This is a genomic window from Pseudoxanthobacter soli DSM 19599 (genome assembly GCF_900148505.1).
Lineage (GTDB): Bacteria > Pseudomonadota > Alphaproteobacteria > Rhizobiales > Segnochrobactraceae > Pseudoxanthobacter > Pseudoxanthobacter soli.
Window position 1 is genome coordinate 57,284 of the sequence record NZ_FRXO01000009.1, and the last position, 89,040, is coordinate 146,323.

Annotated in this window: 71 protein-coding genes and 4 pseudogenes; 28 read left to right on the forward strand and 47 right to left on the reverse strand. The window is 66.5% G+C overall.

The window, feature by feature from the left end; translation table 11 throughout:
• Positions 1 to 642: 642 nt before the first annotated feature.
• Positions 643 to 1,098, reverse strand: a complete 456-nt coding sequence (locus BUF17_RS18050) for an META domain-containing protein (protein ID WP_073631306.1) — start codon at positions 1,096 to 1,098, stop codon at positions 643 to 645.
• 350 nt (positions 1,099 to 1,448) lie between these two features.
• Here BUF17_RS18050 and BUF17_RS18060 point away from each other — a divergent pair, with 350 nt between their 5' ends.
• Positions 1,449 to 2,519, forward strand: a complete 1,071-nt coding sequence (locus tag BUF17_RS18060; RefSeq protein ID WP_073631310.1) for a polysaccharide deacetylase family protein — start codon at positions 1,449 to 1,451, stop codon at positions 2,517 to 2,519.
• 81 nt (positions 2,520 to 2,600) lie between these two features.
• Here the strand turns inward: BUF17_RS18060 and BUF17_RS18065 are convergent, their stop codons facing one another.
• Positions 2,601 to 3,275, reverse strand: a complete 675-nt coding sequence (locus BUF17_RS18065) for an extensin-like domain-containing protein (RefSeq protein ID WP_073631313.1) — start codon at positions 3,273 to 3,275, stop codon at positions 2,601 to 2,603.
• Positions 3,276 to 3,933: 658 nt separating this feature from the next.
• Positions 3,934 to 4,254 carry a 2Fe-2S iron-sulfur cluster-binding protein gene (locus tag BUF17_RS18070; protein WP_073631315.1) on the reverse strand — a complete coding sequence of 107 codons (321 nt, stop codon included), beginning with the start codon at positions 4,252 to 4,254 and terminating at the stop codon, positions 3,934 to 3,936.
• 788 nt (positions 4,255 to 5,042) lie between these two features.
• Between BUF17_RS18070 and BUF17_RS18075 the strand changes: the two genes are divergently transcribed.
• Entirely contained in the window at positions 5,043 to 13,706 is an 8,664-nt protein-coding gene (locus BUF17_RS18075; protein WP_073631317.1) for an apolipoprotein A-IV repeat region-like domain-containing protein, read from the forward strand.
• A gap of 271 nt (positions 13,707 to 13,977) precedes the next feature.
• Here the strand turns inward: BUF17_RS18075 and BUF17_RS18080 are convergent, their stop codons facing one another.
• A complete protein-coding gene (locus tag BUF17_RS18080) occupies positions 13,978 to 14,880 on the reverse strand; it encodes a LysR family transcriptional regulator (protein ID WP_073631320.1) in 903 nt (300 codons plus the stop codon).
• A 139-nt stretch (positions 14,881 to 15,019) separates the two neighbouring features.
• Between BUF17_RS18080 and BUF17_RS18085 the strand changes: the two genes are divergently transcribed.
• Positions 15,020 to 15,994 (forward strand): MBL fold metallo-hydrolase, encoded by a 975-nt coding sequence (locus BUF17_RS18085; RefSeq protein ID WP_073631322.1) that lies wholly within the window; start codon positions 15,020 to 15,022, stop codon positions 15,992 to 15,994.
• A 59-nt stretch (positions 15,995 to 16,053) separates the two neighbouring features.
• Positions 16,054 to 16,743 carry a pyridoxamine 5'-phosphate oxidase family protein gene (locus BUF17_RS18090; protein WP_073631324.1) on the forward strand — a complete coding sequence of 230 codons (690 nt, stop codon included), beginning with the start codon at positions 16,054 to 16,056 and terminating at the stop codon, positions 16,741 to 16,743.
• A 10-nt stretch (positions 16,744 to 16,753) separates the two neighbouring features.
• Here BUF17_RS18090 and BUF17_RS18095 read toward each other — a convergent pair whose 3' ends face one another.
• The gene (locus BUF17_RS18095; protein WP_073631326.1) at positions 16,754 to 17,353 is read right to left on the reverse strand and encodes a TetR/AcrR family transcriptional regulator; all 600 of its coding nucleotides are present in this window, start codon (positions 17,351 to 17,353) and stop codon (positions 16,754 to 16,756) included.
• 325 nt (positions 17,354 to 17,678) lie between these two features.
• Here BUF17_RS18095 and BUF17_RS18100 point away from each other — a divergent pair, with 325 nt between their 5' ends.
• Positions 17,679 to 18,542 carry an MBL fold metallo-hydrolase gene (locus BUF17_RS18100; protein WP_073631328.1) on the forward strand — a complete coding sequence of 288 codons (864 nt, stop codon included), beginning with the start codon at positions 17,679 to 17,681 and terminating at the stop codon, positions 18,540 to 18,542.
• Positions 18,543 to 18,773: 231 nt separating this feature from the next.
• Here BUF17_RS18100 and BUF17_RS18105 read toward each other — a convergent pair whose 3' ends face one another.
• Together BUF17_RS18105 and BUF17_RS18110 are read right to left on the reverse strand one after the other, a co-directional pair.
• Positions 18,774 to 19,163, reverse strand: a complete 390-nt coding sequence (locus tag BUF17_RS18105) for an ester cyclase (RefSeq protein ID WP_073631330.1) — start codon at positions 19,161 to 19,163, stop codon at positions 18,774 to 18,776.
• Between the two features lie 311 nt (positions 19,164 to 19,474).
• Positions 19,475 to 20,401, reverse strand: a complete 927-nt coding sequence (locus tag BUF17_RS18110; protein WP_073631332.1) for a LysR substrate-binding domain-containing protein — start codon at positions 20,399 to 20,401, stop codon at positions 19,475 to 19,477.
• Positions 20,402 to 20,481: 80 nt separating this feature from the next.
• Between BUF17_RS18110 and BUF17_RS18115 the strand changes: the two genes are divergently transcribed.
• Both BUF17_RS18115 and BUF17_RS18120 read left to right on the forward strand, forming a co-directional pair.
• Positions 20,482 to 21,615, forward strand: a complete 1,134-nt coding sequence (locus BUF17_RS18115) for an epoxide hydrolase family protein (protein ID WP_073631334.1) — start codon at positions 20,482 to 20,484, stop codon at positions 21,613 to 21,615.
• Positions 21,616 to 22,083: 468 nt separating this feature from the next.
• Positions 22,084 to 22,539, forward strand: coding sequence for a carboxymuconolactone decarboxylase family protein (locus BUF17_RS18120; protein WP_073631336.1), 456 nt, complete (start codon positions 22,084 to 22,086; stop codon positions 22,537 to 22,539).
• A 51-nt stretch (positions 22,540 to 22,590) separates the two neighbouring features.
• On the opposite strand, the gene BUF17_RS18125 is transcribed toward BUF17_RS18120, so the two are convergent.
• The 11 genes from BUF17_RS18125 to BUF17_RS18175 form a co-directional block, all read right to left on the reverse strand.
• Entirely contained in the window at positions 22,591 to 24,087 is a 1,497-nt protein-coding gene (locus BUF17_RS18125) for an amidase (RefSeq protein WP_084564882.1), read from the reverse strand.
• A gap of 728 nt (positions 24,088 to 24,815) precedes the next feature.
• A complete protein-coding gene (locus BUF17_RS18130; protein ID WP_073631338.1) occupies positions 24,816 to 25,577 on the reverse strand; it encodes an SDR family NAD(P)-dependent oxidoreductase in 762 nt (253 codons plus the stop codon).
• Entirely contained in the window at positions 25,574 to 26,884 is a 1,311-nt protein-coding gene (gene hisD, locus BUF17_RS18135; RefSeq protein WP_073631339.1) for a histidinol dehydrogenase, read from the reverse strand. The genes BUF17_RS18130 and hisD overlap by 4 nt, the downstream gene beginning before the upstream one ends.
• A gap of 283 nt (positions 26,885 to 27,167) precedes the next feature.
• The gene (locus BUF17_RS18140) at positions 27,168 to 28,124 is read right to left on the reverse strand and encodes a 3-hydroxyacyl-CoA dehydrogenase (RefSeq protein WP_073631341.1); all 957 of its coding nucleotides are present in this window, start codon (positions 28,122 to 28,124) and stop codon (positions 27,168 to 27,170) included.
• Positions 28,121 to 29,011, reverse strand: a complete 891-nt coding sequence (locus BUF17_RS18145; RefSeq protein ID WP_073631343.1) for an N-acyl homoserine lactonase family protein — start codon at positions 29,009 to 29,011, stop codon at positions 28,121 to 28,123. The genes BUF17_RS18140 and BUF17_RS18145 overlap by 4 nt, the downstream gene beginning before the upstream one ends.
• 46 nt (positions 29,012 to 29,057) lie before the next feature.
• Positions 29,058 to 29,612, reverse strand: a complete 555-nt coding sequence (locus BUF17_RS18150) for a hypothetical protein (RefSeq protein ID WP_139282585.1) — start codon at positions 29,610 to 29,612, stop codon at positions 29,058 to 29,060.
• The gene (locus tag BUF17_RS18155; RefSeq protein ID WP_139282586.1) at positions 29,609 to 30,652 is read right to left on the reverse strand and encodes a LacI family DNA-binding transcriptional regulator; all 1,044 of its coding nucleotides are present in this window, start codon (positions 30,650 to 30,652) and stop codon (positions 29,609 to 29,611) included. The genes BUF17_RS18150 and BUF17_RS18155 overlap by 4 nt, the downstream gene beginning before the upstream one ends.
• 146 nt (positions 30,653 to 30,798) lie before the next feature.
• Positions 30,799 to 32,022, reverse strand: a complete 1,224-nt coding sequence (locus BUF17_RS18160; protein ID WP_073631349.1) for a sugar ABC transporter substrate-binding protein — start codon at positions 32,020 to 32,022, stop codon at positions 30,799 to 30,801.
• Between the two features lie 56 nt (positions 32,023 to 32,078).
• Entirely contained in the window at positions 32,079 to 33,095 is a 1,017-nt protein-coding gene (locus BUF17_RS18165; protein ID WP_175563741.1) for an ABC transporter permease, read from the reverse strand.
• A 5-nt stretch (positions 33,096 to 33,100) separates the two neighbouring features.
• Positions 33,101 to 34,117 (reverse strand): ABC transporter permease, encoded by a 1,017-nt coding sequence (locus tag BUF17_RS18170; protein ID WP_073631354.1) that lies wholly within the window; start codon positions 34,115 to 34,117, stop codon positions 33,101 to 33,103.
• The gene (locus BUF17_RS18175; RefSeq protein ID WP_073631356.1) at positions 34,114 to 35,667 is read right to left on the reverse strand and encodes a sugar ABC transporter ATP-binding protein; all 1,554 of its coding nucleotides are present in this window, start codon (positions 35,665 to 35,667) and stop codon (positions 34,114 to 34,116) included. Before BUF17_RS18175 ends, BUF17_RS18170 begins: the two co-directional genes overlap by 4 nt.
• On the opposite strand from BUF17_RS18175, the gene BUF17_RS23315 reads away from it, so the two are divergent.
• From BUF17_RS23315 to BUF17_RS18210, 8 genes are all read left to right on the forward strand, one after another.
• Positions 35,581 to 35,883: a hypothetical protein gene (locus BUF17_RS23315; protein WP_244530950.1), complete on the forward strand. Its 303-nt coding sequence runs from the start codon at positions 35,581 to 35,583 to the stop codon at positions 35,881 to 35,883. The genes BUF17_RS18175 and BUF17_RS23315 overlap by 87 nt on opposite strands.
• A 773-nt stretch (positions 35,884 to 36,656) precedes the next feature.
• On the forward strand, positions 36,657 to 37,487 hold the full coding sequence (locus BUF17_RS18180) for a MurR/RpiR family transcriptional regulator (protein WP_175563742.1): 831 nt from the start codon (positions 36,657 to 36,659) through the stop codon (positions 37,485 to 37,487).
• 165 nt (positions 37,488 to 37,652) lie between these two features.
• Positions 37,653 to 38,861, forward strand: coding sequence for an ABC transporter ATP-binding protein (locus BUF17_RS18185; protein WP_073631360.1), 1,209 nt, complete (start codon positions 37,653 to 37,655; stop codon positions 38,859 to 38,861).
• Positions 38,858 to 39,775: a carbohydrate ABC transporter permease gene (locus BUF17_RS18190; RefSeq protein WP_073631362.1), complete on the forward strand. Its 918-nt coding sequence runs from the start codon at positions 38,858 to 38,860 to the stop codon at positions 39,773 to 39,775. The genes BUF17_RS18185 and BUF17_RS18190 overlap by 4 nt, the downstream gene beginning before the upstream one ends.
• The gene (locus BUF17_RS18195) at positions 39,772 to 40,614 is read left to right on the forward strand and encodes a carbohydrate ABC transporter permease (protein WP_073631364.1); all 843 of its coding nucleotides are present in this window, start codon (positions 39,772 to 39,774) and stop codon (positions 40,612 to 40,614) included. The genes BUF17_RS18190 and BUF17_RS18195 overlap by 4 nt, the downstream gene beginning before the upstream one ends.
• Positions 40,615 to 40,815: 201 nt before the next feature.
• The gene (locus BUF17_RS18200; RefSeq protein WP_073631366.1) at positions 40,816 to 42,096 is read left to right on the forward strand and encodes an ABC transporter substrate-binding protein; all 1,281 of its coding nucleotides are present in this window, start codon (positions 40,816 to 40,818) and stop codon (positions 42,094 to 42,096) included.
• A gap of 200 nt (positions 42,097 to 42,296) precedes the next feature.
• Complete coding sequence (locus tag BUF17_RS18205; protein ID WP_073631368.1) at positions 42,297 to 43,136, forward strand: phosphodiesterase; 840 nt, start codon at positions 42,297 to 42,299, stop codon at positions 43,134 to 43,136.
• A gap of 15 nt (positions 43,137 to 43,151) precedes the next feature.
• A complete protein-coding gene (locus BUF17_RS18210) occupies positions 43,152 to 43,820 on the forward strand; it encodes an HAD family hydrolase (RefSeq protein ID WP_073631370.1) in 669 nt (222 codons plus the stop codon).
• A gap of 466 nt (positions 43,821 to 44,286) precedes the next feature.
• Here BUF17_RS18210 and BUF17_RS23320 read toward each other — a convergent pair.
• Positions 44,287 to 44,483, reverse strand: a pseudogene (locus BUF17_RS23320) (transposase); the annotation flags it as partial.
• A 128-nt stretch (positions 44,484 to 44,611) separates the two neighbouring features.
• Between BUF17_RS23320 and BUF17_RS18215 the strand changes: the two are divergent.
• Entirely contained in the window at positions 44,612 to 45,478 is an 867-nt protein-coding gene (locus BUF17_RS18215) for a VOC family protein (protein WP_244530947.1), read from the forward strand.
• A gap of 309 nt (positions 45,479 to 45,787) precedes the next feature.
• On the opposite strand, the pseudogene BUF17_RS22700 reads toward BUF17_RS18215, so the two are convergent.
• A pseudogene (locus BUF17_RS22700) lies at positions 45,788 to 45,871 on the reverse strand (IS5/IS1182 family transposase); the annotation flags it as partial.
• A gap of 1,155 nt (positions 45,872 to 47,026) precedes the next feature.
• On the opposite strand from BUF17_RS22700, the gene BUF17_RS18220 reads away from it, so the two are divergent.
• Together BUF17_RS18220 and BUF17_RS18225 are read left to right on the forward strand one after the other, a co-directional pair.
• Positions 47,027 to 47,500 carry a hypothetical protein gene (locus BUF17_RS18220; RefSeq protein WP_073631373.1) on the forward strand — a complete coding sequence of 158 codons (474 nt, stop codon included), beginning with the start codon at positions 47,027 to 47,029 and terminating at the stop codon, positions 47,498 to 47,500.
• Positions 47,501 to 47,509: 9 nt separating this feature from the next.
• Positions 47,510 to 47,758 carry a hypothetical protein gene (locus tag BUF17_RS18225; RefSeq protein WP_073631375.1) on the forward strand — a complete coding sequence of 83 codons (249 nt, stop codon included), beginning with the start codon at positions 47,510 to 47,512 and terminating at the stop codon, positions 47,756 to 47,758.
• 33 nt (positions 47,759 to 47,791) lie between these two features.
• On the opposite strand, the gene BUF17_RS18230 is transcribed toward BUF17_RS18225, so the two are convergent.
• Both BUF17_RS18230 and BUF17_RS18235 read right to left on the reverse strand, forming a co-directional pair.
• A complete protein-coding gene (locus BUF17_RS18230; RefSeq protein ID WP_073631377.1) occupies positions 47,792 to 49,249 on the reverse strand; it encodes a VIT domain-containing protein in 1,458 nt (485 codons plus the stop codon).
• A 37-nt stretch (positions 49,250 to 49,286) separates the two neighbouring features.
• A complete protein-coding gene (locus tag BUF17_RS18235) occupies positions 49,287 to 49,667 on the reverse strand; it encodes a helix-turn-helix domain-containing protein (protein WP_073631379.1) in 381 nt (126 codons plus the stop codon).
• A 154-nt stretch (positions 49,668 to 49,821) separates the two neighbouring features.
• Here BUF17_RS18235 and BUF17_RS23020 point away from each other — a divergent pair, with 154 nt between their 5' ends.
• Both BUF17_RS23020 and BUF17_RS18240 read left to right on the forward strand, forming a co-directional pair.
• On the forward strand, positions 49,822 to 49,974 hold the full coding sequence (locus BUF17_RS23020; protein ID WP_175563743.1) for a hypothetical protein: 153 nt from the start codon (positions 49,822 to 49,824) through the stop codon (positions 49,972 to 49,974).
• Between the two features lie 66 nt (positions 49,975 to 50,040).
• Positions 50,041 to 51,111 (forward strand): hypothetical protein, encoded by a 1,071-nt coding sequence (locus BUF17_RS18240; RefSeq protein ID WP_139282587.1) that lies wholly within the window; start codon positions 50,041 to 50,043, stop codon positions 51,109 to 51,111.
• Positions 51,112 to 51,115: 4 nt separating this feature from the next.
• Here the strand turns inward: BUF17_RS18240 and BUF17_RS18245 are convergent, their stop codons facing one another.
• On the reverse strand, positions 51,116 to 51,586 hold the full coding sequence (locus tag BUF17_RS18245) for a hypothetical protein (RefSeq protein WP_073631382.1): 471 nt from the start codon (positions 51,584 to 51,586) through the stop codon (positions 51,116 to 51,118).
• 138 nt (positions 51,587 to 51,724) lie between these two features.
• Between BUF17_RS18245 and BUF17_RS18250 the strand changes: the two genes are divergently transcribed.
• On the forward strand, positions 51,725 to 52,087 hold the full coding sequence (locus BUF17_RS18250; RefSeq protein WP_073631384.1) for a hypothetical protein: 363 nt from the start codon (positions 51,725 to 51,727) through the stop codon (positions 52,085 to 52,087).
• Positions 52,088 to 52,390: 303 nt separating this feature from the next.
• Here the strand turns inward: BUF17_RS18250 and BUF17_RS18255 are convergent, their stop codons facing one another.
• From BUF17_RS18255 to BUF17_RS18280, 6 genes are all read right to left on the reverse strand, one after another.
• Positions 52,391 to 53,494, reverse strand: a complete 1,104-nt coding sequence (locus tag BUF17_RS18255) for a hypothetical protein (protein ID WP_073631386.1) — start codon at positions 53,492 to 53,494, stop codon at positions 52,391 to 52,393.
• 130 nt (positions 53,495 to 53,624) lie between these two features.
• Positions 53,625 to 54,188, reverse strand: coding sequence for a hypothetical protein (locus BUF17_RS18260; RefSeq protein ID WP_073631388.1), 564 nt, complete (start codon positions 54,186 to 54,188; stop codon positions 53,625 to 53,627).
• Between the two features lie 30 nt (positions 54,189 to 54,218).
• Positions 54,219 to 54,680 (reverse strand): hypothetical protein, encoded by a 462-nt coding sequence (locus tag BUF17_RS18265; RefSeq protein ID WP_073631390.1) that lies wholly within the window; start codon positions 54,678 to 54,680, stop codon positions 54,219 to 54,221.
• Between the two features lie 108 nt (positions 54,681 to 54,788).
• A complete protein-coding gene (locus BUF17_RS18270) occupies positions 54,789 to 57,032 on the reverse strand; it encodes a hypothetical protein (RefSeq protein WP_139282588.1) in 2,244 nt (747 codons plus the stop codon).
• Entirely contained in the window at positions 57,016 to 57,678 is a 663-nt protein-coding gene (locus BUF17_RS18275) for a hypothetical protein (protein ID WP_073631394.1), read from the reverse strand. Before BUF17_RS18275 ends, BUF17_RS18270 begins: the two co-directional genes overlap by 17 nt.
• A 30-nt stretch (positions 57,679 to 57,708) precedes the next feature.
• Positions 57,709 to 58,167, reverse strand: a complete 459-nt coding sequence (locus BUF17_RS18280; RefSeq protein ID WP_073631395.1) for a hypothetical protein — start codon at positions 58,165 to 58,167, stop codon at positions 57,709 to 57,711.
• 152 nt (positions 58,168 to 58,319) lie between these two features.
• Between BUF17_RS18280 and BUF17_RS18285 the strand changes: the two genes are divergently transcribed.
• Entirely contained in the window at positions 58,320 to 58,568 is a 249-nt protein-coding gene (locus tag BUF17_RS18285; RefSeq protein WP_139282589.1) for a hypothetical protein, read from the forward strand.
• 126 nt (positions 58,569 to 58,694) lie between these two features.
• Here the strand turns inward: BUF17_RS18285 and BUF17_RS18290 are convergent, their stop codons facing one another.
• From BUF17_RS18290 to BUF17_RS18315, 6 genes are all read right to left on the reverse strand, one after another.
• Positions 58,695 to 59,156 (reverse strand): M23 family metallopeptidase, encoded by a 462-nt coding sequence (locus BUF17_RS18290; protein WP_073631399.1) that lies wholly within the window; start codon positions 59,154 to 59,156, stop codon positions 58,695 to 58,697.
• Positions 59,153 to 59,599 carry a hypothetical protein gene (locus BUF17_RS18295; RefSeq protein WP_073631401.1) on the reverse strand — a complete coding sequence of 149 codons (447 nt, stop codon included), beginning with the start codon at positions 59,597 to 59,599 and terminating at the stop codon, positions 59,153 to 59,155. Before BUF17_RS18295 ends, BUF17_RS18290 begins: the two co-directional genes overlap by 4 nt.
• A 95-nt stretch (positions 59,600 to 59,694) precedes the next feature.
• Complete coding sequence (locus tag BUF17_RS18300) at positions 59,695 to 60,219, reverse strand: DUF4189 domain-containing protein (RefSeq protein ID WP_175563744.1); 525 nt, start codon at positions 60,217 to 60,219, stop codon at positions 59,695 to 59,697.
• 74 nt (positions 60,220 to 60,293) lie between these two features.
• The gene (locus BUF17_RS22705) at positions 60,294 to 60,650 is read right to left on the reverse strand and encodes a hypothetical protein (RefSeq protein ID WP_139282590.1); all 357 of its coding nucleotides are present in this window, start codon (positions 60,648 to 60,650) and stop codon (positions 60,294 to 60,296) included.
• Between the two features lie 107 nt (positions 60,651 to 60,757).
• The gene (locus tag BUF17_RS18310; protein ID WP_084564892.1) at positions 60,758 to 63,601 is read right to left on the reverse strand and encodes a caspase family protein; all 2,844 of its coding nucleotides are present in this window, start codon (positions 63,599 to 63,601) and stop codon (positions 60,758 to 60,760) included.
• A 13-nt stretch (positions 63,602 to 63,614) separates the two neighbouring features.
• Complete coding sequence (locus BUF17_RS18315; RefSeq protein WP_073631409.1) at positions 63,615 to 64,463, reverse strand: hypothetical protein; 849 nt, start codon at positions 64,461 to 64,463, stop codon at positions 63,615 to 63,617.
• 480 nt (positions 64,464 to 64,943) lie between these two features.
• Between BUF17_RS18315 and BUF17_RS22710 the strand changes: the two are divergent.
• A pseudogene (locus BUF17_RS22710) lies at positions 64,944 to 65,325 on the forward strand (IS110 family transposase); the annotation flags it as partial.
• Positions 65,326 to 65,389: 64 nt separating this feature from the next.
• Entirely contained in the window at positions 65,390 to 65,809 is a 420-nt protein-coding gene (locus BUF17_RS22715) for a hypothetical protein (protein ID WP_139282592.1), read from the forward strand.
• Here the strand turns inward: BUF17_RS22715 and BUF17_RS18320 are convergent.
• From BUF17_RS18320 to BUF17_RS18360, 9 genes are all read right to left on the reverse strand, one after another.
• Positions 65,766 to 66,836: a hypothetical protein gene (locus tag BUF17_RS18320; protein WP_073631412.1), complete on the reverse strand. Its 1,071-nt coding sequence runs from the start codon at positions 66,834 to 66,836 to the stop codon at positions 65,766 to 65,768. The two genes, BUF17_RS22715 and BUF17_RS18320, sit on opposite strands and share 44 nt — an antisense overlap.
• A gap of 17 nt (positions 66,837 to 66,853) precedes the next feature.
• Complete coding sequence (locus BUF17_RS18325; RefSeq protein WP_073631414.1) at positions 66,854 to 67,114, reverse strand: hypothetical protein; 261 nt, start codon at positions 67,112 to 67,114, stop codon at positions 66,854 to 66,856.
• A gap of 155 nt (positions 67,115 to 67,269) precedes the next feature.
• Positions 67,270 to 72,822 carry a DEAD/DEAH box helicase gene (locus BUF17_RS18330; protein ID WP_073631416.1) on the reverse strand — a complete coding sequence of 1,851 codons (5,553 nt, stop codon included), beginning with the start codon at positions 72,820 to 72,822 and terminating at the stop codon, positions 67,270 to 67,272.
• 16 nt (positions 72,823 to 72,838) lie between these two features.
• Positions 72,839 to 73,891 (reverse strand): hypothetical protein, encoded by a 1,053-nt coding sequence (locus BUF17_RS18335; protein WP_073631418.1) that lies wholly within the window; start codon positions 73,889 to 73,891, stop codon positions 72,839 to 72,841.
• Positions 73,888 to 76,686, reverse strand: coding sequence for a hypothetical protein (locus tag BUF17_RS18340; protein WP_073631420.1), 2,799 nt, complete (start codon positions 76,684 to 76,686; stop codon positions 73,888 to 73,890). Before BUF17_RS18340 ends, BUF17_RS18335 begins: the two co-directional genes overlap by 4 nt.
• 7 nt (positions 76,687 to 76,693) lie before the next feature.
• On the reverse strand, positions 76,694 to 77,902 hold the full coding sequence (locus BUF17_RS18345) for a Druantia anti-phage system protein DruA (RefSeq protein WP_073631422.1): 1,209 nt from the start codon (positions 77,900 to 77,902) through the stop codon (positions 76,694 to 76,696).
• 434 nt (positions 77,903 to 78,336) lie between these two features.
• On the reverse strand, positions 78,337 to 78,969 hold the full coding sequence (locus tag BUF17_RS18350) for a tyrosine-type recombinase/integrase (RefSeq protein ID WP_073631424.1): 633 nt from the start codon (positions 78,967 to 78,969) through the stop codon (positions 78,337 to 78,339).
• Between the two features lie 71 nt (positions 78,970 to 79,040).
• Positions 79,041 to 80,021: an ATP-binding protein gene (locus BUF17_RS18355; protein ID WP_244530948.1), complete on the reverse strand. Its 981-nt coding sequence runs from the start codon at positions 80,019 to 80,021 to the stop codon at positions 79,041 to 79,043.
• A gap of 106 nt (positions 80,022 to 80,127) precedes the next feature.
• A complete protein-coding gene (locus BUF17_RS18360) occupies positions 80,128 to 80,811 on the reverse strand; it encodes a response regulator (protein ID WP_073631428.1) in 684 nt (227 codons plus the stop codon).
• 153 nt (positions 80,812 to 80,964) lie between these two features.
• Between BUF17_RS18360 and BUF17_RS18365 the strand changes: the two genes are divergently transcribed.
• The 4 genes from BUF17_RS18365 to BUF17_RS22720 all read left to right on the forward strand — a co-directional run bounded on the left by BUF17_RS18365 (position 80,965) and on the right by BUF17_RS22720 (position 86,567).
• Complete coding sequence (locus BUF17_RS18365) at positions 80,965 to 82,158, forward strand: efflux RND transporter periplasmic adaptor subunit (protein ID WP_073631430.1); 1,194 nt, start codon at positions 80,965 to 80,967, stop codon at positions 82,156 to 82,158.
• Between the two features lie 12 nt (positions 82,159 to 82,170).
• Positions 82,171 to 85,293 carry a multidrug efflux RND transporter permease subunit gene (locus BUF17_RS18370; protein WP_073631432.1) on the forward strand — a complete coding sequence of 1,041 codons (3,123 nt, stop codon included), beginning with the start codon at positions 82,171 to 82,173 and terminating at the stop codon, positions 85,291 to 85,293.
• Between the two features lie 76 nt (positions 85,294 to 85,369).
• Positions 85,370 to 85,900, forward strand: a complete 531-nt coding sequence (locus tag BUF17_RS18375) for a GNAT family N-acetyltransferase (RefSeq protein ID WP_073631434.1) — start codon at positions 85,370 to 85,372, stop codon at positions 85,898 to 85,900.
• A gap of 364 nt (positions 85,901 to 86,264) precedes the next feature.
• Entirely contained in the window at positions 86,265 to 86,567 is a 303-nt protein-coding gene (locus tag BUF17_RS22720) for a hypothetical protein (RefSeq protein WP_139282593.1), read from the forward strand.
• 979 nt (positions 86,568 to 87,546) lie between these two features.
• Here the strand turns inward: BUF17_RS22720 and BUF17_RS22725 are convergent.
• From BUF17_RS22725 to BUF17_RS18380, 3 genes and pseudogenes are all read right to left on the reverse strand, one after another.
• Entirely contained in the window at positions 87,547 to 87,867 is a 321-nt protein-coding gene (locus tag BUF17_RS22725) for a hypothetical protein (RefSeq protein WP_139282594.1), read from the reverse strand.
• Positions 87,868 to 87,953: 86 nt separating this feature from the next.
• Positions 87,954 to 88,378, reverse strand: a pseudogene (locus BUF17_RS23330) (transposase); the annotation flags it as partial.
• A gap of 356 nt (positions 88,379 to 88,734) precedes the next feature.
• Positions 88,735 to 89,040 (reverse strand): autotransporter domain-containing protein (locus tag BUF17_RS18380; protein WP_139282595.1); only part of this gene is annotated, 306 nt, incomplete at its 5' end.

Here is an 89,040-nt window from a genome sequence, read left to right on the forward strand (position 1 = left end):
AAGGAACGGCCCGCCCGCGGGGAGCGGCCACGCGAGAGAACACCACCCGAGGCCGCCATCGGCCGGCCAACGGGACTCCTGCCCCGAATTCAACGATGCGAGCATAGTTCCGACATCGGCATCGTCTCGATCCGAAGGGAACATGCCCGGGCCATACCGCAGGAGCCCCTGCCGGCGGCGGCGCCCGTTCCGGCGCGTCTCATCCGTGACGCTGGAGCATGACGCGTTCAGATCGAACCGATCTGAACGACAAGGATATGCTCAAGCTTTTGAATCTGGAGCGATTTCTGGTCGATCTGATGTTGCCATCAGATCGGAAAGCGCTCCAGGTCACGACAGCAACGAACGGGGTCGGTGCACGGGAGAGGAACCGTGTGGCGGCCCGAGGCCCTCAATAGACCATCGACGGGCCGGTTTGAAGGGCCGGACGGGTTTGGCGCGCAGACGGGTTCGGCGCGCATCGGGGTTCCGCCGCGCGCCGGTTCGACCGCGTCGACGGTGGGGGATCGACCATCGAGGAAAGGCGCCGGCCCTTCAGGCAGCGGCGCCCGGCCGGGAAGACCCGAAAGCCGGCGTCCGACCGGCCCGGTTTCGGGCCGGATTGGCAGGGGGCGGATCGGGAGAGGCCGTCGAGCGGGCCCGTCAGTCGAAGACCTGCTCGATCCTGAGCGTGATCTTGCCGGTTTCGTTGGTGAACACCACCGAGCCGTCGTCGGCGCGGTTGATCTGGTGGGCGGTGCCGACATCGCGCAGGATCGCGGTTTCGAGGGCCATCACCGGTGCGGCGCACGCCTTGCGGGTGGTCCTCAGCGGCCCGACGGCGACGGTCTGCGCGCCGGTGCCGTGAAACATGTACGGCCCCTTGAAGGTGTTGCAGCCGGCGAAGCCGGAGATCGTCGCGTCCTTGAAGGTGATCTTGAGGCCGCTGTCCTTCGGAACGGGCTTGCCGTCCACGTCGACGATGCGCCAGTTGCCGTCGAGCCCGCCGCCGCCGGCCATCGCGCTTCCAGAGATCATGGCGCTTCCGCAGGCCGCGATGACAGCCACGGCGGCGACCGCGGCAAGGCGCGGGGAACGGCGAAGCAGTCGGTACGTCATCTTGAACCTTCCCGAGTGTGGTCGTCTAAGTGTGGTCTTGCGAATTGTGTCTTGCGAGCGCCGTCTTCGAAGGTGCGCGCGTTTCGTCACCGCTGTGCGACGGATCTTGTCCCGATCTCAGGCGTTTTCACGGCGCGCGAACGGACGGATGACGCCACGCCCGCGCCATGATCGCGTCGCTGAAATCCCGCGCGACCGCACGCGAGTCGAGCCGGCGGCGTGCCGGCACGGATCTTCCGCCACCGGTCTCAAGCCTGCGCTCTCCCGGCCGATCCGCCGCCCCCGATTCCTGCCGCCGCCCCGGATCGCCACCGTTCCGGTAGTCCGTCCTTCCGTCTTCGAGCCCGTCCATGCGCATCCGCCTTTTCGCCCGCCGCCGGCCGTCGTCCGCCCTGCCCCGCCCGCGCCGCGCTGTCCTCGCCGGGGCGCTCCTCGCGGCGTCGACCGCAGCCGTCACCGCGCTGCCGGCGGTAGCGGCGCCGCCGGCCCAGTGCTGGACGCCAGAGAGCTACGCGCTGCAACCCGGCGAACGGACGCCGCGCCGCGCGACGGCGGCCGATCGGGTGAGCCAGCCGCCGCCAGCGGTCGCAGGCCCGGCGGTCACGGGGCCGCTTTCCGGCGTGATCCGGCGGGTGGAGCTGCCGAAGGGCGTGAAGCTTGTGGCACTGACCTTCGACCTCTGCGAAACTGGCGGCCAGGTCGCCGGCTATGACGGGCCGATCTTCGACACGCTGCGCAAGGAGGGCGTGCCGGCGACGTTCTTCGCCGGCGGAAAGTGGCTGGAGACCCACCCGCAGCGGGCGCAGCAGATCGCGGCCGATCCGCTGTTCGAGATCGGCAACCATTCCTGGGACCACGCCAATCTGCACGCCGCCGACGACAGCCGCATGAGCCAGGAAATCCTGACGGCCCAGGCCGCCATCGGGGCGGCGAAGACGGCGAGCGTGGCCGCCTGCCCGGCCGCCGCGCCGGTGTCGAAGCTGTCGCTGTTCCGCTTCCCCTACGGCTCGTGCTCGGCCGCGTCGCTCGCCGCGGCGAATGCCAACGGCGAGGTCGTGATCCAGTGGGACGTGGTCTCCGGCGATCCGGCCGATATCGGCGCCAAGGCGATCGCCGACAACGTGATGCGGCAGGTGCGGCCCGGCTCGATCATCGTCATGCACGCCAACGGCAACGGCAAGCACACGCGCGAGGGCCTGCCGCTCGTGATCGCGCGCCTGCGGGCGGCGGGCTACGGCTTCGCCACGGTCAGCGACCTGATCGCGGCGGGAAAGCCCGTCGCGGCATCGAGCTGCTATATCGACCATCCCGGCGACACCGCCCGCTACGACAAGGCCGCCGACGCGAAGGCGGCGAAGGCCAAGGCCGCGGCGCCGGCCACCCACGCGAGCGCGGACGTGGCGGCTCCGGCGGCGCAGTAACGCCGCCCCTGGAGCGGGCCACGGCGGCCGGGATGCACGGCACTGGATTTGTTTCGGGGCTTTTGGTTTCGGGCTTGGGCCTCAGGAACAGACGTGGCGCCGGAAGGCGCGGTCCTGCCGCGCGAGGTCGAGATGCAGGTGGTCCTGATGGGCGCTGTCGCCGTCCGGACCGATGACGGTGCGGAAGATCAGGCAGGCCGAGCGCTGGGCGTAGCGCAGGAACTGCTGCTCGTCCGGACTGCCGCCGCGCCAGTCCTGCTTGACCTCGATGCGCCGGCCATCCGCGAACACGAAGCCGCCGACATCGACGGCATTGGCGAAGCCGTGTTCCGAAAGCGCGCCGCTGGTCGCGCCGTTGCGGCCCCGGCAATAGTAGCTGCCGTAAAGCTGCAACTGCACCAGCTCGGTGCCGAACAGCGAACGCGCGGCCGGCTGGAGATATTTCTGCACCCAGGTATCGATCGCCGGCACCATCATGCAGGTCAGCACCGCCTTCTGGCTGAAGCCCACCTGCCCGCCAAGCGCGGCGCTGACGCGATAGGGATATTCCGCGCCGCAGATGCCCGGCCCGCGGATCGGCGGCATCCGCTGCACATAGGCGCCCGGCCGGACGATTCCCGAGGCGACGCATTGCCGCTCGGCCGCCGTGCGCCAGGCGGCACGCTGGTTCGACCGGTAAAGACCGGTCGCGCATCCCGCCAGCAGAACGATGACCATCGTCGCGGCGATGAGGGGGACAGTCCTGCGCCAATGCATGACCGGAGTGTCCGGGACGGCGGCAAATGCGCGGTTAACGGATGCCGCGATCGGCGCTGACCGAGACCGCGAGGCCCCGCGCGACGGCTCGTCCGGCCCTCTTTGACGCCCGCCTGACCGCCCGTAGGATCGGTTTCCACGAGAAATATAGAGGTGCTATCGACTTTATCGCGCGGCTCGTGTCATAAAGCGCTTCGCGCAGCGGGCCATCCGCGTTAACATGGCTTTAATGAGAAGAAGAGGAGACGGCACGATGACAGTCGCCAAAAGCGTCAATGCCGTTCTCGTCACCGTGGCGTTCGCGTTCCTGGGAGCCATCGTCTTCGGCCTCGTTTGAAGAAGAGGCCGCGGGCGGGCATCGAGCCGGCGGGGCTGGCGTGGAACCGAGCGGTCGGGATGGACCGTCGTGCGATCGGGTATCGCACCGGCCGTTATCCGCCGCGAAGGACACGAGCCTTCTTCCGGTCCGCCGCCCCTTCCGGGATCGGTAGACGGAACACGACTTGAAGCGCGACACGACTTGAAGCGCTCAGGTTTCGACGGAAATACCAGAATGCCTGCCGGGCCGCGCTGTCGCGCCGCCCGGGTTTTGTCGTCAGGGACTTGCCGTCCGGTGAAGGCGCCGGTCAGGGAAAGCGCCGGTCAGGGAAAACGCCAGTCAGGCTTGCCGCTCCGGCGTGTGGACCACGAGGCCGTCGAGTTCCGGCGTGACCTTGATCTGGCAGGACAGCCGGGAGTTCGGCCGGACATCGTAGGCGAAGTCCAGCATGTCCTCTTCCATCGGCTCGGCGGACCCGACGGCTTCCATCCATTCCGGCTCCACATAGACGTGGCAGGTGGCGCATGCGCAGGCGCCGCCGCATTCCGCGTCGATGCCGGGAATGTCGTTGCGCACCGCGTTCTCCATCACGGTCGATCCGGGAGCGGCGTCCACCTCGTAGGTCGTTCCGTCGAAGGTAATGTATGTGATCCGGGCCATGACGCGACTTTCACTGCGGCGGGGCGTGCGCGGCCGAGCTCCGCGGACCGCCCGCCGGTAGACGGATGAAAGCGAGCCGGCTGCCGGTCCGGCCCGCGATGTCGATGGACGCGTGCGCCGTTCGGGGAACGGATGCCGCCAGGCGGGCGACCCGCCTTCGTCTCGCCGTCCATTTCCCATGTCCGGCCTTCGTCTGGGAATAACGCCTTCCGCCGCACCGTCAAGCGCATCGCGGCAGTTCCGCCGAGTCGCGGCGTTAACCGTGCGGCGCGGCAAATAAGCAAGACAGTTTCGCGACCCCTAACAATTCGTTAACATAAAGGTTGTGGAGAACGTCCGGCCGGCGTTCCCCGCACGGCTCGGACGACGACGGATCGCGGCTCTGCCGGTCGCGGGGGCGACGTTACGGATCGGGCTCCGGCGGTGAACCGGACGCAGGTTACCGGTCGTGTGCGGCCGGTCGTTTGCCGCCGGACGCCAGTCGCGCGGCATCCGGTTCTCGTCGCCGTAACCGACCGCGGCGGAGCGACCGCTCTTCCGCCCGGCGCCGGAGCCGGCCGTGACCGCCGGATGCGACCGCCGTTGGATAAAATTGCATCGATGCTTGGGAACCAAGTGTCAGGTTTTAGCCGCTAGGGTCACCCGGTCATGGTGCCGCCATCCGCGCGGCCGGAAGGGTCCGGCGCGGGGAAAACGGCAGGGCGGCGGGCCGTTTCGGCCGCAGGCCTCGACCCGGCACCGGACCGGACGGTTTGTTCAAGAGTACGGACGCGAGGCAGAGAAGACCCATGGCGACCCAGACCCCGTTGGCGACCCAGACCTCCGACGCCTCGTCCGCCCCGAAGCCGTCGGCCGGCGGGGCCGCCGTCGAAGGCAAGAACGCTGCCAAGGGTACCGCTGCGGGAGCCGACGCGCCGGCCGCCGACCTGACCGACGCCGCGCTTTCCGCGGTGGAGGAAGCGCTGGCCGCGGACTTTCTCGCCGAAGAGACCGGCAGCGACGGCACGCCCGCCAAACGGACGCCGGCAGCAGACGCGCAGGACAAGACGACTTCCGACATGACCCAGCCAGAGACCCGCTCGCAGGCAGCTGCGTCCCGTTCCGCCGCGACCCGCATCGAGGACGATATCGACCCGTTCGCGCCCGCCAAGCGCCCGCGCCGCGCGCGGCCGCGCCCGGCCGCCAACGACGACCGCCTCGGCATCGCCGGCAATCTCGTCCAGGGCGGCGCGAAGTCCTCCTCGCTCGGCTACGGCATCGCCCTGCTCGCTTCGGCCGCCTGGGCCGGCCTCACCTTCTATGTCGGCTCGCGCGCCGGCGTGTCGCCGTTCCAGCCGGGCGCGTTCGCGCGGCCGGAGACGCTGATGCTGATCGCCACCGCCGCCGTGCCTTCGGCGGCGTTCTTCGGCATCGCGGCCATGGTGGCGCGCGCCCGCGAACTGCGGCAGGCGGCGATGTCGATGGCGTTCGCCGCCGACCGCCTGACGCGGCCGGGCGACGCGATGACGGATTCCGTCGTCTCCGTCGGACAGACCATCCGCCGCGAGGTCGCGGCCATGGGCGACGGCGTGGAGCGCGCGCTCGCCCGGGCGAGCGAACTGGAGGTGATGATCCATTCGGAGGTGTCGTCGCTGGAGCGCGCCTTCAACGACAACGAGCTGAAGGTGCGCACCCTGCTGGCCGAACTCGCGGCCGAGCGGGAGGCGATCACCAACAATGCCGAGCGGCTGCGCGCCGCGATCTCGGGCGCCCATCGCGGCTTCTCCGAAGACCTGCGCACCACCTCCGGCAAGTTCGCCGGCGAGATCGAGACCGCCACGGGCCAGCTCACCGCCACCATCGGCGCGACCGCCGAGAATGCGGTGGAGCTGATCGCCGGACGCGGCGAGGCGCTGGTGGACCGGCTGAAGAACGAGAGCAGCGCCGTCACCGCCGCCATCGACGCCAGCAGCGAGCAGGTCGCCGCGACCCTCCTGCAGCGCGGCGTGGAGGTGACGGAGGCGCTGAAGACCGTTTCCGCCGACATGAACGGCGAGATCGAGGCGGTTTCCGCGCGCGTCAACACTACCATCGAGACCACCGGCCGGCGCGTGGTCGACACGCTCGTCGAGCGCAGCGCCGCCGTGAACGACCAGCTGACGGCCTCGGGCCAGGCGGTCGCCGAATCCGTCGACATCCGCATGCGCGAGATCGGCGACGTGCTGTCCGCCAAGACCGGCGACATGATGCGCGCGCTCGACGACCACGCCGAAGCGGTGTCGCTGTCGCTCTCCGGCCGCATCGACGACATGAGCCGCACCATCGAATCGGCAGGCGGGCGGGTCACCGCCTCGGTCGATGCGGCGGGCGAAGCCGTCGTCGGATCGTTGGAAGCGCGCATCACCTCGTTCGAGCGCAGCATCGCCGAGACCGGCGACACCGTCGCCTCGGCGCTCGAAGACCGCGTCACCGCGCTCGAAAGCGCCATCACGGCGACGAGCCTCGCCGTCACCGGCTCGATGGAAGAGCGCCTGCGCGATCTCGAAGGCTCCATCGCCGCATCCGGCACGTCGGTCACCGCGGCGCTGGAAGCGCGGGTGCGCGAGTTCGAAGCCGCCATCGAGCGCGTCGGCGGCAGCGCGTCCGACACCGCCAGGGTTCACGTCGACCAGCTTCGCGCCCGCATCGGCGAGCTGGAAGCCGCCATCACCCAGTCCGGCCAGTCCGTCGCCGAGATGCTAAAGGATCGCGTGCGCACGTTCGAGGCGGCCATCGAGCAGGCCAGCACCGGCGCTCTCGCCGAGGCGGGCAGCCAGGTCGAGCGCCTGCGCGGCGACATCGCGACCCTCGAAAGCGCGATCGCCGGCTCCGGGCTCGCCGTTACCGATGCGCTCAACGGGCGCGTTCAGGAGTTCCAGGCGGCCATCGAGCGGACCAGCACCGAGGCGACCGCCGCCGCCGGCAGCCATGTCGACCAGCTGCGCGCCAGCGTCGCGGCGCTCGAGGCCGCCATCGCCGCCGCGGGCGATGCCGCGACCTCCATGGTCGAGAACCGCACCGCGAGCGTGCGCGAGGCGTTCGACAGCGTGATCCGCACCTTCGAGGCGGCCGTCGGCGAGCAGACCGGCGCGGCGACCGCAGCACTCCAGGCCGAGGGCGCGGACATTGTCTCGGCGATCGGCACCCAGATCGACCGCATCGGCGACGTGCTGAAGGGCACCGGCGAATCGATCGCGGTGGACCTGCAGCTTCACGGCGAGACGCTGTCCGCCGGGCTCGACGAATCGATCGCCCGCCTCGACGCGGTGGTCAACGGCTCCGGCAACTCGGTCGCCGCACGGCTCGAAGACACCAGCCGCCGCATCGAGACCGCGATCACGGTGCAGGGCAACAGCCTGCAGAACGCCATCGACGAGCGCCACGCCGCGTTCGCGGAGATGCTCGCGAACCGCGCCGCGACCTTCCGCGCCACGCTCGACGACACCGCCCACGACATGGCGAAGGCCGTCACCACCAAGTCGGCCGAACTCGGCCAGTCGTTCGAGAGCTCGGGGGCCGAGGTCGTGCGCATGATCGGCGAGCGCACCGCGCACATCGCCGAGGACATCGCGGCCGCCGGCCACACCATCGCCGACCGGCTCGCCGCGCAGGCCGACGGGCTCCACGGCCAGATCGACGGCCGCCTCGCCAAGCTGGAGGCGCTGTTCGGCACCGAGATCGACGGCGCCATCGCCACCCTCGGCGACCGCACGGCGCGGCTCGAAACCCTGCTCTCCGACATGGTCGGCCGCCTCGACACCTCGCTTTCGGGCCGCACGGACGCGCTCAACGAGGCGTTCGAGTCCTACACCACCAGCCTGGTGCAGACCTTCGACGGCCAGACCGCCGCGTTCTCCTCGGTGTTCGATGCCCGCAGCGCGGCGCTCTCCGAGACCATCGCCGACCGCGCTGGCGCCTTCGCGGCGACCCTCGGCAATCAGGCCGAGATCCTGTCGTCGGCCATCGAGAACGGCAGCGCCAGCTTCGCCGAGACGGTGTCCGTCAACGCCGACGCGCTGGCCCAGCTCCTCGACACCAATACCAGCACGCTGGTCGCCGCGCTCGAAGGCCACACCGGCCTGCTGGAGGCGCGCGCCCGCGACCTGACCGAGACCATCGAGGCGAGCAGCCTGATGTTCTCCGACACGGTTTCCGCCCGCACCGGCGCGGTTTCCGAGACGCTTCGGGCCGAGGCGGAGGCGATCGCCGCGCGGATCGAAGGCACCACCGCCGCGCTCGCCGGCGCGATCACCACCGGCACCGACGGCCTGACCAGCGCCGTACGCCAGCAGTCGGAGGCCATCGCCGCCGAGATCGTTCGCCAGACCGCGACGCTCGAAGGCCGCACCGCCACATTTGTCTCCACCGTGTCCGCCAGCGCCGAGACGCTGGGTTCGCGCGCCGAGGCCCTCGCCGCGACCGTCGAAAGCGGCACCTCCGCCTTCGCCGCGACGGTCGAGACGCAGACGGTGTCGCTGACCGAGGCCGTGACCGCCAGCGCCGATGCGCTCGCCGCGGCGGTGGACAGCCGGACGGCCGAGCTTGCTGCCGCAGTCGACAGCCGGACGGCCGAGCTTGCCGCCGCGGTCGACAGCCGGACGGCCGAGCTTGCCGCCGCGGTCGACAGCCGGACGGCCGAGCTTGCCGCCGTGCTCGCGGCCAAGGCCGACAGCCTCGCCGAGACCGTCATCGCCCAGGCGACGGTGCTCGACACCCATGTCGCCGCCTTCGAAACCGCCGTCTCCGCCAAGGCCGACAGCCTCGCCGAGGCCGTCGCGGCGCAAAGCTCCGCGCTCGACACCCACGCCGCCGCCTATGTCGCCACGGTCGCCGCGAAGACGGACGCCTTCGGCGAGACCCTGACCGAGCGCGCCGACGCGCTGGCCGCCACCGTGGATGCCAAGGCCGACGCGCTGACGGAAGCCCTCGCCAGCCGGTCGGATGCGATCGTCGCCGCCGTGGAAAGCGGCACGGCCTCGTTCGCCGACATCGTCACCGCCCGCACCGCCGGCTTCACCGACGCGGTGCGCATCCAGGCGGAGGCGATCTCGCTGCACACGGCAAACCTCTCCGACACCCTCTCCAGCCGCGCCGACGAACTGGCCGCGGCCATCGCCGAGCGCACCGCGGCGTTCTCCGCCGCGACCGGAGCGAGCAGCGAGCAGATCGCAGACGCCATGCGTCTCCAGGCCGAGGCGCTCGGCGCCCGCGCCGACGAGCTGGCGGCCGCCATCGCCGAGCGCACCGTCGCGTTCTCCACCACCGCCGGGGCGAGCAGCGAGCAGATCGCGGAGGCCATGCGCCTCCAGGCCGAGGCGCTCGGCGCCCGCGCCGACCAGCTGGCGGCGGCCATAGCCGAGCGCACCGCCGCGTTCTCCGCCACCGCCGGGGCGAGCAGCGAGCAGATCGCGGAGGCCATGCGCCTCCAGGCCGAGGAACTCAGCGCCAAGGCCGGTGCACTCGCCGCTTCCATCGCCGAGCAGACGGCGGCGTTCTCTGCCACCGTCGGCAGCAGCACCGGGGGAATCGAGACCACGGTCCGCGCCCAGGCCGAAGCGCTTCTCTCCGCCGTCGACGGCCACGCCGCGGCGATCGCGGAGCGGACGAGCGCCTTCACGGAAGCCGTCGCCGCGCAGACCGCGAGCCTGTCGGACAGCTTCGACAACAACACCGCGATGCTGGCGCACGTCATCGGCACCCACGGCGCCGGCCTCGCCGAGGTGGTCGCCATCCAGGCGGACGGGCTCGCCCAGACCCTCGACGGCCATGGCGCCCGCCTCGCCGACACCCTCGCCGAAGGCACCGCGTCGCTCTCCGGCGCGCTCGATGCCCACACCGAAGTGCTGTCCCGCACGCTGGAAGGCCATCGCGACCGGCTTTCCTCGTCGGTGGAAGGGGTCGGCGGCGCGCTGTCGACCGTCGTCGCCGAGCAGACCGAGACGTTCACCCGCGCCATCGACGAGCGCTCGTCGTCGCTCATCGCCACGCTCGGGGCCACCGGCATCACGCTGGCTGCGACCGTCTCCGGCCATATCGCGACGCTGGTGCGCACGCTCGACGACAGCCGCGCCGCGCTGATCCAGGCGCTGGAGGCCAATGACGGCACCGTTTCGGAAGCCGTGAAGCGGCAGACCGAAGACCTCGTCGCCGCGTTCGACGAGCGTCGCACGGAGCTGGTGCGCCAGCTCGAAGCCTCGGTCGCTGCGATCGGGGATGCGGTGGCGGGCCAGACCGGCGTGCTCAACCGCACGCTCGACGAGCGCGCCCAGGCCTTCGCCGAAGCCCTGCAGGCCGGCAGCGCGTCGCTCGTCGACGCCGTTTCGGCGGAGGGCGAACGCCTGACCCGTGATGTGACCGAGCGGGCGTCGACCATCGCCACCTCGCTCGAAGGCAGCGCGATGCGCATCGAAGCGACGGTGAACGGCCACGGCCAGATTCTCGCCGACACCCTCGCCTCCCAGACCGAGGCGTTCGAGCGCACGGTGGCGGAGAAGGTCGAGGCTGCCTCGCAGCTCGTTACCGGCCACACCGAAACGCTGGCGAACGTGCTCGACGAACGCACCCGCCGCGTCGACGCGGTGCTGGAGCAGCGTGCCCGCGAGATGAGCGAGACGCTGATCGAGCGCACCCGCGCCTTCGTTCAGGCGGTTCTGGAGGAACGGCTCGAGGTGGTCGCCGGTCTCGACGAGGCGGGCAACGCGCTTGTCACGAAGGCCGAGGCCGCCAGCACGGCGCTCGCCGAGCGCACCGCGGCGCTGCAGTCCATCGTCGCCGACGGCCTCGGCGAGATCGGCCGCACGCTCGGCAGCGAGACCGATCGCGCCCGCCAGACCGTGCAGGCTTTGCTCGGCGAGCTGCTCGGCGCGGTTTCGAACGAGAGCGAGAAGGCCCGCGAGCACCTGACCGGGGCGGCGGCGGAGATCGCCGGCAGCCTCAGCGCCGAGACCGAGCAGGCGCGCACCGTGCTCGACGTCACGCTGCGCACCCTCAGCACGACGCTGTCCGACCGCACCGACGAGATCCGCCATGCGCTGGCGGCGACGGTCGGCCAGGCGATGCAGACCCTCACCGAGGAAGGCGCCCGCACCCGCGTCGCGGTGGCGACGGATGCCGCCGCGGCGGCGGACCTGATCGCGACCGAGAGCGAGCGCTCCCGCGCCAAGATCGTGGATGCCGCCAACGCGGTCGTCGCGGTCGTGGGCGAGGCGGTGGTTTCCGCGGTCGGCGAGGTCGAGCGCGCCGCCACCGATGCCTCCAGCCGCGTCGAGACCATCGCGCTGCAGGCGAGCGGCGGCGTGTCGCAGATCGCCGCCAATATCGAGCAGAGCTCGACGGCGGCGGCAGCGGCCATCGAACAGGTCGCGGCCGCGGCCGAGCAGGCCGCCAGCACGGCGGCCGGCTCGCTCACCCGCGCCTCGGGCGAGGTGGAAGCCAACCTGACGGCCACCGCGACCGAGATGGCCCGCCTGCTCGACGCCGATTCGAGCGCGCTGGTGCAGGCGATCCGCTCCGCGACCGGCACAATCTCCGGCACGCTTTCGACAAGCCGCGCCGGGCTGGAGCGGATGCTCTCCGAGCAGGGCATCAGCCTGGAGCAGATCCTGTCGGAGCACGGCCGCCAGATCCTCGCCGAGATCGAAGCCCAGACCGCCCGCGCCGCGGAGGTGCTGTCGGAGGAAGGCCGCAACGCGCTCGCCTCCACGGTCGCCGCCAGCGAGCGCATCCGCTCCGACGTCACCGGCACGCTGGCACGGCTGCAATCCGTCACAGCCGAGTTCGGCTCGACGGCCGATGCGGCGGGCAACGATCTCGGCCATCTCGGCGAGGCGATGCTGGCCCAGGCCGACAGCCTGCGCCAGGCGGTCAGCGAGGCGAGCGAGAGCACCGGCCGGTCTGCGAGCGAGATCGCCCGCCAGACTGAGCGCCTCGGCTCCACCTCGACGGCGGTTCTGGCCGAACTGAACGAACTGGCCGGGCGCATCGAGGAGCAGTCCCGCGCGCTGACCTTCGCCACCCAGCAGCTCGACCAGGCCAACCAGATCGCCGACGCCACGCTGTCGCAGCGCCGCGAGGCCATCGAGGCGCTGACCGGCGACCTCTCGGCCAAGACCGAGGCCATGGAAGCGATGATGCAGGCCCTGACCGCCCAGGCGGAACAGGCCATCGCCGCCGCCGAGGCGCGGGCGACCGCGATCAGCCAGCGCGTCGCGGCGCAGGCCGAGGACCTGACCACGACGCTCGGCGCCAGCGCGGAGAACGCCGCGAGCGTACTCTCGTCCGGCCTCGAGGAGATCAAGCTCACCGCCGACCGCGAAGGCGAGCGCTCCCGCGAGGTGCTGCGCCGCGTGCAGCACGCCGTGACCGAGGAGATGAACCGGGTTCTCGGCGAGACCACCGCGCGCTTCGGGCGGCTGTCCTCGGAGATGTCGCAGGCCGCGGCCGCGATGCGGCAGGAGCTGGAAGCCACCCGCGCCGAACTCCAGCGCGGCATCTTCGAGCTGCCGGAAGAAACCCAGCGCAGCACCAACGAGATGCGCCGGGCACTTTCTGGCCAGCTTCGGGCGCTCGACGAACTCGCCGCCATGGTCAGCCGGCAGTCCGCCGCCTTCGCCGTGGGCGCTCCGGCCCAGGGCGTTCCCGCTGCCGCGCAGCCGGCCCCGGTTCATGCGGCCGCTGCACACGCGGCGCCTGCACACGCGGCTGCGGCACAGTCCGCCACCGCGCGCCGGCCGGAGCCCGCAGCCGCCGCCGTCTCGGAGCCGTCCGTCCGCGTGGGCGAGCCGCAGGCCCGCGCGACGACGCGCCAGGCATCGCCCGCTCCCGCGGAGCCCTCGACGCTGCGCCGCACCCGGGGACCGGAGCAGCCCCCTGCCCCGCCCGCCGCCGAGCGTTCGTTCGGCGCCGCGCAGCCGCAGCCCCAGCCTGCGCCCGGCAAGGAGCGCGGCTGGCTGAGCGACCTGCTGCGCCGCGCCTCCGACGACGTCGCGGAACCGCAGCAGCCTGAGGACGAGCACGAGGACGGCCTCGACCTGCCGCCGCCGGCACCCCGCGCGCCGGACGAGACCCATGGCGTCATGAACCCGGCGATCGCCCACAGCGATGCGCTCGACTCGCTGGTGGGCGACATCGCCCATGCCATCGACAACGAGAGCTTCGCCACCCTATGGGCCCGCCGCCGCCTCGGCGAACGCAACGTGTTCACCCGCCGGCTCTACACCCTGAAGGGCCAGCAGACCTTCGACGACGTGCGCCGCCGCTACCACCGCGACCCGTCGTTCCGGGCGGCGGTCGACCACTATATCGACGCGTTCGAACAGCTGCTGTCGGACATCGAGCCTGACGACCGCGACGGTGCCCGGGGCCAGGCCTACCTGACCTCGGAGACCGGCAAGGTCTATACCGTGCTCGCCCACGCCGCGAACCGGCTGGGCTGATATCGCGGCGGACCGACATCGGCGACCGGAGGCAGGTCCGATCCCTGCCTCCGGATCGCTGCCTCCACATCGCTGCCCTGGATCGCTACCTCCGGATCCCCGCCACCCCGTGTCCCTGTCTCCACCATGCCTCCCGATCACGCCGCCAGGAGCGGGCACTGGGGTCGGGGAGGCATGAGATTGATCCCATCAATAGGTAGTTTCCGGCATGCGGGCCATCCGCACCGATGGCGTTCCCGCCTGCTCCCCGCCTTCGACGATCTGACCGGCGTCACGCGCTTTCGGCCATCGCGGCGCGCAGGCGCGGCACCGACCAGTCCATGAAGCAGCGGACCTTCGGCGGCAGCGGCTCCGACGGCGCGTAGATCAGGTTCACGGGGAGCGGTTCCGGCGCGAAGTCGGCGAGCAGTTCCCGCAAACGGCCCGTCCGCAACTCGTCCGCGACCTGATAGGACAACAGACGGATGATGCCGACATCCGCGAGGGCCGCCTGAACTGCCGCCCCTGTGGTGTTGACCGCGAGCTTCGGGCGCGGCTCGACCGCGAAGGCGACGCTGTCGCGGCGATAGCGCCACTCCGGCGCGACGGCGAAGCCCTGGAAACTGATGCCGTCGTGGCGGACGAGGTCCTCCGGCCGCTCGGGCACGCCGCGCCGGGCGAGATAGCCGGGGCTGGCGCAGATCACCCGGCGCACGGTGCCGACGCGCGTGGCGATCAGCGCGCTGTCCGCGAGGTGCCCGATGCGCAGCGCGACATCGACATGCTCGTCGGAGAGACTGACCTGCCGATCGGCCAGCGTCAGCCTGAGGTTGATCTCCGGCTGTTCCTCCAAAAAGCCCAGCACGACGGGAAGCAGATGGCGCTGCCCGAACTCCACCGGCGCGGTGACGTGAAAGCCGCCGCGCAGCGCGCCGAAATCGCCCGCGGCCTCGCGCTCCGCCGCCTCCAGATCCTCTAAAATCCGCCGGGATGCGGCAACGAACGCACGGCCCTCCTCCGTCAGAGCGAGGCCCCGGCTGGTACGCAGCAGCAGGCGGGCGCCGAGATGCCGTTCGAGTTCGCCGACCTTGCGGCTGATCGTGGCAAGCGGCGTACCCAGCCGCCGCGCCCCCGCCGAGAGGCTGCCGGCCTCGACGACCGCCACCAGCACCGTCATGGCATCGAACCGATCCATGTCGCCTTCCAGTAAATGAGAGGAGCATTCCCGAACATACAGGATACGCCAACAAACCGGGAAGCTCTAGCGTGAGCCACTGGCGGGTGGAAGCGGCTCTGGAGAGCGCCTCGCCGATCGATCACAGGAGGAGGACCCCATGCTCGACATGTCCCGCCGCGCGTTTGCCCGTGGCTTGCCTCTCGGCATCGCCGGGCTCGGCCTCATGCCCCTCCTCCGCCCGGTTCCGGCCTCGGCGGCGGCCGGCGAGGCCCCGGTCGCGACGGTGACGCCGCTCGCGCAGATCGGCATCGGCCGCTTCACCGTGACCGCGCTGACCGACGGCTATGCGGACATGCCCTACACCTTCTTTCCCGGGCGCACCGCCGCCGAGGTCGAACAGGCCGCAGTGGCACAGTTCACCGCCCGGCCGAGCGGCGTGCGCTTCCTGTTCAACCAGTACCTGATCGACGACGGCGAGCGGCGAATCCTGATCGACACCGGACCGGCGGGATCCATCGGGCAGACCGGGGCGCTGCCGCAGGCGCTTGCCGCGCTCGGCCTCAAGCGGGAAGAGATCGACGCGGTCATCGTCACGCACATGCACGAGGACCACATGGGCGGGCTGATCGCGGGCGGAAAGAACAATTATCCGAACGCCGAGCTCCACATCGACCGGCGCGATATCGTCCACTGGACCGACCCGGCGAAGCGCGCCGGCGCGCCCGACTACCTGCAGAACAGCTTCCGCATGGCGCCGGATGTGGTGCAGCTCTATCCCCGGCTGCAGGCGATCGACGGCGAGCGCGAAATCGTGCCCGGCGTCTCCATCGTCGACCTGACCGGCCACACGCCGGGCCACATCGGCGTGCGGGTGGAGGACGGCGGGAAGAGCCTCATCATGGTGTCCGACATGGTGTTTCCCGTCGTGCACCCCGGCGCGACCGACGTCGGCTTCCTGTTCGAGCAGGACCGTGCGGCGGCGCAGGCGATGCGCGACCGCTTCTTCCCGCAGGCCGCCGCGGAAGGCGCGCTGATCGCGGCGACGCATATGCCCTTCCCCGGCCTCGGCCGCATCGTCGCCGACCGCGGCCAGTTGCGCTGGCAGGTGTCGGACTGGGCCTTGCAGGGCTGACGGCCGGCGCGCCAGAGCGCATGCTATCGACAGCGAAACAGGGACAGCGAGGCAGTAATATGCGCAACGGCTATCTCGAGATCGCGTCGACGCCCTCGGTCGAGGCCGCGCAGGAGCATTATGGCAGTGCGGCCCGGTGGGCGCGGGCCGGCGATCGGGGCACGGCGGGAGGCGATTTCACGGACGAGGATGTCCGCAACCGCCGCCTCGGCCCGCCAGAGCGGGCGTTCATCGCCGAGCGCGACGGCTTCTATCTGGCGAGCGTGTCGGAGACAGGGTGGCCCTATGTGCAATATCGCGGCGGGCCGCCGGGCTTCCTGAGGGTCGTCGACGAGGCGACACTCGGTTTCGCGGATTTCCGCGGCAACCGGCAATACATCACCACCGGCAATGTGGAGGCGCACAACCGGGTGTCGCTGTTCCTGATGGACTACGCCCATCGCCAGCGCCTCAAGATCTTCGGCCGCATGCGCATCCTCGATGCGGCTGACGACCCTGCGCTGGCCGAACGGCTGATCGTGGCGGGCTATCCGGCGCGCGTCGAACGCCTCGTCACGATCGCGGTGGAGGCGTTCGACTGGAACTGCCCGCAGCACATCACGCCTCGCTTCACCGAGACGGAACTGGCGGCGGCGCTCGCCCCCGTGCGCGACGAACTCGCGACGCTTCGGCAGGAGAACGCCCGGCTGCGGCAGGAACTGCACGCGCGCCAGACCCGCGACGGCGACGCCACCGAGCGCCCCATCTGATCCCGCCGCCTCATCCGCGCGGAACCGGATGGGCGGGCCAGGCGAGCATTGCGAGCGCGATCATCCCGCGCACATCGTCGACGGTGGCGCCTGCCTGAGGCAGGTTCATCACGGCCTGCAGCACGCCAAGAAAGTGCCAGGCGAGGCGCTCGATATCCGCCGCCGGCGAGAGTTCCCCCGCCTCCACCGCTTCGCGGAAGAGGTCGCCGAGGATCGCGCGCTGCCTCGCAAGTCCTTCCAGTGCCACCGCCTTTCCGGCCGGCGGCAGATCGCCCATCTCGGCGCACGAGCGGACAAGCAGGCAGCCCGGCGGGCGGGTGCGGCGGCGCTCCTCCGTCGGCAGCAGCCCCATGAGCAGTGCCTGCAACCGCTCGCGGTGCGAGGCGCCCTGCGCAGCATTCATGCGGGCGACGACGCGACCGACATAGGCCGCCAGCACCTCGCGAAACAACCCCTCCTTGTCGCCGAACCGCTTGTAGAGGCTCGACCGCGACAACCCCATCGCTGCTGAGAGCTGATCGATGGAGGCCGCGGCATAGCCGTGCCGCCAGAAGATTTCCATTGCCGCGTCGATCACGGACGCCTCGTCGAACTGGGGTCTGCCGCTCATGAAAGCCCTGCTTGACATCTTGGACCGATCGTTCCATTAATTTTGGAACGATCGGTTCAGAATACCTGTACAGATGCCCATGTTCAAGTGCCGCGCCTGTTCAGGTGTCGCCCGGTCGCGCATCGCCGACGGCTCATTGAGTGGGCCGGAGACGCCGCCTCGACGCCGGCCGCGCACGATGTGTTGGCGCAGGCATCTGCGGCGCCGGCCATGCGAGGCGGGCTCGCGCCCACCGCGATTCATCTCCCCCGGAGCCGCCCCGATGCCATTCGGCATCGCAGACAGGGCGGCCGTGCCGGTGACGACCCCAAGAAAGGAAGCAGCGATGACCGACGAAACCGCCCCCGCCCCCCTCGGCTGGGACCTGTTCATCCGCAAGCGCGCCAGCGCGACCCAGGGCGTTCCGCCGGGCAAGGAAAGCCTGTGCTGGGTGGCGAACACCGTGACGCTGATCCGCGGCGCGCGCGAGGCCGTTCTGGTCGACACCTTCCTCAGCGACGTCCACACGGCCGAACTCGCGGACTGGATTGCGGCGCAGGGCCTGCCGCTGCGCACCATCTACCTGACCCACGCCCACCCCGACCACTTCTTCGGGCTGGCCCTGCTGCTCGCACGCTTCCCCGAAGCCCGGGCGGTGGCGATGCCGGAGGTGGTGGCGGCGATGCGCGTGCAGTCCTCTCCCGCGATGGTGGAAGACAACTGGCGCCGCCGCTTCCCCGGCCAGGTTCCGGACCGCCTGACGGTGGCGGAAGCGCTCGACGGCGACAGCTTCACGCTGGAAGGCCACACGCTGCGCACGATCCCGCTCGGCCACACCGACACCGACGCCACCACGGGGCTGCACATCCCCTCGCTCGGTCTCGTCGTCGCGGGAGACGCCGTCTATAACGAGACACACCCGTACCTGACGGAGACCGACCGCGCCGGCCGGAAATCCTGGCTCGTCGCGCTCGACCGCATCGAGGCGCTCGCCCCGACCGCCGTCGTCGTCGGCCATGGCCCGCTCGATCCGGACAACAGCCCGTTCCACATCGCCGCCACCCGCCGCTACATCCAGGACTTCGACCGCCTCGACCGCGAGACCACGACGGCCCGCGAACTCTACGACGCCATGCTCGCCCTCTACCCCGACCGCATCAACCCCGGCTCGCTCTGGGGCGCCGCCCATGCGGCGAAGGCGGAGATTTGAGGGGATGAAAGACAGGGCGACGCACGGTCCCCATGCGGCGGTTTCGCCGCATGGGGGAATGCCGCAAGCCGCTGAACCGCACCAGATTGGCCGAGCGGACTGGCGCGAGGACCGGACGTTCGACGCAGCGGCGCCGAATGGTCGGGTTGGAGCCAGAACAGGTGTGACCGGCTTTGCTCGCTACGCGAAGTCGCCGCGCAGGAGGAACTGATGTGATCGCGCTCGGGCGTGTCAGGCGAGTTGCGCTTCGATCGCAGCCTTGTCGACGACCGACCAGACGCGCGCGATCTTTGCACCGCGGAATTCGTAGAAGACGTTCTCCGTGAACGAGACACGGCGACCATAGACCGGAAGGCCGAGAAAGAGGCCGGTCGGCCGGCAATCGAAGGCGAGCCGCGCGCCGATGATCGGGGTGTCCTCGATCAGGAGATCAAGCCTGAAGGCGAGATCGGGTATCTGCCGGAAGTCCTCCTCCAGCATGGCCCGATAGCCGGCCAGTCCGAAGCTCCGGCCATTGTGTTCGACATCGGCCGTCACGAACCGGCTGAGGCTCAGCCAGTCCTGAGCATTCAAGCAGGCGATATAGCAACGATAGATATCGGCGATGGTGGCGGACACCAGGCAGCCTCCGATAGTGCAAAGGAACGACGGCTGGCGATCGTCGGCGCAATTCAGAAATGGGGGCTGGTCTGCGCGTTACCCAGGGCAACACGGCGCACGGAACCTTTGCACGGAGCGCACGGGTGGCCGTCACCGCGGCGCTGACGCCCGTCCTCGCGCCAAACCAAGCGGGGCAGGCGCCCTCCTGCGGCCCGTGGCTAGAGCATATCCCGTTCAGACCGGATCGATCCGAACGATAAGGATATGTTCTAGCTTTTGACTCTGAAGCGATTTCTTGTCGATCTGATGATTCCATCAGATCGGAAAGCGCTCTAGGGCCGAAGCGTCTCTGCCAGATAGTCCAAAAAGCATCGGACCCGGGCGGGAATATGCGAGCCGCCGACGAAAAGGGCGTGGACTTCCTCCGTATCGCCCGGATTGAACTCCTCCAACAGGGGCGTCAGCGCGCCCGACCGTATCTCTTCCTCGACGGTAATGGTCCCGACCCGCGTGATGCCAACGCCACCGATCGCGAGCTGTCTCAGCGTATCGCCGTTATCGGCCTCGACACTCCCCTTGATGGCGAGCGCATAAAGGCGCCCATCCCTCAGGAAGGGCCAGACCGGTGCGGTGCGTTTGAAATTGAAGCCGAGGCAGTCATGGGTGTGCAAGTCTTCGGGCATTTTGGGGTGCCCGCGGCGCGCCAGATAGTCCGGCGACGCGACGATCACCTTTCGGGTCTGGGCAAGCTTTCGGGCAACCAGCGGCGTGTCCGCCAGAGGACCCACCCGAATCGCCACATCAGCTTGACCGGCCGCGATGTCGACGACGGCGTCGGTCAAGCTGATGTCCAGCACTATGTCCGGATAACGCTGGATGAACCCGCCGAGCACGGGCAGCAGGAACATCCGCCCATACTCGATCGAAGCACTGACGCGCAGCCGCCCTCTCGGCGAACTCCGATGGGAGATCAGTTGCTCGGTTTCGCGGACGTCGGCCAGGATGCGGCGCGCGGCCGAGAGATAGCTGGCCCCTTCGGGGGTCAGCGTCAGCAGCCGCGTCGTTCGCAGCAGGAGCCGGACGCCGAGCCGTTCCTCCATGTGATCGATGACGCGCGAAACGGACGATGGAGCCATAGCGACTTTCCGCGCCGCCGCGGAGAAGCTCCCGTTCTCGGCGACCAGCGCGAACAGTTCCAGCTCCCTGCCCCAATCTGCCGAAGGAGCCCTACGATGCGCGGGATGCAAAGGACCTCTCATCGCCAGGAGCCTACACAGCCCGGATCATGACGTCCATTTCTGTGTCAGGTCACCCAAAGTCGACCAGCCAGGAGAACGCTATGGTTACTCCCTTTGTCATCGATATCCCCGAACGTCGCATTGCCGCTATTCGGAGCAAAATCGCGCAGTACGATTGGGATAGTCTCCCGGATGTGGGCGGCTGGTCGGCCGGCATTGGCAAAGATGACCTGCGGCGGATTGTTTCCTATTGGCAGGAGGCCTTCGACTGGCGTGCAGTCGAGCGCCGGCTGAACGAGCTGCCCAACTTCACGACCGAGATCGATCGCGAGCGCATTCATTTCCTGCACAAGCGCGGAAATGGCACGAGGCCGCCGCTGCTGTTGCTGCACGGATGGCCTGGCTCTTATCTTGAGTTCGATCGGTTGCTCGATCCGCTGGCATCGGCCGGACATGACGTCGTGGTGCCATCGCTTCCCGGGTTCGCGTTCTCGAGCCCGATCACGGGCATCATCGGACCGAGGCGAACCGCCGCGCTTATGCATGGCCTGATGCAGCGCTTGTTCGGGCAAACCCGCTACTTCGTTCAGGGCGGCGACTGGGGATCGGGTATCGCGAGCTGGATGGCCATGGATCAGCCGCAAGCGCTGCTCGGCTTTCATATGAACATGGTCAGCGTGTTCGCAGAAGACGCCGTTCCCGCTTCGCTTGAAGAGAAGGACTGGTTCACGCGTCGAGCAGCCATCCTCGATTGGGAGCAAGGATACAGCCACGAGCAGGGCACCCGGCCGCAGACATTGGGCGTGGCCATGGCTGATAGCCCCGTCGGGGCCGCCGCTTGGATAGTGGAGAAGTTCGGCGTCTGGGCGGATCTGCCGCGGCGCGCAGACGGCAGCCCCGATCTCTGGAGTCGCTTCTCGGAAGAGCAACTGCTCACGAACATCATGCTTTATGTCGCCCCGCCTGCGGTCGTGACGGCGAGCTGGATCTATCGCGGGCAGCGGCTGGAAGGAGCCGATCGCTTTCCGGCCGGCTCACGCGTCGAGACGCCGATGGGGTGCGCAGCTTTTCGAGACCCGGTTTTCCTGCCGCCGCCACGCTCGTTTGCCGCAAAGACTTACAACATCGCTCATTGGACCGATATGCCGCGCGGAGGCCACTTCGCCGCCATGGAAGAACCGCAGCTCTTGCTGGCTGACCTCCAGGCCTTTATCGCAACGGTGTCGCTGCCCTAAAACCTCCCTGACGCAGGCTTGCCTTCCAGGCAGCACCTCCTCGCGGCGCGTTGCCGCCGAAGTGTGTCGGTCCCCTCGACGTCCGCTTTCTCCAACGGCCGCCCGAGGCCCGCCGATCCGCCCCCCCCCCCAAAGGGACGCCTCTAGAGCGCTTTCCGATCTGATGGAATCATCAGATCGACAAGAAATCGCTCCAGATTCAAAACCCTGAGCATATCCTTTCCTTGTCGTTCAGATCGGTTCGATCTGAACGGGTTATGCTCTAAGGGCGGCCGAGTGGGCGCCGGCACCCTTGTGTCCGCCCTCGATGGACCCATCGAGCCTGCTCGCAACCGGATTCAGGAGCGCATGGCGGCCCTACGAGCCGCCTCCGAGTCGATGGGCGGCGCGGTCGTGTCACATTCGGGCCGCTTGCGTCGTCATCGCTTCGAACGTCGATCTCCGGCGTTCCGAGCACAGGCATGAGACATGAGCGAGAACACGCGACTGGTCTGGAACGAGGTGGCGCCGCAGGGCGCCAAGGCGCTCTACGGCATCCACCACTACATCACCACGGGCACCGCCCTGCCCCATGAACTCATCCACCTTGTCTTCCTGCGGGTCTCGCAGATCAACGGCTGCGCCCACTGCATCGACCTGCACACGCGCGACCTGCTCAAGACGATGCCGCTCGAAAAGGTCGTCCTCGTTCCGGTCTGGGCCGAGGTGCCGCATCTGTTCTCTGAACAGGACCGCGCCGCTCTCGCCTGGGCAGAGGAGGTCACGCTGGTCAGCGAGACCCACGCCTCAGACGAGGCCTACGCGGCGGCCAGCGCCGCCTTCACGCCGAAGGACCTGGTGGATCTCACGATCACCATTGCGGCGATGAACGCGTTCAATCGGCTTGGGGCGCCCTTTCGACTGCCTGTCCAGGCGAAGGCCTAGGACCGATCGGGCGGGAACCGTTTCCGTCGCGGCGATGTGCTCCACGTCATGTCAGGCGAAGGTCGGGAACCGCCCGTCGGTGAACAAGGCCGGCCGCAGGCGGGCCCAGTTCGATGCGAACTGGAAGGTATCAAGATCGGCGAAGGTCTGTCCGATGACCTGCATGCCCGAGGGCATTCCTTCGTCGACCAGGCCGAGCGGAACGTCCACGACCGGGTAGCGGTTGAGGAGGTTCCACGGCCACGTCAGCGCCGCGCCGAACCCTGTGCCCGTCCACAGGTCGACATTGTCGGCCTTGCTCTTGAACATGTCCGCACGGATGAGCGGCGTCGTCATGGTCGGCATGAGCAGGACGCGGTAACCCTTCCCGAAGACCCGCTGTTGAACTTGCCGGTGCAGAAGCTCGACCAGAGCCTCGGCTTCCTCCGCTTGCCGCGGTCCGACGGGTCCGACGACGTCGATCACCTCCGCCATGTAGGGGGAGAGACGATCCCGGTTCGCGTTCGCCGTATCGACCAGGGTGCCCAGCGACGTCGCCATCAGCCCGCGGATGAAGACGAGCTTCTGGTCCTTCGAGAAGCCGCAGTCGACCTCGTCCACGACGCAGCCGGCCTTGCGGAGGGCTTCCACGCCCTGCTGCATCGCCGCCTTCACCGGTGGAATGACCTCGGCGATGGCCGCGCCCCAATCAAGGGCGATCCGCCATCCAGACAGGTCGGGATATTGGGTGGGATAGTCGAGGCGAGGCCGGATGGCGGCCATGACCTTGTCGGAGGGGCCGACAATCGCGTTCTGGAGATGGATGAGATCGTCGCAGCGTCGCGCGAGCGGGCCAGAAGTCGAGAAGGGCACTTCCCCGCTCGCGACGCGCCCGAACGGCGGCCTGAAGCCGTAGAGACCGTTCTGCGAGGCAGGGAGGCGGATCGAGCCGCCCATGTCCGATCCCATCGCCAGCGTCGCGAAGCCCGCAGCCAGCGCCGCCCCCGATCCCGCCGACGACCCGCCCGGCGAGTATTCGAGGTTCCATGGATTGTGGGTCGTGCCCCAGGCGCGGGTCGAGGCGCCGATGAAGAGATAGAACTCCGGCACCGTCGTCTGGAACGGCATGACGGCGCCGGCTGCCTCGAGCGAGTCGATGACCGCGCTGTTTTCGGTCATCGGCGGCGCGTCTTTGTAAACGAGCGACCCCTGCGTCACCTGCCAGCCCGGCCGGCCGAACTCGTCCTTGATCGCGACCGTGATGCCCTCGAGAGGTCTCGCATCGCCACGTCGATAGCGGTCCTCAGAGTGTTGGGCCTCTTTCAGCGCCTGATCGAAATGTTCGTAGGTGATGCAGTTTATCTTCGAATTGAGCGCTTCGACGCGCTTGATCTGCGCCTTCAAGAGATCGACCGGGGAAGCCTTCCTGGCCCGGAACAGGGCGATCAGTTCGTCGACCGAGGCGTAGCTGAGCGGATCGTCCGTCTCGGCCTGGGCGGCCGAAGGACCAAGCCTGGACGCGACGAACGCCGTGCCGGCGGCCTTGATGAGTGTTCTGCGATCGATCATGTGCGTTACTTTCGCCGAAGGGACCAAACACGACGTATATTGTGGCGGTGGCCACGAAGACGGCGACCGCCAAATACCGACGCCGCATCTCCGGCAAAGAAACATTGCCACGCACGCACGGAAGTCATCGCGCTACACATGCGCGCGGCAGAGCGTCCATGACATTGACGCACGTCAACCCGCGGGTGACGCGCACATCGTCCGCCGGCCGGACGGCATCATGCAGGCGGCGGGTTCGGCGACATTGCGCGGAAGGTGACCGCGTGGGGCGCGGCGGCGCGCTCCATCTCTTGCCCTGGCTGTCCATGACGTCGGGAGAGTTGGGCGCTGCCAGCACTCCTCCAACCGCCCGCCGAGGGCGCCACACTGACATTGCCGATGTCAGCGCTCACCGTTGGAGGGGCGTCTTCGTCAAATGATCGGTCGCCACGGCTATCATTCAGCTTCACGCGACGGCAAAGCCGGGGCCGGGAGTGGAACGGCAGCTTCCGACATACAAATCGGCATAACCGACATGTCTGCGCACCAAACAAAGGCTGGGCTCAGGCCGCTCTCCCGGACCGCGCGCCGACATAGACGAAATGAGACCTGCGTCTTCGCCGCAGTGCTTTAGAATAGGCACGGCGGTACGCTTCGGCAGAGTCCCGCTGCACCGAAGCGTGACGTTCGATATCACGCGGTTTTGCCAGTCAGGCACCACGATCGGCGCTTGCAAAACGTCGCCACCCTCACAGGGCTGTCCAGCCCCCATCCAGCATCAGAGCGCTGCCAGTCATCAGTGATGCAGCATCCGATGCGAGGAACACCGCCGCCGCAGCCACTTCGTCAACGCGCCCAATGCGACCGAGCGGAATCTTCGACAGCACTTCCGTGCGGAAAGCCGCATCGCGGAAGTAGGGTTCAGTCATCGGCGTCTCGACAAAGGTCGGGCAGATGGTGTTGACGCGGATGCGATGCGGCGCCAGCTCCACCGCCAGCGCCTTGGTGAAGCCCTCCAGCCCCCATTTCGAGGCGCAGTAGAGCGTGCGGTTGGCGGCACCGACATGACCCATCTGCGACGACATGTTGATCACCGATCCGCCGCGCCCCTCCTCGATCATCCGGGCGGTGACGGCCTTGGCCGCGAAGACGGCGCTGCGCAGGTTGAGCCCCAGCACGGCGTCGTAATCCTCGACCGTCACCTGCGCGAGCGGCTTGGGTCGGTTCGTTCCGGCATTGTTGACGAACACGTCAAAGGCGGGGCGTGCCGCCATCAGCGCGGCGAACCCCTCCAAGTCGGTCACATCCGCCGGCAGCGCCTCAACCTTGAGGCCCTGGGCCCGCAAGTCCGCCGCCGCCTCACCGATCTCGCCCTCCGAACGGGCGCAAAGCGTGACCTCCGCACCCGAGGCGGCGCAGGCCTGGGCGATGGCGAGGCCGATGCCGCGCCCCGCGCCCGTCACCAGCACTCGTTTTCCGTCCAGCCGGAACGACGGCACGGCGGTGCTCATTCCGCCGCCTCGCCATAGGGCACGTTCTTGTGGCCATAGCGGCGCACGCGCACATTGCACTGCTCGGCATGACCGACGAAGCCTTCCAGCAGGCACAGCCGCGAACCATAGGCGCCGATCGTCGCCGCCGCCTCGTCGGTGGTGATCTTCTGATAGCTGTGGGTTTTCAGGAACTTGCCGACCCAGAGACCGCCGGTGTAGCGCCCGGCCTTGTGGGTCGGCAGCGTGTGGTTGGTGCCGATCACCTTGTCACCATTGGCGACATTGGTGCGCGGGCCAAGGAACAGCGCGCCGTAGGAATGCATGTTGGCGAGATACCAGTCGTCGCGGTCGGTCATGACCTGCACATGCTCGGAGGCGATGTCGTTGGCGACCTGCAGCATCTCCTCATGGGTGTCGCACAGGATCACCTCGCCATAATCGGCCCACGATCTGGTCGCGGTATCGGCGGTCGGCAGCAACGCCAGCAGGCGGTCGATCTCGGCGAGCGTATCCTCGGCAAGCCGACGGCTGTTGGTGATGAGAACGGCCGGCGAATTGTAGCCATGTTCTGCTTGCCCGAGCAGGTCGGTCGCGCAGATCTCGCCATCCACCGTATCGTCGGCGATCACCATGGTCTCGGTCGGACCGGCGAACAGGTCGATGCCGACGCGGCCGTAGAGCTGGCGTTTGGCCTCGGCGACGAAGGCGTTGCCGGGCCCGACCAGCATGTCGACGGGCGCGATGGTCTGCGTGCCGATCGCCAGCGCGCCGATCGCCTGGATGCCGCCCAGCACATAGATCTCGTGTGCGCCGCCCAGATGCATGGCGGCAATCACCGCCGGGTTCGGCTCGCCCTTGAAGGGTGGGGTCGCGGCGGCAATGCGCGGCACGCCGGCCACCGACGCGGTCAAAACCGACATGTGCGCCGAGGCGACCATCGGGAACTTGCCGCCCGGCACGTAGCAGCCGACCGACTGTACCGGAATGTTCCTGTGCCCGAGAATGACGCCGGGCAGAGTCTCGATCTCGATATCCGTCATCGAGTTGCGCTGCGCCTGCGCGAAATTGCGCACCTGCGTCTGCGCGAAGCGGATGTCTTCCATGTCCCGCGTCGAGACCCGCGACATCAGCGCCTCGATTTCGCTCAGGCTCAGCCGGAAGGCCGGCGGCGAATAGCGATCGAACTTCTCCGACAGCTCGCGCACCGCAACATCGCCGCGCGCCTCGATATCGGCGAGGATGGTCTCGACCGTCTCACGAACCCGGCGGTCGTCCTGCGAGCGCTCCTCGGAGGGCTTGCCGCGCTTCAAATAGGTTACGGCCATAGTGCTGGTCCTTACGTTTAGGTGTGTCTCGAAGGCGAGGAGAGAAGGCCGGGAGCTAGAGCGCTTTCCGATCTGATAGACTCATCAGATCGACAAGAAATCGCTCCAGATTCAAAAGTTTGAGCATATCCTTGTCGTTCAGATCGGTTCGATCTGAACGGGATATGCTCTAGAGCGCTTTCCGATCTGATGGAATCATCAGATCGACAAGAAATCGCTCCAGATTCAAAAGCTTGAGCATATCCTTGTCGTTCAGATCGGTTCGATCTGAACGGGATATGCTCTAGGGAGCGAGACCGCTGGCCTTTTTGAAGGCGGCGAGGCCGGTGAGAGCCTGGTCGCGCCAGGCGCGACGGGCGGCCAGTTCCGCTTCCGGAAGTGCCGCGCGGCGCTCCTCGCCAGCGCGACGGATGGTCTCTTCCGGCCAGGCGCGCGGCGTGCGGCTCTCCGCCATGGCGTGGTACATGCCCCCGAGCCGGGCGGCGTAGTCGACGATGCCGCCGGGCGCGTTCAGGTCGATGGTCTCGAACGGCCCCATGAAGGCCCAGCGCAGCCCGAGCCCGTGCGCGATGGTGGCGTCGATGTCGGCAAGGCCGGCATAGCCCTCGTCGTACAGCGCCCAGGCCTCGTTCAGCAGCGCGCCCTGCAGGCGGTTCAGGATGAAGCCGTCGATCTCGCGCGTGAGCATCACCGGCACCTGCCCGACCGCGTGCATCAGCGCGCGCGCGCCGGCCAGCGCCTCGGCATCGGTCCACGGAGCCGGCACCAGTTCGACCACGGGAGCCAGATGCGGCGGGTTGACCGGATGGGCGATCAGGAAACGCCCGCGATGGGCGCAGCCCTCGGTGAAACGCGAGGCGGGAATGCCGGAGGAGGAGGAGCCGACGATCGCATCCGGCGCCATGACGGCGTCGATGGCACGGCAGATCTCGCTCTTGACGTCCACACGCTCGAAGACCGACTCCTGCACATAGCTGGCGCCGTCCAGCGCCGCCTCCAGCGTGTCGACCACATGCAGCCGGTCGATGACCGCCTCGACATCCTCGATCAGGCCGACCTTGGCCAGTGCGGTCGCGCTCTCCCGCGCCCAGGGCAGGATGCGGGCGCGGACATCGGCGACCGGGTCGTAGACCTGCACCCGCAATCCGGCGCGGGCAAACACCAGAGCCCAGCCGGAGCCGACCAGGCCGGCGCCGACGATCGCGACGACATGGGCCGTGGCAGGCACCGCGCGCGTCATCCCGACACCTTCGAGGTTTCGCCGTCGGCAAGGCAGATCTCGGTGATCCGCAGGCCTTCGCGGGTGATGCGCGAGGGGAAGGTGTCGCGCAGGCGTTCCTCGTGCACCGGGATGACGCGGTGCGAGTCGTAGCCGACCTGCTTCATCATCGCCTCGGTGGCGAGCACCAGATTGGTCTGGCTGCCGACCGCGAGACCGACCGGCGTGTAGACCTCCTTTTCATCCACGGCCGCGCCGGGGCCGTGGATGTTGTCGAACACATAGACGAGGTCGCCAGCGAGCACCCAGGTGTCCTGCGACTGCGCCTGCCCGTCATTGCGCACCGTCACCCACATGGAGCCCCAGGTGTGGCTGTCATCGGCGGCGTGGAGATCGATGCCCGGCAGTACGTCGGCAAGCGCCCCGTTCACGGTGACGAGCCGCTTCTGGCGGGCGAGATCGGCGCCGCGCACGATGTCGCCAGGATCGACCGCCACCATCATCCAGCGCATGCGGTCAGGCAGCGACATCGCCCAGACCCATTTCGCGATCTCGCGCTCCTGGATGTAGAACTTGGCGTTCGGGAAGTCTTCGACATTGCCGAAATGGTCGAAATGGGCGTGGGTGATGAAGCAGGTATCCACGTCTTCCGGCTTCACGCCGATCTCGGCGAGAACCGTGGTGGGATTGCGCCAGTTCTCCACGCCGAAACGGTCACCCAGAACCTTGCCATAGTCCTTGTCGTTGTACCCGACATCGACCATGGCGACATGATCGCGCCCCTTGATGACGACATAGCAGTAGGGAAGCTTCACGAAGCCCTGGTTATGCGCGCCGTAGAGCACGCCACTCTTGTGATAGTTTTTCACGAAAGAGTATTCGCATACCCAGATCGAATAGTCGGACATGGCTCGTTTCCTTCCTTTTCGGCTTTTGTCTTTTTCGACCGGCGGTTCAGCGTCCGCAGGAGCAACAGGCATGGGAGAGGTCCACCATCGCGAACCCCGCCTTTTCGGCCGTGGCGGCGCTCAGATGCGCGTAGGCACGGCGCACATGGCGGGAGATGGTGTCGAAGGTCGCCTCGTTGTCGACGTGCGGACGGAGCTCGGAGAACGTTCCCAGCGCTAGGCCCGAAAAAGCGTGCGCAGCGACGATCTGCGCGCGGTGCGGCTGCAACGCGTCGGGGGCGGCCAGCGCCTTGATGCGACCCTCCGCCTCGCTCCAGCGGCGCCGGCAACTCGCCAGTTCGTCAAGGCTGGCCACCTCGGACGATGCCGTGAGCTGCGCCAGGATCATCAAGCCGGCCAGCTGGCCGACGACGCGGCGCAGATCCTCGAATACCGGTCGGCAATCCGCGGCGTAGCGGGCCGCCGCATCCGAGCCGAGCAGCGGTGCCAGATCGTCCGGCCCGGCAACCGGCACAGGCAACGGCCCTTCGGCGAAAAGCGCGCAATCCGGTCGGTGCACGGTCGCCAGGCGGTCGAAAAGAGCGTTTCGCTGCATAATCATGCGATCCCTCCATCGCGCCGCCGTGTGGTGTTTCGTTCGATCAGCCGTCCCGGCGGCAGCCGCAGGATGTGCGGGTCCTGCCTGCGGTCGACCGCCAGCTCGCGGGCGAGGCTGACGGTCGCCGCCATCATCCCGTCCAGCGGCTGCGCCACCGTTGTCAGCAGGTGGGTGGGCCAGCCGGCCATGGTGATGTCGTCGAAGCCGACCACCGAGATGTCGTCGGGCACACGAAACCGGCCGCTTTCCTGCACCCCGGCGATGAAGCCGATGGCGACGATGTCATTCGCGCAGAACACCCCGTCGAGCGGGCGTCCGGCGCTTGCCGCCTCGAGCCCGGCGGCATAGCCGGCCTCGTAGCTGAAGCGACCGGCCTCGATCACGGCCGGCGGCGCGAAACCGCGTTCCACCGCCTGGGTGCAGAAGCCCCTGTGCCGCTCCACATTGGTAGAGGCACCGGGAAAGGCGGAGACATAGGCGAGGTGCTTGTGGCCGTTGTCGATGAGATGATCTGCGGCCAGCCGGCCGCCCGCCTCGTTGTCGCAGGTCACGCCGAACCCGAGGCCATCGGCGGAGAGGCGGTTGAAGAAGATGCACGGCGCCCCTGCGCGCTCGCATTTCTCGCGGGCATGCGAGGCCATGTTCGCGGCAAGCACGATGACGAGGTCCGGCTGGTAGGTCAGCAGCAGGTCGACCGCATCGTCGATCTTCTCCGGCTGGTTGGCTGCGGCGAGCATGACGTTCATGCCCGCTTCCTGCAGCATCGCCGTCATCTCGGTCATGACTTCGGGGTAGAACGGGTTGGTCAGGTCGGCGACCACCATGCCGACGATCTGGGTCTTCTTGGTGATCAGGCTCTGGGCGAAGGGATTGGGGCGATAGCCGAGCGCGGCGGCACGCTCCAGCACCAGCCGGCGCGTCTCGGAGGCGACGACCGCGTCCGGATAGAAGGCTCGCGAAACTGTCGAGACCGACATACCGAGATCGCGTGCGAGGTCCTTCACGGTCACCCGGCGTCCCTTGTCTCGTTGTGCGTCGCTCAAAGCCTGTCTCCTGTCCCGCCACCGCCGGCGATCGACTCGCTGCGGCAGGAAAGCAGATTCGTGCGGTACCGTGATATTGCGGTATCCCGTTCGCGCATCTCAGGCCGCCCGGCGCCTGCAGGAGCCGGGCGGCAGTTCGTGCTGGTTCAGTTCACCGTCGGGGCGATCTTGGTGAGCTTGTACTGGTCCGGGGCCGCCTCGCAGTGCGAGCAGTTGATGCCCGGCTCGTTGGCGGCTTTCACGATCTCGGCCGGCAGCGGCTGGATGGTCGCGCCCTTCACCGGCGTGCCGTTCAGAGCCGAGTCGATGTTCAACTCGGGCAGCAGCACCGGATTCAGCACTTCGGTGACAAAGGAGGACGGCACGCGATCCTTCGGGAAGACGTTGCAGCCGTTCTCGAACTTGTCACCCGCGCACAGCTTGACCTTGTCGGCGGGAACCCAGGGCAGCGGGTATTCGATATTGGTGGGCTTGAGCTCGCGCTTGCCGGTGAGGATTTCCATCATCAGCTTGAAGGCATAGCCCGACTGCGCCGGCGGTGAGCCGGCCGAGACGCCGGTCAGCCCCTTGGCCTGCATGGCCGGATCGGCGAGGGCGAGGCGGAAGCCGTTGGAGTTTTCGCCGGTGACTGGCACGAGATTTCCACCCTTGTCGAGCAGCGCCTGGATGGCGCCGTACTCGCCCGCCTGGGCCCAGATGCCCTGGACGTCGGGGTGCGCGGCGAGTGCCTTGGCGGTCTCCTGCTGGGTCGTGCGGTCGTCCCAGTACGAGTAATACTCGGACACCACCTCGATGCCGGGATACTTGGCGAAGATGTGCTTGGCGCCGTCGGTGTGGCGCTGGTCGACCGAGTTGCCGGGCACGCCGCGCGACAGGAAGATCTTGCCCTTGCCGCCAAGCGAATTGACCAGCGCCTGCGCCGAGTTCTCGCCGAACCCGGAGGAGAGATAGCTGACATTGTAGGCGCAGCTTTCAGTGACGGTGGCGTCGTACATGAAGAACAGCACGCCCTGCTCGCAGCCGCGCTTGATGGTGCGATTGAGCGCGGTGGCGGAGATCGGGAAGCTGACAATGCCGTCGGCGCCAGCGTCGATCATGCTCTCATAGGCGGAAATCTGCGCCTGCGGGTCGGCACCGGAGATCACCTCCTTCAGCTCGACCATGTCGTTATAGGGCGGGGTGGCCGCCAGGGCCTTGACGATGTTGGCGGCCTCGGACTGCCAGGCATTGCCCGAGTAGCTGAGGCTCAGATAGATCTTGTACTTCTTTCCATCCTTTGGGCCTTCGGCCTGTGCAGGCTGGATGGCCCCCATGCAGGCAGCCCCAAGCAGCAGGGCGGCGGTCGCGGTCTTGAGCAGCGTCGATATCATCGTCGTTTCCTCCTGGTATTTTGCGTGTTCTTGTCGTTCGTCTCGCCCGCCTGGGATCAGCGCCACAGAGAGCCGAGTTTCTGGAAAAGCTCCTCGCGCAGGAGCAGCAGCGCCACCAGCACGATGGCGCCCTCAATGATGGTGCGCAGGCCGAATTCGAGGCCGATGGCGGAGATGATGGTCCCGAGCGTGGTCAGCAGGATCGCCCCGCCGACCGTCCCGAGAAACGTGCCGCGCCCGCCGAGGATCGAGGAGCCGCCGATCACCACGGCGGCAATGGAAGGCAGCAGATAACTGTCGCCCATGCGCAGCGTGGCGCCATTGGAGTAGCCGACCAGCATGATGCCGACGAAGCCGGCGCTGATCGCGCTGACGACATAGGGCAGGATCCGCATCGCCGTGACCGGAGCGCCGGCGATGCGTGCCGCCTCCACATTGGTGCCTATGGCATAGAGATAGCGCCCGAAGATGGAGCGGCTCTGGAACAGCCAGCCGAAAATCACGAAGGCGACCAGGAACAACACCGGCGTCGGCAGGCCGAAGAGATGGCCCTTCATCAGAGCAAGCGCGGCGTCCGGCGCGGACCCGCGCGGCGTGCCGTTGGTGTAGCCGAGCAGCACCGAGGCAACGATGATCGACATCGCCAGCGTCATGATGAAGGGCGGCACTCGCAGCCAGACGATCCCGGCGGCGGAGAGGAAGCCGACCGCCCCGCACACCAGCAACACGACCGGCAGCAGGTACCAGGCACCGGGATCGGTGGCACCGACCCAGTTGGTGGCGAGAATGCCGCCGAGAGTCACCACCGCCGGCATCGAGAGATCCAGCCCGCCGGAAAGAATGACGAGACCCTGGCCGAAGGACAGCACCACCAGAAAGGAGCCCAGCACGAGCACCGTCTCCACCTGCGACCACGAGCCGAGGGACGGGCTGATGAAGCGCGCGCCCAGTAGCAGCACGACGCACAGGATGGCCACGGTAATGGTGCTGATGGTCTCGGCGCCGATGCGGGCGCTCCTGCGCGTATCGGTGGCCTGGACGAAGCGGCTTTCGGAGATCGGATTTTCGTTCATGACCGTCATTTCCGTTCCCCGATCCGCGTCAGCAGTCCACTGAAGACCACCGCTACGATCAGCACGACGCCCTGGAACAGGCCGGTGTAGAAGGAGGACACGCCGCTGGAGAACAGCACTTTCTGCAGCAGGGTGAGCGTTGCGGCGCCCATGACGGAGGCGAAGAGACCGCCGCGTCCGCCGTTCAGCGACGTTCCCCCGAGCGACACCGCGGCGAAGGACAGCAGCAGCAGAGGCGTTCCGGAATTCGGATTGCCGGTTGCCGTCTGCGCGCTCAGCATCATTCCGGCGAGGCCGTAGAGCATGCCGGCGCCGACGAAGGTGATGAAACGGGTGCGCCGCACATTGACGCCGGAGAGCGCGGCGGCGGGCTCGTCCGCACCGATGGCATAAAGCGCGATCCCGTAATTCGTGCGCCGCATCAGCAGCCACAGCCCGACCACGGCTGCGACGACAACCCCAGAGACCGGGAGCACGCCCCACAGCCGCCCCGTCAGCTCGTCGGCGATCCAGTCCGAGACCGCCCCGCCCGGCGCATTAAGGATCACCAGCGCAATGCCCTGGCAGATGATCATCGTCGCCAGCGTGGCGGCGATGGACTGGAGCCGGAGATAGGCCACCAACCAGCCGTTCACCACTCCCACGACACCGCCGATGAAAAGGCAGAGCAGCATCGAGAGCAGCGCCCCGCCCGGCCCTTCCATGGGATAGACGGCCAGCACGACGTTGCTGAGCGAGATCACGCCTGCGATCGACAGGTCGAAGCCCCGGCTCAGCACCACCAGCGTCTGCCCGGCCGCCGCGAGCGCCAACGGCGCTGTGTTGTTCATCAGCGCGGCGATCGCGTAGGTGTCCAGAGCGCGCGGCTGCTGGTAGGCGTAAAGCGCATAGAGCAGCACATAGAGCCCGAAGATCAGGCCAGCACCATGGGTCAGCCGCCAGAGCCGGTGACGCGGGGCCGCGCCCGAGCGGACAGCGGAAGAGACGGACCCGGATGCGTCCGTACTTGCAGTAGCGCTCATCGGGCATTCTCCGCGGCGACCGGAATTGGGGTGGCGGAGGAAGCGGGCGCGCGACCGGCCGGCGGGCGCGGGCCATGACCGATCATCGCCGCCACCAGCTTCTGTTCGGCGATGTCGCCGCCTTCCAGCTCGCAGAAGACCTTGCCGCCATAGAGAACCAGGCAACGATCGGCGAGTTGGACGATCTCCGGCAGTTCCGAGGAATAGAACAGCACCGAACCGCCGCGCTCGGCGAAGGCGCGTATGGCGGCATAGATCGATTCCTTGGTGCCGACATCGACACCCCGCGTGGGATCGAACAGCAGCAACGTGCGCGCGCCGGTGGCCAGCGTGCGCGCCATCAGCGCCTTCTGCTGATTGCCGCCCGACAGGTCGCCGATGGAGAAGGCGAGATAGCGCGGGTTCAGCGCCACTTCCTGCGCCGCGGGCTGCGCGGCCTTCTCCTCATCGTGCCGGCCGACGAATCCCGCCCGACCCACGCGCGGCAGGAACGGCAGCACCACGTTGGTCGCGGCCGACAGACCCGCGAGGATACCCTCGGTCTTGCGCTCTTCCGGGAGGTAGCTGATCCCGGAGCCGCAGCGCAACGCCGCGCGCGGGCTGCGATAGGCCGCCGTCTTGCCGTCTATACGGATCGCACCGCCGGTGGGCGTCTCCAGTCCAGCCAGCAAGCGGAAGAGCCCGCGCTGCCCCTGTCCTTCCAACGCGGCGACGCCGAGAATCTCGCCTTCCCCGAGTTGCAGGCTCACTCCGCGCAGGCCGTGTCCGGTCAGATCCTCAGCGGCGAGACGCGCCGCGCTTTTCGAACCCGCAACCCGCGCAGGCCGACGCGCATGCTCCACCCGGTGGCCGACCATCATCTCGAAAATGTCGCCATCGCTGGAACTGCCCAGGCCGACCGTGGCAATGGACCGGCCATTGCGGAGCACGGTCGCCGACGTGCAGATTTCCCGCACCTCGGCGAGGCGATGCGAGATGTAGAGAATGGCAACGCCACGCGAACGTGCCTTGCCGATTTGCTCGAACAGCCAGTCGGTTTCGGCAAGCGAGGCGGTCGGCTCGTCGAGGATCAGCACGCGGCCGGCATTCTCGATGGCGCGGGCGATCTCGATGCGTTGGCGCTCGGCGAGCGGCAGGTCGCCGACGCGCGCGGCCGGATCGATCCGCACGAGCCCATGACGCGCGAGGATTTCCGCGCCACGGGCGATGACATGGCGGCGCGAGACCAGCAGCGAGCCATGGCCCGCGAGGGCCGGTAAAAGGAAATTCTGCGCCACACTCAAGTTTGGAACCAGGCTCAGTTCCTGAAAGGCCGTGGCGACCTCGCTCCTGCGCGCATCGAGGATGGAGCGCGGCGCGTAGGTCTCACCATGCAACTGCATCTCGCCGCGATCCGGAATCACCGCGCCGGTGAAGATGCGCACGAGCGTCGACTTGCCTGCGCCGTTTTCGCCGAGAAGCGCATGAACCTCGCCGGCCTTCAGAGCGATGTCGGCATGTTCGAGAGCGACGGTCGCGCCATAGGACTTGCTGACGCCGGAGGCGCGCATCTCGCGAGACAAGGGTGGCCGCTCCCCGGTGCCGGGGCGGCCTGTGGCATCCGCCATTCTCTTTCCTCCCAGTACTCCCGAGCCGCTCCACTAACGGGAACGTTCTCTGAGAACGTTCCCATTGATGACGGTCTTTCTGATTTCGGTCAAGCGCACTTGTTCGATTTTGTGGCTCAGATCAGCGAGAAGCGCCTTTCTTCGTCATCAAGTCATTGATAACGCTTCGAGAAACAGATGCATGACTCGTGGGAAACGCCTCTCGTCGCCGGTGACGCGCCACTCTCGCCTCGCCCCGCGCCTGAGAACGCGAAGGCGAGTCGCCCCCATCGGCCCCAGCCGCGGAAACACCGGGAATTCTCCAGTTGCTACGGAAGGATGCCCTGGATTGCGTCAGAATCTTCCATAATCGCTCATTCCGCATCGCGACACGGCGTGACTGCGGGTGGCTTAGACGGCAGATCGGATGAGCAGGCGCTAACGGCAGGGCGACTGCGACGACGAGTCCGCGCGCGGACGCTTCGAGACGATTCCGGCGAAGCGTCGGACATTCGGGACCTGGCCGATGCCATCAGCGCCTCGCCGTCGACCGTCCGCCGCGATCTCGAACATCCGGTGAAGCAGAGCGCGCCGGAACGCGCCGATGGCAACGCTCTGCTTCAGAGGACCGAGCGCGCCATCTCCGGCCGGACGTCGCTCTCGCCGCGCAACTGCTGCGCGACGAAAGGAACGCCATCGCGGCCGCCGTCGCCGACGGGCTGCCGCGCGGATAGAGCGTAGCGGTGTGCCGATGAGATGGTGGCGTGCGGTATCGCCGTTTGAGGTGCAGACATCCCACCGCTGACGCCCGTTGACGCATCGCGGAGCGGTTGGAGGGCGCGCGACGCCGCCCGGAAAATGGAGATGGCAGTCCGGGGGGCATGGCGTAAAACACCAGGATGCCCCGTGATGCTCCCTTCACGATGCCAAGCCACGCCATGCAAAGCCACGCCATGACGCATACCGGACGTCCCGGGCCTCTCGCCTATCTGGAGGCCAGCATACCGAGCCTGCCGAACGCGCTGGCGCGCACGGCGCTCTATATCGTCGAGAACCCCGAAAAGGTCGTGCGGTTTTCCCTGAAGGACCTGAGCCGGTTGTGCCGCGCTGGAGAGGCCAGCATCGTGCGGCTGTGCCAGATGTCCGGCTTCAACGGCTTTTCCGACTTCAAGCTGGCGCTGGCGGGCGAACTGGCCGTTCGCGACACCGCAGGAACGGAGGCCGCGCCGAAGGACGAGCATCAGCTCCTCACGCTCGCCGGCGAACTGGCCCGGTCCGTGACGCACACGGCGGAAGGCCTCGATCTCGCGCTCGCCCAGCGGGTCGCCGACCGGCTGCGCCCGATGAGACGCATCGACATCTACGGATCCGGCGTTTCCGGCATCATCGCCGAACTGTTCTCCTACCGGCTGCTGCGCTCCGGGCTCAACGCCTACGCCTTCCGCGATGCCGCCCTCGCCCACGAGGTGGCAAACGGTCTCGGCCCGCACTGCGCGGCGCTCGCGATTTCGGACTCCGGCGTCACGCTCAACACGGTCGATTTCCTGCGGACGGCCCGGGCGGCCGGCGCCTATTGCGTGGCCGTCACCTGCCATCCCCGCAGCGCGCTCGCACGCCACGCCGACGTCGTGCTGTCCATGGCGAAGCTGAACATCCCCGCCTATGGCGGCTACATCAATGCCGTGCCGCGGGCGGTCTACATCGCGGAGGCGATCGCCGCCCTCGCCGCCCCGGCGGCTTCGGCACCCCCGGCGGCAGCGACGGTCGCGGGGAGCGATGACTGATGGAGTTTTTCTCCATTGTTGGCGTCATAAAAATGAAGTAATACTCCACTAACGTCCCGCTCATGAGGGCGTCGGGCCGGATCCTGCGGGTGAATGGAGTTTTGCTCCATCGCGTCGCGGCGTCGGCCGCCATCGGCTTCATCCAGAGAGAGGGCGACCCGGCCAATGGGGACATCATCGCTCGGCCTGAAAATCAGGGGCCTCGGCAAGCATTTCGGCGAGACCGCCGTGCTGCGCGGGCTGGACCTCGACGTGGTTCCGGGCGAGTTTCTCTGCCTGCTCGGGCCGTCCGGCTGCGGAAAATCCACCTTGCTGCGGATTCTCGCCGGTTTCGAGGCGCCATCCGAAGGCACCGTCGAGACCGAGGACGGCGCCAGCCTTACCGGGCTCGCGCCGAGCCGCCGCGACATCGCGATGGTGTTCCAGAACTTCGCGCTCTACCCCCACATGACCGTCCACGACAACATCGCGGCGCCTCTCGTGATGCGGCGCTTGTCGTGGGCCCAGCGACAGCCGGCGCTCGGCGCCCTCCTGCCCGGCGGACGGGCGATCCGCGGCGAGATCTCCGCGGCCGTCGAGCGCGTCGCCACGCAACTGCGCATCTCCCATCTGCTCGGCCGCAAGCCGGGTCAGCTTTCCGGCGGGCAGAAGCAGCGCGTCGCCATCGGCCGGGCGCTGATCCGCGAACCCCGGTTGTTTCTCATGGACGAGCCGCTGTCGAGCCTCGATGCCGCGCTGCGGGCGGAGATGCGTGGCGAGATCGTCGAACTCCAGCGCCGGCTCGGGATCACCACCCTCTACGTCACGCACGACCAGACGGAGGCCATGACCATGGCCGACCGGATCGTTTTGATGATGGACGGCCGGGCGCTGCAGATCGGAACGCCGGCGGAAATCTTCCACGATCCGCGCCACGTTTCCGTCGCGACCTTTCTCGGCAGCCCTTCCATCAACATCGTTCCGGGCGCGATATCGGACGCTGGCATCGTGTGCCTCGGGCACACACTCCCGATCGCCACGATCCTGCCGGCGGGCCGGGCCGTGCAGATCGGCATCCGGCCGGAGGACGTGGACGTCGCCGCGGCCGACGGGGGATCCGCAGCCCGCCTGCCCTGGCTTGCCCGCATCGAGCGGCTGGAGCCGATCGGACACGAGACGCTGATCCACATGCGCCTAGATGCCGCCGCCCGGATCGTCGCCCGGCTTTCCGGCCCACGGCTGGCGGGCTTCGCCGTGCCGGCGGACGGCCGTGTGAGGGTCGGGTTCGAGGCGACGGCGATAAAGCTGTTCGACGAACAGGGCGCGCGGCTGCATCCGGCGGCGGCGGGCCTGGATGCGGCTCTCCCGCCGCGCCGTGCGGAGGCGGCCCGATGAGCCGCGCCCCTGCCCTCGCCCGTTCCGAGACGCCGCGCGCCGCCGGTCGCACTGCCGCGCATGGCCTTCTGCTGGCCAGTCCGGCGATCTTCTTTCTCTCGCTGCTGATGATCGCGCCGATCCTCGTGGTGTTCGGGCTGAGCTTCACGGACTACAGCCTCGGTGCCGTGCAGGTTTCCTTCATCGGCCTACGCAACTACCTGCAGATCGCGAGCGACGACCGCGCGCTCGCAGCGGTCGGGCACACGCTCGGCTATGTCGCGATCACCGTGCCGCTCGCGGTGCTGCTCGGCCTGTTCCTGGCGCTGACGATCCAGGGTCGCCGCCGGCTGCGGCATGGCTACGAGGTGCTGTTCTTCCTGCCGGCGACGAGCACCTTCGTCGCGATGGCCCTGGTCTGGCAGTTCCTGCTCCACGGCCGCATCGGCCCGATCAACGACTGGCTGGTGTGGATCGGTCTCGGCCGGATCGACTTTCTCACCGACCCCGCGACGGCCCTGCCGACGCTCGCCGTCATCGGAGCGTGGCAGATGGTCGGCCAGACCACGATCCTGTTCCTCGCCGGCCTGTCGTCCGTTCCGCCGGACATCTACGACGCGGCATCGCTCGACGGCATGGACGCCGGCTGGGACCGCTTCCTCCGCATCACCTTTCCGATGCTCGGGCCGACCACGCTGTTCGTCGTCGTCACCACCACGATCACCGCCTTCCAGGCCTTCGATGCGGTCGCGGCGCTTACACAAGGCGGCCCCGCGGGCTCGACGGAAACGCTGCTCTACAAGATCTATCTCGAGGCATACCAGTATACCGACATGGGATACGCGGCCTCGCTTTCCATTCTCTTCCTGGCTTTCATCGCAGCCCTGTCGCTGTTCCAGATCTTCATCGCCGAGAAGAAGGTGCACTACTCATGACGGCACCTTTCGCTTTGAGGAACGCCCTGCGCTCGGCCGGCGCCAACGCCGTGCTCATCGCCATGGCCGCGGTGATGCTGCTGCCGTTCGCCTGGATGCTGCTGATCGTGATGCGGTCGCCATCCGAGATCTTCAGCGATCCGTTCGGTCTTCCGGAGGGGTTCGGCATCGTCGCGGACAACTTCCGCAATGCCTTCGTCACGGTTCCGATGGCGCGGTTCCTCGTCAACGGCGCCGTCGTGGCCTCGGTGCTGCTGGCGCTTCAGCTCGCTGTGTCCGTGCCGGCCGCCTATGCGCTCGCCAAATTCGAGTTCTCGGGACGAAAGCTTCTGTTTGCGGCGGTGGTGGCGGCGCTGTGCGTGCCTATCCAGGTGCCGATGCTGCCGATCTACATCGCCCTCGCCTATGCCGGAGCGCTCGACAGCTACTTCGCGTTGATCTTTCCCTTTATCTTCTCGCCCTTCGCGATCTTCATGCTTCGGCAGCAATTCAAAGCGTTCCCTGACGAGATCATCCAGGCCGCGCGCCTCGACGGTTTCAGCGAGATCGAGATCCTGCTGAAGCTCATCGTGCCGAGCGCACGCCCCGTCATCGCCGCCTTCGCGGTGTTCTCGATAACGGCACACTGGAACGATCTCTATTGGCCGCTGATCGTCGTCTCGTCGCAGGACATGGCAACGCCGCCGCTCGGCATGCTGTACTTCCGCGATAGTGGCCTCGGCACCGACTACGGTGCCCTGATGGCGGGAGCGATCGTCACCGTGACCCCGGTGATGGTGATCTTTCTCGTCGCCCAGCGTCAGTTCATCAAGGGGCTGACCATGACGGGCCTCAAGTAATCTGGAGCGCCTCCTGATCTGACGGAAACATCAGATCGACGAGAAAGCGCCCCCGATTCAACGACTTGAGCATCGTTTTCGTTCGGATCGGTTCGATCTGAACGGGATGTGCTCCAGACATCCGCCTCAGACCGAGGCGGCTGCCGCGCCAGCCCTCTTCCCCGCGTTCCTCCTCATCTTCTGCTCAGGAGACGATGACCCATGTCCAAATGGATCCAGTTCCTCGCGGCCGGCTGCCTCGCCGCCGCGCTGACCGGCCCGGCCCTCGCCGAGCCGATCACACTCGATGTCCAGTACGCGTGGCCCTCGCACAAGCGGTTCCACGACCCGCTGGCGGAAGCCTTCATGAAGGCGCATCCGGACATCCGCATCCATTATCTGGCGCCGGCGGCGAGCTACACCGACGGCCAGCAGCGGGTGCTGCGCGGCGCGGTCACCGGCAACCTGCCGGATGTCTGGTATTCGGGCTACAGCTATCTCAACGAGCTCGTCCGCACGCTCGAGCCTAGGGGCGAGATCGTCCCCGTGTCCGATTTTCTCGCCAAGGAAAGCCCGGAATGGGTGAAGGAGAACTATTCCGGGCAGACGCTGCAGCTCGGACAGGTTCAGGGCAGGCAGTGGGCGCTTCCCTTCACCGCCTCGACCCCGATCGTCTACTACAACAAGGACCTGCTCGACTCCGTCGGCGCCTCGACGGACGCCCTGCGCTCCTGGGACGGCATCATCGCGACGGCGAAGAAGATCACCGACGGCGGCAAGGCGGACGGCATGTCCTATGCCGCGAACGAATGGGGCGACGACTGGCTCTGGCAGGCGCTGATCCTGAATGCCGGCGGCCGGATGATGAATGCCGACAACACCAAGGTGACGTTCGGCGACGATAGCGGGAAGACCGCGGTCACCCTGCTCCGCCGCTTCGTGAGCGAGACGGCCATGCCCTTCCTCGACGAGGATCAGGCCATCCAGCAATTCGCCTCCGGCAAGCTCGGGATCTTCATCGGGTCCACCGCCGAGGTCCGCGTCATGGGCCAGACCATCGGCGGCAAGTTCCACTTCGGAACCGCTCCCTATCCCCAGCCCGCCAACGCCGAAGGCGGACTGCCGACCGGCGGCAGCGCCGCCGTCATCCTCACCAAGGATGCCGCCAAGCGGCGCGCCGCATGGGAATTCCTGAAATTCGTCACAGGGCCCGAGGGCCAGAAGATCGTCGTGCTCGGCTCCGGCTACATGCCGACCAACTTGCGCACCGCGGAGCCCGACTATCTCGGCTCGTTCTACAAGGACAATCCCGACTGGACGACCAGCCTCAAGCAGTGGCCGATCGCCAAGCCCTGGTTCGGCTATCCCGGCGGCTCCGGCCCGCGCATCTGGGACGAGCAGAAGGTGGAACTGTCCAAGATCATGCGCGGTCAGGTCACGCCGGAGGCAGGTCTCGCCACGCTCGTCGACCTGACCAGCCGCCTGGCGCTTTCCGGGAACTGAGGCACGACCGCGAACGGGAGTATCCCCGTTCGGACCGACCACGATCTCAACGGCCTGGATCGTTTCAAGCCGATGAATCCAGAACGATCTCCCGCCGATCAGATGACTTCATCCGAGCGGCGGGGCGCCTCGAGGCGCGCGGGCCAGAAAGCTTGCGCGCCCGTTCACCAGCAGGAACTCGCCAGCAGGAACGCGCCATCATGGCCAAGATCATCCAGCTTTCGGATCTCCACCTCTGCCCCGAGGGCGAGCGTGTCGTCGGTTTCGATCCGGCGGCCCGGCTCGACACGGTGCTGGACGCCATCAGGCGCGAGCATGGGGATGCCGAGCTCTGTCTCATCAGCGGCGATCTCACCGACCGGGGCGACGAGGCCTCCTATCTCCGGCTGCGCGACCGACTGGCGGACTTTCCGGTTCCCGTCTGCCTGATGCTCGGCAATCACGATCGCCGCGATGCCTTCCGCCGTGTCTTTCCGGCGGCCCACGACGACGGCGGTGGTTTCGTGCAGGCGGCGGTCGATCTCGGCGGGCAGAGGGTGGTGTTCCTCGACACACTGGACGAGGTGTTTCCGAGCGCCGGCCGTCTATGCGCCGAGCGCCTCGCCTGGCTCGACACCACGCTTGCTGCGGCACCGGAGACCCCGACGCTCGTCGCCCTGCATCATCCCGCCTTCGATCTCGGCATGGAATATTTCCGCTTCATGCTCCTCGCCGACGGCGAAGCGCTGGAAGCGCTTCTCGACCGCCACCCCCAGGTCGTGCACCTCGCCTTCGGGCACGTCCACGTGCCGGTGTTCGGGCGGCGGCGCGGACGGTCGTTTTCCGCCGCGCGAGGCACCTGCCATCCGATGCTGCCGCCCTTCACCGGACTGGCGGCAGACTATGTCGACCGCCCGCCGTCCTACGAACTGATCCTGTTCGAGGGCGAGACCGTCATTCTCCACCACATCCAGATCAAGCCGGACGAAGAGCCGGTCGCCCGCGAAGTCGCCGACCTCGACGGCGGCCCCGGCACCCTCTCGATCTTCAGAAACGCGTAAGCGAAGAGCCCGTCGATGCCTTTCTCCCTTCTCATCTGCGATTGCGACGGCGTGCTCGTCGACAGCGAACTTCTGGCGTGCCGCGTCGATGCGGAGGAACTCGCCCGACGCGGGTTCCACGACTATCCGCTCGAAGCCATTCTCACGCGATTTGCCGGGGTCTCGCAGGCGGACTTCACGGCCACCGTCGAGCGGGAGACGGGCCGTGCGCTGGGAGACGATTTCGCCGACGCCGTCGCATTGCGCGTCACCGAGCTACTGCACCTGGAGTTGAAGCCCCTGCCGCACGCCGCCGACGTGCTGTCCTCGCTGGCGCTGGCAAAATGCGTCGCCTCCAGCAGCGCACCGGCGAAGCTCGACCTTGCCCTGACGGTGACGGGCCTGAAGCCCCTGTTCGTGCCCCACATCTTCAGCTCGGTTCTCGTCGAGCGCGGCAAGCCGGCCCCCGACCTCTTCCTGCACGCCGCCCGCGCATTCGACATTCCCGCGGACCGCTGCTGCGTCATCGAAGACAGCGTCGCCGGCGTGCACGCGGCCCGCTCGGCCGGAATGAAGGTGATCGGCTTCACGGGCGGCGCGCATTGCGGCCCGGACCACGCCGGACGGCTTCGCGAGCACGGGGCCAGCGCCACGGTCCACGACTGGTCGGAGGTGCCCGTCACGCTGGAGCGGCTGACCGGCTGACATCGCGCCCGGACGGTCCGGCTGTGCATCGCGCGATCGTGTGAAACGGGAGGGTCGACGGGACCTTCGGTGATGGCACCGTCGCGCCACTCCTGTGGGACCGTCGGAGGCGAAGGCCGGCGCCGAGCCCACGTTATGGAACTGTAGAGCGCTTTCCGATCTGACGGAATCATCAGATCGACAAGAAATCGCTCCAGCTTCAAAAGCTTGAGCATATCCTTTTCGTTCAGATCCTTCGATCTGAACGGGATATGCTCTAAGCGCTTTCCGATCTGATGGACTCATCAGATCGACAAGAAATCGCTCCAGCTTCAAAAGCTTGAGCATATCCTTATCGTTCAGATCGGTTCAATCTGAACGGGATATGCTTTAATGTTCTCTGATCGGCTTCCCGGAAACGGACGGCCTGGATGCGATCCACTCAAGCCCCAAGTGCAGTGACGGACACCCCACAGATCGCGTCCTCCATCCGCCACGGCAAGCCGCCACCGAGCAGGTGCAAGATCGTTTCGACGATGCGGCGAAAGGCCATTTCCGGGCCCCCCTGCAACGGGCGGCGGAGGGAGAAATGGCTTGAGCGCCGCCCCATTCCGCATCGGTCAAATCGCTTGGCAAGGCCTGGCCGGTTCGCGCATGTTGTGCGCGAGTGGTATGTGTCGACATCGTTGATTCAAGGGAATTTCTGGCGAAAACACCTGAATCAGCGGCCGGCAAAGCTGCCACGCTAACCAGCTGATATCACGCGCCTTGATTTCAGATGAGGCACGCAGAGAAGGACGGATTGCATGCGGATGGGATTACTCGCCGCCGGCCTCTTGGGACTGTGCTGGACAGCGCCCCTGGCCGCCGCGCAGACCGTGGCCGTCGGATCGCAATATGACACCACCCACATCTACGTGGCGCCCGGCGATCTCGACCGCTTCGTGGCAAGTTTCCTCGCGACGTTCGGTGGCAAATCAACGCCGCAGGCGATCGTGACCGTGACACCTACGCCGAGCGAGACCTTATCCCAGCTTCTGGTAACCCCCTATGGCCTCGCATCCGTCTTCGGCTACCGAACGCCGATCCCCTATCCCTTCGGAGCCGAGCGCACCGGCTATCTCGTGCGCGATATGGATGAGGCCGTGCAGGCGGCGCGCGCGGCGGGCGCGGAGGTCATCGTGGCGCCGTTCCGTGACCCGATCGGCCGGGACGCCATCATCGTCTGGCCGGGCGGCGTCACCATGCAGCTCTACTGGCATTTCAAGGCGCCGTCCTATCCGCCGCTGACAGAAGCGCCGGAAAACCGGATCTACCTGTCACCCGACGCCGCCGATGCCTTCACCCGCGACTTTCTGCGCTTCGCCGGCGGCCACGTGGTCTCGGACGAGCAGGCAGCGCCTGGCGCCGCCATCGGACGGCCTGACGCAACGTTCCGCCGCATCCGGCTTGCCACCGGCTTCGGGCCGCAGCTGCTGCTGGTGAGCGACGGCCACCTTCCCTATCCTTATGGGCGGGAGACCACCGGCTACGGTGTGCCCAATCTAGCCCAGACGCTCACCCGCGCCCAGGCGTCCGGGGCCACGGTCCTGGTTGCGCCGCATGATGTCGGCACAGGCCAATCCGCGATCATCGCCTTCCCAGGCGGCTATATCGCTGAAATCCACAGCGGGCCGTGACAGGTCATCCGGCGTAATCGGCGTCGCTCACCTTCTCAAGTCAGTGGACAACACGGCCATCCTCGGCCTGCGCGACGGTGAGATGCACGATCGCCGTGGCTGGCGAGGCGCCACGTCAATGCATCTCGCCCGGCGCGAAGAACACGATATCGCCGGGCCGGATCTCCTCGATCGGACCGCCGTCGCGCTGCGCGCAGCCGAGGCCTGAGAGCACGACCAGGGGCTGTCCGCGTGGACGCGTATGCCTGTGGCCGTCCGGGCACCCGGCTCCGATCGTCACGGTAACGCCGGAGAGGCCGACATCGCCCTTAGGATCCCGGCGAGGACAAGTTGCGCGCCGTCTCGATCCCGAATGTCGGCTGTATGGATCACGGCGTGAACCAGGTTGCCTTGACGTGGAAATCCTGCAGGAAACAACTCCCGGTAGCCAAACCTTTGTCGCCGTGACGAGCGGCTGGGCCCACCACCCTCACCGAAGGGAAATTCTTCGTGTGCGGCGCAACATACCCGCGCCCGGCATCTGGCCTCTGCTGCTGAACTATACGGGCCTCGCCCGCCGCGCCAGACGCGGCGCCAACCGGCACAGTCTGTGGAAATAACCCGGAAGTGGGAAGCACCGTTGGAGATCATCATTCCGACGACTGCTGATAGTGCGTAGCCGACCTCGGTCCCTTGTGCGTTTGCGATTTCTAGCGACCCACCTCAACCGGCCGGTCGGCTCACGACCCCATTGTCGCCGTTCGGAGCGCCGCGGTCGCCACCCGAAACCTGCCGTTCGTTCGGTTTCGCCCGAGGTCAAAGCCGGGGCCGGAAGCGGACTGGCCGGACTTGGCTGCCGCTGTGGGGATAGCCGCAATCTCCTGCCAATCCCCTAGATTCCATTCGATCGCGCAATGGACACTCGGGAGCGGACACATTCGATGCCACCAAAGTTGAGTGGTAGCGGAGACCTTTGACTGCGTCCCGTGGCCATAAGCGGCCCAGGGTGTTGCACGTGTGGCTCCCGCGTCCTCGTCGCGACCGTTACGCTGGCAGCAGACCCGCCTCGTGATCACTTCGATCAGTTCGTCTCGCATGGAATTGTCCGAAGGGCTGCGGGCCATGAGCTGGGCGTCGGCGACGGCCGCGAGTATGGCGCGGGCACGTCGCTCGCACACGGTTGCTTCACGGTCGCTCGCCGCCGACAGCACCTTTGCCATGCCACGTCGATCTTGGCGAAGTTTTATACCTCCTGCTTCACCGGATCCGGCAGGTCGCCTCATCGTATACAGGGGCGAGGTGAGCGCCCCCGCAACGCAGCAACGCGTGCGATCGCCCGCTAAGCGCCGTCGATCGCGGTTCCGGCGATCATCACGCCGCCACCGGGTGCTTCGTCGACGGGTGACGACGAGTACATGATGGAAGGGAATTGAGCGCCTTTGCCGCTTTCCCTCGGCATGACGGCCATATCGAGCCGACCTCTTCGTTCAGCGCGCACTCCCATTGCAACGGCGATTGCATTTGACAGAATACTTGTTAAAAGAGGTTAGCTGAACAACTGCTTTTGCCATGACCCTTCCATCCGAGAGCACCCGCCTGTGGTTTGTCCGCCTGCGCGAGAGCGGCGCGGCGATCGGGCTGTTCTGGGCGAGCTGGGGCGGGATCGGGCTGCTGCTGCCGCGCGAGATCGATCCGGGCGCCTGCGAGGCGGCGGAACTGGCAGTGATGGCAGGGGTCCTGTTTCCCGACACGCCGAAGCTACACGAGGCGGCGACGGCCGGCTGGGGAGATCATCGCATCCGCTTGACCGAAGGCGTCGCAGAACTCCTGTTCGACAATGGCGCATCAGGGCTGGACGATCTTCTCTTCGAGCGGCTCTACACGCCGCCTGATCTCGCTGCCCTCGCTGCTGGCCTCAGCGACGATGAGTTGCTCGGGCAGTGGCGCGAGATCGAGGGGTTCGGCTCTGCCAGCCCGTCGCTGGAAGAACACGCAATTCGAGCCGAAGTCGAGCGGCGCGGCTACCTCGGCAAGGAGGGGTAAGGACCGGCCATGGTGATCAAGGACAATCTCGGTGCGTTTCTCCGTCTCGTCGTCGTCCTCGCTTTGATCGGCTGGTTTTGGGGCGCTCATCGGCAAGCGAGCGAGCGAAGCTGCATCGAGCTCAGTGACCAGAACTCAAGCTTTGTCGGCGGCATTGTCGAGTCCATCACACGTGGCTGGGACTGGCCCATTCACTGGCTGAACGGGACAACGCCGGAGCGCATCCCATGCAAGGGGGGTGGGCAATATGTCGAGTAGAGGCTGAGTCCAATGTCCCGGCAATCATTCGTCTCAGTCGAGAATCATCGCCGCCAGCAGACGCTGGAAGGGGAGCGGCGGAGATAACGGATTATCGGGAAAGAGCGCCGAGAGGATGGTGTCGGGAGCCGCTGACTGCCGGATTGCAGCGCCCGCCAGCAACCCGACCGCGAGCTGCTCCGTGGGCAGGCGCAACGCCGTCGCCGTAGCAATGACGTCTGAATGACGGGCAGCCGCGCGCACCGCCAAGGCCGCGTCCTCGGGTAGATGCGCGGCGTCGCCGGACCGGAGGGCCAGCGCACCATCCCTCGACCAGACGACAAGCGGCGCCGTGGCCCAAAGGCCCTGTCCAAGTTCGGCAAGGCTGGGATTGCGGGATTTCCGCCGCAGCGAATGCCGCAGCCAGTTCGCGAGCCGCGCCATCCACGGCGCCTTGGCGGCGGGTCGCCCGAAGCGCGACCGATAGCGTCCGGCTCGACCGGGTCTGATCGAACCCGGTTCTTCGAGGATCTCGGGCCCCGGCGTCTCCTGCCATTCCGGCACGGTCTGCAAGACGGGCGGGGACGCCGGCAAAGGGGGCGGCTCGGTCAATGCACTGCGCCCGTCGAACAGCGCCACCTTGCGCATCACCGGCAGCACGCCGTTCGCCTCGCCGGCAGGGCCGATAAAGACGAGGCTGGTCTCCGCCGTCAGCAGATTGGCTTCGACCGAGAGCGCGCGAATGGCGGCGCGATCGATCGGCTTGGGGCCGGCGAGGATCTCGGCGATCCGCCTCCTCGCGTCGAGGGCAGCGGCGGCAGCGCGGTCTTCCGCCGAGCGCGGCCGTGCCGATGTTGCATCGGGCGCGCTGGTGACGCGAAGCGCCAGCGGCGCGCCGTCGATCGGGAAAGCACGACCGATCGGCAGGAAAGTGGCGTCGACGCTGATCTCGATCCCATCGTCGGTCCAGACGGTCAGCGTCATCGCATCGGCGGTGCCGGTCAGACGTGGCGTCTGATGGTCGGGCAGCCGCGACGTCAATCGATCGGCATCTGCTGCGGGACGCAGCAGTAGATGGGTCGTTCCAGCGGCAAGATCGACTACACTGTCGATCTCGATGGCGCCCTCTTCGCCCGGCGCGATCCCAGCGACCGAAAACACTCGCCAGCCCTGCTTCGCTTCTTCGAGCAGAAGCGCACGCTGCCCTTCGACGGTGGCGCCGTCATAGGCCGTCTCGCCGCTGCGATGGGCGCGCGCTCTCCCCGACCAGCGCTCGCCACCAATCGTTACGGCGGCACCGAAAACAACCTCGCCGTCGAGGGCGGGCGGGAGCGTCAGCACGGCCTCCAGCCGCTCCGTCTCGCGATTGACGAGAACGCGCGTGGCCCGGAGCCGGGCCGAGCCGGGCGTAACATAGAGTTCCAGATCGGTGCGCGTCAGAAGCAGCGGCGCCGGTGCAGCCGGAGCGGGTCGCAAGAAAGGCTGAAGCGGGTCGATGAGCGGTTCCGTCATTGAAGGCCTGTCCTCACCCCGTATCGAGAGGGAATCATCACGTCGCCGACCTCTTCGCCCGCTTGGCGGCTTCAGGTCCCGGCTTGCCCAACACCTCGCGAAGCCGCGCAGCGGCCCGCTCCACGAGCGGCTCGACATCGACATCGCTACCGATGAGATCGGTCGCCACAACGAGCGTGATGCCGTCGGCGACAGGGATGGGCGTCCCCTCGCGCGCGTCCAGCAGGATGCGGATGGCGGCATTGGGAAAGCCGAGCGCCTTCAGCCGCTGGAACCGCCTGATGGCGCGGACATGCTTGTCGTCATAGCTCGCATAGGTGCGGCCGCCATCGGGGGCCGGCACGAAGCCCTCCGCAATCAGGAAGCGGATTTGCCGGACGGTGGCCTCAGTCGTGGCGGCGAGCTCGTCGATCTTCATGCAGGTCTTTTAACACAGTCCTTGTCGATACGGAACGCCCTGCGTCCGCACCCAGGCATCCGATGAAGCGAGAGGCGTGTTGCTTTCGACAAGATATGTGTTAAAAGAAGTCATCGGGCATCGCTTTGGGCAGGCCATCCAAGGAGGTCATTCCATGTCGAAGATTGCATTGCTCGCGCTCGCTGTTGCCGCCGCCCTTGGCGGTTTGGTTCTGACTGCGACGACCGGGAAGGCGCAGGATGCGCGCTGCGCGGTCACCTGCAACGGGACCGACAACGCCTGCTATCGCGCCTGCACGGGCCAGTGAAACGATGGCGGCCGGGCATTACCCGGCCGCCCGCGATCCGCTTCACAAATCGCTCCGAGGTCCGACATGGCTCGACACCTGCGCAGATCCCTTCTCCTGACACTGGCGGTCCTGATGGCGGGCAGCGCAGGAGCAGCCAGGGCAGACGATGCCGAGAACAGCCGCATCGCGGACAAGATCGTCGCCTGCATCAATGCGAAGCGCGATGCGGCGCCCGACGCCGAGCTCCGCTGCGACCACCTGACAGACGTTGCAGCGCCGGCGGAAACGGGCGATGCGTCTTCGGCGCCAGCCGCTGAACCTCCGTCGCCAGCTGCCGACGCGGCCGTCGACAACCTTTTCCAGAGCCTCGAATGCCTGAAGGAAAAGGGCGAGGACGCGCAGCTCGCCTGCATGGAGCGGCTGAAGGCTGACAAGGCCAAGGCCGAGTCGGGTTCTTCTGACGCTGCGCCAGAGCTTTCCGCCGATCCGGCCTGCTGGTCCGACAGCGTGTCGCTCGCGGACAAGCGCAGCCGCCACTGCTTCACCGCCGAGGTGAAGACGGGGCCGGGATCGGATCTCGCAACGCTCGACCACCTCGTCGGGCTGCGGGTCACCTGCTGCGATGGCCTCACGCCGCGCTTCTCGGAGGCCATGCTTCCCGATGACGCGCCGGAGGGCCTCGTCAAACGCTGGACGGCGCTGATGCCGGACCGCTCGATCTTCATGATCGACGGCTATGACAGCGCAGCGGCCGCCCAGCAGGCGGCGAGTTTTGCGAGCGCCCTTGGCCACGGGTCCGAGGTTCTGGCGCTGGTGGAGCGCTATCAGAAGGCTGCGGCGGCGATGGGCGATCATGCGCCGCCGGCGCGGGCCGATATCGACCCCGGCGTCATTGTCACGGTCGAGGCCGGCTCCCTGCCGATTCCCGGCGATCGGGGCAAGATCAAGCTCTACACGCGCTGCTTCTCGATGGCGGTGAAGCGGACCTATGTGCTCTGCAATGCCTATCTGCCCGGCACGCACGCTGTCGCGACCTATCTCCGTCGAACGAAGTCGGTCGATGACGCGGTCACGTCGCCACCAATACAGCTTCTCGATGCCCTCCTCGCCGAGCGCATCGTGCAGGGCAACTTGCCGGCATCGCCTCCGCCCTGATCGTTCAGGGATAGCTGTGGTCGAGAGGCTTTGCGGTCTGCTTGAACCAGGCCTGCATCGTCTTGCGCAGCTTCGGATCCAGCTTCTCCATCAGTCCGTCCAGAATCCCGCGGAAGTGCTCCTCGTTCGGATCGCCTGAGGGCGTGATGACCCAAGCAGCGAAGGCTAAGACCGCCGCATCGGCGTCGGAATAACCCGAACCCCGCCCGGCGCTGAGCACGGAATCGGCAAAGGCCGCCATGGCGATCGGGCTGCCGCGTATGGTCGCCTTGATCATGAAGTCGCTGCGATCTTCGGTGCTGAAGACAAGCTCGGGATCTGGAAACTGGCGCACGCCCAAGGCCAGCAGTACCGTCGGATCGCCGTCCTCGGCGCGGACTGTCAGCGTCTCGATATCCTGAGCGCGCTCCGCACCCGCTTCCGCCGGCGTCGTCGCGCTCAGGCGATTGACGATGGTGCTGGTAACCTCCGGCAACGCGTTCGGATCGACGCCAGCGTCCTTGATCTCCGCACCAACTGGCCGAGGCTGATCACATTCACGGACGATGCCGAAGCCGATGTGCTCGCCGAAATGGCTTACGCGTCCCCGCCCCCATCAAGGAGACAGCTTCCGATGCTCATTTGGGTCCTGCTTATCGCGTGGATCGTAGCCGTTGTGTCCCTTGTGCGCTTCTTTCCAAAGGCAACCGAGGCACGGCGACGTCTAGCTGGCCTGTCATTCATGATCGTACCGTGGGGTCTCGCGATTCTCTCGGGCCCCTTCGTGATCAACCATCATGGGGTCGGCGCGGACGTCCGCGCATGGATGATGACCGGCCAGTACGCGGCCTTGGTGCTTTCTTTCGTTGTTGCTGCGGTTGGCATAGTTTGGGCGCGAGGCGCGAGGCGATACGCATCGGCGATCGGCGTCGCGAATATCATCCTGGTCTTCCTGTTGGTCTCCGTCAGCGTCACGATCATTGACCCGGGCTCGTGAGCAGCGCTCAGGGAGGAGTTAGGGCCCAGCGCCGCCCTTTCATAGCAGCCGGCGCCAGTCAGCCCGCGCAACGCCGACCCGAAGCGCAGAGCGCCCTTAAGCGTGCTGACGAGTAGGGTCGGAGCCAAGTGGGTCGTCGGAGCTGAATGGAGGCACAGGGAGCCCGACCGCCGGCGGGTCGGTTCGAGATTTCCGAATGCCGTTCAGACCGCAATGTTCCTGGTCTTCGATCTCAAATGGGCGGGGGTGACGTCGCACGCCTCGGTCGGCTTTGTCTGGACCGGGTTCGGCTCGCTTCTCAGTTCAGCTCGCATTGCGCCAAGCTTGCCATGCTTCAGCGAGCGCCGGGTGAAGCGTCCTTCCATCTTCGGCCCTGGCGACGGCGGGCAGGCGCAGGGGGGCGGACTGACCAATATCGATTGTCAACGCGTGCTCGCCGGCGACCGGTGGCTCGATGCGCCGAACCTCCGGCCAGGCGACCCGGCGGCTGCGGCCTTTGAGATCGCCGAACAGATCGCCTGCCGCATTCGGCAGGGAGGTGGCGGTGAAGCCATCCGCCTCGATCGTCGCGACCGGCCAGGAGATTTCCTTGCCACGCGCCTGCCACCCACTGATGGCGGCGAAGACGATCACCAAGGCGAAAACGGCGATAAGGACGCTCCAGGCGAGCAGTCCGAGAAACGCCGTGAGATCCAAATCAGCACCATTTACCGAAGCGGCCGTAGCGGCCAGCAGCAGGGCAAAGCCGGCAGCGCCAGCGAGCATCGCACCACCGCCAAACGAACGCCAGATCGGCGGCGCCGTTCTGATGACCGGAACAAAGAACGTCCCGACGGCTCCCTGGGTCGCCGATGAAAGGCCAGCGAGATAGCGTTCGCGAGCAGCGACAAGAGCGGCACGAGCAAGCTCGCCGGAATCGGCACGAGACTTCTCGGGAATTTCGTAGACGGTCTTTTGAATGCCGTCCTTCTCCGCCACGGTAACGGGAAACAGGCCCGTCTCCCTCGGAGAGCCAATGGCAGTGACGTCCCGCCAGCGAACAAAACGGCGTCGGCGCTGTCCCCCTAGCGGCGGGGACCCGGCATAGGGATAGGGATCAATGAGAATTCCACCGGGCATGATGACAAGTGGAGTGATCCGCCGTGCGGCGGCATCAGCATTGCGCCCGGCCCGCCAAGCGTTGAAATGCATTGTGGTGAAGCCAAGGCCGGCCGCGAGCCCAATCACGCCTCCCACCCCGCCAAAGAACATCGGGATGGCGTCCGACAACGTGAACGGCCTGGTCACGATCTGCAGCAGGCAGAGAATTGCGCCCACAAGGGCGCAGATGCCGAGGACAGAAAACACGCCGATCGGGCTGCGAAAGGTCTTGCCTTCGACGCTGAAAGCAACGCTGGGCTCGTCCATGTAATCCCCCAGTTTGTTAGGCGCGGGACGAACGCCGCGCGCCTTGGCTTCGAGATTATTCTGTGATCAGCCCTGCCCGCAATGCAGGACCGACGGTCGTTCGAAGGGCAATTGCTGGGGCTTCGCCGGCTCAACCTGACGGGAGCTCGGCGCAGGCCGGCCGTCTCAGCCTTGCGTAACGCCCCAACCCCGCCAGCAGCGGCATCTCGTCGACGCTGCTCGACCAATTGCCATCCTTGAGCATCAGCGTTACCGCATAGACCGGCCCGCCCGTTTGCCAAGAGCTCCAAGCGCCCTCGGTTCCGTCGCTGCCGACGGAGATCTGACGCACCGCGGCGGCGCTGTAGGTCATGGTCACGCGCCAGCTGATACCGTTTCGACGGTCGATATCGGTCGTGGTCTCGCGTCCGTCGAGGCGGATATCGGCATAGGCGATGTAGATCGTGTGCCCCTGGGCAATTCCAGTAGCGGCCGGTCCCAATGTCTCGGTGAACCCGGCCCGCTGCGGCGCTGTGACGTCGATGGCGGCGACATGATCTTTGCCGCACTTGACCCGGAACCTCTCGAAGAGCGCGTTGGCCTGGTTCTGGGCTTCGAGGCGCGGCGACGGCGCGCTCTGCGCCCATGTTAACACGACCGGAAGGATGCTCAGCGCCACGACGGCTGTCGCGAAAATGCGGATGCGAGAGAGCATGGAAAGACGCCTCCTGCAGCTTGCGATGGCTCAACCGACGAGTCTGGCGAGATATTTGTTCCAGAAGGCGAGCAGCGGACCCGTCAGGTTGAGCCGCTGCAGCGCCGCGCAATCGAACCGGCCGAGCAAGGCCGCCGTGTCGGCAGCGCCGTTGTCGAGCTCACCCAGAACCATGACCTGCACCGCAGCATCGAGCTCGTCATCCGCGTTCTGCGTCCGGTAGGAACTCTCGAGCTGTTCCAGCTGGGCGCTCTGCTCGGCCGAGAGGACGGTGCAGGCCTGGTCGAGGCTGCGCGTCATGCCAATGGCGTAGGCGATGTTGCTCCGCTGGAAGATCTCCGGCTTGCCGACGATCTCGTCCTCCATCTTTCCGCTGGTGATGGCGACGATCATCTCGCGGTTCTTGACGACGATCTTCTGCTGGCTCTCCTGCGCCTGCGCGCCGGTCGAGGCGAGCAGGATGAAGGCGGCGAAAGCGAGATACTTCTTCATGGCTCAGTCTCCGTTCCCTCGGGTGATCCGATGGACGGAAACCTAGCCGCGGCTCGGCCCACGCGGTATTGCGCGGGCTTGCCTCGCCTTGCCGAGGGATGCGGACGCTCAGTCCGGCTCTTGCCACCGCTTACCGCGAATCTCGGTCAAGAAGGGTTTGGGCGCGGGTTCCAAACGGCCGTTGCGCGCTGCATAGGGGACGCCGGGCTCAATACCCCCCTGGCCGACCACGGCGTGCACCCATCGGTTCTCTGACTTGTCCCAGGCGACCAACAGCGCCCGATCATGGCCGCTGACCCGTCCCTTTTGCGCGACAACGACCGAGGATGCGCCGCCATGTGCGTCGCCAGTTGCCCGGCAGATCGCAACGCCGCTATTTCCAGTGCGGGCCCTCCCGACATTCATGGCGATAGCGACGCCGCGCCCGCCGCTGATCGCGGAAGACCCGACCCCTCGCGCAATGGCGATGCCGCCGAGGCCAGCAACAGCCTGTCCTCCTTGGGATTCTTCCCCTCCTCCGATCCGGGCCGGGAGGTTCAAGGCAATTCCTTGGCCTCCCGCAAGCGCCAGGCCCTGCTCACATATTGCGAGACCACGACTTCCGGCCCGCGCGACGCCCAGGCCGGCGACCCAGGCCACACCACGTTCGCCGGCATGAGCCTCGCCGTCACAGATCGCGACCCCTTCGTTTCCGGCCACCGCGAGTGAGGGAGAGCACCCGCGGTTCGGGTCGCCGCGCAGGACGGCGTGAGGAGCAACAGGAAAAGGGATCTCCTCTCCCAACTCGGGCAAGACAACCGACCTCTCCCCCCAGGTTCCCATGGCCGGAACGGGGTCGCGCCGCGACGACACGCGGGCGACACCCCCATGCCCGGCGACCGCAACATGCCCGTCCAGCACGGATGCGGCGCCGAAAGCCCGCAACGCCGCGACAGCACCCCGCAACGTGCCCCGATAGAGCGCCGACCCGTTCCGGAAACCAATCTGCTCGCCGCCACCGGGATGGGGCTCATGTTCGCCCTCGACCCGGACCAGACAGCACAGCGCTCCATCGGTGAGCGCAAGCTCACCTCGTCCCCAGGGCGCTCCGAACCACCATTGGCCATCCTTTCGGCCTGCCGCCAGATCTTCCGCAGGAATATTGGCGCAGAGAACGACGATGTCGTCTTCTCGCACCGGCTCTCGCAGGATTTGCGCTTGCGGATCATGGCTGCGGGCGGCAGCCCACCACTCCACGCCAATGTCGAATGTCGGCGGAGGTGGCATCGAGCTTGCACTTCGCGGCTCCAGGCGTTCGCTTTCCCAGATGTTGCCTGGCCCCATCATCCCATCAATCTGCCGGAACTGGCCATTCGCATAGCGATAAAGTCCGGGCTCGACGTTGCCTGACAAGGAAGAGAATACCGTAAACTCGGGCTCGTCCGAATCCTCCCGGAAGATCAGCGTCGCCTGCTTGCCCAGATGGATGACGGCTTTGGGCCCCAAGGCCGTTGCGATCATGAGGGCGTCTTCGCCGATCTCCAGATTCTCCGCGGCATACTGCGCCACCCCGATCCCCCCAAGTTGGACCTCAAGGAAGCGACAACCGTGCGTCGAAACCGCGATTCCCCCGCTCACATTTCCTCCGGTCCCACCTAAAATGGCGGCGCCGCCATGCCCCGCGACGACGGTGCTGAAGGGGCTGAAAGAAGTCGCGATCGCCACACCCCCATCTCCAGCCCGCGCCGTGCCGCCCCCCTCGACAATCGAGAGGCCCTCTACGCCGGAAAGCGCCGTACCCCGCACCCCAGCAATTGCCACACCGGCGATGTCCAGGCCGGAGAGATCTGCATAGCGTTGAGACGGTTCCGGGTCCGGCATCCCCGCTTCGGCGAGGCCGCAGAAACCGGCACGGGCAAGGCCTTCATGACCCGCGGTCGCGGTACCGAAATCTCCGGCCAGGGCGACGCCAGAGCGGTCCTGTATTGCCGACAGTGGCGTCTTCAGGGACGCATCGTTCTCTCCTGCCGCAAAAACACTCAGCGCCGCCATGCGCGCGCCGCGAAACAGCACAAAGCCCGAACCGAAACTCAACAGGCCGGGGATCGCTGCCCCATCCATGTCGACGGTCGGTTCGCACGGATCCTCGGCATCGAGTTCGACCACGGCCCACACCGGGTAGTCGAGGTGAGCCATCGCGTGTGGTCCGCTGAGGTCAAGCAGGCCTGTGAAGCGAAGCGGTGTCTTGAACGTGCCATCCATACTGTAGGACCATTGGATCCTCTCGAAACGTCCGTATGCCGGGAGTGCCAGATCATCGTCCTGACGGGCGCCGCAGAGCACCCGGCAGGGACCTTTACGAGAGCTTTTCATCAGATCCGACTCCAATTTTGTCCCCATTTGAGCCGCCGGCGCGATACGCCGCCAGGCGTTCACGGAGACGCCCGGCGATGCTGGTCCAGTAATCTTGCCCGTCCCAGAAAACGAGACGGCCGCGTTCGTGAATCGGGCTCTTCAGCTCGACGACGAAGAAGAGCTTGCCCTCCAAGGCTGGCAGATCCATCGAGCGCAGCTCCTGGATCTGCGCCCACGGCACCTGAACCGTGGTATCCCCCTCAAGATAGCCGACCCCCTGATCCGTCAATTCGCGGATCACAACCAGCTCCTGGCCTATTCTCCGCAACGGCATCTCGTTTCGGAGATCGACGATAGCCTCGCCCAGCATGGTGACCGGGAACACGGTGATGAGGAACGTCGCGAACGTGCCCATCAGGATCTGAAAGGAGGCCTGGTATTCGTCCCACCACGGCAGTGTGCCGAGCCTCGCCCACCATTGGCGGATCGCCGGGAAGCCCTCTTCGGGCACGTATACGAAAATGACGTAGATCGCGAAGACCGTGCCGAGGGCGCCGAGAGCGAGGAAGATCGCGATCTTCAGCGGATTAGTGGGTTGCTTGAGCGATCCTCCGAAAACATCCTTGAAGGTCTCGCGGCCTTCCGCCGTTGTTGGTCCCGTCATCGTGAAATCCCCATCATCATGCAGCCGCCGCTACAGATCTGACGCGCATGCTTTCCCCGCACGCGGTTCCCTTGCAAAAACATGGAGCAGCGAGGCCTGCATGGCGCGTGCCGCCTTGGTTTCAGCGCCCATCGCGATCAGGCGCGCTGCCTCTTCCCCGCCGCCCCGCCGAGCGCTCTTCAGCTCTGCCGACCTGACCTCGCCGAAGCCGTTGTGGCGCAGCGCGTCCAGCGCCCAAGCGAGCGTCGAGCGCATCCGCGCGTCCTGGTTCGGCGTGAAGCAGTGCCAGGCCGACTGCAAAGCAAGGCCCAGCGCCGCATGGTGAACCAGCGGAATCAGCGCATCGAGCTGTGCCGATAGCGGCGCTGCCGGACGCCGTGGATGGACGATCAGCGCCCCACCGCGCTGACAGCAAGATATCTCTTCCGCCTTGGCGGAGGGCAGCAGCGGCAGCATCAGCAGCGGCAACAGAGAACGGCGTGTCGGCATGGCGATCCTTGAATTACGTCAGGCAGGGACACTCTGCTCCGGCATCGATGGGCCGCGCCATTGCTTCGGCTTGCCGTCGATTGCCTCCTCTGGCGGTTGGTCCGTGCCGCAACCGGCCTCAACGAGCCGCAATAGGCGCCGCGGGGAAGGACGTGGCATCGTTTGTCGGTATCGAACGACGCTACCAGGCGGAAACAGAGGGGAAGCCACCCATGATCACCTCGGACATGATCTTCAAGCTCGCTATCGTCGCCGCCGTCGTGGGTGCGGTCGTATGGTTGCGCGAGCCGCCTGCACGTCCGAAAGCGCAGATCGGCCTGAGCGGTCCCGTCGTCGATATCCTGAAGGAACACCGGGCGACGACGGGCTCGACACCTGCCGGATCGTCGATCCCGGAATAGATCGAGACCACGCCCACCACGAGTTCGCATAACCTGAACGACCGCATTTTCCGGCAGACCCGCATAACGGCGCCGTCCGTGGCCAGAGGAACGGCCAGCGACCCGTTACCCGGCCTCATGCTTGAATCACTGCCCGGCTCCCAACAAGGGAGCGGGATCGATCCATTTCCCGTTCCACCACAGGGCAAACGTGAATGGCGACGAGGTCGTCCGGCCCAGACTTGCGCCTGCCGCGACGCAGCGCCCTGTTCGGACACGGATCTGCGACAGCGGCCCATATCGCAGCTCGCTCCCGTCGCGCTGCCGAACCCAGACGAACTGCCCGATCTGCGGTTGCGTTTCGAGAAGCGCCACCCGGCCGCCCCTCACCGTTCTGACCAAACTCCCGCTGTTTGTGCGGAATACAATGCTCCTTTGGAAGACCGCACTGCCCATGACGGGATGCAGGCGAAATCCGAAAGCGTGCTCGATCGCAGCCTCCACCGGAGGCCGCCGGGCCAGACTTTCCGGGCACTCCGACGCGCGCAACAGGACGGTCTGCGCGAGCCATGCGCCCAGCACGGCAGTCAGGAGGAGAAGCGGCCTCACGGCCCAGCTCTCTCGAACGGGTGGAGCTCCATTTCTACCGGCTCGTCGTCGCCGGGCACCGTCTGAAGACATGCCACCGGCTTCCGTCCGGCGCTGCTCGCGCAGAGCAGGCTGTGGTTCGGCGCGGCATTGGTGCAGGCGCCGAAATCGATCTCGACCAGAGTGGGGCCGTTGCTCGTGCGGTAGGTCACCTTGGCGCAGGCGGCGACATCACCATAGAACTGGCTTTCGCGAACCTCGCCGTAACCGTCCCGGCCGAGGCAGATGACTTCGGTCGCGTTGCTGCGTTCGGGCGTCTCTCCCTTGGGCAGGACCATCCAGCAGCCGCCGGCGGCGAGGGACGTGCCGGGCTCGGCGACGGCATGCAAGCTGGGAACCAAAAGGGTCGAAGCCGTGAGTAAGACATAGACCGAACAATGTCGCATCGAGCGTTCCTTCTGCATTGACGGGCCGATCGCACGTGGGCCATCACAGCCATGCGGAAGAGGTCGCGACAATTGCCGCGTGTTGCGCGCGCTTGCGTCGGCATGCGCCGCGTTCAGGGCGAGCAGAACGCTTCCTTGAGAATGCAGACACCCTTGTCATCCTGCTCGCATTTCGCCAGCGCGGCACTGCGGGCGGCGGCGAGCGAGGGACGCCAATACGTCCACCAGTCGCCGTCGTCCGTGGTGACGAGCGCGGCGCACGCGTTGGAAAACCAGAGCCTCACTTGGCAGCCCGGAAGCCCCCCTTCCATGCAAAACCGCATGGCCACGGCCTCGGCATCGGCGCGGGATTCGTAGCCGTAGGACTGTCCCCATCGTAGGGCGCCGTTGTCGTCACTTTCGGAGATCGCGATGGCTCCATATCCGCCGCTGGAACGACTTGGTCCACCGCCCGGCGCAACGCTGCCTCCTGGGGGAGAGAGTCCATCATTCGATCCGGCGCAGGACCTGTAGCAATCGTTGTAGATGCCGTTGCACATCATCGAGCATTCATTGTTCTGAGCTACGGCCGGAAAAGACAGCAGAAACGCCGCGACAACAGCAGTAGATGCGAGATGGAACCGGGCGATGATAGACATCGCGGATACCTCCATGTGAAAAACAGACCGACCGGACGCGAGCATGAGGCAGTATCGAACCGAGCGGGAGACCGTCAGGGCGAGAAAAACTCCGCCGCGGCATCAACGATCTGCCGATCCGGATGCGCCCGGCAATAAGCGATGATTTCGGCGGCGATGCCGTCCGGGCCCGTGAAGCGTTTATGACGCTCTCCGGCAGCCGATTGGACACGGCCGGTCAGATAGCCGAGACTCCATTGCAGCGCGGCGCTGCCGTCCGCCAGACGTGCCTTTGAGGGTGAATCCAGCACACGGCAAGACAGTCCGCCCGCTCCGGTCAGACGCGGTTCCGCGCCATGGGCCGCAGTGGTTGCGCAAAGGAGGCACAACACCAATCCGGCTCGCGCGATCAATCGGTTGGGTCGCTCGGAGAGGGCTTTGAGATCGGGCATCGGGCACCTGCGTCGTTCAAGCGGGAAGCGAGACGCCTCTTTCACACGTCGAGGCGACGGCGCGCCATTGCGCGCCATTGCCGGAAGTTGGCGAGAGGCGGCGCCCTCTATGGCGCTTCGCCGGCCGATCCGATGCGCCTCGCCGGCGGCAGCTGTGCGAGGATGAGGCGGCGCAATTCGTCTCGGGGAAGCGCATCGGCCTCCTCGCGCCACTCCCCGCCGATGAAGAGGACAGGGGATGTTCGCAGTCCCGTGGCCGCCGTGAGATCGTTGCGCTGGCGCTGCAGAGCCGCCCGTGCCGCGCCGTTGCTCAGGCAGGCGGCGAGATCGATAGAACCCTGTCCCTCCCGCTTCAGCAGTTCGGCGAAGACACGCGCCCTGTCTGCGCCGTCGGTGACGTCGCGCCATTCAGGCGCGGCGGCGACGAGTTTGCGGAACAAGCCGAGCCGCCCGTCCGGCGCCACGCACACCGTAAGCAGCGCAGCCTCGATATCCGCCTCGCTTCCGGGATTCCTGAGCGGAACGAGAGCGAGGCGCGCATCGCCGCTGGCCAGGAACGGCTCGACGATTTGCAGGAGGGCCTCAAGGCCGCACTCCCCGCAAGCCGGTGGCAGCGCGAGGGTCAGCAGCAATGGCGCGTCCGGGCGGCCGGCTGCGATGGCAATCGAGGGATCGAGCACCTGCCTTAATGCTTCCTCCATCGCGATCCGATCGAGTTCGCCGCGCGCATCGAGTCCGATCTGCGGTTCCGGCGTCGCTCGCGCCAGCTCGCGCAGCAGGGCTTCGGCTCGTTTCGGATCACGCGTGGCGATATCCCCATAGAGATAGATCTGCGCCAGCGCGAGCCCGCCGCGGAGATCCTTCGCGACCTCCGGCTGCTCAAGCAGCTTGATGGCCTCCTGCAGCTCTGGCGCGACCGGGGGGTGGTCGTCCGTGCCAGCTCTCCCGTTTGCGAGAAGAAGGCCCAGACGCAGGATGGCTGCCGGCTGCCCGGCTTTCGCGGCCGCGCGCAACAGCGCGAGCGCGCGCTCCGGGTCTTGCCCTTCCGCCAGATAATAATCCGCGAGATCGAGCGTCGCGGGCTCGAAGCCGGCCTTTGCCGCGGCCGTGGCGAGGGCGAGCGTTTCGGGTCCGATGCGGCCATCGCGCCCAATGCGCTGCCGAGCCTGCCAATAGCGGCCGGCGGCATCATCGCGACCAGCAAGTAGGCCGATAAGCCGATCGCGTTCGCCCGGCTCAAGCCGATAGGCCGGGTCGCTCTCGGCACGAGACAGCAGGAGCGAAACCGCGGGGGGGTATCCCGCTGCAACCGACTTCAGAAGCCACGCGCGTTCCCGCTCGGGCGAGAACAGGACAGGCGAGACCCCCTGACCACCGAAATTCTGCGCTGCGTAGTAAGCGACCTCGCCGCTACTATCCCCGGCAGCCGCCTGACGAAGAGCGGCCTCGACCTCGTCCAGCGCCTCGGGCGGCACGCCGTCGATGCCACCGCTGCGCAGGCTAGCCTCGACGACCGGTGCGAGAACGGCCGCGACCAGGACGCCGTTCTCCGCCGCCTTTCGCATGGCCGCAGCGACCGCCGCGGGCCCGGTCTGCGCGGTGTAGATCGAGCTCGCGATCAGGAAAGGGGCGATGGCGCCGAGCGGAAGGTCGGTCCGCGCCGCCCGCTCGGCAAGGAGATAAGCCTCGCCCAGCCGGGCTTCTCGCGCCGGCCCATCCATTCCATAGGCGTCCCGCGCTGCCAAGCCGGCGGAGAGCAGCACCGCCTTGGGATCGCCTTCCCGGAGGCCCGCCGCGACACGCTCGCTTGATCCGGCGTGCGAGGCGAGTTTCTCGATCAGCTCTCTGGGAACCGACTGGCACCAGTCCCGGCGCGTCAGGCCGTAGGCATCGGCCGGCCCATCCCAGGGCTCGCCGCAGGTAAGGTCGTAAGCGGCGGAGTCGAGAAGTCCGGCACGCAGCAGCAGCGTCGTGCGCGTTTCCGGATAGGCGGTCCACCACAAAGCTGCTGCTGCGATGACGCCAAGCGCGGCAAGGCTGGCTGCGGCGCGTCGCACGGCCTGCCGACGAGAAAGCCGGAAGGGTGGCCGCCGGCTCCAGTCGCGGAGCCGCTGCTCGTCCGCCTCCGTCAGCGCAAGCGGCGGCATGAAGCCTTCGCGATAGACCGAGACCGTCTGCTCGCCTTTCGTCCAGAGGCCCACCTTGGTGGCGACATCGTCGATCATGTCTTGAAGGCGGCGGCCCGGGACGAGCAGCCCCGGCAATTCCTCGGACAGCGCGAGCGCGAAGGGGCTGTGATCACCCCACCCGTCGGCAGCACGCGCCTGAGCCGCCGTCGAGAAGACGAGTTGCGAGGGGCGCGGCAGCCTGGCGCGCGCGAGCCCTGCAGTGACGCCCGTGGCCCCTGCGGCTGTATCCGCGACGACCTCATCACGGCAGGCGTCGACCGCGACGATGGTAGCGCGACGCGGACAGCGGGCGAGTTGCGCCACGGCGACATCGAGCGGCAGCGACCTGGTCGCGAGATAATGCGGTGCTGGAATGCGGGCATCGACCGGCAGCAGGAAATTGCTGCCCTCGTGCTGTACGCCATGTCCCGCGAAATAGAGCAGCGCAATCGCATCCGCGCCGGCAGCATCGAGCTGTTCGCCGAAAGCGATGATCGCGTCCTGCATCGTCGCCAGCGTGGCGTTCTCGACGCGTCGCACGGAGAAGCCCATCCCTTCGAGCGTCCAGCCCAGCAGACGCACGTCGCGCACCGGATTGGCGAGCGCAGCCGACGCATAGGCGGCATTGCCGATCAGGAGCGCGAAGCGCTGCTCCACGCCTGAGCCGGAAGGCAGCTTAATCTCAGGAGCGGCGACAGCCGAAGGCGGTGCGATATCCGTTTCTGCGGCGCTAGCTGCTGTATTGCCAGCGTCTCCTGATAGATCGAACCAGCGGCTGCGCATCTCCGAGGCTCCGTCAGAGAGTGACGATGTACTCGGCGCTCAGAACCGTCACGGCGCCCGAGTCACGCCGCTGCAGGCGGCGCAGATTAGTCAAGAAGCGCGCCGTTTCATCTTCGTCGAGCGCCCCCGGCTCTGCTGCCGCCCCTCTCGGATCGAGCAGTTTGCGACCATCCGCGTCCCAAAGTAGCACCGTGGTCGCCAGGAACCTTCCAGGAGCGGGCTGCACGGGCGCCGCTTCGGGCATCAGCAGCAGCTGTCCTTCAACCAGGCGCGGGAGAGACGGTGACGGCAGCCACAAGATCGTGTCTCGCCAGTTCATCTGCCAGCATCTGAAACCGACAGGGCGCGTGTCACGCGCAAGCAATGTATAGGCCATGGCTGGCTCGTGATCGATGCCCCGTACGGCAATCCGGCCTTTGTGCCGACCAGCTTCGAAGACGATAGGCCCGTCGCCGCCAGACGGCAGAAAGCCGTCGAAACTGCGGTTCCCAGCGAACTTCTCGATCACGAGGCGGACCGGTCCTTGCGGATTAGCGCCGGGCGCGAGTTCGCCGAGCAGCGCATCTTGCGCGCGGTCGAGCGTTTCGTCGTCCTCTATCCGCGCGGCCGACTGGATGCGCCGGATGAATTCGTAGAGCGGCAGCGTGAAATCGGACGGCACAAGCGGTTCGGTCAAACCAGATAGCCCGCGCGCGCCCAGACTGACCTCAAGCCGTTTGTTGACGATCGCGGCGAGTTCCGTCGCGGTATCGAGGGAGAAGCCATAATCGCCGTAGAGAAGCTTGGAAAACTTCGGCGCGCTGCTTTCCCAATTTCCCTCCCCGAATAGCCGGAAGGCGATCTCAGACTCGGGCAGCGGCATGCCAACGAGTTCCCGAAACGCGCGCCATTTTAGGTACAGACCCGGAGTCGTCGCCATGACGTTTGACCATTCACGATGGGGTTCAGCTTCACCATGATGCTGTGTCGCAGTGGCGAAGACAATTGTCGTGGGCAACGCCTAGCGAAACGTCTACCATCTGCCGTCCCTATGATGGCAGGTGGGCAAAGCGGATGTGGTCAGACTCCAGTTAAGGCGCTGGTGTTGCGCCAGAAGCAGCCCTCGCTGAGCGCATACCAGAACGTCCGGCATGGGGCCGGTAGCGGCCTTTCCGCTATTGGGGGCTTCAAACGAGAAGCGGACATATCGCCGATGAATGTCCGAGACCGAAGTGACCCATATCTGAGATTCGCGAGGTCTGCTAATGGGTTGGTCCGGCTGCTTCCTTCCGCGGGATAGTCTGCAAGGACTGGCCCGCGCCCCGCAGGAAAAGCCCCCTTGGACGCAGACACAGATACCGCTATTCCGGTCCTGACCTCCGTTGGAATCGACATAGCCAAGGACGTTTTTCACATTGTATGTTCCGGTCCCGACAGCAAGATTGCGTTCCGCCGCAAGATAAAACGGCTTGCGCTGGCGGAGACTTTTCGGAAGCTGCCGCCATGCATCGTAGGGATGGAGGCCTGCCTCAGCGCACATTTCGTCAGCCTTACCCCTAAGGGCGCAGGGACACGAGCCACGGATCATGACGGCTATCCACGTGAAGCCCTTCATAAAAAGGGGCAGAAGAACGATTACAATGACACCGAGGCTATCGCCGAAGCGGCGTTGCGCCCCAACCTGCACCTGGTCCGCGAGAACAACCCAAGATCAGGTCAATCTCCAGGCCTGGCGCCGCGTCCGTGGCTTTCCCTGAACCACTTAGCACCGTTTGGGAAAAGTCTGCATTCTGACGGGAGGATGGATACATGGAGGCCATGGATGCACTGATTGCCTCTAGGACGATCGAACGAACGGTGTTCACGCTGTGCGCGCCGTTGCTCCTTTATTTGGGTTGTCGGCTGCTGACCCGTGCCTTCGACTACAACGATCAAGCTCGCACCGAACTGCGAGACAAATACAAATTCCAAGTGGCCAGCTTCCTGCCGGGGGCGGCCTGCGTGCTGCTGGCCGTGGCAATCGGGTTCGCGATCTTTTGGCACCCCTTGGAACTGTCGAAGGCCGAGCAAGATCATCTGATCAAGTTAGACCAAATCGGACATCCAGACCTGCAGAGGGCGGCACCGCCGCCACTGCCGGCCGGGCCAGGAGGGGTGGGCCCAGGGGGCGAGGTCGGGTCCGCGCCTAAGCCTTCTTTAGGGCGGGAAATACCGTCGCTACCCCGGTGAATAGGGCGGCGATGAACATCACCGAAGCGAGTCCGAGCGAGCCCTTGCCGGCCGCGTAGGCGCCGATGACTGCCGGAGTGGCCGTGCCGATCGCGATCATGGCAACCCGCGCGGCCGCCAAGCGTAACGACCCACGGAACCGAAGGTCGAGCATGATATCGCAGCGCTGCTCTAGATCCTTCTCGTCCGCCGTCTTGGGGACGCCCAAAGCCAGGCGCAGGCCGGCGGAAAGCTCGAAAAGCTGTTGCTCAGTCGAGAAGGCGAACCGGATGAGATCGTAGCGGGAATCCAGTTTGGCGACCGTTTCGGAGCTAAATTTGAGGTCGCTATCGTCCGCGCTCGCCGACAAGGTCATCGCGTCAGACAGATTGTTTTCGCCTTCAGGCGAGTAGCTGTAGATGTCCAGAAAATAGCGGCGGCCAGACTCCAATTCAAACCGCCCGCCTTGCGGCTCCAGCGGCGGGCCTCCGGTTGCGGGGGAGAGCCCCTGAACGCTGAAGAAGGCGATGGGCTTACTGTCCTCGAACTTCGCCTCCTGCCGAAGCGCCTTCGTCGTGTTCTCGAAGGCCGTCATGGCTTCGCTCGTCGCCGCCCGGAACGGCGTCAGGGCGTCGGAGATTTCGAACACGAGGCGGCCCGCCCGGGAACTAGCGTCGGACTTGGCCGTCGGCAGAAGCGCCAGTTCGCCCTCGGTCATCAGACCACGTAGCTTCGCGTCATCGAGATCTTTGACGAACTCGGCGACCCTTAGGGTGAAGACGTAAGAACTGCCGACCTTCTGGATGCGGGTGACCGTGACAAATCGGCAGGGCGCAAGAAGCGATGTTGCACCCTCAGGGGTGGCCCAGTGGCAGATAAGTCCGGCCAGGTTGACGGCGCGTGTGCGCTCGTACCGCGCAGCAAGATCCTGCTCTAGGTAATTTTCCCCATAGCGGAAGCGGAATTCGGTGCCGGCGGGATGTGCTAGGGCTCGAACGATATCGTCGTTGTAGCGACGCCGGGCGCTTGACGACAGCAGGACCAGCAAGTGCCCCTCCCCATGGGCTATTTCACGAAGTTGGGCTGGCCGTCCTTGGCGACCCAACTCAAGTGAATCCAACCGGCCGGGATGTAGTGGGAAACTCCTTCCGCGTCAAAGATGCGATGGCCGCCGCTTTCGCTCACATTGAGCTTCAAAGGGGCCTCGATCCGCACCACGTCTCCGCCGCGGAAGCGGTATTCCCGGTAGCGTTCGCTGGAGATGTCCTCGAACGCCAAGTCGGTGGCGTTTTCGAACCGAGGGGCGTCGGCGAGCTGAGCGACCATAACGAAAGTCCTACGACAGCCGATGTTGACAGGGTGGACGACGACGTATTGCCGTCCAGTATGCTGCGATTCTTATCGCACAATGCCGGAACGGCCTATGCTGGTCTCCGCCCCTAGCCGTCGTCCCTTGGAACGAGTCCACTTTGGGATTTAACTCAAAGGGCGTTTATCACCTTCGCGACCGCTTCGCCCAGGTTTTTGCGCACCAGCAGTTCGTCGATCAGCACCACGCCTTTCACCTGTGTGGCGTGGAGCGGTACGCTGGGCGCGACCGGCGAATGAAGATCGAGCGGCGTGATCTTGCCGGTGGACTTTCGTATGAGGCAGATCGGGGCCTGCGTCACCGAGCTTGTCGCGGTGGCGATTTCGAAGTCGTCAGAGAACTGGCGACGCAGGTCTGCCGCCAGCAGTTGGACGGACGACTGTGCGCGCTCCAACGAATACGGCGGAGTGACGCCGGTCATCACCTGTCGTAGCACCTGGGCGCCGAGCTTGCGGTCCAGCAGGGTGTGGTCGAGTCGATTGCGGAAGCTGCGCAGACACCGATAGCAGGAGGCATCGCAGTCGGCCGGGCACTGCTCCATGATGTCCAGCGCCTTGCAGAAGAGCTCGGCGCCGCGCGACGCCATCTGCGGCGAGAACCCGGCACCGCCGGCCAGGGTGTCGTAGAGGAAGACTTCGACCACGGCGCCAGCGGCGCCGCTGTCGTTCAACGCCGGCCGATGTTCGGCCAGGATTTCGCCGGGTTCGATCTCCAGCAACTGGCTGGTGGCCTTGGCGACGGCTTCACAGATCGTCCGCATCGCCGACGCGGTCTCCGCGTTGGGCGGCGGGAGGCGGATCGGCGCCGCCAAGCTCAGCGAGAACAGGGCGATGTCAGTGACGAACTCGACCCCGAGGACCACGCCATGCGAAACCGCGCCCGGGCAGTTGGGCTCATTGTCGTTGGGGAACGGCAGGGTGTGAGGTTGGCGCAGATTCACTTCGGGCGAGGCGACGGACTCGATGCGGCCGCAGCGCACGCAATACTCATAGCCGTCACCGCCGGGCCCAGAGTTTGAGACAAGCAGGGGCTCACGGGTAGCCAGTCCGCGCAGGCGCGGGTTGATCTCATGATCGAAATCCTGGACACCGCTCGACATGACAAGCTTCGCCCGGGTGGCGTAGGCGGTCTCGTTCGGTTCGTCCGGCGTGGTGACAGCCGGCTGGTCCCAGAGGTGGGCGAACCCCGGCGGCCGGAACCACGGTTTGCTCGGTCCGAACGTGCCGGGCGTCTGGCAGGCCTCGCAGGTGAGCCTCTCGCTCCGTCGGTCCGGATCAAAGTCCGTGGTCTTGGCGTGCCCGCATTGGGCGCACTCGTAGTAGAGCTTGCGCCGCCCCCAGGCGTTCTTCCGATCGTGGGGGAAGGGCGAGTAGATGGCCCGGGAAGTGTACTGTTTTCCCGCGATCCAGATTTGCTTGTTTGGGGCGTATTGCGACAGCGCCACGTTGAGGCCTTGGCTTGGCGCGAACTCCATTTCGTGCCGGAAACCGGTGGCGGTGGGGCTGAAGACGTAGAAAGGCGCTACGTCCATTGGGAAGGCGTAACGGGGCAGCACGCCCCAGTAGAGCAGCCGGTCCAGTAGATTGTCCGAGGCCAAGTCGACCAAGTCTTCGGTCTCGGGCTGGGGATCATGCTCCGCCCCGCCCTCCGTCTCGATGGCTGCCGCAGGGGTTGCGTCCTCCGGCGCTTCGAGCACGTCCGTATCGTCCCCGTCATGGGGGCCAGCCGGCAGGACGGGTTGGCCGCCAATCGCTTCGTCGACGGCTCTCAAGAGGTCCGGGACGAAATGGGCGATCAATCGCGCACGATCGGCCGCCGACAGTTCGGATGGCAACCAGCGCTGGAGGGCTGTCACGAGGTTGGTGTGCGCCAGCTTCAGCCACGCGGCCAGGTCGATCCGATTAAGGATTCCGGTGGAGTCGCGGAAGTCGCGCACGTTGCCCAGCACGGAGAACAGATTGGCGGCGGCGTCGGTCGTATGATCAAGGTCTGGTAGCCGGGCCTCGTGATAGCGCTGCAGGACGAACGCCCGGATATGGCGCCGAACGATGTCGGGGTTCTCCAAGGTCAGACGCGGGTCGACCACCTCGCCGCGGATCATTTCCTGGGGGCGCGTGAAATAGTGGTCGTCATGGCTGTCGGCGCTGCCGAACGCGACCACGGTGGCGACCGCGTTGCCGCGGCGACCCGCGCGGCCGGCGCGTTGCTGGTAGTTGGCCCGGCCGGGCGGCATGTTGCGTAAGGCCACGCCCGACAACTCGCCGATGTCGATCCCGACCTCCATCGTCGTAGTGCTGGAGAGCACGTCAATCGCGGTGTCGGGCACGTCCGTGGTGCGCCATGCCAGGTCGATATCCTGGAAGCGCATCTCGTGCCGTTCAGCGCGCGAGAACGCCTCGTCGGCGCCCGCGGCGTTTAGCTGCGCGGTATGCTCCGCCGCGATCAGGGACATCAGCGCCGGCTGGTCCGAGGTCAGCGCGTCCACCACCGGCGCGCGATAGAAGCCCTTGCGGGCCTTGAACACGTTGTCGGCGTCTGGATCGAAGGCGTGGATGTCGTCCGACCCGCAGTCGATGCAGACGCCCAGCGTGCTGATCGGCCGATGCACCGATGTGCAGCGATTGCAGCGACGCCAAGAGCCGCCGAGGTCCAGCGTAAGGTTCCGCGCCACCATGCGGTGCTGGCCGTTGATATTCTCGGTCAGCAGCGGCAGCAGTACCGGCAGCCATCCCTTGCGGAATCCTGACTTCAGGGCGGGAGTGCTGAACACGTAGCGGAGCGGCTGGAACTCGCCGCGGTGGGCCCGGACGAGCCCGCCGGCGCCCCACCAGCCCGGCGGCATGTCCTTGAACCAGACGCCGGGCTTGCGGACCCAGGCCCGTAGCCACGCCCGCACCACGGCCAGCTTGGCCTCCGGCGTTTCCGCGAGGCCGGTGAGATTGGGCAGTGTGCTGGCGAGTTTCTCGCTGTGCTTGGCGGCCTCGCGCACGGAGGCGACAGCAAGGGCTTCCAGTCCGAGGACATTGTCCCGCAGGGTGTCGACAATGGCGCGCGTCAGGTTGACCGGCGGCTTCTCGTTGATCAGCGCCATCAGTTCCTGGGCGTCTGGAATCCCGCCTGGCGCCGTGTAATGCAGCTTCGGCATGACCTCCGATGGCTCCAGACCGGGGCGCAGTCGGACGCCAAAGCGATGGGCGGCGACAATCACGGCCATGTAGGCCTGATCCAACACAACGGCCGGCAGGCCCTCCTCCAGCATCCGGTAACCCCTCGGCAGCAGAGCGCGGATGGTGTCCTTGAACGAGAAGTTCTGCAGCGTAGGCGCGAGCCGCGCGGCGACCTGACGGGAGTCCGAGAACACCAGCACCTTCCGGCCACGAAGCGGCGCGAATTCGCTGGCAGGCTTCGGGCTGGGCGGCTGGACCTTGATCTGCGAGCTCAGCAGCGCCTGGAACGGCTGGTCGCCCTTGGTGACGTGGTCCTGAACGCTGGACTGGTTGCCCCGCGCATATTTCTGGCAGCAGCCGCAGGGTGCGAATTGGCCGGCCCCGACCGGGCGCCCGTCGCCATCCACCTCGTCGTCCTCGTCATCCTCATCGTCGCCGTCGTCGGTTTGCCCGGCCATGGCGACGGTGGATGGCGCCAGATAGACCGTCCGGGTGCGGTCGCTGGGATGGGGCGGGTCGAGCCGGCCGGTCACCAGGTCGAAGAGGGCGGGAATGCCGAGCGCCGGCGTGGTGGGCGGTTCCAGCAGGAGGTCCAGTGGCTCCAGGGTCTTGATGAAGCCTTCAGCCGTGAGCAGTTGGTGGCCTTCCTCGGCGAATATCTGTTTCGGCTGGCTGACATCTTTGGTGTAGGCTCGGCCGTAGGACGTCCCGCAGTACCGGCAGGTAAAATATTCGAGCACGGGCGCGTTGCAGGCGCAGCGCGCCCGCGGCTGGCTGTAGAGCCGGCCGATGGGACCGCCGCGGTCCTCGGCCGGCAGGTCAGTGCAGTTCGGATCCAGGCACGCCCAAAGACCCGGCAAGCCGCGATAGAAGGCATGGATTCGACACGGCAGCAGGCTCGCTTCGTCGGGCTTAAGCCTGGCCCGGCTGCCCAGGGCAAGGAGCGCGTTGATCGCTTGGTCGCCGCGGACCGGATCAACCTTGGGAAATACCTTTGCCCGCACTTCGTCGAACGACAGCGCGCTGACCATGGTCGCGTTTACCAGCCGGCTGAACGGGCCCCAGCCAGACAGGGCGGCGTGAAGGTCGGGGCCGTGTCCAGCGCCGGTCGGCGTCTGGCGATAGGTGAGAAACGGTGCGATTGCCTGATCCCGATCGGCGTCGGCCTCCGCGTAGAGCCGGTTCATGTCGACACTGCACAAGGCCGCCGCGTCGGCGTCGTCGCCATCGCCCTCGCCGGGCTGCAGCTTCAGGTCGCCGGTGATCTGACGGAACGAGGCTGGTTCGGCGCCCGAGAGCTGGCCGCCGAACTCTCCCGACTTGGCCTTGCCGGCCGCGCTGAAGCTCGCCGTGGCGCAGATCACCTGGAAGCGCTCGGCCGGGATGTCCAAACGCTCCCGAAGCCGGCGAAGCAGGAGCCCGACCTCCGCACCCTGGGCGCCCCGGTAGAGGTGGGCTTCATCGAGTACGATAAGGAATTTCTCGTCTGGGCAGGCCTTCAGCCAAGCCCGGGTGCGGTCGAACACCGGCCGCTCGATGGGCCGGAGCATCATGTACTCCAGCATCGAATAGTTGGTGATCAGCAGATCGGGCGGGTTGACCTGTGCCTCATGGCGGGTCAAAAGCTCCGCTTCCCCCGGCTGCGTGATCGCCCGACGGAACTCGCCATTGGCGTCCAGCCAATGGCCGCTGCCGAACCAGCCGGCGACGCTCGGCTTGGCGGGCCACTTGCCCTTGTCGTGCAGCTTGCCTTGGAGAGCCGCGGCCTTCGCCGCAGCCGACTCCGGCGCCGTATCGGGCCCGACCTGGGCGGCCGCGTCCTCGATGTCGACGAAGAACTCGCGGATGGACTTGAGCCGACGGGCGTCCTTCTGCCGCGTCCGCACGCCGGCGTAGGGCGTGCGGCTGGTGTAGCGGGCGAACAGCGCGGCGCGGCCTGCCCATTGCTCGAAGGCGCCGACGACCCGCGGATCGCCGAACAGCAGGCGGAGGCGGCCGAGTTGGTCGTTGACCAGGGCGTTCATGGGATAGAGCACCATGGCGCGCACGGCGTGGTGTTTGGCGAACTGGTCCGGCCGGTCGTGGGCCTCGACCGCGAGTTTCCCGAGGATCGGCAAGAGGAAGGACTCGGTCTTGCCCGAGCCGGTCCCGGTCATGATCATCAGGTTCCGCTGCTCAACCAGGATCCCTTCGATCGCCTCGGCCTGATGGACATAGGGCGGATCGAACAAGAGCGGTTTGCCGACGGCGGGGTTCGAGAGCCGGGTGTAGATGTCCCGCGCGGCGTCCGGCAGGCCCGCCATCTCAGCGTAGCGCTTGCCCGTTTGATAGCGCGGCGTCGACTCCAGGAAGGGGCTCTGGAAGATGCCCCCGATCTGTTCGAGCAGTTTGCGGCGCTGGCGCACGACCGACGGGTCGGCGACGTGATAGGTCGCCTCGATGTAGCCCAACAGCGTCCGCTGCAGCGCCTCAATTGTCTCTTGAATAGTCGCGGTCATGTGGGCCCCGTTGGGATCATGATGTTTCCATCAGCCAGAGCTTTTCGGAAAGGGCATCGAGTTCGTCGGCCGCGGCGGCCGGGGGGAGCGTATAGGCGAACAAGCAGCCGGCCCGCGCTGACTTCTCCCCTTTGAGCGCCAACCGGCGTTCCGCGAACGCCGGTAGGGGGGAGAAGAATGCCAGTTCGACCGCGGCCCGCGTTCGGGTAGCCTGCACCTGCTGCGGCCTGCCGGCGGAGGCGTCGAAGGCGGCCTGGATACGCCAGGCGAGATCGCAAGGCCGCTCGCGGTTGTCCGTCGCCACGAGATCATGCAGTCGCCGCGGCGCTCCGCCCTCCAACTCCACCAGACACCAGGGCCGCAGGCCGAACAACTGCTGGCGGCGGGCGATGAAGACGCCGGTGTCGCCGCTCGCGGGCGGTCGCCAGCGCCCGCTGTAGTAGGTCACCGGTCGACCGGGATCTATCAAGCTGAGCCCGTCCAATGGCGCCGTGGCCAAGGGCGTCTTCAGGACCTCGCCGCGATTGAGCTCAGCATAGCCCTGCGCCGAGGCGGTGACGGGCGCCCGGAGCCACGCTGTTTCTGGAAGCTCGACGAGGCCCAGCGCCTTCAGGAGGTCGACCGCCCCGGCCTCGCGAAGAGTCCGCAGCGGGCCACGATACTCCAGCCGCTCCGCCAGTTCGCCCAGCAGGGCGGTCGGCTGGTCGCCCGCGACGCCGAGGATGATGAGATCGCCGTTGGCGCGCCGGACAAAACTCGGCGGCGCAGGCCGGAGGACCAGTCGCCCTGTGCGCCAAGCATCCTGCTCCTGCCGCGTGACCTCCAGCACGTCGCCATAGGCGATCAGCGCGTCGAGCAGGTCCTCGTACCACTCGTCGGTGACAGCCATCAGCCCGTCCAACGGCTGGCGCACGAACCGCAAGGCCTCGGCGCGCGAGCACGGCGCCAGCGCCGAGACCGCACGCCGCAGCGCCTGGGCGACGAGGCTTTCAGCAACTGCGGGCGTTGCGAGGGCCAGGGAGCGGGCGGTTCTTTCGAGCACGCCGGCGGGGGGCAACCTTTGGATCATGCCGTAAGCGCCCCGTGGAGGGTCGGCGTGCTCGCCCTCGCCAGGAACGCGCCGCGCACCAACGGTCGGTTGTCCAGAAGGCGAGCGACGGCCTTGCTCGGTGCGACGCCGGCCGGAAGGCGCAATGTCCAGGGACGAAAGGCCAGGGTGACCGCCTGGTCGGCCAGGTCCCGGTCCTGGGTGATCTGATAATGCTCGGCATAGCGGAAGAACTCCGCCCGGACATGGCCCCAGCCCATCTCGGCCCAGGTCGTCGTGCGCATCCGCAGTCCGAAGCCCGGCGATCCGCCGACGCCGGCCTGGGCGCGCTCCAACTCCGGCACCGCCGAGGCGTCGAGCCACGCCGACCAGTCCGCCCCGCAGAACGTGCGCCGAAGCTCGCCTTCGAGCCCGGCGACCGTCTGCAACTTGCGCAACGCGGCCATGCGGCCGATCGGTCGGGCCCGCTGCCAGAGTTGCAGCGCATTGACCAAACCGACGACCGCCCGCGCGGGCTCGGCGGCTTCGGGCCGAAAATCCTGGACCAGCCCGAGTTGGGAAAGCTCGTTCAATTTCTCCTGGGGCGGCGCCGAGGCGAAGGCGACGTAGCGTTGGTCCTTGTACACGGCGCTGAAGAGGGCGCCGGGCGAACTCAGGGCGACGCCGGCCACCAGGTCGGCGTGAGAGGCCTCCGTCCGGACCGCCGGCCTCGTCAGATCGAGGCGGGTCACCTGGACGGCCTCGTCATGCGCGGTCTCGTCGATCAGCCGCAGACGTTGCTGGACCGGGTCGAGACGCCAGCGTAGGGGATCGACCTTATGCGGGAACCGGACTGTCTGGCGACCGAGCTCCTCCAATTCCCCCACCAGGTCCACGCGGTGCGCGGCGTCGATCGCGTCCGAATAGTCCTTCAGGCGTTTGAGCGCCGGCGCAAAACCGTCGGCGTCCATCGGCAGGCGGATTGAGGTGAGCGGACCGCCTCCGGCGACGTGTCCGCTGGCGTCGATCGTGTCGATCCGCCAGGCCACCCGGCGGCCGGGCGGTCCATAGAGCGAGACCTTTGCCTGGCCGGTGAGGATCCTTTCCAGATCCGCATTGGCCGGCTCGAGCAGCACCCGGAAGCCGGCACGCTCCGCCACCATGTCGGGCCACGGCCGCGGCTCGAACACGTGGAAGTCGAAGGAGGCGGGACTGGCATCCACTGCGGAGTCGGTGGCTCCGGCGCGGGCCACCGCTGTGACCTTCAGCCTGTGCCGGCCGACCGCCAGGGCGCCCAGCGAAACGAAGACCGCTTCGTCTGCCGCCGCGTACCGCGAGGGGCCGCTGCCATCCAAATCCAGGATGAACTCGGCGGCTGGGAAGTCCGCCGACAGACGCAGCGTGATCTCTTCGCCCGCGGCCCAACTGGGCCCATCGAAGCCCTGGTTGGACACAGGACTGAGCCCCGCCGGCTCCACACGCGTCCGAAGCGAATATCCCAGGCCGAGCTTCTGCAGCGCCGTGCGGTAGGGCGGGGAGATGGAAGGCGGTGTCTGGAAGGCATAGGCGCTCACCCCATCCAGGCTCGCCGAAGCCGGCCGCAACGAGAGCGCCTGCAGAACATCGGTGGGCGGGGCAGCGCGGGACACGACCAAATAGGCTTGCGACGGCCGCACTCGACCGCCGACGACTTGCCGATAGGCGTTGTCCTCGCCTTGGTGGAGCAGCCAGACCGGCCGCTCTTCGAGGACCGTCAGAGGTTGAAGGATCGGCTGCAACGCCGTGGGCGGAGCATCCAGTTCGACCAGCGACTTGCCGGGCTCCGGAAACACCGGCAAGGCGCGATCGAGATTGGACCAACTGAGCAGGGCCGCGCCCGGCGACCAGTGCTCGGTTTCCCCGCACAGCCGCACCCTCAGCCGGCCAAGCGCCGGGGCCGCCAGGCCGGCCTTCTTCATGGCCAAGGCGAAGTCCGGCATGTGAGCGCCGAGCAGCACGGTGCCGTCAGCCGATCGCCGCGCGACAAGGCGTGGCGGGCGAACGATGTCCTCCTGATCGAGTTGCCCCGGCAATGGTCGGCGTGCACCGGCTAGGGAGGCGGACACGACACTACGGGCAGATCGCAGGACCTGCCGGGCGGCCTTCAGAAATGCTCCCGCCTCGCGCCGACGCTCCAGGTCGGAGACGATCCGCGCCAGGGTTTCGGGAATGATCCGCGGCACGGGCTCGTTGAGGTCCTCATCGCGAAGGGCGAGCACGATCCGGCCGGTCAGGTCGGTCTGCTCCAGGAAGTCCTCATACCGAGCCGACCGCTGGTCGCTGGTCGCGGCTAGGTAGGCGCCGATCTCGTCCGCCCCTGCGTTCGCCAACCGGCCCAGGCCATAGCGGATCTGGAACAGGTGCCGGGCGAAATGGCCTTGCAGGTATTTCGGCAGCAGGGCGCCGGCGATGGGCCAGGCGATGATGCTAAACTTCTCGGCCCATCGGCCCTGCGGGACGGGCCCGCCGTACTCGCGGTGGAATTTCTCGAACCAGTTGCGCAGGGTTTGGCGGTCGTATTGCGTCCGCCACGCGCCGGGTGTCTCCTCCAGCGACGGCCAGTACTCCTCTCCATCATAGCCGTAGCCCGCCTCAGCCGCGAGGGCGACCCACGCCAGCCAGTGCTCGCGGCGAGGGCCGCGGCTGCGAAGTTCCAGCGCCGCCGCCGCTCGGGCGGCGCAAACAGCATCATCGGAAAGGGCGTGTTCGATAGCGTAGACCGGATAGCCGGCCGGCCTACGCCGCCCCGCCAGCGCTTTGAAATGCGCCTCAAGCTGGACCTGCAGATTGTCCAGCATCGGTCGACTAGCCCGTACAGCGAAGGTCGGCGCGGGGCAGGTCGACGAGGCCTCGGATCAGCCGGGGGATCTGTGACCGTGTCCAACTGTGGTAGTCGATCTCGCCGCGGGCCGCCCTGGGTGCCATCCACCGCTCGACCGCCATTGCCGAGATCTCCGCCACGCTGCGCAGACCGCTGACGTCAGGCTCCTTCTCGCCGTAGTGAAGCACGTCGAAAGCGTTCGCCGCGAACTTCGCGACGAACACCTCGCGCTGAATCCCGTGTTTCAGCACGGTCTCGTTGATCCGCAGCGCCTTCAGCGCCGCTCGGATCGTCCTAAGCCGCCAGTTCGGGCCCTCGCCGAACTCGTGGTGGTCCGCATAGGCGTGGTCGCGCTCCCGCAGATAATCCCGCATCTGCTCGAACAACGTGTCGGTGATGTGGAAGTGGCCCCAGCCGATCGTGTATCCGACGCGCTCGAAATAGTTTTCGCCGTCGAGGCGCAGGCGGTTGTATACCGAGGATCTTCCCATCGACGAGGTCGTGGTAACAGCGAGGAGATTGGCGCTCTTCGCGACCTTGGAGATCACGCCGACCGTTCCGCCATACTTGGCTTGGAAGTCCGCGAAGATATCGCGTGATCGGACGAGGCAAGCCACGGCCTTGCCGCCAAGCAAAAAGCTATAGGGTGGGACCGCCCCGAGGACATAGGCGTCAAGCAAGCCGACGAGCCGTTCCGCGCGGTCGTGGACGGTCCAGCCGATGGCGTTATCACGGACCGAGAGGTTGTAAACTGGGTCGCCGAGGGCGATGACGCCCGCCAGGCGATCATGACTCTCGTCCCAGACCAGGTAGCGCATCCGCCGACCGAACCCGACCGAGACTGGCACCGACCAGGTCATCGTCGCGACCCTGAAGAGATCGGCTTCCGGGGTGTCGGACTTCACTACGCGCAGGGCCAGTCGAATGCGACTGACGTCGAGCTCCGATCCCTCCGCGAAGCTCGGCAGCGCCTTTGGGAGTGCGCGTTCCAGGAACGGCTGGGCTGACTGCAGACGATCGCGGCGCTGCGCTCGATGGAGCTGGCGCACGACTGTTTTGCCCTCGCCCGGTAGCACCAGTGCGCCATCCGCGTTCTTGGTGAACCCGAGCGTTTTGAAATGCCTTCGGATCGCGCGCTTGAGCGCAGCTTCTTTGTCGAAGGGCTTAGCAATGCCCCCTGTTTGAGCACTCACGCCGCCTTTGCCTCCAGATTAAGCCGCCGCATTTTGAACCGCAAACTGGTTGCAGTTTGCACCAGTGCATTGGACCGGCGCAACTACCAATGGTCGAGCTTTGAGTTGTTCAGGCCTCGGGAGCAGCGGGATGGCGAAAAAAGCTCGCGTGGCCCCTCAATGTTGTCTGGGCACGGTAGCCCAAGCAGGACATTTAGCTCTCTCCCCAGCTTTAAGGCCAAACAGAATCGGCAGCTTTCAGGAGTTAGAGAGCTCACTTCGAACGACTGACATGGGGCGCGCAGCTGTCGAAGTGCAGTGGCCTGCCGAACGGCCGCTTTCCCAGCTTCGGCGCCTAACCGGTCAGGCAGGAATCCACCCGACGAGCGATAGGATAGCGGCATATCCTACGCGTCGAAACGGTTGTCCGTGATTAGACGGACAACCGCATGAAGTCAGATTTCGGTTCGCTCCGCCAGGAGCAGCGCATCTTCGACATCGACACCAAGGTATCGGACCGTGTTCTCGATCTTAGAATGACCGAGCAATATCTGGATCGCACGGATGTTGCCTGTCGCCCTGTAGATCATCGATGCCTTCGTGCGGCGAAGCGAGTGAGTTCCGTATTCTTCAGGACGCAACCCGATCGCGGTCACCCACTCGTCAACGAGCCGTGCATATTGCCTCGTGCTCACGTGCTTTGCGTCATCAACCCTGCTCGGGAATACATAGTCCCCGAGCGCGCCACCTCGCCGTTCCAGCCAGGCGAGAAGACTGGCCCTCACGTCTGTGGTGATCTCGAACTGCACGGGGCGCCCCGTCTTCTGCTGAACAACGATCGCTCGGGTCCTGATTTCCGGCCCGGTGACGAAATCGCGGATCCGGATCTTGACCAGATCGCAGCCGCGAAGCTTGCTGTCTATCGCAAGGTCGAACAGAGCGCGGTCCCGAACGCGGCGCTCACGATCCAGAAAGAAGCGAACAGCCCAGATTTGCTTCTGCGTGAGCGGACGCTTCGCTCCTACATTCTTGCCAGCGTTCCAAGCTGTGCGCCCGCGGCTGGCATCATCATATCGAGAATGGCCCATGTGCGTTCTCCTCGGCCTTGATTGGCCGAGTATGAAACGCGCGAGCCCCGCGGCGCCTCGCTGCGCGCCCGTTACCCATCGTGTGACATCGGGGACCGCCTCGCCTTCACGAAGATCATCTCGAACAACGCCCCGCCTCCCGGTGCGGTGCGGTAGTTCACGCGCCCGCCATGGGCCTCCATGATGGCGCGCACGACGGAAAGGCCGAGACCGTTGCCTCCCGGTTCTCCCACGCGGGCCGGGACGCCGCGCACAAAGGGATCGAAGATGCCGGGCGCCATCCGGGGCGAAAGGCCGGGCCCTTCGTCAGCGACGCCGAGCACAACCGTTTCGTCGCGAGAAGCGAGCGTGATGGTGATCGCGCCCCTTATGGCATAGCGCCGGGCATTGGTGACGAGCGCCAGAAGGGCCTGGCGGATGCGCGTCGCGTCCGCCTCGACAACGAGATCGGCGAGGTCGAGCTCCAGATGGAATCCGCTTGCGCGCAGGTCGTGAGCCATCAGCTCGGCCATCTGCTCGATTTCACGCGCAAGACGGATCGACGCGAGGCGCAGATCCAGATGGCCGCTGTCGGCGAGCGTGACAGTCCGCAGGTCCTCCACCAGCCGGGCCAATCCGTCCACCTGCAGAACCAGGGCCCGAAGTGCGGCTTCGTCCGGCACGAACACGCCATCGATCATGCCCTGCAGCCGCCCCTTCAGGATGGTGAGCGGGGTGCGAAGCTCGTGCGCGATGGTGGCGTTCCACAGGGCCATGTCGGCCGCCATGTCCTGCAACCGCTGCGCCATCGTGTTGAAATCGTCGATCAGGGCGGCCGTCTCGCCAAGGGTCCGCTCGCCGACCAATGCCCTGGCGGTCAGGTCCCCGGCCGTGATGCGCCGAGCGCTCAGGGCAAGCGATTCCAAAGGCTGGAGAATGCGCCGGGAGAGGCGCATGGAGACCAGGGCGGCGATCGGCAGCGCTACGATGATCAGGACGCATACGATCGCCAGGTCGATCGAGGTCAGCCCATCCTCGGGTTGCTGCGTCGGGTAGAGGAGCATGATCGCCATGTAGGCGAGATAGGTTCCGAAGAAGACGAGAAGTCCCGCCACGACGGTGATGGCGGACATCGCCACGAGGATCTGCCGGCTCAATCCGGTGCGCGGTCCCATCACGTCATGCCGACAGCCGGTAGCCGACGCCGCGTACGCCCGGCAGCAGGCCCGGCGCGCCGGCCTGCTCGAGCTTCTTGCGCAGCTTGCTGAGATGGCTGTCCACGGTGCGGTCCAGCGCGTCGGAGCCCGGCAGGCACGCATCGACGAGTTCGCTTCGTGTGAAGACCCTGGAGGGGCTTCGCGCCATGTGGGCGAGGATGCGGAACTCGGTGAGCGTCAGCGCGAGCGGCAGCGCCGCGGCACCGGTTCCAAGACGCGCCTGATAGGCGTCGAGATCGATCGTCAGGTCGCCGACCCGCAACACGCCCGCCGCCGTCGCAAGGCCGGAGCGGCGCAGAACCGCCTTGGCGCGGGCGACGACCTCGATGGGATTGAAGGGCTTCCCGACATAGTCGTCAGCGCCGATGCGCAGGCCCTGGAGGCGGTCGATGTCCTTGTCGAGAGCCGTGATCATGATGGCCGGCGTGTTTCCCCGCCGCCTCAGCTCGGCCAGCGTTTCCCATCCGTCGAGATGCGGCATGGAGACGTCGAGAAGCACCAGGTCCGGCTTCAGCGCGAGATGCAGGTCGAGCGCGACGCGACCGTCGCGTGCCTGGACCGTGCGGAAACCCTCCCGCACGAGATAGGCATCCAGGATCGCGGAGATCTCGTCGTCGTCTTCTGCAATCAGAACGAGGGCTGGCATGGCGTTCTCCCTGCTCCACCGATGCCATCTGGCGCGGCCTGCGTCGAGCGCTCCGATCCGTCTCCATCAAACCGCAACATTCCCCCCACACGGCGGCAACGCGCGGGTTCGATAGAGGCGGCGTCGCCCGGAGCGACAGGACCGCCCTGATGGATGACCGCGATGACGCGCCCCCGCCCAACGCCGAGACTCGCTCTCCTCGTCGCCACGGCGATCGTCCTCGCCGCCTGTACGGAGGCCGCGGAACCCACGAACTCCGCCGACGGCAGCGCGCAGACCGAACCCACGGCGGCCGCCGTGCGCGTCGCGGTGCTGAAAGTCCAGCCGCGCCGGGTGGTCGTCTATGACGAGTTGCCAGGCCGGGTATCGGCTCGCCGAACCGCCGAGATACGTCCGCAAGTCAGCGGCATCGTACGGACCGTGCTCTTCACGGAAGGGGCCGATGTTTCGCTGGGCCAGCCCCTGTTCCAGATCGATCCTGCGCCGTTCGTGGCCGATGTCGAGGCGGCCTCTGCCGTGCTGGCGCGCGCGCGGGCCGATCTTGTCAATGCCGCGGCCAAGCATGGACGGGTCGCGGCGCTGGCCGCGGTGAAGACCGCGAGCGCCGCCGCGCTCGGCGATGCCAACGCGACGCTGGCGCAAGCGCGCGCAAACGTCGCCGAGGCCGAGGCCAACCTGGCCCGCCGCACGCTCGAACTGTCTCACGCCACGATCCGCAGCCCGATCAAAGGCCGCATCGGTCAGGCCCTCGCAACGGAGGGCAGCCTGGCATCCGTCGGCGCCGCGACCGCCCTCGCGGTCGTCCAGCAGATCGACAGCGTCTATCTCGACGTCCGCCAGTCGTCCGTCCGCTGGGCGCAGATGGAGGAAAGATCCGACGGGGACCACGGCGCCGACGCGGGCGCCGTTCCCGTCGAGATCCTCATGATCACGGGCAAGGCCTACGACTTCAAGGGAAAGCTGCTGTTCTCCGACAATACGGTGGACCCGGGAACAGGCAGTATCGCGATACGCGTGGAGGTGCCGGACCCGCACCGCCAACTGCTGCCGGGCATGTATCTGCGCGCCCGGGTACCCGCCGCGGTCTACCCGCAGGCTCTGACCGTTCCGCAGCAGGCCGTGCGCCGCGATCCGGCGGGCCGCGCGTATCTCACGATCCTCGCGAGCGACAACACCGCCAGCCGCCGCGAGGTCGACCTGGGAGACCTGGTAGACCGGCAATATGTGGTCGTGTCGGGCCTCAAGGCCGGCGAGACCGTGGTCGTCCAGGGCCAGGAGCGCGCGGAGGCGGGCCTGCCTCTGGAGTCCGTCGCCTACAGCCCCTCCTCAATGGCACCGGAAACCTGAGGGGAGCCTCCCATGCCCCAGTTCTTTATCGATCGCCCGATCTTTGCGTGGGTCATCGCGATCTTCATCGTGCTGGCCGGAATCGCCGCGATCCCGCAGCTTCCGGTGTCGCGTTTTCCCGTGATCGCGCCACCCAGCATCAGCATCAACGCCACTTATCCCGGCGCTGGCCCGCAGACGATCACCGACAGCATCACCGCGCCCATCGAGCGCGAGCTGACGGCGGTGAAGAACGTCCTCTATTTCGAGTCCTCTTCCGACTCGGCCGGCAATGCCGCCATCACGGTCACCTTCAAATCCGGCACGGACCCGGAACTGGCCCAGATCGACGTCCAGAATCGCCTGAAGGCCGTTGAGCAGCGCCTGCCGGAGCCCGTCCGCCGCACCGGCCTTTCCGTCGAGGCCGTGTCGGCGGGCTTCCTGATGATCGTGTCGTTGCGCTCCGAAGGCGGGAAGGCCGATTCCCTGGCGCTGGAGGACTATCTCGCACGCCGCCTCGTGCCCGAGCTCAAGCGGATACCCGGCGTCGGGCGCGTCCAGTCCTTCGGTTCGGAGGCGGCGATGCGGGTGTGGATCGATCCGGCCCGCCTCGTTTCCTACTCGATTTCGGTGGCCGAGATCACACAGGCCATCCAGTCCCAGAATCTCCAGGTGGCGCCAGGCCGGCTTGGCGAGGCGCCCACCATCCCCGGCCAGACGATCAGCGTTCCGCTCAGCCTCGGCGGACAGTTGAGGACACCGGCGGAGTTCTCCGCCATCGTGCTGCGATCCAACCCCGACGGCTCGACGCTCACGCTGGGCGACGTCGCCACGGTTGAGATCGGCGCCCAGACCATGGGCTTCTCGATTCTCGACGGGGGAAAGCCGGCGACAGCGGCGGCGATCCAGCTCGCGCCGGGCGCAAACGCGGTCATGACGTCCGAGGGTGTGCGGGCGCGCCTGGCCGAACTCGCTCCGTCCATGCCGCCGGGTGTCACCTATGCCGTGTCCTTCGACATCGCGCCGTTCGTCAAGCTCTCGATTTCGAAGGTGGTGCAGACGCTGGGCGAGGCGATGGTCCTCGTGTTCCTGATCATGCTGCTCTTCCTGCAGAACCTTCGCTACACGCTGATCCCGGCGATCGTCGCGCCGATTGCGCTGCTCGGCACCTTCGCCGTGATGTGGGCCATCGGCTACTCGATCAACGTGCTGACGATGTTCGGCATGGTGCTGGCCATCGGCATCATCGTCGACGACGCGATCGTCGTGGTCGAGAACGTCGAGCGGCTCATGGCGACGGAAGGCCTTTCGCCGCGCGATGCCACCCGCCGCGCCATGCGCGAAATCACGGGAGCCGTCGTCGGCATTACGCTGGTTCTGACGGCGGTTTTCCTGCCGATGGGCCTCGCCGGCGGCTCGGTCGGCGCGATCTACCGCCAATTCACGGTCGCGCTCGCGGTCTCGATCCTGTTCTCGGCGTTCCTGGCCCTTAGTCTGACGCCGGCACTCTGTGCGACGATCCTCAGGCCGATCACCCCCCAACACGGCCGCAAGGGCTTCTTCGGCTGGTTCAACCGCGGCTTCGACCGGCTGACGGGACGATACACGGCCCGTGTCGGCTGGCTCGTGAGGCGCACGACACGCGTCATGCTGGTCTATGGCGTCCTCGTCGGCGCGCTCGTGCTCGGCTATCGGGCGCTGCCCACCGCCTTCGTGCCGGACGAGGATCAGGGGACGTTCATGACCTCCTTCACGCTGCCCGCCGATGCCACGGTCGAGCGAACGCAGGCTCTCGTCGCACGCTTCGACCGGCACGCCGTGGCGCGCCATGACATCGCGAACACGCTCTCCATCATGGGTTTCGGCTTGTCCAGCTCCGGTCCGAACACGGCGATGGCCTTCACCACGCTGCGGGATTTCGACGAGCGGAACGGCGACACCGATGCCGAGATCGCGGCCGCGGAACGCGCGATGCAGGAAGCGACGGAGGGCGACATCCTCTTTCTGAAACCGCCGGCGATCGAGGAGCTGGGGACGACGTCGGGCTTCGCCCTGCGGCTCGTGGATCGTGCCGGCGGCGGTCCCGCGGCGCTCAGGGATGCCTCCGATAAGCTCGTCGCGCTGGCGGGGCGGAGCACGCTTCTAAGGAACGTCCGGGTGGATGGGCAACCCGACGGTCCCAGCGTCGACCTGCGCATCGACAGGCAGAAGGCCGGTGCTCTGGGCGTGCCCTTCTCCGCGATCAACGACCTGCTCGCCGCGACCATGAGCCCGGCCTATGTCAACGACTTCCCCCGCGGAGGAAGTCTGCAGCAGGTCATCGTGCAGGCGCAGGCGAAGGACCGCATGCAGGTCGAGGACGTTCTGAAGCTCCACGTTCGCAACGACAAGGGCGACATGGTTCCCTTGTCCGAGGTCGTGACGCCGGAATGGTCCGTCGCTCCCTTGCAGCTCAATCGCTATAACGGCTATCCGTCCCTCAGCATCTCGGGGGATGCTGCGCCGGGCGTGTCGAGCGGCAGTGCGATGGACGAGATCGAGCGGATCGCCAGACAGCTTCCCGCCGGCTTTGCGATCGAATGGACGGGCCAGTCGTTCCAGGAACGCCAGTCGGGCGCTCAGGCGCCGCTTCTGGTCGCACTTTCCCTCGTTGTCGTGTTCCTGGTGCTGGCCGCCCTTTACGAAAGCTGGACGATTCCGCTCTCGGTCATGCTCGTCGTGCCGCTCGGAATCCTGGGCGCCGTCGTCGCCGTGCATCTGCGCGGTTTCGAGAATGACGTGTTCTTCAAGGTCGGCCTCATCACGCTGATCGGGCTTTCATCCAAGAATGCCGTGCTGATCGTCGAGTTTGCCCGCAAACTGCTGAAGGAGGGGCACTCGCTTCGCGAGGCTGCCGTCGAGGCCGCCCGCCTGCGGCTGCGGCCGATCGTGATGACCTCGCTCGCCTTCACGCTCGGCATCGTGCCCCTGGTGATCGCCACAGGGCCGAGTTCCGAGACCCAGAACGCGCTCGGCACCGGCCTCTTCGGCGGCATGATCTCGGCGACCGCCCTCGCGGTCGTCTTCGTGCCCGTCTTCTTCGTCGTCGTCATGCGGCTCGCGGGCCGCCGAACGCGGACCGAAGGCGCGGCCACCACCGCCGGGGTTCGCGCCTGAAGCCATTCCCCTGGGCGTGAAGCGCCGGTCAAGATCTGGCCGGCCCGTCCTCCCATTTTTCGATTGGAGCCAACCGATGACTGCTGACTTCAACTCCTGCGTCACACTCGACGTCGGGATCGAGGCCGACTTCCCCCGCTTCTGCAAGGATCTTCAGGATGCCTTCGCCATCGCCGTGGTCGAGGATTTCGGATCGGTCTGCGAGGGGGCCATTCCTTCCGACGAAGACATCTACGCTTCCTTCGAAGCGCTGAATGCCGTGGTGCTGCGTATCCTTGAGGAGGGACGCTGGGTCGGCGGCGCGGTCGTTTCCATCGACGCCGGGACGCAGATCAACTCTCTCGACTTCTTCTTCATCCAAGCCGGCGAGATCGGCCGGGGCCTTGGCCGGAAGGCGTGGAAGGCTCTCGAGCAACATTATCCCGATACGAAAGTCTGGATCACTCACACGCCCTATTTCGAGAAGCGCAATATCCATTTCTACGTCAATGTATGTGGCTTCAGCATCGTCGAGTACTTCAACAATTACCATAAGGACCAGAGGCATCCCACGGACCCAGACCTGCCAGGAGACGGCGGAATGTTCCGCTTCGAAAAGCGGATGTGACCCGCCGAAATCGAACCGGGCCAGCCGCCTTAGCAGCCTGAAAATCCAGAGCGCCAAAGGTTACTGACTTGGCCGAGAGTCACTCTTTCGAAGGGCGGTAGATCATTCCCCATCGCTTAGCTCAGCTCTTTCGCCTCCGCTTTCCAGATGGCGAGAGACTTGATTGAACGACTGACATGGAGGCGCGCAGCTGTCGAAGGACTGTAACCTAATGAACGGCCGCTTTCCGAGCTTCGGCGCCCATAACCGGTCAGGCAGGAATCCACCCCCGTCCTGTCTCAGATTGACCCCTTTGCGGACGTTGGCAGGAAGCAGATCAAGAGCCGCTGACCTTGCCCCACGGACCAACACCCTCAACGATGTCATGATCAAGGAACTCCTTGTCGCGCTTCTCAAGGTGCTTTTCCATCGCGCGTTTCAGATTTTGCCAATTCGGCCGCACGTGCGCGCGCTTGAGCTCCGAGAATTCATCTCGTTCATTCTACGTATCCATGTTGTCGTTCATCCAGGCCGAGGCGCTTGCATCCGCAGATCGCAAAAACAAAACCCACGCCGCATAAGCAGTCGCTGGGTCTTGAGCGGACAGATAGGCTCGCCACCAGTGACGCGCACAGGCTTCACGCCAGCGCAGGCGAGCGGACTTGCGCCGAAGGTCGGCGGTGTCTGAGGGGATTTGGCCATCGGGCCATGCTTCGACGATCGGAGGCGCACCCGTGACGCTGAGCCCGTGCAATAAGACACCGCATCTTTGCCGCCATATCAACGGGGACGCGCTGTCTTCTGCAGCCACGGCCGAGACCCATGTTGCTTGGCCGTTGAACAAAGCGGCTGCTACCACATCGAACAGATGCCGATCTGTGTGACAGAGCGGTAGGCTGATGGGTTCCTGACGCAGCAGAAGCAGAGGTTCTGAATCAGGAACGCGAAACACCATATGCAGCAGTTCGTCGATGCCGGCCGCGCCAATGTAGCGTGTCGACACCGCTACGCGAAGAGATCGCCATAGTGCGGCGCCTCGCGCAGCGTCGTGATTGAGCAGAGCTTCACACAGCGCAAGGAAGGCGGTCTCGGCGAGACGAACCCGCCGTTTAAAGTCGGCAGTTATCTCCGCCGATCCCTCAAGCCACGATCCAGTATGTCCGGGGCATAGCGGACCACCGACATCATATCAGGGGCATCAATATTCGTTAGATAGAGGCTTGCTCCGGAGCGGCGCGCTTCCTCAATACGGGCCATTGCTGTCACGATTGCACGTTCCTGGGCTTTCGCCCTCGCATCCGCATCGAGCGCTCCGCGCAACGAGGCCACGGAATCGCTCCGTTCTTCAGCACTGGGCTTTGACCGGAAGGAAATTACGAAGGGCGTGAACCGCTTTTCTACGCGGTCGACTGTGAGGGCCGACCCAGGGTCCGGTTCGATGATTTTTTCACCAGTCAGGATTTGGCCCAGGAGTTCGGCAGCAAGGCGCACCTCGCTTGGGTCCTGCCGCGAACACACGCCGCTTTGAGCTATAGCCAAGGCGCCAGTCGCGGCGCCAACTGATCGAACGCCAAAGCCGTTTCAGATCGGATAAGCGCTTCGCTGCCGTAATGATTGACCCGCATGTGGGCCGATAGCTTCCACTCCCAGGCCTGCGTGGCGAGCATCTACCCGAAACGCACTGCGTCGGTCAATGTCAGCATGCGGAATAGAACGCCGTGTAGATCATGATCGTCTTGGCCAACCAGATCCAAGAGCCATGACCAGGCGCCCTCGTTAAGGCTCTTGAGCGAGAACTCCTGAATTCCGCTTCGATAGCGATTAGCGATTTCAGCGAGCCATGCCCACCATTCATCTTCGCTGAAGGATTTACCGGCGCGCTCGCCGAAACTATCCCGGCCATATTCCCACAGCAGGCGATGTATTGTGACCTGCCGTGCCTCCACCAGACGATCGTCGGCTGGCGCACCGGGTTCTGGGATAAACATCAATCGACTCGACGTAAGAGGCCGGTGGCCGTGTCGAACTGTTGGCGGAGAGGCGCGCGGCTCAGAGGACGAACCGGTCCAGCGTGATCCACGGCGAAGTCTTCATCGCCAGCAAGACCTTTCTCGACGCAGCGCCGGACCGTCGTCTCGGGCAGCTCGCGCAACATGTCACTGTCGCGGGAGCGGCCATGCCGGTTCTACGAGAAGGTTGAATGTTCAGGCACGTTGTCTTCCAACCCCAGCCGGCGGAACTCGCGATAGGCGGGGTCTAATGCCCTCCTTGCACAGCCGCCGCTCGCAGCGGATGCCAGAGCGATAGTCGATGACCAGCATCTGGATCCTCCGTTCCGTGTCGATCGAGGGCCGAGCAGTCTCGCTGTAAAATGAGCGGAGATGTGCGCGAATGCCGGACAGGTCGATGGCCCGCACGAGGTGGCCGGCCGGGGACCTGCCGCTGAAGGCTGATCTCATAGGATAGCGCCTCTTGGATCACTTTCCGTTCGCCCACCATCAGCGCTTCCTGCATCTCAAGGGTGCCTGAATTAGGACTTCACTCATCCGGCAACACTGGCTTTTCGAAGGAATCGGCGCGAGCGGCAGCTGCGTCCATGCAGGCTTGACCCTTTCCGGCCCGACAGGATGTCGGCTTCCCAGGGGCGCTAATTCGTGCGCCCTCGGCTGTTCATGGGTCCGAGAGATTGGCCGGAACAGACGCGACATGAGTGACTTGAACTCACCGCTGTCTTTGCCGAACCCGAACAGTCGCTCCTCCGTGGAGGCGTCCCGCTCACTGGCCGTTCGTCAAGGTGTTGGGTCGCGGGCTGCTTTGTGCCCCTCCCGGCGTGTCCGGGAGGGGCTGTTTGCCGTTCAGAAGCGGATGTTGAGGGATCCCTTGAAGGCATTGTCGGAGACGCCGGAGGCGAACTGTCCGTTGTAGGACAGGCTGGCGGAGACCTTGTCGGTGAAGTCGTAGTCGATGCCGGCCCCGAGGATGGCGGTGTCGCGGGCGATGGGCAGGCCGGCGACGGAGAACGGCGTGCCGCCGGAGGTGAATGCCAGCGCCGCGGAGGTGTTGACGTCGCCGAAGGCGTGCTGCCAGCCGAGGCTGAGATGCGGCACGAGGGTGGCGCCGTTGCCGAGTGCGAACTCCGTCGCCGCCCGGATGCCCAGGGT

Bases quoted from the DNA above. Each gene is read 5' to 3' on its own strand.
- BUF17_RS18050 (WP_073631306.1), bottom strand. From the start codon at position 1,098: ATGACGTACCGACTGCTTCGCCGTTCCCCGCGCCTTGCCGCGGTCGCC.
- BUF17_RS18060 (WP_073631310.1), top strand. From the start codon at position 1,449: ATGCGCATCCGCCTTTTCGCCCGCCGCCGGCCGTCGTCCGCCCTGCCC.
- BUF17_RS18065 (WP_073631313.1), bottom strand. From the start codon at position 3,275: ATGCATTGGCGCAGGACTGTCCCCCTCATCGCCGCGACGATGGTCATC.
- BUF17_RS18070 (WP_073631315.1), bottom strand. From the start codon at position 4,254: ATGGCCCGGATCACATACATTACCTTCGACGGAACGACCTACGAGGTG.
- BUF17_RS18075 (WP_073631317.1), top strand. From the start codon at position 5,043: ATGGCGACCCAGACCCCGTTGGCGACCCAGACCTCCGACGCCTCGTCC.
- BUF17_RS18080 (WP_073631320.1), bottom strand. From the start codon at position 14,880: ATGGATCGGTTCGATGCCATGACGGTGCTGGTGGCGGTCGTCGAGGCC.
- BUF17_RS18085 (WP_073631322.1), top strand. From the start codon at position 15,020: ATGCTCGACATGTCCCGCCGCGCGTTTGCCCGTGGCTTGCCTCTCGGC.
- BUF17_RS18090 (WP_073631324.1), top strand. From the start codon at position 16,054: ATGCGCAACGGCTATCTCGAGATCGCGTCGACGCCCTCGGTCGAGGCC.
- BUF17_RS18095 (WP_073631326.1), bottom strand. From the start codon at position 17,353: ATGAGCGGCAGACCCCAGTTCGACGAGGCGTCCGTGATCGACGCGGCA.
- BUF17_RS18100 (WP_073631328.1), top strand. From the start codon at position 17,679: ATGACCGACGAAACCGCCCCCGCCCCCCTCGGCTGGGACCTGTTCATC.
- BUF17_RS18110 (WP_073631332.1), bottom strand. From the start codon at position 20,401: ATGAGAGGTCCTTTGCATCCCGCGCATCGTAGGGCTCCTTCGGCAGAT.
- BUF17_RS18115 (WP_073631334.1), top strand. From the start codon at position 20,482: ATGGTTACTCCCTTTGTCATCGATATCCCCGAACGTCGCATTGCCGCT.
- BUF17_RS18120 (WP_073631336.1), top strand. From the start codon at position 22,084: ATGAGCGAGAACACGCGACTGGTCTGGAACGAGGTGGCGCCGCAGGGC.
- BUF17_RS18125 (WP_084564882.1), bottom strand. From the start codon at position 24,087: ATGATCGATCGCAGAACACTCATCAAGGCCGCCGGCACGGCGTTCGTC.
- BUF17_RS18130 (WP_073631338.1), bottom strand. From the start codon at position 25,577: ATGAGCACCGCCGTGCCGTCGTTCCGGCTGGACGGAAAACGAGTGCTG.
- hisD (WP_073631339.1), bottom strand. From the start codon at position 26,884: ATGGCCGTAACCTATTTGAAGCGCGGCAAGCCCTCCGAGGAGCGCTCG.
- BUF17_RS18140 (WP_073631341.1), bottom strand. From the start codon at position 28,124: ATGACGCGCGCGGTGCCTGCCACGGCCCATGTCGTCGCGATCGTCGGC.
- BUF17_RS18145 (WP_073631343.1), bottom strand. From the start codon at position 29,011: ATGTCCGACTATTCGATCTGGGTATGCGAATACTCTTTCGTGAAAAAC.
- BUF17_RS18150 (WP_139282585.1), bottom strand. From the start codon at position 29,612: ATGATTATGCAGCGAAACGCTCTTTTCGACCGCCTGGCGACCGTGCAC.
- BUF17_RS18160 (WP_073631349.1), bottom strand. From the start codon at position 32,022: ATGATATCGACGCTGCTCAAGACCGCGACCGCCGCCCTGCTGCTTGGG.
- BUF17_RS18165 (WP_175563741.1), bottom strand. From the start codon at position 33,095: ATGAACGAAAATCCGATCTCCGAAAGCCGCTTCGTCCAGGCCACCGAT.
- BUF17_RS18170 (WP_073631354.1), bottom strand. From the start codon at position 34,117: ATGAGCGCTACTGCAAGTACGGACGCATCCGGGTCCGTCTCTTCCGCT.
- BUF17_RS23315 (WP_244530950.1), top strand. From the start codon at position 35,581: ATGAACCTCGCCGGCCTTCAGAGCGATGTCGGCATGTTCGAGAGCGAC.
- BUF17_RS18175 (WP_073631356.1), bottom strand. From the start codon at position 35,667: ATGCGCGCCTCCGGCGTCAGCAAGTCCTATGGCGCGACCGTCGCTCTC.
- BUF17_RS18180 (WP_175563742.1), top strand. From the start codon at position 36,657: ATGACGCATACCGGACGTCCCGGGCCTCTCGCCTATCTGGAGGCCAGC.
- BUF17_RS18185 (WP_073631360.1), top strand. From the start codon at position 37,653: ATGGGGACATCATCGCTCGGCCTGAAAATCAGGGGCCTCGGCAAGCAT.
- BUF17_RS18190 (WP_073631362.1), top strand. From the start codon at position 38,858: ATGAGCCGCGCCCCTGCCCTCGCCCGTTCCGAGACGCCGCGCGCCGCC.
- BUF17_RS18195 (WP_073631364.1), top strand. From the start codon at position 39,772: ATGACGGCACCTTTCGCTTTGAGGAACGCCCTGCGCTCGGCCGGCGCC.
- BUF17_RS18200 (WP_073631366.1), top strand. From the start codon at position 40,816: ATGTCCAAATGGATCCAGTTCCTCGCGGCCGGCTGCCTCGCCGCCGCG.
- BUF17_RS18205 (WP_073631368.1), top strand. From the start codon at position 42,297: ATGGCCAAGATCATCCAGCTTTCGGATCTCCACCTCTGCCCCGAGGGC.
- BUF17_RS18210 (WP_073631370.1), top strand. From the start codon at position 43,152: ATGCCTTTCTCCCTTCTCATCTGCGATTGCGACGGCGTGCTCGTCGAC.
- BUF17_RS18215 (WP_244530947.1), top strand. From the start codon at position 44,612: ATGGGATTACTCGCCGCCGGCCTCTTGGGACTGTGCTGGACAGCGCCC.
- BUF17_RS18220 (WP_073631373.1), top strand. From the start codon at position 47,027: ATGACCCTTCCATCCGAGAGCACCCGCCTGTGGTTTGTCCGCCTGCGC.
- BUF17_RS18225 (WP_073631375.1), top strand. From the start codon at position 47,510: ATGGTGATCAAGGACAATCTCGGTGCGTTTCTCCGTCTCGTCGTCGTC.
- BUF17_RS18230 (WP_073631377.1), bottom strand. From the start codon at position 49,249: ATGACGGAACCGCTCATCGACCCGCTTCAGCCTTTCTTGCGACCCGCT.
- BUF17_RS18235 (WP_073631379.1), bottom strand. From the start codon at position 49,667: ATGAAGATCGACGAGCTCGCCGCCACGACTGAGGCCACCGTCCGGCAA.
- BUF17_RS23020 (WP_175563743.1), top strand. From the start codon at position 49,822: ATGTCGAAGATTGCATTGCTCGCGCTCGCTGTTGCCGCCGCCCTTGGC.
- BUF17_RS18240 (WP_139282587.1), top strand. From the start codon at position 50,041: ATGGCTCGACACCTGCGCAGATCCCTTCTCCTGACACTGGCGGTCCTG.
- BUF17_RS18250 (WP_073631384.1), top strand. From the start codon at position 51,725: ATGCTCATTTGGGTCCTGCTTATCGCGTGGATCGTAGCCGTTGTGTCC.
- BUF17_RS18255 (WP_073631386.1), bottom strand. From the start codon at position 53,494: ATGGACGAGCCCAGCGTTGCTTTCAGCGTCGAAGGCAAGACCTTTCGC.
- BUF17_RS18260 (WP_073631388.1), bottom strand. From the start codon at position 54,188: ATGCTCTCTCGCATCCGCATTTTCGCGACAGCCGTCGTGGCGCTGAGC.
- BUF17_RS18265 (WP_073631390.1), bottom strand. From the start codon at position 54,680: ATGAAGAAGTATCTCGCTTTCGCCGCCTTCATCCTGCTCGCCTCGACC.
- BUF17_RS18270 (WP_139282588.1), bottom strand. From the start codon at position 57,032: ATGAAAAGCTCTCGTAAAGGTCCCTGCCGGGTGCTCTGCGGCGCCCGT.
- BUF17_RS18275 (WP_073631394.1), bottom strand. From the start codon at position 57,678: ATGACGGGACCAACAACGGCGGAAGGCCGCGAGACCTTCAAGGATGTT.
- BUF17_RS18280 (WP_073631395.1), bottom strand. From the start codon at position 58,167: ATGCCGACACGCCGTTCTCTGTTGCCGCTGCTGATGCTGCCGCTGCTG.
- BUF17_RS18295 (WP_073631401.1), bottom strand. From the start codon at position 59,599: ATGCAGAAGGAACGCTCGATGCGACATTGTTCGGTCTATGTCTTACTC.
- BUF17_RS18300 (WP_175563744.1), bottom strand. From the start codon at position 60,219: ATGTCTATCATCGCCCGGTTCCATCTCGCATCTACTGCTGTTGTCGCG.
- BUF17_RS22705 (WP_139282590.1), bottom strand. From the start codon at position 60,650: ATGCCCGATCTCAAAGCCCTCTCCGAGCGACCCAACCGATTGATCGCG.
- BUF17_RS18310 (WP_084564892.1), bottom strand. From the start codon at position 63,601: ATGCGCAGCCGCTGGTTCGATCTATCAGGAGACGCTGGCAATACAGCA.
- BUF17_RS18315 (WP_073631409.1), bottom strand. From the start codon at position 64,463: ATGCCGCTGCCCGAGTCTGAGATCGCCTTCCGGCTATTCGGGGAGGGA.
- BUF17_RS22715 (WP_139282592.1), top strand. From the start codon at position 65,390: ATGGAGGCCATGGATGCACTGATTGCCTCTAGGACGATCGAACGAACG.
- BUF17_RS18325 (WP_073631414.1), bottom strand. From the start codon at position 67,114: ATGGTCGCTCAGCTCGCCGACGCCCCTCGGTTCGAAAACGCCACCGAC.
- BUF17_RS18330 (WP_073631416.1), bottom strand. From the start codon at position 72,822: ATGACCGCGACTATTCAAGAGACAATTGAGGCGCTGCAGCGGACGCTG.
- BUF17_RS18335 (WP_073631418.1), bottom strand. From the start codon at position 73,891: ATGATCCAAAGGTTGCCCCCCGCCGGCGTGCTCGAAAGAACCGCCCGC.
- BUF17_RS18340 (WP_073631420.1), bottom strand. From the start codon at position 76,686: ATGCTGGACAATCTGCAGGTCCAGCTTGAGGCGCATTTCAAAGCGCTG.
- BUF17_RS18350 (WP_073631424.1), bottom strand. From the start codon at position 78,969: ATGGGCCATTCTCGATATGATGATGCCAGCCGCGGGCGCACAGCTTGG.
- BUF17_RS18355 (WP_244530948.1), bottom strand. From the start codon at position 80,021: ATGGCGATCATGCTCCTCTACCCGACGCAGCAACCCGAGGATGGGCTG.
- BUF17_RS18360 (WP_073631428.1), bottom strand. From the start codon at position 80,811: ATGCCAGCCCTCGTTCTGATTGCAGAAGACGACGACGAGATCTCCGCG.
- BUF17_RS18365 (WP_073631430.1), top strand. From the start codon at position 80,965: ATGACCGCGATGACGCGCCCCCGCCCAACGCCGAGACTCGCTCTCCTC.
- BUF17_RS18370 (WP_073631432.1), top strand. From the start codon at position 82,171: ATGCCCCAGTTCTTTATCGATCGCCCGATCTTTGCGTGGGTCATCGCG.
- BUF17_RS18375 (WP_073631434.1), top strand. From the start codon at position 85,370: ATGACTGCTGACTTCAACTCCTGCGTCACACTCGACGTCGGGATCGAG.
- BUF17_RS22720 (WP_139282593.1), top strand. From the start codon at position 86,265: ATGATCAAGGAACTCCTTGTCGCGCTTCTCAAGGTGCTTTTCCATCGC.
- BUF17_RS22725 (WP_139282594.1), bottom strand. From the start codon at position 87,867: ATGTTTATCCCAGAACCCGGTGCGCCAGCCGACGATCGTCTGGTGGAG.